The sequence below is a fragment of the Streptomyces mashuensis genome, from assembly GCF_014654785.1.
Taxonomy (GTDB): Bacteria; Actinomycetota; Actinomycetes; order Streptomycetales; family Streptomycetaceae; genus Streptomyces; species Streptomyces mashuensis.
In genome coordinates this window covers 173,015-288,357 of sequence record NZ_BNBD01000007.1, presented here as the reverse complement: position 1 = coordinate 288,357, position 115,343 = coordinate 173,015, and the positions used below count along the sequence as shown (strand labels likewise).

General features: G+C 73.7%; 44 protein-coding genes (2 of these 44 running past the window's edge). 22 read left to right on the top strand and 22 right to left on the bottom strand.

Annotation, left to right across the window (positions count from 1 at the left end; genetic code table 11):
• The 9 genes from IE305_RS18920 to IE305_RS18880 all read left to right on the top strand — a co-directional run.
• On the top strand, positions 1–1,074 hold the 3' portion of the coding sequence (locus IE305_RS18920) for a DUF8189 domain-containing protein (protein ID WP_190130829.1). 1,011 nt of this gene lie to the left of the window's left edge; the window shows 1,074 of its 2,085 coding nt (coding positions 1,012–2,085); its start codon lies beyond the left edge, outside the window; it ends in the stop codon at positions 1,072–1,074.
• Positions 1,075–1,262: 188 nt separating this feature from the next.
• Positions 1,263–2,189, top strand: a complete 927-nt coding sequence (locus IE305_RS18915) for a hypothetical protein (protein ID WP_190130828.1) — start codon at positions 1,263–1,265, stop codon at positions 2,187–2,189.
• Positions 2,190–2,201: 12 nt separating this feature from the next.
• Positions 2,202–3,134, top strand: coding sequence for a hypothetical protein (locus IE305_RS18910; RefSeq protein WP_190130827.1), 933 nt, complete (start codon positions 2,202–2,204; stop codon positions 3,132–3,134).
• Between the two features lie 42 nt (positions 3,135–3,176).
• Complete coding sequence (locus IE305_RS18905) at positions 3,177–3,557, top strand: hypothetical protein (RefSeq protein WP_190130826.1); 381 nt, start codon at positions 3,177–3,179, stop codon at positions 3,555–3,557.
• 28 nt (positions 3,558–3,585) lie between these two features.
• Positions 3,586–3,999, top strand: a complete 414-nt coding sequence (locus tag IE305_RS18900) for a hypothetical protein (protein ID WP_190130825.1) — start codon at positions 3,586–3,588, stop codon at positions 3,997–3,999.
• 60 nt (positions 4,000–4,059) lie between these two features.
• A complete protein-coding gene (locus IE305_RS18895; protein ID WP_190130824.1) occupies positions 4,060–5,547 on the top strand; it encodes a hypothetical protein in 1,488 nt (495 codons plus the stop codon).
• A 1-nt stretch (position 5,548) separates the two neighbouring features.
• Complete coding sequence (locus tag IE305_RS18890) at positions 5,549–6,640, top strand: polyprenyl synthetase family protein (RefSeq protein ID WP_190130823.1); 1,092 nt, start codon at positions 5,549–5,551, stop codon at positions 6,638–6,640.
• Positions 6,641–6,707: 67 nt separating this feature from the next.
• Complete coding sequence (locus IE305_RS18885) at positions 6,708–8,393, top strand: hypothetical protein (protein ID WP_190130822.1); 1,686 nt, start codon at positions 6,708–6,710, stop codon at positions 8,391–8,393.
• Positions 8,390–12,007 (top strand): hypothetical protein, encoded by a 3,618-nt coding sequence (locus IE305_RS18880; protein WP_190130821.1) that lies wholly within the window; start codon positions 8,390–8,392, stop codon positions 12,005–12,007. The genes IE305_RS18885 and IE305_RS18880 overlap by 4 nt, the downstream gene beginning before the upstream one ends.
• Here the strand turns inward: IE305_RS18880 and IE305_RS18875 are convergent.
• Positions 11,982–12,899, bottom strand: a complete 918-nt coding sequence (locus IE305_RS18875) for a hypothetical protein (protein ID WP_190130820.1) — start codon at positions 12,897–12,899, stop codon at positions 11,982–11,984. The genes IE305_RS18880 and IE305_RS18875 overlap by 26 nt on opposite strands.
• Positions 12,896–14,356: an FAD-binding oxidoreductase gene (locus IE305_RS18870; protein ID WP_190130819.1), complete on the bottom strand. Its 1,461-nt coding sequence runs from the start codon at positions 14,354–14,356 to the stop codon at positions 12,896–12,898. Before IE305_RS18870 ends, IE305_RS18875 begins: the two co-directional genes overlap by 4 nt.
• Before the next feature lie 213 nt (positions 14,357–14,569).
• Between IE305_RS18870 and IE305_RS18865 the strand changes: the two genes are divergently transcribed.
• From IE305_RS18865 to IE305_RS33525, 3 genes are read left to right on the top strand one after another with little or no spacing between them, the layout of a single operon-like run.
• Positions 14,570–15,967, top strand: a complete 1,398-nt coding sequence (locus tag IE305_RS18865; RefSeq protein ID WP_190130818.1) for a pyridoxal phosphate-dependent decarboxylase family protein — start codon at positions 14,570–14,572, stop codon at positions 15,965–15,967.
• Complete coding sequence (locus IE305_RS18860; RefSeq protein WP_190130817.1) at positions 15,964–16,788, top strand: 3-methyl-L-tyrosine peroxygenase-related protein; 825 nt, start codon at positions 15,964–15,966, stop codon at positions 16,786–16,788. The genes IE305_RS18865 and IE305_RS18860 overlap by 4 nt, the downstream gene beginning before the upstream one ends.
• Entirely contained in the window at positions 16,772–19,567 is a 2,796-nt protein-coding gene (locus IE305_RS33525; protein WP_190130816.1) for a pyridoxal-dependent decarboxylase, read from the top strand. The genes IE305_RS18860 and IE305_RS33525 overlap by 17 nt, the downstream gene beginning before the upstream one ends.
• 18 nt (positions 19,568–19,585) lie before the next feature.
• Here the strand turns inward: IE305_RS33525 and IE305_RS18850 are convergent, their stop codons facing one another.
• The 3 genes from IE305_RS18850 to IE305_RS33520 form a co-directional block, all read right to left on the bottom strand.
• Positions 19,586–20,089, bottom strand: a complete 504-nt coding sequence (locus IE305_RS18850) for a hypothetical protein (RefSeq protein ID WP_190130815.1) — start codon at positions 20,087–20,089, stop codon at positions 19,586–19,588.
• 296 nt (positions 20,090–20,385) lie between these two features.
• Complete coding sequence (locus tag IE305_RS18845) at positions 20,386–21,204, bottom strand: SDR family oxidoreductase (RefSeq protein WP_268255939.1); 819 nt, start codon at positions 21,202–21,204, stop codon at positions 20,386–20,388.
• Positions 21,205–21,208: 4 nt separating this feature from the next.
• Positions 21,209–21,523: an SDR family oxidoreductase gene (locus tag IE305_RS33520; protein ID WP_268255938.1), complete on the bottom strand. Its 315-nt coding sequence runs from the start codon at positions 21,521–21,523 to the stop codon at positions 21,209–21,211.
• Between the two features lie 267 nt (positions 21,524–21,790).
• Here IE305_RS33520 and IE305_RS18840 point away from each other — a divergent pair, with 267 nt between their 5' ends.
• Positions 21,791–29,281 carry a type I polyketide synthase gene (locus IE305_RS18840; protein ID WP_190130814.1) on the top strand — a complete coding sequence of 2,497 codons (7,491 nt, stop codon included), beginning with the start codon at positions 21,791–21,793 and terminating at the stop codon, positions 29,279–29,281.
• Here IE305_RS18840 and IE305_RS18835 read toward each other — a convergent pair.
• Positions 29,262–29,774, bottom strand: a complete 513-nt coding sequence (locus IE305_RS18835; protein ID WP_190130813.1) for an O-acetyl-ADP-ribose deacetylase — start codon at positions 29,772–29,774, stop codon at positions 29,262–29,264. The two genes, IE305_RS18840 and IE305_RS18835, sit on opposite strands and share 20 nt — an antisense overlap.
• 105 nt (positions 29,775–29,879) lie before the next feature.
• Between IE305_RS18835 and IE305_RS18830 the strand changes: the two genes are divergently transcribed.
• The gene (locus IE305_RS18830) at positions 29,880–30,167 is read left to right on the top strand and encodes a DUF1876 domain-containing protein (RefSeq protein ID WP_190130812.1); all 288 of its coding nucleotides are present in this window, start codon (positions 29,880–29,882) and stop codon (positions 30,165–30,167) included.
• Positions 30,168–30,296: 129 nt separating this feature from the next.
• The gene (locus IE305_RS18825) at positions 30,297–30,989 is read left to right on the top strand and encodes a response regulator (protein WP_229891177.1); all 693 of its coding nucleotides are present in this window, start codon (positions 30,297–30,299) and stop codon (positions 30,987–30,989) included.
• 27 nt (positions 30,990–31,016) lie between these two features.
• On the opposite strand, the gene IE305_RS18820 is transcribed toward IE305_RS18825, so the two are convergent.
• Positions 31,017–33,416: a phosphoketolase family protein gene (locus IE305_RS18820; RefSeq protein ID WP_190130811.1), complete on the bottom strand. Its 2,400-nt coding sequence runs from the start codon at positions 33,414–33,416 to the stop codon at positions 31,017–31,019.
• Positions 33,417–33,652: 236 nt separating this feature from the next.
• On the opposite strand from IE305_RS18820, the gene IE305_RS18815 reads away from it, so the two are divergent.
• Genes IE305_RS18815 through IE305_RS18800 form a run of 4 tightly spaced genes read left to right on the top strand, consistent with a single transcriptional unit; the run spans position 33,653 to position 38,543 of the window.
• Positions 33,653–36,205 carry a CHAT domain-containing WD40 repeat protein gene (locus tag IE305_RS18815; RefSeq protein WP_190130810.1) on the top strand — a complete coding sequence of 851 codons (2,553 nt, stop codon included), beginning with the start codon at positions 33,653–33,655 and terminating at the stop codon, positions 36,203–36,205.
• A gap of 40 nt (positions 36,206–36,245) precedes the next feature.
• The gene (locus IE305_RS18810) at positions 36,246–36,587 is read left to right on the top strand and encodes a CU044_2847 family protein (protein ID WP_190130809.1); all 342 of its coding nucleotides are present in this window, start codon (positions 36,246–36,248) and stop codon (positions 36,585–36,587) included.
• A 55-nt stretch (positions 36,588–36,642) separates the two neighbouring features.
• Complete coding sequence (locus tag IE305_RS18805; RefSeq protein ID WP_229891175.1) at positions 36,643–37,899, top strand: sensor histidine kinase; 1,257 nt, start codon at positions 36,643–36,645, stop codon at positions 37,897–37,899.
• Positions 37,887–38,543, top strand: a complete 657-nt coding sequence (locus tag IE305_RS18800; RefSeq protein WP_190130808.1) for a LuxR C-terminal-related transcriptional regulator — start codon at positions 37,887–37,889, stop codon at positions 38,541–38,543. The genes IE305_RS18805 and IE305_RS18800 overlap by 13 nt, the downstream gene beginning before the upstream one ends.
• A 3-nt stretch (positions 38,544–38,546) precedes the next feature.
• On the opposite strand, the gene speB is transcribed toward IE305_RS18800, so the two are convergent.
• The 4 genes from speB to IE305_RS18780 form a co-directional block, all read right to left on the bottom strand.
• Positions 38,547–39,530, bottom strand: a complete 984-nt coding sequence (gene speB / locus IE305_RS18795) for an agmatinase (protein ID WP_190130807.1) — start codon at positions 39,528–39,530, stop codon at positions 38,547–38,549.
• 132 nt (positions 39,531–39,662) lie between these two features.
• Positions 39,663–40,583 carry a hypothetical protein gene (locus IE305_RS18790; RefSeq protein ID WP_190130806.1) on the bottom strand — a complete coding sequence of 307 codons (921 nt, stop codon included), beginning with the start codon at positions 40,581–40,583 and terminating at the stop codon, positions 39,663–39,665.
• Complete coding sequence (locus IE305_RS18785; protein ID WP_190130805.1) at positions 40,580–42,409, bottom strand: alpha/beta hydrolase; 1,830 nt, start codon at positions 42,407–42,409, stop codon at positions 40,580–40,582. Before IE305_RS18785 ends, IE305_RS18790 begins: the two co-directional genes overlap by 4 nt.
• A gap of 8 nt (positions 42,410–42,417) precedes the next feature.
• Complete coding sequence (locus tag IE305_RS18780; protein WP_190130804.1) at positions 42,418–42,750, bottom strand: hypothetical protein; 333 nt, start codon at positions 42,748–42,750, stop codon at positions 42,418–42,420.
• 575 nt (positions 42,751–43,325) lie between these two features.
• On the opposite strand from IE305_RS18780, the gene IE305_RS18775 reads away from it, so the two are divergent.
• Together IE305_RS18775 and IE305_RS18770 are read left to right on the top strand one after the other, a co-directional pair.
• Positions 43,326–46,064 (top strand): helix-turn-helix transcriptional regulator, encoded by a 2,739-nt coding sequence (locus IE305_RS18775; protein ID WP_190130803.1) that lies wholly within the window; start codon positions 43,326–43,328, stop codon positions 46,062–46,064.
• A gap of 151 nt (positions 46,065–46,215) precedes the next feature.
• Positions 46,216–47,889 (top strand): flavin monoamine oxidase family protein, encoded by a 1,674-nt coding sequence (locus tag IE305_RS18770; protein ID WP_190130802.1) that lies wholly within the window; start codon positions 46,216–46,218, stop codon positions 47,887–47,889.
• 74 nt (positions 47,890–47,963) lie between these two features.
• Here IE305_RS18770 and IE305_RS18765 read toward each other — a convergent pair whose 3' ends face one another.
• The 6 genes from IE305_RS18765 to rfbD are packed head-to-tail and all read right to left on the bottom strand — an operon-like array spanning position 47,964 to position 53,719.
• Positions 47,964–49,370 (bottom strand): class I adenylate-forming enzyme family protein, encoded by a 1,407-nt coding sequence (locus IE305_RS18765; protein ID WP_190130801.1) that lies wholly within the window; start codon positions 49,368–49,370, stop codon positions 47,964–47,966.
• Entirely contained in the window at positions 49,367–50,077 is a 711-nt protein-coding gene (locus IE305_RS18760; RefSeq protein ID WP_190130800.1) for a thioesterase II family protein, read from the bottom strand. The genes IE305_RS18765 and IE305_RS18760 overlap by 4 nt, the downstream gene beginning before the upstream one ends.
• Positions 50,074–51,060 (bottom strand): dTDP-glucose 4,6-dehydratase, encoded by a 987-nt coding sequence (rfbB, locus tag IE305_RS18755; protein WP_190130799.1) that lies wholly within the window; start codon positions 51,058–51,060, stop codon positions 50,074–50,076. Before rfbB ends, IE305_RS18760 begins: the two co-directional genes overlap by 4 nt.
• Entirely contained in the window at positions 51,057–52,124 is a 1,068-nt protein-coding gene (locus IE305_RS18750) for a glucose-1-phosphate thymidylyltransferase (protein WP_190130798.1), read from the bottom strand. The genes rfbB and IE305_RS18750 overlap by 4 nt, the downstream gene beginning before the upstream one ends.
• Positions 52,121–52,744 (bottom strand): dTDP-4-dehydrorhamnose 3,5-epimerase family protein, encoded by a 624-nt coding sequence (locus tag IE305_RS18745; protein WP_190130797.1) that lies wholly within the window; start codon positions 52,742–52,744, stop codon positions 52,121–52,123. Before IE305_RS18745 ends, IE305_RS18750 begins: the two co-directional genes overlap by 4 nt.
• A 3-nt stretch (positions 52,745–52,747) precedes the next feature.
• Positions 52,748–53,719, bottom strand: a complete 972-nt coding sequence (rfbD, locus tag IE305_RS18740; protein ID WP_229891173.1) for a dTDP-4-dehydrorhamnose reductase — start codon at positions 53,717–53,719, stop codon at positions 52,748–52,750.
• 280 nt (positions 53,720–53,999) lie between these two features.
• On the opposite strand from rfbD, the gene IE305_RS18735 reads away from it, so the two are divergent.
• Positions 54,000–54,941 carry an ACP S-malonyltransferase gene (locus IE305_RS18735; RefSeq protein WP_190130796.1) on the top strand — a complete coding sequence of 314 codons (942 nt, stop codon included), beginning with the start codon at positions 54,000–54,002 and terminating at the stop codon, positions 54,939–54,941.
• A gap of 67 nt (positions 54,942–55,008) precedes the next feature.
• Here the strand turns inward: IE305_RS18735 and IE305_RS18730 are convergent, their stop codons facing one another.
• From IE305_RS18730 to IE305_RS18710, 5 genes are all read right to left on the bottom strand, one after another.
• Positions 55,009–66,408, bottom strand: coding sequence for a type I polyketide synthase (locus IE305_RS18730; RefSeq protein WP_190130795.1), 11,400 nt, complete (start codon positions 66,406–66,408; stop codon positions 55,009–55,011).
• A gap of 67 nt (positions 66,409–66,475) precedes the next feature.
• Positions 66,476–88,531 (bottom strand): SDR family NAD(P)-dependent oxidoreductase, encoded by a 22,056-nt coding sequence (locus IE305_RS18725; RefSeq protein WP_444546167.1) that lies wholly within the window; start codon positions 88,529–88,531, stop codon positions 66,476–66,478.
• Positions 88,532–88,637: 106 nt separating this feature from the next.
• Positions 88,638–98,261, bottom strand: a complete 9,624-nt coding sequence (locus IE305_RS18720; RefSeq protein WP_444546165.1) for a type I polyketide synthase — start codon at positions 98,259–98,261, stop codon at positions 88,638–88,640.
• Positions 98,215–114,462: a type I polyketide synthase gene (locus IE305_RS18715; RefSeq protein WP_190130792.1), complete on the bottom strand. Its 16,248-nt coding sequence runs from the start codon at positions 114,460–114,462 to the stop codon at positions 98,215–98,217. Before IE305_RS18715 ends, IE305_RS18720 begins: the two co-directional genes overlap by 47 nt.
• Positions 114,463–114,574: 112 nt before the next feature.
• On the bottom strand, positions 114,575–115,343 hold the 3' end of the coding sequence (locus tag IE305_RS18710) for a type I polyketide synthase (RefSeq protein ID WP_190130791.1). It continues 14,747 nt past the right edge of the window; 769 of the gene's 15,516 nt are visible here — the last part of the coding sequence; its start codon lies beyond the right edge, outside the window; the stop codon is at positions 114,575–114,577.

The window sequence follows — 115,343 nt, the reverse complement described above, 5'->3', positions numbered from 1 at the left end:
TGGCAGAGCCCGGACAATCCCGCGGCGGCCCTGGACGTCCAGGGCCGGCTGACGGTGTTCGCACTGGCGGCGGGCGACCGTTCGCCGATGCGGCGGGTCCTGCTCGACGCGGAGCCGGGTGGGGCGGGTACGTGGTCGGCGTGGGAGTCGTTCGGCGGGCCCGCCGGGGCGGTTCCGGCGCTCGGCCGCAACGCCGACGGCACGCTGGTCGTGTTCTCCCTCGACCCGGGCGGCGCCGTCCTGCACCACCGGGTGCAGCGGCCGGACGGCGGCTGGTACGAGTGGGACGGGTTCGGCGGTCCCGCGGGCGCCGTGCCGGCCGTCGCACGCAACGCGGACGGCCGGCTGGAGGTGTTCGCCCTCGCGCCCGGCGGCACCGGCATCGCCCGCCGGCGGCAGTCGGGGCCCGGTTCGCCGGCGTGGGAGGCGTGGGACGCCGGCTTCGGCGGGCCGGCGGGCGCCCCGCCCGTCGTGGCCGCCAACGCCGACGGACGGCTGGAGGTCTTCGTCCTCGCGCCCGGCGGCGCGGAGATCGTCCACCGGTGGCAGGAGACGCCGGGCGGCGCGTGGTCACCGTGGCAGCGCTTCGGCACGGCGGCCGGCTGCGCGCCGCGGGTGGCACGGGACGGCAGCGGCCGGCTCACGGTCACGGCCATGGCCCCGTCCGGGGTGGCGGCGTTCCAGCGGCGTCAGACCGTGCCGAGCGGCGGCTGGGACGACTGGCAGCCGCTGTTCGGCTGGACGGCCACGGCCCCGGTGCTCGCCCCCGGCGCCGACGGCCGGCTGGAGGCCTTCGCCCTGTCCCCCGGCGGCGCCCGTCTCGCCCACCGCTGGCAGACGGCCCCGGGCGGCAGTTGGGCCGCCGGCGACGACTTCGGCGAGCCCGGCGTCCGCCTCGGCGCCCCGCCGACGGCGGCGGCCGACGCCACGGGACGCCTCCACGTCCTGGCCGTCACCACGGAGGGCCGCATCCGCACCCGCGTCCAGGACCGCCCCGGCGGCGGCTGGCGCCCGTGGACCGGCTTCGGCGACGTCGCGGTCGCCCCGGTGAGGTCGGGCAGCCCGGGCTGGTAGGCGACCGCACCGCACGGTGAAGCACACAGGCGGCTCGGAACGCCGTGATGTGGGCCATTCAGGAAATTCCGTGTGTCACAACCGGAGGGAACCGAAGAAGAAGACACAATTTCCAAGTTCTTCGACAGCATTTCGAATGCGTGTCGCAACCTCTGCCGCAAGGCCATGGCCAGGAGGTCACCAACCGTATGGCGGACACCGGATACGACCTGGCCGTGGGATTCACCCCCAAAGCCCTCAACTCCGGGCTCGGCAAGCTCCACCAGCAGCACGGCGCCATCTTCAAGGGCCGGGAACGCCGTGCGTTCATGACCGTCACCTACACCCTCGAATGGAACGTCGCGGAAGCCCCGCGACTGGTCCTCGGTCCCCTGCCGGAGGGGCGCTGGAAGGACGCGTACAAGGCCAAGGGCGCACCGGAGAGCCCGCCTGCCACCGGAGTGTTCCTGCTCGACCTGCCGAAGGCCGGTTTCAAGGCCACACCGGACGACAAGAGCCTCAGGTCCCTGCAGGGCGAGGGGCAGGTTCAAGCAATCTGTCAAGCCTTCGTGGAGAACAAGACCCTCACCATCCGGCCGCTGGCGCTCTGGTTCGCCAGTCCGCCGACCGACCCGTCGGACGTCCGCGCGGTCAAGGGTCTTGTCGTACCCAAGATCCTGTCGATTGCCGGGGGCCTGCTCACAGGGTTGCGGATCCCCACCCAGGAGCTGTTCGGCAGGAAGATCACCCTGGAACCGGCCCTGGTCGACGTGTCGGGCACCCACCTGGTGCTGGCGGCCACCGGTGACGTCAAAGCCCTCGCCCCGGACAGTCTGGCGGGCACGAAGTGGCCCGACCGTCCGGTCTTCGCACTCGGCAGCCGCACCTTCCTCCAGAAGCTGCTGCGGGCGGGCGTCGACCAGTACCGGGGCAAGGACATCTTCAACAAGAACTTCGGCAACGACATCGCCAACGTGACGGTGAAAGTCGTCCTCAAGTTCGTCGAGGACCTCACGCTGGACCCCGCGGACCCGACCAGGGGCACCGGCGCCGTCGGCCTGGACTTCAGTGCCGACCTGAAGGTCGGACCGGAGAACGGGCCCTGCTCGTTCATCAAAGCCGGCTCGGGCCTCTGACGGGGCCGGCGCATGACGGACTTCGACATCGCGGTGGTCATGGGTGAGGACACACTGGACCGGGCCATCGCCCATCTGTACGGCCGGGACGGACTGCGGTCACAGCTGTTCTCGGGCAAAATCACCGGGAAGATCCTCGACGAGCCGATCACCTTCGAATGGGCCCTGGAGGAAGCCCCGTCCCTGATCCTGTGCGAGCCGCCGGAGGAGAAGTGGGCGAAGGCGGTCGGCCGGAAGAACCAGCCGCCGCCCCGTACTCCGGGCGCGTTCACCGCCCGGCTCCCCCGGGTGCGGTTCGGCAACTCGGTGGACAAGAAGACCTCGTACCTCCCGGTCGAGGTGCTCTGCGCCTTCAGCTCGGACAGCGGAGTCCTCGGGGTCGTGCCGCTGGGGGTCATCGCCGACCTGAGCAAGGAGGGGCAGGCGGGACAGCGCTTCTACCGGTACGTCATCGTCCCCAAGGTGCTGCACGCGATCGTGCTCGCCCTGGGGTCCGTGGCACTTCCCCACCTCCACGTGGCCGGTGTCGAGTTCGGGCCGTTCGTCCTGGCCGCCGGCCAGGGCCGGGCGGTCGCCGTGGCCAACTCCGCCGAGCGCCCCGCACCCCGACGGCCGTCCCCGGCCGACTTCCCCGCCGACCCGTTCAGCATCCTGCTGGCCGCCCCTCTCGTCCAGCGGATCACGGCGAACGCCTTCGCCGAGGTCAAGGGGCGGTGGATGACGACCAGCGGCAGCTCGACCTTCGGGATCGGTCGCGCCGACTACCGGGGCGGCCTGTGCGTCAAGGACGGCACCTTCACCCCGGTCCCCGGCGACCCGCTGACCATCCGCGGCAGCGTCGGTATCGAGGCGTACGGAGACGCCCAGGTGGATCCGTTCTCCGGACTCGAGGACGCGCTGGAGAAGGCGGGCGACACCATCGGACGCGCCTTGAAGAGCTACTGACACCCCGGCCGGCCCCCACCCCGAAGAACCAGAAGGACGTTCATGGGCACCATCGGCATCCGCTACGAAGCCACCGTCCGCCCCAGCCCCCTGCCGGTCACCCTCGGCGTGAGCCTCGACGGCTCCTCGGTGCGCGGCCGGGTCGAGGACGTCGGCGACTTCACCGTGCTGCTCACCCCGAGCGGCGACAAGGTGCCCGAGGAGATCCTCTCCGCCATCGCCTACCCGGTCGCCCAGACCCTCGGGGTGCTCCTGCCGCCCCTGGCCCATCAGCTGATCGACGGGCACACCTTCACCCTGGCCACCGTGCCGGAAGTGACCCACGACCTCGGCGGCGAGAAGGTCACCGTCAGCCTCGACGACCTCGAGCTCACCCAGCACGACGGCATGGTCAGGCTCAGCGCCAGCCCCCGGCTGAGCTGACCGCCCGCACTACCTCAAGGAGAACACCATGGCATGGGTGGAGATCCGGGTGGACATCGACCCCCGATCGCCGAGAGTCACCGCGCAACTGACAGGCATCAAGGACTGGGTGAAGGGCGAGAAGGGCGAAAAGGACAAGAACGGGAGAGTGTCGATCGCCATCAGAAACGTCGAGCTGAAGAGCATCGCCCTCACGGTGACGAAGCCCGAATGGGCCAAGAAGCCGATGGCGAAATTCAACCACCAGTGGGCCGGAGTCGTCAGCGGAAAGCTCAAGGAGCTGGACGTGGGCATCCCCCTGACCCGGCCGTTCAGCTGCGAGTTCCCCGTTCCCGGGAAGGACGGCGAACCGGTCGACCATGTCACCGTCCTGGCCCACAAGCTCGCCCTGGACACCTATGAAGGAAAGCTGCTGGTCCACGGTGAGGTGACGGTGTCGTGACGATATCCGCGCGCTCCACCTGCCACCGGCCGCCGACCACCACGAAGAGGACGTATTCGCATGACCAAGCCTCCCGAAGGCACAGACGCACCAGGCGCCGCGGGCACCGGGCCGGTGCTCCACCTCGCCGACACACCCGGCTATCCACTCGCCCGCACCGTGGCGATGCCCGAACACCTTCCTTACGGCACCGGCGCGTTGTCCATCCGCTTCGGCTCCCTGGAGGTCCGGGCGGAAGGGGCACCGGAGGAGGTTTCCCGGGAACCCGCCGGGGACGGCACCCGGGTCACCTACCGCATCCCGGCCCTGCTGCTGTCCGGCAGGTACGTGCTCGAGGCACGCCCGGACGAACTCCCCACCTGGGACACGGCCGGAAATCTCGCGCCTCTTCCCGAGAGCGCCCGCACGCCCACCATCTCACGGGCGGCCCGGCTGGCATCGGAGCTCGAGCCCCTCCCCGAGGGCACGGTGAAGCAGTGGACCGACCGGGCCAGGGAACATCAGGACCAGCTGGCCCTCACCAAGAACGGCGAGCTGGCCGTGCGGGCTTTCCGAACCCACAACGAGGCATTTCACGATGTGTTCACCAAAAGCAGCTTCGGGCAGAAGTGGCCGGGGGAGGGCCGTGAGTACGGCTTCACCCGGAAGATGGCGGAGCACACCTACAGCCGCGTGGACCCGCAGGCCTCGCACGGCAACCAGCTGCCGGTCAACGACCTGACGTGGACGAGTGGCGCCCCCTACAACACGCACTCCTTCAAGACCTTCACCACCCTCCAGACCGTACTGGGCCAGATGGCGTTCGTCAGCAGGCAGCGGGGGTATGCGCAGGAGGCCGACAAGTACGAAGCGGCCAGCGCCGCCGCCGAGCACTTCGCCGAAGAGGTCACAAAGACGGGCAATACAAAAGAGCATACTGTCCCGTACACCCAGAAAGCCGTCTACAGCGCGATCGAGAGCTACACGCCGCCCAGGAAGAAGCAGGACTACACGGCGGAGCTGGCCCGGTACCGCAGATACACCCCCTTGCTGGGCACCACTCCGGGCGGGCTGCCGCTCGGTGAAGAACACGGGGCGGCCCTCGATCACGAAAGCACCGAGCCACTGCCGGACGAGGCTTCGTACCGGGTCCCGATGGACCGGGAGGACTACGAGATCGTCCGGGAGACCACCCGGGACTTCTACCGGCATCTCGCCGAGCGCGCCGGAGCCGAAGCCGATGTCCTGTACGAAGGGGCTTGTCACGCGCGGCTCGCGGGCGTCGGCGTCAGCATCGATCTCGCCCGGGCCGTCGGCGCCGGTACGCAGGCCGCCGACCGGCTCCTGCGTACCGGCTCACGCGACGCCGAGGTCACCCTGCCCGCCCTGCGGCTGAGCGTGGCCGGTCTCGAGGGCTGGGAGGACCAGGCGGGCCGGATCGCCAGGGAGCGGCTGGACGGCATGGTGTTCGTCCCGGAGCTGCTCAGGGAGTCGGTGGCGGAGACCGTCCGCTATGCCGCGCTGGCCGGCATCGACGGTTTCGCGCTGCCCGCCCGGGGGCGGGGATGACATGACGACGACACCCGAAGGCGCCCTCCCCGTCACGCTCCCCGCCCAGCAGCCGGCCCGGGGCCGGCCGCCCGGGCCGGGGGACGACTTCTGCGCCCGGCTCTGGAGCGAACTGCTCGCGGACGAGCTGCCCCGCTACGAGGGGATCCTCGACACGGCGCTGGCCCCCCAGCGCCCGTACCTGACGGAGAACGAGTACGCGCTCTACGGGAGCGGCAAGCGGCTGCGCCCGGCCGTCCTGCTGCTCTGCGCCCGGCTCGCGCAGGAGTCGGGCCCCCTTCCGGAGAAGGCGCTGCGGGGCGCGGTCTCGCTGGAGATGCTGCACATCGCGACACTGGTGCACGACGACGTGGTGGACGGCTCGGCCCTGCGCCGGGGACTCCCCTCGGTCAACGCGGTACGCGGTACGGAGACGGCGGTCCTGGTCGGTGACCTCCAGTTCGTGCAGGCCGTACGCGGCTTCGCGGACGCCATCGAACACGGCGACGACATGCGCCTGGTACGGCTCGTCCTGGACGCGGCCTTCGAGATCTGCTGCGGGGAGCTCGACGAGCTGACGGTGGACCCCTCGTGGGACCCGGCGGTGCTGACGGACCGCTACTGGCGGACCGCCGAGCGCAAGACGGCGGAACTGTTCGGCCTGGCCGCCGAGTCGGGGGTGCTCCTGGCGGGCGGCCACCGTTCCGACGCACGCCGGGCAGGCTTCTACGGACGCCGGATCGGCCGGGCGTTCCAGGTGATGGACGACCTCTTCGACCTGGTCCAGGACCCCGCCGACTCGGGCAAGCCGCTCGGAGTCGACCTGTTGCGGCGGCGTGCCTCGCTGCCGCTGATCTACGCGATGGCCGAGCTCGGCCCCGGCCACCGGGTCAGCCGCGTCATGCGCGGCGAGGACCTCGGTGACCAGGACGGCCCGGACGGGATCCGGCGCGTCACCGCGGAGATCCGGGCCTCCAGCGGGTTCGCCCGTGCCTACGCCGACGCCAGGGCGCAGGCCCTGGACGCCATCGAACACCTGCGCCCGTTCCCGGCCGGCCGGTACCGCCACGCCCTGGAGGACCTGGCCCTGCACGTCGTCGACCGCGTTCCCTAGGCCGGCCCACGACCGCGTCGGCAGGAGGGGGGTCCGCTCGGCTCACACGACCTCTTGGAGGAATCCCATGGGCGACGCCCTGTTCCGGTTCGTCTACCGGACCATGCACAAGCGAGTGAACGACGAGACCGGCAAGTACTGGCTGCCGAAGGTGCTCAAGGAGGCCCGTCACGACGGTGGAGCGCCCCTCCTGCCGGTCACCGCGCCGAAGTGGGACCTTGGGACACTCGGCGGCGAACCCGGCAGGACGATGGCCGAGACGATCGCGGACAGCTGGTGGGCCGTCCTCACCGTCGCGCTGGGGAAGGACAGGCTCAAAGAGGTCGAGGGCCTGACCAGCAGCCCGCTCAAGGGCAAGGAGTTCCCCACGCTCGCGTTCAGCAAGGTGAGGGTGACCGGCCTGGAGAACGCCAGGCTCGGCGAGGTCCGCGATCTCAAGTCCGGCCGCGACGGCTACACCTGCGTCCTGCCCATCACCTTCGGGGCCTACAAGAAACCAGGCATCCCCGCCGGCATCACCATCACCGGCCGCTACACCCTCGACCAGCAGGTGTGCGCCGCGGATGTCCCCCAAAACCGCCAGGAGCCGAAGCCGTACCCCCCGACCGGACGGAAGCTGAACAACCCGCCGCTGAACTTCAGCTGGCCCGTGATGACCGTCCAGGGGCAGGGAGAGTTCACGCTGGAGGTGACGGGTGTCTCCTTCGACGTGCACATCAGCGCCACAGTGGCCGGCAGCGGCAAGGACCGGGTGCCCGCCGTCGCGATCACACGGATCGGGGTCCCGGCCGCACCGCGCTTCGTTCTGGACGAGAAGAAGCTCACCATCGAGGCGGGAAAGCACATCAGAGGCAGGACGGTCGAGTCCTGGAAGAAATCCGTCAAGATGCTCTTCCAGAGCGACGAGGCCCAGAAGGAGTTGAGCCGCCGGCTGCTGGACTCCCTCAACACGTCCAAGAACCTCGAATTCATCAGCAAGGCGCTGACCGGCCACGTCCTCTCGTCTCTCAACGGCGTGCTCGGCACCTCCCCGCCCGCTCCTCGTGATTCCGGGGGAGACGGTGAGGCGACCGCGGTCGATCTGTACCTGTTCGACCGGGGTCGTGCCGCACTGAACGACAGCGCATCGGGGTTCCATCCGCCCTCGGTGATCCTCTCCGTCCGCGACCCCGTCCTTCAGCCCTGGGCCCTGGGGACGGCAGACCTCGGCAGACACCGGATCGACGACGACCTCTCGGTGCGGATCGAACTGAGGAAGACCACGATCAACGGCCTCGCCAACCTGCTCGTGCCCGTCGACGGCACCCGGCTGATTCCCAGGGGCACCGAGTTCCGCATCGATTTCGGCCGGATCACCGGCAGGCCCCGGATTCCCGAGCCTCCGCTCTCCTTCGCAGCCGACGTCCACATCGCATACAACGACGACGACTTCCCGCCGAAGCGGGACGCCGAGCTCGTCATCACCGCCGACCGGCCTTCGGTGACCGCGGGCCTGACCTTCTCCGGACAGGACTCCGACGGGCTGAGGATCGACCTGGCGAGGGCCCGGCTGGGGCTCGACCCCGACGGGCTCACGGTGAAGCTCATCGGCACGGGCGACATCATCAGAACTGTCAATGGCATCCTCCAGAAACCAGCGGTCAAAAAGCTCCTGATCGGCATCGTGGGGAAGCAGGCGGACGACCGGCGGGACGGAATTTCCCGGACCCTGACGAAATATGCCAGAGCAGCGATCGGGGACCGGCTGAAATGACCCCGGAAAAGCTCCGCGCCCTGCTCAAGGACTGCACCAAGGGCGGCACGCTCACCCTGCCCGCCGACCGGCTCGGCGACGGCACGGCGGCCCGGCTGCTCCGCGTCTGGCTGGGAGGGAGCCTGGTGGTCGGAGACCTCCGCAGCGAGGACGGTCCCGGCGGAGCCGTCGTGCTCAGCGGGACCATGACGGTCCTCCGCGTGGCGGACCAGCCGGTGACGGGCCTGGAGATCGGCCTCAAAAACGGCGAGCCCACCCTGCACCTGCCCTTCGCGCTGCCGGTGACGTGGCGGTTCGGCCAGTCGTTCGGCGGTCTGGCGGGCACGGACCTCGACAAGCTCGCCTGGCGCAAGCCACCGGCCTTCCTCTTCACCTCCCATCAGCGCAGCGCGCACGGTGGCGGGCCCGTACTCGCCCCCGGCCTCACCTTCCTCAGCACCGCCACCGAACTCCCCCGCCGGCTGACCGGTCTGATCCGTCTCCTGGAAGTCGGCGAAGGTACCTTCCGCCTCAGCGGACCGGTCCTCCCCGGACCGGCCGGGGTGGACGACGACCTGGACCTCACGGCACCGCTGGTCAGGCTCCGGTCACCGGCCAAGGAGGTCGAGGCCATCGACGGCTCCTTTCACCTGGCCGCCGGTTCGTGTACGAAGACAGCCTCGGACGCCCTGCCCGGCGAGAGCTACGAGCTGCGGCTCGTCGCAGCCCTGCGGATCGGCCCCCGGACCGGGATCGTGCTCAGCGCACCGACCAGCAACCCGGCCAAGGGCCTCACCTTCATCGCGGACACGCTCCCCACGATGGGCCGGGACGCCCTGGCGGGCTGGAACGGCACCGCCGACGCCATGAAGCGGCTCAAGGACGGTTTCGGCATCGGCAGGACGGTCCGGCTCAGCGGCCTCGCCCTCCACCTGGATCCGTCCAGGCTCGGCAAGGGACCGGCCGCCGCCCTCACCCGGCTCACGGCACGGGTGTCACCGGCGCAGGCCGCCTCGTGGCAGCTGGTCGACGGCCGGCTCGTCCTCCAGAACGTGGGCGCCGACCTCAGCGCCGAGTACCCCCTGGCGAAGTCCGGCCCACCACGCTCCACCACCGTCACCGGTACGGGGGAGCTGCTCATCCCCGGCAGCACGGCCCTCCAGGCCCGTGCCGTCATCCCCCCGGGGGAATTCTCGCTCACCCTGGCGAAGGGCGCCGCTCTCCCGGTCAAGGACGTCGTCCGCTTCTTCAGCCCGGACACGAACGTCGACCAGTTGCCCGGGCTCGTCGTCACCACCCTGCGCGCCACCGCCAAGGCGAAGGAGTTCTCCTTCGAAGCGGGCGTCGGGGGCGACTGGCGGTTCGGCGTCGCCGGGGCCGAGATGGTCCTGGACAAGGCGGTCCTCAAAGTGGACTACGGGAAGGGCACCGGGTACGCGAAGGGCAGCCGGTTCACCGGGGAGCTGTCCGCCCGGGCCCGCATGGGACCGGCCGGCGGCGGCACACGGGCCGTCTCCTTCGACGCCGCACTGCGCTTCCCCGGCCGCTTCGCCATCGGTGGAGAACTCGCCGACCTCCGGCTGGAACGCCTGCTGGCGGCCCTGCTCGGCGAGCAGGCGCCGCAACTTCCGCCCGGGCTGACCGTGGCCCTGGTCAAGCCCCAGGTCGAGCTCACCGTCGGACCCACGGGGCTCGCGGACGGCGGAACGGCCCCCGCCGGTCCGCCGACGGCGTACGACCTGGTACTCCGCACCCGGGCGCAGGTCGGCTCCGCGCAGTTCACCTGCTTCGGACGGGCCGGACGGGACAGCACCGGGGCGCTGTTCGCCGCTGCGTTGTGGTATCCGGGCACCTGGTCGCCGGCGGACGTCACGGCGTGGCGGCGGGCGCTGGGGGACGCCTTGAAGGGCATCGCCTTCCAGGACGCCGGATTCGCCGTGTGCACCCGGGACGGGATCAAGCCCACCGGGGACAAGCTGCCCGACACCGTGCCGAAGGAACTGGAGCGAGGCGTCACCTTCTTCGGACGAGTCCGGTTCGGCGGGGTACTGGCGCCACTGTCCAAGCTCTTCTCCGACGGCGGAGGCGTCCCGGTCCGCGCGCTGATCGCCTCGTCCATCGGTGACACGACGTTCGTGGCGGAGGTCGCCCAGGGCAACGCGGTCATCAAAGGCCTGGGCCCGTTGAAACTCGCCCTCACCCCGGTGCACATGAAAGCCGCGCTGCGCACCTCGCTGGCCTTCAGCGTCCCCACGGTCACGGGCACCCCGCAGCCCCTGGTCCTCACGGCCGGCGGCATGCTCTCCCTCAAGAACCCGGCGTTCCGGATCTTCCTCGTGCTCAACGCCGCCGCCACGGAAGCGGCCGGCCGGGGGGATCCGGCAGCGGTCGCGTTCGCCCTGGACGCCCCCGTCGACCGGCCGTCGACCGGCCATCTCGCCCCCGGCCTCGATCCCGGGCTGCGCAAGGTCTGCCTCGAGCCGGCCAAGTGGGAGAAGCCACCGGAGGACGGTCCCCTGTGGCGCGACGCCCTGGGCATCCGGCACCTGGATGTGGCGCATTTCTACGTCGAGGCCGGCTACGCCGCCTCAGGCGGGCTCACGCTGGGGATGGGCGGCAAGATCAAGGTCGGCAGGGCCTCGCTCGTCCTGGACGTGCACGGCGGCTATGCGGGCGAGCCGTACGTCGACGTCTTCCGGTTCTCCCTGCTCGCCACCGCCGGGGCCGGCCGCAAGCAGCTCGCGCCGAGCCGCACCGGGGTGTCGCTCTGGGACATCCTGCGCACCTTCGCCCCGGACGCGAGCGCACCGGCGTGGCTGAAGGCGGTGCTCGACGGCATCGTCCTGCGCGAGCTCCAGGTCGTCTTCGTCGCCAAAGACAAGGAATGGCAGTCCCCGCCACCGCTCAAGGAGAAGTGGGGGCCGGGGCTGGCCGCCCGGGGTGACGTGGACATCTTCGGTGTCAACTGGCGTTTCGCGCTGGGCGTCGCACCCGAGGGCATCCACGCCGCCAACGCCATCGACAAACCGGTCGTCGTGGGCTCCGTGCTGAGGATCCACGGCGCGAACGAGCGGACCGGGCCCAGCTACTTCCTGGACACCCGGCAGATCCAGAAGAACGACCCGGAGCGCCGCATCTTCCACCTCGCGGCCGGCGTCAAGCTGCTCGGCGCGCACGCGAACGTCCGGATCGAGCTCCGCCCCACCGGCTGGTACTTCCTGTGGCGCGCCGACCTGGTGCTCCTCCGGAGCCAGGTGCAGTGCACCTACCGCGACGGCAGGCTTCAGGCGTCGGCCTCGCTGTACCTGGACCTCACCGTGAGGCTCGCCAAGGACATCCCGGTCGGCAAGGGCATCACGATTCCCAAGGGACAGGTGGGCGTCAGAGTCTCCGCCGCGGCCGCCTTCGCGATCGACGGGCGGGGGTGTGCGGCCTCCCTGACGGCGACGTGCACCGTCGAGCTGGGGCTGGGGTCCCTGAATTTCCCGCTGAACGCGGCCTTCTCCATCGGCAGGTGGGAGGACATCCCGTCCTACCTCCTCAAGAACCCGGACGTGCTCTTCAAGGACGTGGCCAAGGGCCTCAAGGACTTCATCAAGAACTGCGCGCTCACCAAAGCGGCGCAGAGCCTGTGACGCCCACCGTCGCGGTCCGCAGCTCCACGGCCAAGCCCGGCAGCCCGGCCCGTTCGGCGTCGCGGACCGCACGGGTCAGCAACCGTACGGCCCGGGCGCGCAGCCGGCCGTCGATGCCCAGCCGGCCGATCGTCTCCCTCAGCTCGGGCATCCGCCACGGGCCCGGGCGCTCGTCCCACAGGGCGCGGGCGTCGCGGGGAAGCTCCCACCACACCGTGGTGCGGACCCCGGCGGCGGCGTCCTCCGCGACGTCCCACAGGTCGTCCACGATCCGCCAGGCCAGACAGAACCCGCGGACCGCGCGGGCCAGGCCGGGGCCCGTGGCGCGGGCCTGCTCCAGGGCCCGTGGCAGCAGCACCCACATGGCCGCCTGCCGCGCTGCCGACCGCAGGTGGGCCCCGGCCCCCGGCTGCCCGGCACCGCCCGCCGGGCTCACCGAACGCAGGTAGCACGCGCCGGCCTCGGCCACCGGGCGGTCCGGCACCCCCCACGCCCGGCACGCCGCGCGGGCTGAGCATTCCCACTCCGCCCAGGCCGCGGCGCGCAGCCGCCGGGCGGCGGCCGTGGACGCCAGCCGTCCGTCGGCGAGGTGGTCGTCCCACAGGTGCAGGAACAGGGCGAGCGCCTGGGCCCGTTCGGCGTCGGCCGTCCGCGCCGACGGCACCCAGCTCAGGAAGGACCAGACCGGCGCGGGGAAGCGGGCGAAGAAGTCGCCCGTCTCGTGCCGCGCGCTCCGGCCGTGGGAGCAGATCTCCTCGCGGACCGGTCCCGCCAGCGCGTCGGGCAGTTGCCGCACGACCTCCAGCAGTCGCCCGTGGAGACGTACGCGGAGCGCCGACACCTCGTGCGTCTCGTGCACCGCACCGAACGGGGAGCCGGCCGCATCTGTCAACGCGCCTCCTCGCCGTACGTGCCGTACGTCGTGACCGTCAGAACGCCGTTCGGGTCCAGGGCTCCGGTCAGCTCGGTCAGCAACCGTCGCGTGCCCGGGTGCACCGCCCCTTGCGGCAGTCGTCCGAGGACGGGCCGGTAGGGATGAACGCCCAGCCGCCCGCAGAGGTCCTCCAGCCGCCGGTGGCAAGCGGTCGCGGCCGACTCCGTCGCCTCGTCCGCGCGGTCCCAGAACAGGCCGGTCACGCAGTGCAGCAGCCGCCGTCCGAGCCGGAGCGACATGCTCGGCTCCAGTCCGTGTGCGGACACGGTCCGCTCGATCAGCGTGACGGTCCGGGCGGCCTCCTCCCCCGTCATGGGGATCGTGGGAGCGAACCAGAGCACCCCGCAGCCGTCCCGGTCGGGGTCCGGGCGGACGCCGTCCGGAAGGCCGCCCTCCTTGTACCGGTAGGCGCAGGCGAGGCCGTCCCGGCCGGCGGGGGCGGGTACGCCGCGGCCCGGTGGGTCGAGCTGCCAGTGGCCGGCCGCCGCGGAGAGGCCGGAGAGCAAACGGTCGCGCAGCATGGCGAGTGCGTCGGGGCCGTCCGCCCAGATCTCGGCGAGTCCGCTCCACGCGCCGGTGAGGACGTCGGGAGGGCGCGACCGCTCTCCCGCCCCCGCGCCCGTCCGGTGCCGGTTGAGCAGGTCCACGGTGAGCCCCGCCCCGTGCCGCCGGAGGAGTTCCCGCGCCGCGTCGACGGCCCTCGCCAGTGTGCCTTCCCCGCCCTGACGGACCCGGAACAGCACGTGCTGGTGGTACTCCGGTGCCGGTTCCAGCGCCAGGGTGAGGGCGGTGACCACCCCGGGGCCGCCCTGCAGGAAGAACCCCTGGGCCGAGGGGCCGGGACCGCCGGCGAGCCGTACGGTCCTGCCGTCCGCGAGCACCGCTTCCAGCCCGGCCGTCGTGTCGGCGATCGTCCGGTACGGCCCCCGCCCGAGGCCACGCTGCAGTGCGTTCCCCAGCACCGACACGTCGGGGCCGGCGCCGGTGGCGGGCGGCCACCACCGCGAGCCCCGGGCGGACAGAAAGGCGGCCAGGGCGCCGAAGGTGACGCCCGGTTCGACGGTGACGAGGCCGAGCCGGTCGTCCCAGTCGACGATGCGGTCCAGCCCGGCCAGTCGCATGAGGGCGGCCGGCGAGCTCGGCGGGCAGGCCGACCCGTACCCCCAGTTGCGACCGGTGCTGACCGGGTGGACCCGAAGGGACCACCGGTGCGCGATCCGCAGGCAGGCCGCCACCTCGGCGCGGTCGGCGGGCCACAGCACACAGACCGGCGGCGGCGCACCGGGGAACGTGCACCGGCCCGCTTCCGCCAGGCCGTGCGCCGTGCCGTCGACCCGTCCGGTGCCGAGCAGCGCCCGCCACTCGGCCAGGCCCGCGGCCCAGTTCCGTTCCCGGGGTGTCCCGCTGCCGCTCATTCCGTCCGCCCGTCGGTGGTCTTCCGCGCGTCTGCGTACCCCGGTGGGCACGGTATCCCCGCCGGTGGACGGTCCGGGCCGCCCCACGCCGGGGCCGGCACCCCCATAAGGGATCTTCTCCCTCATTCAGGTGATGACCACCAATTGTCATGATGGAGTGATTTTCCACCGCTACGGTGACCGGGTCACTGGGGACCGGCGCCGGGGGTGGGCATGGAGCTGGGGTACTGGCTCGGGCGGGGAGTCGACGCGTTCCAGGAGTGGGCGCGTACGTACGGCGCGTTCGCGGCGCACAGCGCCACGGCGGTCGACGAAGCCGCCTGTGCGGTGGCGTTCGAGGAGCTGCTCGCCCGGCTGCGCGGCAGTTACCCCTTCTTCCACCCCTGCTATGCGGGTCAGATGCTCAAGCCGCCGCACCCGGCGGCGGTCGCCGGCTATGTGGCCGCGATGCTGGTCAACTCCAACAACCACGCGCTGGACGGCGGGCCGGCGACCTCCGTCATGGAGGAGGAGGTGGTGGAGCAGCTCGCGGAGATGGCCGGTTTCGCGGTCCACCTGGGGCATCTGACCAGCAGCGGCACCCAGGCGAATCTCGAAGCCCTGTTCGTCGCCCGGGAGAGCCGTCCCGGCACGGGGGTGGCCGTCAGCGTCGAGGCGCACTACACGCACGCCCGGATGTGCCATCTGCTGGGCGTCCCGGTCCACACGGTGCCGGTGGACGATCGCGGGCGCATGGACGTGGGCGAGCTGGAGCGGCTGCTGGCCACCGGGGTCGCCGGCACGGTCGTCGCCACGACGGGCACGACGGCGCTGGGTGCCGTCGACCCGCTGCACCGCATCGTCCCGCTGGCCCGCCGGTACGGGGCGCGCGTCCATGCGGACGCCGCTTACGGCGGCTTCTTCCGGCTGCTGCAGACGTCGGTCGCGCCGGAGACCGCGCACGCCCTGCGGGCGCTCGCGCAGTGCGATTCGGTGGCGATCGATCCGCACAAGCACGGCCTGCAGCCCTACGGTTGTGGGGCGGTGCTGTTCGGGGACCCGGACGTCGCCCGGTTCTTCCGGCACGACTCGCCCTACACGTACTTCACGTCGCGCCGGCCCCACCTGGGGGAGATCAGTCTCGAGTGCTCCCGCTCCGGCGCGGCCGCCGCCGCTCTGTGGCTGACGCTGAAGCTGCTGCCCCTCACCCCTGACGGACTCGGTGCGGTGCTCGCCGCCGGGCGGCGGGCCGCCGTCCGCTGGGCCGGGCTGATCGGCGCCTCTCCGTACCTGGACCCGTACCAGCCTCCCGAACTCGACATCGTGACGTACCACCCGGCTGCTCCGGGGAGTTCGCCACCCCGCCTGTCCTGGATCGGCACGGCGAGCCACGAGGTGCTGCACCGAGGGATGAACGCCAAGGAGGACCCCGTCTTCCTCAGCGTCGCCCGGGTCACCGCCGGCGCGTTCACCGCCCGCCGCGCCGATGCCGTCGTGGACAGCGACACCACTCACGTCCTGCGCAGTGTGCTGATGAAACCGGAGAGCGAGCTGTACCTGGAGCGCCTGCACGAGCGGGTGGAGCACCTGGCCAAGGCGTCGTGGCCTGCTCCTCCCCGGTGCGGCCGATGAGCAGTGACACGCCGCCGGCCCCGCTGGCCCTGGCCACCGACTCGCGCATCCCCGCCCGGGAGCCGGCGGCCACGACCGCCGATTACGACCGCTACTTCCACATCGCCCGCCACGCTCCGGACCTGGCGTCCTGGACGAGCAGCGTGCTACGGCTGCAAGCGGCCGTCCTCGCCGACCTTCCGCACACCGGTCTGGACGACGCGCAACGTGCCGCGGTCCTGACCGGCCTGCTGCACGCCTCCCACGCCACGCTGGCCGCGTGGCTGCCGTCCGGGCCGGGAGCCGCACCGGACGGTCCCACCGACGGCCCGGGCGACGCGCTGCACCGCTGGAAACTCGGCCACCAGCTCTTCCATCTCCTGCTGACCACCATGGACAGCACCCTCGACGACACCTTGGCCGCAGCGGGCGCGGCCCGGTGGACGTCCGTCCGGCAGGGCCTGGAGCGGTTGCGGACGCTGTACGACGCGGCCACCGCCGCCATGGCCTACGCCTCGGACTTCCCCGCCGCCGCCTACGCGGACGAGGTACGGCCCACCATGGAGCCGCCGTTCGCCGCACCGGGCTTCTCCGGGACGCTCAACCAGGAGCACCAGGTCCTGACCGGGCGCATGCACGCCCTCCGGACCGCGCTCGGAGACCTGTCGGCGCCGGCGCCCCTCCTCGCTGCGATCCGCCACGAGGAGGTTCTGCTGCGGGCGGCACAGCGACGCAACCGTAAGGCGCACGCGGCGATCTGTGAGCGCTGCGTGCCGGACGGCGCCTCTCTCCTGGCGCGGCACACCACTCGGCAGAGGAGCAGCCGTGCGACGGACGAGTGAGCGCGTGAGCCGGGCCGCGAGGCTCGCCGGGGACATCGAGGGCATCGACGCACGGACCGGTCTGCGGCTCCTGGCCGGCCTGGTCGACGAGGTGGTGTGGCTCGACCACTGCCCCACTGTGAGCGCCTCGTTCCAGCCGAAGCCCGTCTGGCTCCGGCACGAACCGGTCTCCGCCTGGCAGCCCCTGCCGGCACCTCCGGCCGGCCACCGGCCGGGCCCCCCCGACCCGCGCCGTGTCTGCGTCTCCTTCGCTCCCGAGCACGGGGACAACGCCCGCACCTGGGCCCGTACGTACGGCTACCGGCTGCTGGCCCCGGACTCCGGCGTCACGGCGTGGGCCGCCGACAAGATCAGCGCCACCCGGCTGTTCGCCGAGGCCGGGGTCCCCGTCCCGCCCTTCGTGGTGGTTCCCGCGACGGGCCGCGAGGCGGCGGAGGCGTACTGGAACGGCCGGTGGCAGCGGGCCGTGGCCCAGCGGGCGGAGAACAATCTCCTCGGCCGCGGGACCGTCCTCCTCGACGGGCCGCCGGACCTGCGGGCCTGCCTGGAGGCCTGGCCGGGCGAACCCGTCAAGCTCAGCCGCTTCGCTCCCGGGATCTCCCTGACCGTCACCGCGTGCGCCGGACCGGGCCGGACCGTCGTTTCGACGGTCTCCCACCAGCTCGTCGGGCTGCCCGAGCTGGCCGCCTCCTGGGGCACGCACTGCGGCAACCAGCTCGTGGGCCCGGACGACCTCGCCGAGGGGCTGTACGGGCAGGCCCGCACGGCCGCGTACCAGGTGGGCGAGGTGCTGCGGGGGCGCGGCTTCCGCGGCGTCTTCGGCCTGGACCTGGTGGAGGACGGCGGCCTGTTGCGCGCCGTCGAGGTCAATCCGCGTTTCCAGACAGTGGTGTCCCTGGTCCAGGCCGCCGAGGGTGCGGCGGGACTCCTGCCGGCCCTGGGCCTGCACGTCCTGTCGTTCCTCCTGCCCGCCCTGCCCCCTCCGGCGGCCGGACCGCTGCCGCGCGGACTGCGCCACAGCCAGCTCGTGGTGCACGCCCGTACGGCCGCCGTGGTGCGCCGCCCGGCCCCGACGGGGCGCTACCGCAGGGACGGACGCGCGGTGACGGGGCCGCTGCCCGGGCCGCCCGTGGTGTCCCGGCTGGCCGGCGACGAGGCCCTGTGGTGGGCCGTCGCCCACTCCGGGCCGGTCGTCGCGGGCCAGGAACTGGCACTCGCCCAGTTCCCGCAGCCCGTCGCGGGGCTGCTGCCCCGTCCGCACCTGCTGCCCGGCGCCTCGGCCTGGATCGCCGCCCTCGCCCCGGACGCGGAGAACGGCGACGGGAGCCCCGAGGCCGGGCCTGCCCCGCTACGGCTGGACGAGCAGCGGATGCGTGAGGCAGGACGCCACGCCGTCGAACTCGTCATCGCCCGGATGACCACCCCTGGCTCCCGGCCGCCCTGTCACGCCCCCTCCCCCGCTGCGCTGCGGGCCTCCCTCGACGAACCCCTCCCCGAGCACGGCACCCACGACCTGCCCGGGCTCCTCGACCAGGTCACCGAGCGGGCACTCGCCGAGGCGACCCGGCTGGACCACCCGCGCTGCTTCGCCTTCGTGCCCGCCACCGGCAACTTCGCCGCCGTGCTCGCCGACACGCTGGCCTCCGCGTACCTCTCCGTCCCCGGCGCCTGGCTCGTCGGGGCGGGCCCCACCCAGGTCGAACTGACCACCCTGCGCTGGCTGAAGACGTTCCTGGGCCTCCCGGACGGCCACGGCGGCCTGTTCGTCAGCGGCGGGTCCATGGCCAACCTGACCTGTCTGGCCGTCGCCCGCGACCACCTGCTCGACGGCCGGCCGCAGGCGCACGCCCGGCTGTACTGTTCCTCCCAGGCCCACCCTTCCGTCGCACAGGCTGCGCACCTCCTGGGCCTCGCCCGCGAACAGCTCACCGTCCTGCCTCCGGACGACGGCCTGCGCCTGGACGCCGACGTCCTGGCCGAGCGGGCCGGCCTCGACCGCCGCGCGGGACTGCGCCCCTTCGCCGTCGTCGCCACGCTCGGCACGACCGGCACCGGGGCCGTCGACCCCCTCGACCTCCTGGCCGACCTGTGCCAGGAGGAAGGGCTGTGGCTGCACGTCGACGGCGCCCACGGCGCGGCCGTCGCCGGCACCCCACGCGGTCACCACCTGCGGGACGCCCTCGGCCGGGCCGACTCCCTCACCGTCGACCCGCACAAATGGCTGTTCCAGCCGTACGAGATCGGCTGCGCCCTGCTCCGGCGCCCCGAACTGCTCCCTGAGACCTTCGGCGTGGCGCGCCACGCCCTCGACCAGGGCTATCTCCGGCCGGCCCATCCGGCCGCCCCGGCGGGCGAGGAGGTCAACCTCTCCGACCACGGCCCGCAGCAGAGCCGCGGCCTGCGAGCCCTGAAGCTCTGGCTCTCCCTGAAAACCTTCGGCGCCGCAGCCTTCCGCCGGGCCGTCGAGCAGGGAGCGGGCCTCGCCGAGTACGCCGCCGGGCTCGTCGAGGCCCACCCCGAGCTGGAGCTGGTCACGCCGCCGAGCCTCGGCATCCTCACCTTCCGCCACCGGCCCCGGGACGCGTCCGCCGCCTGGGACGCCGACGCGGCGCAGGCGCACATCAGCCGCAGGGTGTGCGCCGAGGGCGGGGCCGTCCTCCTCACGACCACGGTGCGCGGAGCCACCGTGCTGCGCATGTGCACCATCAACCCCGCCAGCACCCGCGCCGATGTGGCGCACGTCCTGGACCTGGTCACCCGTTACGGCCGCGAAACCTGACACGACGAGCGGCCACGGTCAGACGATCAGCAGCGCCGACGGCCCGGTGATCCGGCGCACCCCGCCCTTCGACGCGCACTTCAGCGGATCGAGCGTGGCCTGAAGCCCCGGCGAGGCCACCGTCCGTCCCTTGAACTTCCCGTTCGTCACCCGGCCCACCACCAGGACGACCGCCTGCCCGGCCACCTGCTGCACGTTCCCCATGCGGTACACGACCGTCGTCCGTTCCCCGGTGTTCCAGGTGATCTGCTCGACCGTGGTCGCATCGGAGAAGAAGCAGCCGTTCCGTCCGCCCCCGCTGATCGAGGATGTTCCCGACCGCAGCGCCGGGTCCGTGGAAACACAGTCGTATGCCCCGCTGCCGTCGATCCGGGTCCGTTGCGCCGTGAGCGACAGACCGGGCGAGAACGAGATCGTATTGCTCCCCGTACAGCTCACCACGGCGGCAGCGCGCGCCGCATGTGCCGCGTGTGCCGACGCGTCAGGGGCCGCGTGCACCAGCGCGGCCAGCGAGGCCGCCACCACGCACCCGAACCGCCTGCCCCACGAGAACCGTCCGCCCATGACCGCCCAACCCCTCCCGCAAAGCCACCGCGTACCGACAGCGGCATCCTTGCGCTCCGGCGCACAGCACGCCCGGGGCTCGCCGCGGAAACGACCGACGGGCAGCAGCACGGTCTCCCCGCGCGGCGCGGAAGCTCGCCCACGCGCCCCGGCACCGCCGTGTCCTGGCGGCGGCGGGTCCGGTCAACGCCGTTCGGTGCCGCCAGGACGTCCAGCAGCCCCGGGGGGCTGTTGCGACGGCGCTTGCTGAGAGGTCAGCACGGTGTGACGGCGTCGGGGGGCTGGAGGGCGCGCAGGAGGTAGTCCTCGTCGACGGGTTCGGGGTCGGCCAGGTCTCCGACCGCCTGGAGCAGATTGGTCCTGTCGTAGGAGCGGCGCTGGGCGAGGTAGTCGAGGAACCGTGTCTGTTCGCCGATGAGGGCTTCGGCCGGGGTGGGGTCGGTCAGTTCGGGCACGGGGACCAGGGTCACGCCGGGATAGCGTCGTTCCAGAGCGCGGGCCGCCGTCGCCATCGCGGTGTTCTGCGGATGAGTGACGTGAAGCGTTCGCAGGGAAGGCGTGTCGCGCAGGGCCTGGGCGGCGCGGACCATGGCCTTGGCGGCGTAGTCGGCTTGGAGCAGGTTCAAAGCGCCTCCTGGGTCGAGGGCCGCCTGTAGACGCAGCGTGTCTCCCCGGCCCTGCCTGCGGGCGAGCAGCAGCGCCCGCCCCTTGTCGCGTACGGTCATCGAGCGCGCGCCCGCCTCGACGACGTGGGACAGGGATTCCAGCGGCTGGCCGGGCAGACCGTCGGGAACGGGGCGGTCGGTGACGAGGAGGCTGGGCCGCATGACGGCCACCGGTCGTCGTGTGCCGCGTGCCCAGGCGTGCACCATGGTTTCGGCGGTGTACTTGGTCTCCTCGTAGGCGAGGTGGAAGCCGTCGTCCTCGCGCAGGTCGTCCTCCAGTACGTGGCCGGTGAGCCGCCTGCCCGCCACATAGGCGGTGCTGACGTGCACCAGCTGGGCGGTGGGGGCTTGGTCGGCGAGGTCGAGGAGGTGCCGGGTGCCGAGCACGTTGGACCGGAACAGGGGCACCGGATCACCGACCAGGCTGAGCAGGGCCGGCGCTGTGCCAGATCTGGGTGAGTGCGTCGGTTGCCCGCGCGAGGGCGTCGGCGCTCAGGCCGAGGCCGGGCCGGGTGATGTCGCCGCTGACGTAGCGCAGCCGCGCGAGGGCTTGTGGAGGCAGGGGCGGGCCGTCGAGCCAGGTGACGGCGGCTTCGGTGCGGGCGCGCAGGCTTTCCTCGCTGCCGCGGCCGAGTACGGTCACGGGTTCGCCGCTCGGGTCGGCCAGCAGTTCACGGACCAGGCGGCAACCGAGAAAGCCGGTGGCGCCGGTGATGAGGATGGACAAGGCCTCTCCTCAGCGGTGTCGAGGAACACAGTGGGTGAGGGCATGACGTCGGGCATGTCACCTCGGGTTCAGGCCGCGCGGCCTGCTGCGGTGACTTCACCACGCGAGGGAGCGCAGGAGGAGGGCTGTAGTGCGGCGGCACCGGATTGAGTGAATGTGCGCCGACAACGCTACCTTGCATGCGGATTCGACGGACATGATGAGCATGTCACCAGTGTGCGTGGGGTGTTGATGGATTGCCACCACCTGCCCGGAAGGGGCGCGGACATGCACCAGGAACCAACCGCCTTCGACGAGCGTGCGATCGCTGTCGTGGGCGTGGCCTGTCGTATGCCCGGCGGCATCACGGGAATGGACGATCTGTGGAACGCCCTGGAAGAGGGGCGTGACCTCGTCACCGAGATGCCTGCCGACCGGTTCGACACCGACCGGTTCGTGAACACGGACATGCCGCGCCCGGGCAAGACCTACACCGCGGCGGGCGGTTTCCTCGACGACATCGCCGGCTTCGACGCCGCCTACTTCGGCATCTCTCCGAAGGAGGCCGCGCACATGGATCCGCAGCACCGGCTTCTGCTGGAACTGGCGGCGGAGACGCTGGACGACGCGGCCATCGCTCCGGAGCGGCTGGCCGGCACCGACACCGCGGTCTACGTCGGCATTTGTGACGCGTCCTACGCCGGCCTGCTGGCACTCGAGCCGCGCGGGATGAACGCCTACACCATGTCGGGGACGGCCTCCTCGATCGCCGCCAACCGGCTCTCGCACACGTTCGATCTGCGCGGGCCGAGCATGGCCGTGGACACCGCCTGCTCGTCGTCCCTGGTGGCCCTGGACCGGGCCTGCCACACCCTGTGGGAGGGCACCAGCACAACAGCCCTGTGCGGTGGCGCGAACATCCTTCTCAGCCCCTTCCACTACGTCGGCTTCTGCCAGGCCTCCATGCTCTCCCCACGGGGCAGGTGCGCCTCGTTCTCCGCCGACGCCGACGGGTTCGTGCGGTCCGAGGGCGGCGGCATGGTGCTGCTCAAGCGGCTGGCCGACGCACTCGCCGACGGCGACCGCATCCACGGCGTCATCCTGGGCAGCGCCAGCAACTGCGACGGCAGGACCCTGGGCCTGGCCCTGCCCAACGCCGACGCCCAGGAGGACCTGCTGCGCCGCGTCTACGCGCAGTCGGGCGTGCATCCCGACGAACTGGTGTATCTGGAGGCGCACGGCACGGGCACCGCCGTGGGCGATCCGCTGGAGGCGCAGGCCATCGGCCGGGCCCTGGGCATGCGCCGGATCACCGGAGCGCTGCCGGTCGGCTCGGTCAAGACCAACGTGGGGCACCTGGAGCCGGCCTCCGGCATGGCCGGGCTGTGCAAGGCGCTGCTCGTGCTGCGGCACCGGACCATCCCGGCCTGCCTGCACGCCCGGGAACCCAGCCCGGCCATCGACTTCACCGGGCTCGGCATCGACCTGGTCACCGCCAACCGCCCGCTGGCCCAGGTGTCACGACCGGTCATCGGCGTCAATTCCTTCGGCTTCGGCGGCGCCAACGCCCACACCATCCTGACCGCTCCGCCGGCCGGCCGGCCGGACACGCACGAAGCAGGCGTGGCTGTGCCGGAGGGCCTGCCGGTCCTGGTCAGCGCCCGCACGCAGCAGGCACTGGTCCAAGCGACGGCCCGCATGGCCGAACGGCTGAACGCCGCGGCCCCGGAGGACTTCTACGACATCGCTCACACCTCCTGCCGCCGCCGCGGGCGGCACGAGTACCGTGCCGCAGCGTTGGCCGCGACACCGGCACAGGCCGCAGAGCAGTTCGCCGCACTCGCCGAATCCGGTACGGGCTGTGCGCTGCAGGCGGTGCGTGCCGGACGGGTGGCTTTCGTCTACAGCGGCAACGGTTCGCAGTGGGCGGGCATGGGCGCGGACCTGCTCGCTGAAGACCCGGTCTTCCGGCAGGCCGTGATGAGCGTGGATGCCGAGCTGATGCCACGGTTGGGCTGGTCGGTCGCCGAGTACCTGGCCTCCCCGGCCGAGCAGTGGGATCTGGCGGCCACGGAAGTGGCACAGCCGCTGCTGTTCGCCGTCCAGACCGGCCTCACCGGGATGCTGCGGAGCCAGGGCGTGGAACCGGCCGTCGTGCTCGGCCACAGCGTCGGCGAGGTCGCTGCGGCCTGCACCGCCGGCGCCCTGACCCTCGCGCAGGCCGCCGAGGTGATCAGCGAGCGCAGCCGGGCCCAGGCGGCCACGGCGGGCACCGGGCGCATGGCAGCTCTCGGACTGGCCCCGGACCGGGCCGCCGAGATCCTTCAGGCGTACGCGGGGAAACTGGAGATTGCAGCCGTCAACAGCTCCAAGGACGTCACCGTGGCAGGCGACGCCCAAGCGCTCGCCGCTCTTGGCGAACGTTGCGCCGGACAAGGCGTCTTCTTTCGCGACCTCGACCTCGACCACGCCTTCCACAGCCGGGCGATGGACCCGCAGCGCGAACTGCTGACCGCCGCGTTGCAAGACCTGCGGCCGCACCCGGCCGGCATTCCTTTCTGCTCCACGGTCACCGGCACCCGGACCGCCGGCCACGAGCTGGATGGCGCCTACTGGTGGCGCAACGTGCGCGAGCCCGTCGCCTTCGCCCAGGCCGTGGACGAAGCCGTCGACGACGGCGCGGACATCTTCCTGGAAATCGGCCCCCACCCCGTCCTGCGCACGTATCTGCGGCGCATCGCGGAGGCGCGCCCCCAGGTTCCGGTCGCTGTCGTGGAGACCCTGCGCCGCGGGCACAGCGGCACCGAGGCGATCACAGCGGCGCGTGCCGCCCTGCTGGCCATCGGCGCCAAGACCGACTGGTCACGCTACTTCCCGCGCCCCGGCCGGGTGGCTGATCTGCCCGCCTACCCCTGGCAGCGCGAGCACCACTGGACTGTGCCCAAGGAGCAGGTCCCCGGCAGCCTGCCCGTGCTGCACCCGCTGCTCGGCAGCCGGGTACCCGCACCCTTCCCGCTGTGGGCGGGGGCAGTGGAGCCGGCCCTGGCGCCCTGGCTGGCCGATCACCGGATCGTCGGCAGCGTCGTCATGCCCGCCACCGGCTACGTGGAGATGGCGCTGGCCGCCGGACGCCTGGTGTGGGACGCGCCGGTGGAGGTCGAGCACCTCGACATCACCAGCGCCATGGTCGTGAACTGGGCCGACGCCTCCGCAGTGAAGGTCCAGGTCTCCCTGGACCGCGACAACGGCCTGTTGCAGGTCTCCAGCACCGACGGGCACACCGGCGAACCCCGCACGCACGCACGCGCCCGCGTGCGCAAACTGCTCGCGTCCCGGCCCGGCCCGCTCGACCTGGAGGCGCTGCGCGAGCGGTGCACGCGACTGGTGACGGCCGAGGACCACTATGCCGCGTGCACGGAAGCCGGTCTCGGCTACGGTCCGGCCTTCCGCGTCCTGACCACCCTGCACACCGGCGACCATGAAGTCCTGGCCCACTACAGCCACCCGGCGCCCGGCGCGCCGTACACCGCGCACCCGGCGCTGCTCGACGGCGCCCTGCAGGCAGGCGCCCCGCTCCTGGCCGACCTTGCGGCGCAAGGCCAGGCCTACCTGCCCGCCGCCATCGGCGCAGTCCGGATCTGGGCCACACCGTCCGCGTCCGGCGTCGTCGCGGTACGGGAACGGTCCCGCACCGACAGCGAAATCTGCTGGGACATCACCCTCGCCGACCCCGACGGCACCGTCACCGCCGAGCTCGACGGCTGCCGCCTGCGCCGCTTCGCCGGCACCCGCACCACCCCGCTGACCATCACCCACACGGTGCTGCGCGCCGCACCCCGCAACGCCGCCTGCCGCTCCGCGCCCTCGCCGGTGCCAGTGCCCGCCCGGGTGATCAGCGCGTGCGCACCCCGCATCGCCGAGGCCCGCGCAGCCTGGAGGGAGCTGGGCTACGACCGAGGCCGTGCCGACTTCATCGAGTTCACCACTCGTGGCATCGCCGCAGCAGTGTCTTCCCTCCTGCCCGACCCGGCAGCTGCTTTCACGGCGGAGGACTTCGTCGGATACGGCATGCAGAGGCGACATCTGCGGCTGTTGGAGCTCGTGTGGCAGCTGCTGGAGCAGCATGGATTGCTTCATGCCGAGCCGGAAGGGCGCTACCGCCTGACAAGCGAGCAGCCGAAGGGGGAGGGAATCGAGCCCGCAGCACTCACCGAAAGTCAGACACATTTCATCAACGCTGCGGCGCTGGCCGCTCACCACCGCGCGCACCTCCCCGGCATCCTGCGCGGGAACCGCGACCCGATGGAACTCCTGGCCGACGACGCGACGGCGAAGACGCTCGAACAGTTCTACGACGTCGACCCTTTCTGTGGTTTCTACAACCGTCTGGCTCAGATCCTGCTCAAGGAGATCGTCCGTGCCTGGCCCGCCGACCGGCCCCTTCGCATCCTTGAGGTGGGGGCCGGGACGGGCGGTCTCACCGCCAGGTTGCTGCCGCTGCTCCCGCCGCAGCGTACCCACTACTGCTTCAGCGATGTCTCGCCCTTCTTCTTCACTCGGGCCCGTAACCGGTTCGCCTGCTACGACTTCGTCGACTACCGCACGTTCAACCTGAACACGCCACCGGCCGAGCAGGACTTCACACCGCACGCCTTCGACCTCGTCGTGGCGGGCAACGCCCTGCACACCGCCGAAGACCTCACCCGTGCCCTTGAACATGTCGCCGCACTTCTGGCGCCCGGCGGAGCCCTGCTCGCCTTCGAAATCCACACCCCGGAGACGGTGGTCCCGATCTTCGGCACACTCGACAGCTTCTACGGCAACACCGACACCACGCTGCGCCCCCTCTCCCTGCTTCTGCCGCGGGACGAGTGGCCCGGCCTGTTGAGGGCATGCGGCTTTGCGCACATCGAGCAGACCGGAGACGACGACGCAACGCCGGGGGCTCAGGACGGCTGCGTGCTCCTGGCGACGGTTCCCGCCGCCGACCCGCACGACGAGACGCCTGCGCCCGACACCCGCACGGAGGCTGCCTTCGTCGTGGCTGCCGAATCCGCAGACGAACTGCCGCTCGCCACGACGCTGACCGACACCCTGTCCGCCGGGCGGGGAGACGCTGCGCGGGCCGTCCTCGCGCCCCGTACACGTGAGGAATGGGAAGCTGTTCTCGGCGGCGCCGGCGGAGCCTCACCGGCCGTGGTGCTGCTCCTGGGCGAGGTGGCGGACGACCCGGACACGGTGGTGGCCCGGACTGCGCACTGCGCAGAAATCCTGCGAGGCTGTGCGTTGGCCCTGGAGGTGCTGCAGGAGGGCAACCGCCGCCCACAGGTGTGGGTGGTGACCCGGTCCAGCGGCGCCGTCGAGGTCGGCCTGGCCGTCGAACAGCCGGCCGATGCGGCGGTATGGGCCATGGCTCGCTCGGTGGCCAACGAGTGGCCCGGAATGCAGTGCCGGCGAGTGTCCCTGACCCGTGCGGGCGATCTCGACCAGGACGCGCGACGCCTGGCTCAGGAACTGTGCGCGCCCGGGGACGAGGACGAGATCGTGCTCACGGCACAGGGCCGGTTCGTGGCCCGCGAGCAGCGCCACCCCAGGAGCCGCCCTGCCACCGACGGCCAGTCGTACACACTCCACGTCCGTGATCCCGGCCTGTCCTACGAACTGTCCTGGCAGGAGAGAAGGCGTCCGGTGCCTGGTTCCGGCGAGGTGCTGGTCGAGGTCAGGGCAGCCGCCCTGAACTACCGCGACATGCTGCGGGCCACCGGCCTGCTGCCCGCCGAAGCCAGTGAAAGCCCTCCCTTTACGAGCGGCTTCGGGATGGAGTGCGCGGGCCTGGTCGTCGCCTGCGGTGAAGGCGTGACCCAGCTCAAGCCGGGCGACCGTGTCGTCTGCTTGGCGGCGGCCGCCCTGGGCTCCTACACCCTGGCCCGGGCCGAGTCCACCTTCCCGCTGCCGGACGGCACCACTTTCACCGGGGGAGCCACCATGCCGGTGGCCTACGCAACCGTCCTCTACAGCCTGGGCACACTCGCCCGTCTCCAGCCCGGCGAGACCGTCCTCATCCACGGCGCGGCAGGCGGGGTCGGCCTTGCAGCCCTGCGCTACGCCACCGCCCGCGGAGCCGACGTCATCGCCACCGCAGGCAGCGACCTCAAACGGAACTACCTCACGTTCCTGGGCGTCAGGCATGTCCTGGACTCACGCTCGCTCGCTTTCGCGGACCAGATCCGCTCGATCACCCAGGGCCGTGGCGTCGATGTCGTCCTCAACTCACTGGCCGGCGAGGCAATGGCCCGCAGCCTGGAACTACTGCGCCCCGGCGGCAGGTTCCTCGAACTCGGCAAACGAGACTTCTACGAGAACAAGCCCCTTCTGCTGAGGCCGTTCACCAACAACATCGCATTCTTCGGTGTCGACCTCACCAAGGTCCTCACCGATGAGTGCCAACTCACCCAGCTGCTCTCCCAACTGACGGATCCGGTCCTGAAGGACGTCGTCCGTCCGCTCCCCCACAGCATCTTCCCGGCCGGGCGCGTGGGCGAGGCGTTCGCCTTCCTGCAGCACTCGCACCACATCGGCAAGGTCGTCGTCGCCTTCGATCCCCTGGACGAACCACCGCTCGTCGAACCCTGCCCCCAGGCACCCCGTCTCGACCCGGCCGGCACCTACCTCGTGACCGGCGGCACCAGCGGCTTCGGCGCCGAGACAGCCCAGTGGCTCGCCGGCCTCGGCGCCCGGCACCTCGCCCTCGTCAGCCGGCGCGGCCCCGACGCTCCCGAGGCCGAGACGGAGCTCACCGCCCTGCGCCAACAGGGCGTGCAGGCCACCGCCTACGCCGCCGACACCACCGACCTCACGGCCATGACCGAGCTCGTGGCCCGGATCGACCGCCAGGGCCATCCACTGCGCGGCGTCGTGCACGCCGCCATGCACTTGGACGACGCGCTGCTGCGCGACCTGGACCCGGACCGCATCGCAACCGTGCTGCGCCCGAAGATCGCCGGTGCGATGGTCCTCGACCGCCTCACCCGTGACCGGGACTGCGACCTGTTCCTGATGTACTCCTCCGCCACGGCGTTGTTCGGCAACGTCAAACAGGTCCCCTACGCGGCCGGGAACGGGTATCTGGAGGCACTGGTCCGCAGCCGCCGACGCTCGGGCCTGCCCGGGCAGGCGATCGCATGGGGGGCGCTCGACGCCGGCTACGTGGCCCGTAATGACCTGGCCGCCTCCTTCGCCGCTCTCGGCTTCACCATGGTCACCGTCCGCGAGGCGCTCACCGCGGCCGAGCAGCTGATGCGCCACAACGCCCCCGTGGCCAGCGTCGGGCGCTGGGACTTCGCCACCTTGCGCGCCCTGTTCCCCCTGGCGTCCAGCCCGCGCCTCGCCGGCCTGGCGCCGGCAGGCAGCGACACGCGTGACAAGACAGAGGAACTGCTGCGCCGGCTCTCACCCGAGGAGGCGCTGGCCCTCCTCACGCAGAGCATCGCCGAACATATCGCCGAGGTCATGCACATGGACGTCTCCCAGGTGGATCTGCACCGGCCACTGGACACGTTCGGCATGGACTCGCTCATGGCCGCCGAACTTCTCGTCAAGTTCCATCAGGCCTATGCCATCGACCTCCCTCCCATGGAGCTGCTGCGCAGCACCACCGGGTCGATCGCGGATCTGTCCCAACTGATCTGTATCCGCCTCGGCTTGGGCCACAGCACCGAAGCTCGGGCCGGGCAGACACTCCTCATGAGAGACGAGCCAGTCACCCCACCTGCGACGTGAACGTCTCGTACGCCTTCTCGTCGAAGAGCACGAAGCGGACCTCCTCCACGTCCGTCGGCGTCTGCCGCACCGTCGCGACCGCGATGCGGGCCGCGTCCTCCACCGGCCAGCGGTAGATGCCCGTGGAGATCGCCGGGAACGCCACCGTCCTCGCGCCCAGCTCGTCCGCAACCCGCAGGGATTCCCGGTAGCAGGAGGCGAGCAGCGACTCGTCGCCGCCGGAAACCTGAAACACCGGGCCCACCGTGTGGATCACCCAGCGGGCCCGGAGGCGGCCTGCCGGGGTGGCGACCGCCTGGCCCGTGGGGAGGCCCTTGCCGTAGTAGGACGCGCGGAGGGCACGGCAGGCGGCGAGGATGTCGGGGCCGCCCGCGCGGTGGATGGCGCCGTCGACCCCGCCGCCGCCCAGGAGGGAGGAGTTCGCCGCGTTGACGATCGCGTCGGTGTCCTGCTGGGTGATGTCGCCGAGGACGAAGGTGATGGTGGGAGACATGGCGGCATGATCCCATTCCGTCCGCGTTCGCGCCCGGGCATTTCCCGAGGAGACTGGAGGTGGACGACGACGAGGAGTCCGAGCAGTGACGACGAGGAGCGAGCGATGTCTCACACCACGGAGTGGAAGGTCCGCCTCCAGCTCGTCGAGGACGAGGGCAGGACGACGGCGCGGGCCATGCTGGACACCGGGAACACGTCGCTGACCTCCAGCGGCACCGCCCGGTGCGCCCCCGGGGACCGGGACGTGCCCGAGATCGGTGACGAGTTCGCGGCCGGGCGGGCCCTGCGTGACCTGGGAGAACAGCTGCTGCACACGGCCGAGCGCGACGTGGAGGCGATGGGCGCGACGCCCGAGCCGCGGACGTCCACCCCTTACGGCTGGGCGCTCTGAGGCCCCCCAGCCGCCGGGGCCGTTCGGCCCATGGCGGCGCACCGGCCCCGTGGATCATGATCGAGGGTGGCGCGGCAGCGCCACGGACCGTCGTGGTCAGTCGATCGGGTCGATCAGGGAGCCGGTGAGGTGGAGCAGTCAGAGGTGGACGGCGAGCGGGTGCGGGTGTTCCTCGTCGACGACCACGAGGTCGTGCGGCGGGGCATCCGTGACCTGCTGGAGGCCGAGGACGGCATCGAGGTCGTCGGTGAGGCCGGCAGTGCGGACCAGGCCCTGGCCCGCGGGCCCGCGCTGCGCCCGGACGTGGCCGTGCTCGACGTGCGGCTGCCCGACGGCGACGGCATCACCGTCTGCCGTGAGCTGCGGTCGCGCATGCCGGGCCTGGCCTGCCTGATGCTGACGTCCTTCGACGACGACGATGCGCTGCTCGACGCCATCATGGCAGGCGCCGCGGGCTACGTGCTGAAGCAGATCCGCGGCTCGGACCTCGTCTCGGCGATCCGTACCGTCGCGTCCGGGCAGTCGATGCTCGACCCGGCGACCACCGGCCGGCTCATGAGCAGCCTGCGCGCCGAGAGCGGCGACGGCCGGGCGGAGGAGCCCGAGGGCGAGGACCCGCTGGCCGGGCTGTCGCCGCGGGAGCGGGAGATCCTCGCGTTCATCGGGGACGGGCTCACCAACCGGGAGATCGCCCAGCAGCTGTTCCTGTCGGAGAAGACGGTGAAGAACCACATTTCGCGGATGCTGGCGAAGCTGGGGGTGGAGCGGCGTGTGCAGGCGGCGGTGCTGGCCACGCAGGCCGCCGCCGAGCGTACCGGCTGACCGGCCCGGTCGTCCGCAGGGGGCCGATCAGCCCGTCCACCGCCATTCGGCCACTTCCGGCAGGTCCACGCCGTGCTCGCGCACCCACGCGTGGTGGCGCGTACGGACGTCGGCCATCGCCTGCCGTACGGCGGCGGCCCGCACCGCCAGGCCCGGCACGCGGTCGACGACGTCCATGACCAGCCGGTAGCGGTCGAGGTCGTTGCGGACCACCATGTCGAACGGCGTGGTCGTGGACCCCGACTCCTTGTAGCCGCGCACGTGCAGGTTGGAGTGCCCGGCCCGGCGGTAGGCGAGGCGGTGCACCAGCCACGGGTAGCCGTGGTACGCGAAGATGACGGGCTTGTCGCGCGTGAACAGGGCGTCGTACGCGTGGTCCGGCATGCCGTGCGGGTGCTCCTCGTACGGCATGAGGCGGGTCATGTCGACGACGTTGACGACGCGGACGGCCACGTCGGGCAGGTGCTGCCGCAGCAGTCCCGCCGCGGCCAGCACCTCGTGGGTGGGGACGTCGCCGGCACAGGCGAGGACGACGTCGGGGTCCCGGCTGCCGTCCTCCGTGCCGGCCCACTCCCAGATGCCGGCGCCGCGGGCGCAGTGGGCGCGGGCGGCGTCCAGGTCCAGCCAGTCGTAGCAGGGCTGTTTGCCGGCCACGACCACGTTGACGTGGTCGCGGCTGCGCAGGACGTGGTCGGTCACCGCCAGCAGCGTGTTGGCGTCCGGCGGCAGGTAGACGCGGACGACCTCGGGGCTCTTGTTGAGCACGTGGTCGACGAAGCCGGGGTCCTGGTGGGAGAAGCCGTTGTGGTCCTGGCGCCACACGTGCGACGTGAGCAGGTAGTTGAGGGAGGCGACGGGGCGGCGCCAGGGCAGGCCCCGGGACACCTTCAGCCACTTGATGTGCTGGTTGACCATCGAGTCGACGATGTGCACGAACGCCTCGTAGCACGAGAACAGCCCGTGCCGGCCGGTGAGGAGGTAGCCCTCCAGCCAGCCCTGGCACAGGTGCTCGGAGAGCACCTCCATCACCCGGCCGTGCGGGCCGAGGTGCTCGTCGGTCGGCAGGGTCGCGATCTGCCACGCCTTGTCGGTGGCGCCGTAGAGCGCCTGGAGGCGGTTGGAGGCGGTCTCGTCGGGGCCGACGACGCGGAAGTCGCGCCGGTCCGCGGTCGCCGCCATGACCTCCTCCAGGAAGCCGCCGAGCACGGCCGTCGGCTCGTGCCGTGCCGCGCCGGGCTTGTCGACGGCCACGGCGTGCCGTTCCAGGGGCGGCAGCGGCAGCGAGCGCAGCAGCAGGCCGCCGTTGGCGTGCGGGGTGGCGCCCAGGCGGCGGCCGCCCTCCGGTACGCACGCGAGGACGGCGGGCACGGGGCGCCCCTCGGCGTCGAACAGCTCGTCGGGGCGGTACGAGCGCAGCCACTCCTCCAGCTGCCGCAGCCGCCCGGCGTCCTCCCGCACCCCGGACAGCGGCACCTGGTGGGCACGCCAGGTGCCCTCCACGGGCTTGCCGTCCACGTCGGCGGGGCCGGTCCAGCCCTTGGGCGTACGCAGCACGATCATCGGCCACGGCGGCCGTTCGCCCTCCGGTGTCCCGCCGGCGGCGGCCGCTTCGCGGGCGGTGCGCTGGATGGCGGCGATGGTCTCGACGGCGGTGTCCATGGCGGCGGCCATCTCGCGGTGCACCTGGCGCGGGTCGTCGCCGCTCACGTACAGCGGGGCGTGGCCGTAGCCGCGCAGCAGGGCGTCGAGCCGGCCGGCGGGGAGCCGGGCGAGCAGCGCCGGGTTGGCGATCTTGTAGCCGTTGAGGTGCAGGACGGGCAGGACGGCGCCGTCGTGCACCGGGTCGAGGAAGGCGTGGGAGTGCCAGGACGCGGCGAGCGGCCCCGTCTCGGCCTCGCCGTCGCCGACGACGCAGGTGACGAGCAGCGAGGGGTTGTCGAGGGCGGCGCCGTAGGCGTGGGCGAGGCTGTAGCCCAGCTCGCCGCCCTCGTGGACGGAGCCGGGCGTCTCGGGCGCCACGTGGCTGGGCACGCCGCCGGGGAAGGAGAACTGCCGGAAGAGCCGGGCCATGCCGTGCGCGTCGCGCGGGACGTCGGGGTAGACCTCGCTGTAGCTGCCGTCCAGCCAGGAGTTGGCGAGCACGGCGGGCCCGCCGTGGCCGGGGCCCCACACGCACAGCGCCTCCAGGTTCCGCGCCTTGACCACCCGGTTGAGGTGGGTGTGCACGAGGTTGAGCCCCGGTGAGGTGCCCCAGTGGCCGAGGAGGCGGGGCTTGACGTCCTCGGGGCGCAGGGGGCGGGTGAGCAGGGGGTTGTCCAGCAGGTAGATCTGCCCGGCGGACAGGTAGTTCGCGGCGCGCCAGTGGGCGTCGAGCGCCGCCAGCTCGTCGTCGGGAAGGACGTGCAGGCGCTGCGCCGGATCGGCCATGGCTCGCTCCTTCGTGGCTGCGGTGGGCTACGGGGGGGCTACGGGAGTACGGGGGGGACGGCGGCGCGCGCCGCCTGCCGGTACGGCTGCCCGGCGGCGGCACTTCCATCCACGGTGGCACCGGGGCGCACGGCCCGCCAGACGCGCAGTCCGGCCACCCCCCGCCACCCGGTCGGCCCATCCCCTCTGGTCCCGTGCCGCCCGGGGGCCGGACCATCGTGGTGGAAGGGGTGTCCATGACCACCGACCTCGAGCTGGAGATCTGCGGGACGCGCCCCGGGGAGTACGAGGTGCGGGTGGTGCGCGCTGCGGCCGGTGGGGAGCCGGAGGCGGTGCTGCGGCTCGACGTGGACGCGCTGCTGGCGCGGCGGGCCGAGCTGGAGAACACGGTGCTGGCGTCGTCGGTGTCGGCCCGGCGCGTGGTGCCCGTGGCCGAGGAACCGGTGCGGCAGGTCGGCGAGAACCTGTTCACGGCGCTGTTCGCGGGGCCCGTCTACGGGGCGTACCGGGCCAGCCTGGGGGTGGCGCAGGCGCGCCAGGAGCGGCTGCGGATCGCGTTGCGGCTGGAGGCGCCGGAGCTGGCGCTGCTGCCGTGGGAGGCGCTGTTCGACCCGGAGACCGACACGTACCTGTGCCGGCACGAGCCGTTGGTGCGGCACGTGCCGGCGCCGTACACGCCCGAGCCCCGGCAGGTGCGGCCGCCGCTGCGCGTCCTGGTGCTGATCGCCTCGCCGCGCGGGCTGCCGCCGCTGGACACCGAGGCCGAACGCGGCCGGCTGGAGAAGGCGCTCGCCGGGCAGCTGGCGGCGGGCCGGGTGGAGCTGAGCTGGCTGCCGCAGGCGAGCTGGGACAGTGTGCACGCGCGTCTCCAGGAGGGCGAGTGGCACGTCCTGCACTTCATCGGGCACGGCGACTACGACGTGACCGCCGACGAGGGGCTGATCGCCCTGGTGGACGACGACGGCGGCCCCGACATGGTGGAGGCGTCCCGCCTCGCCGACCTGCTGGGCGAGGCCGAGCCGACGCCGCGGCTGGTCGTGCTCAACTCCTGCGCGTCGGCGCGCGGCGGCACGAAGGACGTGTTCTCCAGTACGGGCGCGGCGCTGGTGCGCAGCGGCATCCACGCGGTCGCGGCGATGCAGTTCACGGTCAGCGACCGGGCCGCCCTGCGTTTCGCGCAGGGTTTCTACACGTCGCTGGCCGGCGGGCACCGCATCGACGAGGCGGCGCGCAGTGCCCGTATCGCGATGCTGGGCGGGGGCCGGCAGGCCCTGGAGTGGCTGACGCCGGTGCTGTACGTACGCGGTGACACGACGCGGCTGTTCACGTTCACCGCGCCGCCGCCCCCGGTGACGCCGGCCGCCGCCGCTGCCGCCGCTCCCGGGGCCGGGGCGCCCCCTCCGCTGCCTGCGGAACAGCTGCGGGCGCAGGTGCGGACGCTGCGGGTGATGGCCTGCGCCGAGATGCGCGTGGGCCATTACGAGAAGGCCGTCGAGCTCCTCGACGACCTGCTGACGCTCGACCCCGGCAACGAGGAGGCGCAGACCCTGCGGACCGAGGCCACGGGCCGGAGGCGGCTGGCCGGGCTGCGCGACCGGGCGGCGCAGGCGGAGGCCGCGCAGGACTGGCCTGCCGCCGTCGAGGCGTACGTGGAGCTGCTCGGCGAGAACCCCGACGACAAGGAGGCGGCCGCCCGCCTCGACGCCTGCCGGACGCAGCAGCGCATCGCCGACCTGCGGGCGGAGCTGCTGTACCACGCGGAGGCGGGCCAGTGGCGGGCGGTGCTGGACGTGGACGAGGAGCTGCGCGGCCTCGACGCGTCCGCGGCCGACCCGGACGGGCTGGCGACCCGGGCCCGCTCGGAACTGCAGGAAGCGGAACGGCACGAAGCGGAACAGGCCACGGAGGCAGCCCGCACCGAGCCCCTCGTCGTCCCCTTCGGGGAGCAGGTGTACGCCCTGTCCTGGTCGCCCGACGGCCGGCGCCTGGCCGTCTCCGGTACCGCGGCGACGGCGCGCGTCCTCGACGCGGCCGACGGCGCCGAACTGCTCGCCGTGCAGGCGGGGGTCGTGGATCTGCACTGGGTGTACGCGGTGGCGTTCGGCCCGGACGGCACACGGTTCGCGACGGGCTCGGACAACCACTGGGTCAGGGTGTGGGACGCCGGCAGCGGCGAGCGGCTGCTGGAGATGCGGCACGACAAGCCGGTGCTGACGGTGGCCTTCGGCCGCGACGGGGCGTACGTGGCGTCCGGCGGCCTGGACGGGACGGCACGGGTGTGGGACGCCGCGACGGGCCGGGAGGTGCGGCGGGTGCACCACGCGGGGGCGGTGTTCGAGGTGGCGCTGAGCCCGGACGGCGGGCGGCTGGCCACGGGCAGCCAGGACGAGACGGCCCGGCTCTGGGACGTGGCCACGGGCAGCCGTCTGCTGGAGGTGCACCACGACCACGCGGTGTTCGCCGTGGCCTTCGGGCCGGACGGCGGGCGGCTGGCCACGGGCAGCCACGACGGCACCGCCCGGGTGTGGGACGCGAGAACCGGGGAGCAGCTCCTGGTGCTGCCGCACGACTGCACGGTGTTCGCGGTGGCGTTCAGCCCGGACGGCCGGTGGCTCGCCACCGGCTGCCACGACGGCACGGCCCGGGTGTGGGACGCCGTCAGTGGCGAGCCGGTCCAGGAGGTGCGCCACGACGACAAGGTGCTGGTCGTGGCGTTCAGCCCGGACGGCACCCGGCTGGCCACGGGCAGCCACGACCGCACCGTACGGGTCTGGCCGGTGGCTGAGTGACCGAGTGACTGACGACCACGGACGAAAGTGAGACGGAACGGTGGGACGACTCGTCGAATTCCCGGTGGAGGGCGGCGGTTCCGTCGTCGTCGAGACCACGGAGCACGCCCCGGGCGTGGTGACGCGCGGCATGGCCGACAGCGCGGCGGTGGAACGCGCCCGGCAGACGTTCGAGGAGGCCGTGCGCCGGGTGGAACCGGCCGTGCAGGCCGTCGTGGCCCGGCTGAAGGCCATCGCCGAGTCCCCGGACTCGATCCGCATCGACTTCGGCATGGACCTGCACGCGGAGGCGGGCGCGGTCATCACGAAGGCCAGCTCGACCGCCAACTTCACGGTGTCGGTGTCCTGGCAGCGGAAGCAGAACGCTGCAACGGGCCAATGAGGTACGGGTGGTAGCGTCGGCGGCTGCATGATCCGTGAAGGGGTGGGGGGACACGGTGGCATGGCGGGCGTCCGTCCTGCGGTTCCGCCGGGCGATGCGCTACGTGGCGGTCACCGGCCTGAGCGCGCTGCTCGCCCTCCCGGCCGTATACGTCGTCGTTCTCGTCCTCGTTCTGAGCCTTGTCGGGCCGGGGCTGCTGCTGTTGCCGCGGGCCGTACGGGTGGTGCGGCGCGGCGCCGATGCCCATCACCGGCGGGCGGCGGCGTGGCTGGGCACGGATGGCACGGACGGTCCTGCGGCGACAGGCACGGTGCCGGCCGGCGTACGGGCCGTGCTGCGGGACCGGGCCACGTACGCCGCGGTGGCCTGGCTGGTGCTGCACGCCGTGACGGGGGTGGTCGCCGGGGCCCTGGCGCTGGGGCTGTGCGTGGGCGCGGTGAGCTGGGCGACGACTCCGCTGTGGTGGTGGGTGATGCCCGGCGGTGCCGCGTTCGCGGTGTGGCGGATCGACTCGTGGGGCGCCGCCGTGGCCGCGGTGGCCGGCGGTGCGGCGTACGCGGCGCTGGCCGTGTTCGCCGTCCCGCTGCTGGCGGGGGCGCACGCCCGGATGACCCGTGCGGTGCTGCGGCCCCGTCCGGGGAAGGCGGCGCTGGCGCGGCGGGTCGAGGAGCTCGCCGCCTCGCGCGCGGAGGCCCTGGACGCGCACGCGGCGGAGCTGCGCCGCATCGAGCGGGACCTGCACGACGGGGCGCAGGCCGGGCTGGTCGCCGTCTCGCTGCGGCTGGGCCTGATGCGGCAGGCGATGCGGAACCGCCCGGAGGAGCTGCCGGAGGTGCTTCCGGAGATGATCGAGCGGACGCAGGAACTGGCGGAGCAGGCCCTGGCCCAGCTGCGGCGGTCCGTTCGGGCCGTTTACCCGCCGGTGCTGGGCGACCAGGGCCTGGCCGGGGCGGCGCGGTCGCTGGTCGCGGCGTGCCCGGTGCCGGCGGAACTGGACACGGGGCAGGACGACGATGCCGGTCCGCGGGCGCCCGCGGCGGTCGAGGCCGCCGCGTACTTCGTGCTCTCGGAGGCGCTGACCAACGTGGCGCGGCACAGTGGTGCCACCTGTGTCCGGGTCCGGTTGCGGACGACGGGGGCGAGCGTCGTGGTCTCCGTACGGGACGACGGCCGTGGCGGTGCGGTGGAGGGGGCCGGTACGGGCCTGCCCGGCATCCGGCGGCGCGTCGCGGCGTTCGACGGCACGACGGAACTGTCCAGCCCGCCCGGCGGGCCGACCGAACTGCGGGTGGAGTTGCCGTGCGGGTCCTGATCGCCGAGGACAACGCCCTGCTGCGGGAGGGGCTGGCCTTGCTGCTGGCCGGTGCGGGTCACGAGGTGTGCGCGTCGGTCGAGGACGGCGGGCTGCTGCTGCCGGCGCTGCTGGAGCACCGTCCGGACGTGGCGGTCCTCGACGTGCGGCTGCCGCCGGGCTTCCGGGACGAGGGCCTGCGGGCGGCGGTCGCCGCGCGGGAGCGGATTCCCGGGCTGCCGGTGCTGGTGCTGTCGCAGTACGTGGAGCAGGTGTACGCATCGCGGCTGCTGGCGCAGGGCGCGGCGGGCGTCGGCTACCTGCTGAAGGACCGGGTGGGCCGGGTGGAGGAGTTCCTGGACGCGCTGGAGCGGGTGGCGGCCGGCGGGGTGGCCCTGGACCCGGAGGCGGTCTCGCAGCTCATGGCGCGGCGGGTGCACGGCGATCCGCTGGGGGCGCTCAGCCCGCGGGAGCGGGAGGTGCTGGCGCTGATGGCGGAGGGGCACGGCAACGGCGCCATCGGGGCGATGCTGTTCATCGCCGAGACGTCGGTGAACAAGCACATCGGGAACATCTTCGCCAAGCTGGGCCTGCCCGCCGCGGACGGCGGGCACCGCCGGGTCCGGGCGGTGCTCGCGTACCTCGGCGCGACGGGCGGCCCCTGACCCCTACGCGCCGGGTTCGGCCGCCACGCGGCTCCAGCGTGCCGGGCCCATCTGCCGGGACATGATGGTGATGAGCTCGTACGCGGTGTGGGAGGCGGCCACCGCGGTGATGTCGGCGTGGTCGTACGCCGGGGCGACCTCGACGAGGTCGGCGGAGACGAGGTGGCAGTCGGCCAGGCCGCGGATGATCTCCAGCAGCTCGCGGGAGGTGAGGCCGCCGGCCTCGGGGGTGCCGGTGCCGGGCGCGTGGGCGGGGTCGAGGACGTCGATGTCGACCGAGATGTAGAGCGGCCGGTCGCCGATGCGCTCGCGCAGCTGCTGGGCGACCTCGTCGACGCCGCGCCGCATCACGTCGGCGGACGTGACGATGCCGAAGCCGAGCTTGGCGTCCTCGGTCAGGTCGTCCTCGTGGTAGACGGGGCCGCGCACACCGACGTGGGAGAGCGCGGAGGTGTCGATGATGCCCTCCTCCACGGCCCGGCGGAACGGCGAGCCGTGCATGTACCGGTTGCCGAAGTGGGTGTCCCAGGTGTCGAGGTGGGCGTCGAAGTGCAGCACGGCGACGGGGCCGTGCTTGCGGGAGACGGCGCGCAGCATGGGCAGGGCGATGGTGTGGTCGCCGCCGAGCGTCATCAGCCGGGCACCCGTGTCGAGCAGCTCGCCCGCCGCCTCCTCGATCGTCTCGATGGCCTCGTTGACGTCGAAGGGGTTGGCGGAGATGTCACCGGCGTCCGCGACCTGCGCGAAGTGGAAGGGGTACACCTTCTGCGCCGGGTTGTACGGGCGCAGCTGCCGGGACGCCTCACGGATGGCGTTGCCGCCGAAGCGCGCGCCGGGCCGGTACGAGACACCGGAGTCGAAGGGCACGCCGACGACGGCGATGTCGGTGTCCGGCACCTCGTCCAGGCGGGGCACACGGCCGAACGTCGCCGGACCGGCGTAGTGCAGGGTGCGCTCGGACTCCTCGGGGCCACGGGGCGGGATCATGGTGGGGTGCGGGGCCTTTCGTGGGGTGATGGAGGCGCGCGTTCCGGCGCCGGAACCCGTTCCCGTTCATCCAAACCACCCCACGCCGCCGGGTCGACCCCCGCCGCCCCCTAGCCCAGGACGTACGGCCCCCTAAGCCTCCGCGTGGGGCCCGGCGATCGCCGGACCGGTGACGCCGACGGCGATGCCGCCGGTGGCTGCGGGGGTGACCTGGGCGACGGTGTCCTCGTCCGGGTGGAGAGCCGCGAGGGCGGGCGTCCCCGCGGTGGTGGGGAGGTCGCGCACCTTCCAGCCGGCAGCATGGAAGTGGTCGCGGGCGCGGCGGATCGCCCGTTCCCGCTCGTCGTCCGTCAGCGGCGGAGTGGACCAGGCGTGGTGCAGCCAGGTGCCGTCCTGGTCCTGGACGGTGCGCAGCCCTTCGCCCTCCTGCTCGGGGGCATGGCGGGCACGCAGGGCGTCGTAGATGCGGCTGGAGTGGCCGAGGACGCGGCGCTCCGCGGCTCCGTCGCCCTGGGCGGGACTCAAAGCGGCCGCGGAGGCGTGGGCGGTCGGGGACGGTTCGCGGGCGAAGCAGGGGGAGGTCACCGAGATGGTGGCGATCCCCTCGCCCTTCTCCTTGTCCAGCATGCCCGTGACCGCTGAGAGGTCGAAGCCGTCGGGGGTCACCATGGTGACGGTCGGAAAGGGGTCGGACCAGTCGCCGTCCGCGCTCTTGGACTCGAAGGTGTAGCCCTGTTTCACCCAGGCGTCCCTGGCCTGGCGGACCAGGTTCTTGGCCTCCGTGCCGGGCACTCCCTTGAGGGTGTAGCTCAGGTCGACCTCGGCGAGCCTGCTGGAGCCGAACTCCGAGACACACTCCTTGGACCGCATGACCGAGCGCTCAGGATCGGGCTTCGGCATCATGCCGCTCATGGCTTGGTGAGCGATCTCCTCGGCACGCGTCGTGGCTTCCTTCTCGTTCATCTTCACCTCCACCGTGCCCGGCTTGAGCCCGCACGCGGTGATCGTCGACGCCAACAACAGAAACCCGGCGACCGCCTTTCCAAATTTCATGACCGGCCCTTCACCACGACGTTCGTCATATGCTCGAGCGATTCTTTCTTCCAGTAGTCGGAGTGTGCGGGCATCATGTCGCCGTGGATCGCGGGCATCGGCCCGTCGGCCACGTGGAACCTCTGTCCTCCGAACTCGTCCGAGGTCGGGTCGTTGCCGTAAAGGATCTCGTGGTCGTCGAACCAGCGGGCATACGCCCTGGGGTTCAGCGGGGCCAGTCGGCCGGGGTTGGGCGGCACCAGGTTGATCAGGTCGTTCTTGGCGGTGGCGGCGAAGACGTGGTCGGGTGGGAGGTGGAGGTCCTTGGCATGCATGACTCCGACGCCCGGGCTTCCCACGAACACGGCCTTGTCGACCGGTAGTCCTGGATTGTCCCGCAGCGTCTCCCCCGCCACGAGACTGCCGTAACTGTGACCGATCAGGGTGGAGTTCACATCTCGGCCGTTGGCAGCCTGTATCCCCTTGAGGAAATTCGCCAGGGGCTCCCGGGCGGCGTTGGCGTACTTCGGGTCCTGGGCCTCGGGGACGATGCTCTGCGGGGCGTCGTACCCCAGCCAGGCGATCGAGGCCGTCTGGTGTCCCGGGTCCCGCTCCTGCACCTTTGCGCCCAGCGTCTCGGCACGGCTTATCTCCCCGCCGATCTTGTCCAGACAGGCGAAGGTGCCCGGTACGTACGTCGCCACATTATCCGCCGTGTCCGGGTTCCCGATGGAGACGATGGCGCGTCCCCGGCCCGTGTTGTCGAAGCCGAGCAGGTACGTCTGAGGGTGGTTGTCCCGTCCCGTCATGTCGAAACGCGACTGGATGGCTTCCATGCCCTTGAGCCGGTCCTGGAGTTCACCCCTGCGCTTGTTCCACTCCTTCCATTCCTCCGTCTCGACGTTGCCTTTCACCGGGAGGGATCGCCGGAGTTCCTTGTCGTAGTACTTCTCGTACCGCTCCGGTTCCTTCTTGAGCCACTCGTCCAGTTTCAGCCGCTGCCGGCCGTGCGTCTCGTCGAGCACCGTCCGGTTCGCCTGGTCGCGGACGGCCGCCGGGAGTCCGTCCAGCCGGCCGACGCCGTCGGGGTGCGTCGCGAGGTAGTCGAACTTCTGCTGGTCGGAGAGCGAATCCCACCACGCCCGGTTGTCCTTCGGTGTGCCGTTCGCCGGTGGCGGCTTGATGTGGTCCAGGTAGCTCTTCGCGTCGGACCGGACGGTGTTCATGTCCTGCCCGGCGTCGGCCCAGTCGGCGTCACTGACGGTCAGATCGTCGTCGGCCTTGAGCCGGCGCAGGGCGGGTGCCCACTTCTCGTCGACCTCCGTGGCCGCCTTGAGCGCTTCGGCTATACGGTTGGCGCAATCCTGGGCGAGACCGTAATTGGGGTTGGGGTTGAAGGTGGCGGCCTGCCGGCCGATGTTCTGGGCCGTGGTGTCGGTGAGTCCTTGCGCCGTACCACCCTTTGCGGGCTTGCCGTCCTTCCCCTTGTCGACACCCGGGTAGGTGACCGAGCCGTCGGCGCCCACCGAGAAGTTCTTCGCTCTCGCGTCCTCGAGGGCGTCGTCGAGCTTCTTCTTGGGTGGGCGGATGTCCGAGGCGAACGCCTTGAGGGCTGTGCTGACCAGACCGCATTCGATCTGGATGTACCGGTAGTCCTTGGTCAGCTCCTGGAGCTGCTTGAGGGCGGCGTCCGCGGCGACACCGCTGAGGACCTTCCGCATGCCGGCGGCAATCTTGTTCTCCAGGCTTTCCTTCACCGCCCCGGCGGTGTTGCTCACGCCGCGGTACCCGTCGGCGGCGTGGTCGAAGTCGTCCGGCTCGAGGCCCTTCAGTGCTGCCAGGTCCATGGGACAGGTCACCGTCCGGCCTTCTGGCCGCCGACAGCGGGGGTGTCCTTGTACCGCTGGCCCAGCTTGTCGAAGGCGGCTGCGGCGCCCTGGTCGTTGCCGTGCTGGATGGTGGCCGCCGCCTGGAGCTGTTCCTTGAGGGCGTCGCACCGGCCGGACACGGCCTCCAGGTAGGTCTTCCACGAGTCGTGCACCTCCCGCTCGGCGTCCGCGCTCTGCACGCCCTTGTCGCCGCCGCTGCCGAGAGCCTTGTGGTCCCGCTCCAGCGCCCCGAGCGCCTTCCTGGTGTCGGTGCCGAGGTTCCCCACGCTTTCGCCGGCGGAGGTCCAAGCGGTCTTCACGGAGGAGACACCCCCACCGGCCCCGCTCGTCCCGCCACTGCCCCCCTTCACACCGGCCAGTTTCATACCTGGATCGGCTGATATGCCGCGTTTGATCTCCGCCCACTCGGCGTCGAAAGCAGTCACTGTCTCCCCGTGGTCATTCTTGGTGCGTACAACTGCCCGACGACCCTACCCAGGGGGCGAGGGGGCATCGATCCACCCCGGGCGCACCCCGGCCTCCCGCCCTGCGTCCACGTGCGCAACACCCTCCCGAAAACATCGTGTAAAAAGCCTGTCAACTCCCCGTGAGTTACGGTCATATTGGTCGCCGGCCAAGCCCGGTTTCCCTTTTCCAGGGGCCTGCGGAACGTTGATAGAGTTCCTCGCAGGCGGTTGCGGCATGGAATCGGCCGCAGTTGGCGGCTGCGCGTGCACGGCAGGTCACCTGGTGTGTGCGGCGGTCGGCCCGTCCCCGAGAAGACACCCGGGGGAAGGAACATGCGCGCGCTCGGCACCCCTTCTCAGGATTTCCTGTGCAGACGGAGCAGGACCGGCGGATCTCCTTCTTCCGACCGGAAAGGAAAATTGACGTCTTGTTGACGCAACGGCGCGAGGAGGAGGAACTGCTCGGCCGGTTCCTCACCGCAAGACCGGGGGGGCGGCCGCGGGCCGGTCTGGTCGCCGGTACGGCGGGGTCGGGGAAGACGACCCTGTTGCAGGGGGTGGCCGAACGGGTCGTGGCGTCCGGGGCCTTGTTGCTGGGGGCCGCCGCGTCGCCCGCCGAGCGGTATCTGCCGTACGCGGTGGTGGAGCAGCTGCTCCAGGGGGCGCCGCCGTTGTGTCCCGGGGTGGTCGGGGCCGGCTTCCCCCAGCCGGGGGGCGACGGTGTTCCCGAGGGGTTCCTCGACGCGTTCTGCGAGGCGCTCGCCGGGCCGGCCGGGAACCGGCCACTGCTGATCGCCGTCGACGACGCCCAGTTCGCCGACGAGCACTCCCTGGCCTGCCTCGAACACGCCGTCCGGCGGCTCCCCGCCGATGCCCTGGGCCTGCTGCTCGTGGACGGCGGCAGCGGCGACGCCCGCACCGACGGCTCCCCCGGCCTGCGGCGGCTGCTGGACCGGGTGCAGGTCCGGGAGGTGCGGCTGGGCCCCCTGTCGCAGGAGGGTGTCCGCGAGCTGCTCGCCGAGGAGCGCGGCGCCGCCGAGGCCGCCCGGATCGCCCCCGCCTGCCACGCCGCCACCGGCGGCAACCCCCTGCTCCTGCGCGGCCTGCTGGACGACGCCGGGACCGGCGGGGGCGTGCCGCAGCCGGGCGAGCTGTTCCGGCAGGCCGTCATGGTGTGCCTGCACAGCCGCGACGACGAGGCGCTGCGCGTGGCCCGCGGCATCGCCGTCCTCGGCCGCGCCGACCGGACGCGGCTGCTGGCGCGGCTCACCGTCCTGAGCGAGGAGACCGTACGGCGCTGCGTCGCCGTGCTCGCCGGGACCGGGTTACTGGCAGGTGGTGTCCTCCGGCACGAGGCCATAGCCGGTGCCGTCCTCCAGGAGCTCAGCGCCCCCTCCCTGGCCCGGCTGCGCTGGCGCGCCGCGTGCCTGCTGCACGACGACGGCGCCGAGCCCGGCGCCGTGGCACGCCAGCTCGTCGACTGCGACATTCCCGAACCCGCCGCGCCCTGGGTACCGCTGGTGCTGCGTGCCGCCGCCCGCGTGGCCGTGGCCGCCAACCGCCCGCACTTCGCGGCCCGCTGCCTCCAGACCGCCGAACGCCACTGCCCCGACGAACGGCAGCGGCTGTCCGTCACCGCCGAGCTCGCCCACGTCTTCTGGCAGGCCAACCCCTCCGCGTTCGCCCAGCGGCTGCGGTCCCTCGCCGGGCCGGCGCGCAGCGGCCTGCTGCCGCCCGAGGAGACGCTGCGCCTGGCCGCCGGCATGCTGTGGACCGGTCTGTCCGACGACGCGGCCGCCGCCATCCAGCAGGCCGGGGCCGCCGTGGAGCAGTCCACCGACCCGCGCCTGGCCGGGGAGCTGCGCGCCGTCCGCCTCATGGTGGCCACCACCTACCCCACCGTGCTCGACCGCATCGGCGGCGCGGCCCCCGGCACCCCGGACACCGTCGCCCCGCGGCTGCGGGCGTTCCAGGCGCTGCGGGCCTCCCTGGAGCGCGACGTGCCCGAGGCGGCGCCCGCCGCCGCGGAGGAGGTGCTGCGCACCACCGCCGTCACCGACCACACCCATCACCAGGTCCGCGTCGCGCTGCTGGCCCTGGTGTACGCCGAGCGGCTCGGCGCGGCCGGCCTGTGGTGCGAACGGTTCCTGGCCCGGACCGACGCCCGTACCGGCCCCGCCTGGGTGTCCGCGCTCCAGGCGCTCCGCGGGCACATCGCGCTGCGCCGCGGCGACCTCACCAAGGCCGTCGACTGCGCGCGCCGGTCCCTGGAGCACCTGCCGGCCCAGGCCTGGGGCGTGGGCGTCGGCATGCCGCTGGCCGTGCTCGTCGAGGCCCTGACCGCGAAGGGCCGCCACCAGGACGCCGCCGAGCTGCTGGAGATCCCCGTCCCGGAGGCCATGACGGCCACCCGTTACGGCATGCACTACGTCTACGCGCGTGGCCTCCACCAGCTGGCCACGGGTCGGCACCACGCCGCGCTGGCCGACTTCCTGGCCTGCGGCGAACGGCTGCGCGGCTGGGACATGGACACCGCGTCCGTCGCGCCGTGGCGGCTGGGCGCGGCCGAGACGTGGCTGGCCATGGGCCGCCCGGACCGGGCCGAGCAGGCGGCCCGCGAGCAGCTGGAACGCGTGACCAGGCAGCAGGAGCGGGTCCGGGGCGGTGCGCTGCGGCTGCTCGCCGCCACCAGCCCCCCGGACCGGCGCGGCGAGCTGCTGCAGGAGGCCGTGACCGCGCTGCGCGCCGCCGGTGACGGCTACGGCACGGCGCTGGCCCTGGCCGACCTGGGCCGGGCCCACGAGCGGGCCGGTGACGTCACCAAGGCGCGGCTGCTGGTCCGTCAGGCCCGGCGCATGGCGGAGGTGTACGGCGCGGAGGCGCTGCACCGCGCGCTGGGGCCGGCCCCGGCCCGTGGCGGCCAGGCCGCCGCGGCACCGGCCGAGGAGGGGAAGGGGGTTGCGCCGGTGACGTCGCTGACCGACGCCGAGCGCCGTGTCGCGGCACTGGCCGCGTACGGCTACACCAACCGGGAGATCGCGGCGAAGCTGTTCGTCACCGTCAGCACCGTCGAGCAGCACCTCACACGGGTCTACCGGAAGACGAACATCACCCAGCGCGAGGACCTTCCGGTCACGCTGGACATGGACGTCGCCGACACCGCCTGAGCGCCGGCCTCTCCGCCTTTCCGTGGAATTCCAGCGGTACGGCCACCCGGAATCCGGGTCGGTAGGGGTTGTCCGCCGCGACGGGCCGTCCCTAGCGTGAAGCGGGCATTCCCGCAAACGGCTTTCCGAGAACGGCCGAGAGGTTTTCCCGATGACCACAGCCGGCCCGGCCACGACCCGTGTGGGCACCACCACCATGCTCGTGCCGGACTTCCCCTTCTCGTACGACACCTGGCTCGGGCACCCGTCCGGGCTGGGCGTGCTGCCGCCGGGGGCGGCGGGCACCGAGGTCGCCGTGGTCGGCGGCGGCATGGCGGGCATGACGGCCGCCTACGAGCTGCTGCGGCTGGGGCTGCGCCCGGTGGTGTACGAGGCTGGGGAGATCGGCGGGCGGATGCGGTCCGTGCCGTTCCCCGGTCACCCCGGCAGCGTGGCGGAGATGGGGGCGATGCGCTTCCCGCTGTCGGCCCGCGCCCTGTTCCACTACATCGGCCTGCTGGGGCTGGAGACCCGGCCCTTCCCCAACCCCCTCGCCCCGGCCACGCCGAGCACCCTGGTGGACCTCAACGGGGAGCGGCACGAGGCCCGGACCGGCGCCGACCTGCCGGAGGTCTACCAGGAGGTGGCGGACGCCTGGGAGAAGGCGCTCCAGGAGCGGGTGGCGCTGTCGACGATGCGGGACGCCGTGCGGCGCCGCGACATCGAAACGATCAAGACGATCTGGAACCGGCTGGTCGCCGAATACGACGACCAGTCGTTCTACGGTTTTCTGGCCACTTCCCCCACCTTCCAGTCGTTCCGGCACCGGGAGATCTTCGGCCAGGTCGGATTCGGCACGGGCGGCTGGGACACGGATTTCCCCAATTCCATCCTGGAAATACTCCGGGTGGTGTTCACGGAGGCCGACGACCACCAGGTGGCCATCGACGGCGGCGCCCAGCAGGTGCCGTACGGGCTGTGGCGGCACGCGCCCGCGGACGCGGCGCACTGGCCGCGGGGGACGTCGCTGGCCGGGCTGCACGGCGGCGCGCCGCGCCCGGCGGTGACCCGGATCCGGCGGACGGCCGGCGGGCACGCCCTGACCGACGCCGCCGGGCAGGAGCGGGAGTACGCGGCGGTGGTGTACAGCCCGCACGTGTGGACGTTGCTGCACCGCGTGGACTGCGCCCCGGACGTGCTGGCGCCGGAGCTGTGGACGGCGGTGGAGCGCACCCACTACATGGGCGCGTCGAAGCTGTTCGTGCTGGTGGACCGGCCGTTCTGGCGGGAGCCCGACCCGGCCACGGGCCGGCCTGCGCTGAGCATGACGCTCACCGACCGGATGCCGCGCGGCATGTACCTCTTCGACGACGGCCCGGACCGCCCGGCGGTGATCTGCCTGTCGTACACGTGGAACGACGACTCGCTGAAGGTCGCCACCCTCTCCCCCGCCGAGCGTCTGGAGGCGGTGCTGCGGAGCCTGTCGGCGGTCTACCCGGACGTCGACATCCGGTCGCGGGTCGTGGGTGATCCGCTGACGGTCACCTGGGAGACCGAGCCGCACTTCATGGGCGCGTTCAAGTCCAACCTGCCCGGGCACTACCGCTACCAGCGGCGGCTGTTCACGCAGTTCGTGCAGGAGCAGGCGGACCCGGCGCACCGGGGCTTCTTCCTGTGCGGCGACGACGTGTCGTGGACGGCCGGTTTCGCGGAGGGTGCGGTGACCACGGCCCTGAACGCGGTGTGGGGTGTGCTGCACCACCTCGGCGGTCGCACCCCCGCCGGCAACCCGGGCCCCGGCGACCTGTTCCCGGAGCTGGCCCCGGTGGAGCTGCCGTACGGCTGAGGCCGGCGGGACAGCGAGGGGGGCGGCCACCTTCCGGTGGCCGCCCCCCTTTTCCGTATACCTTCTGTATACGTCTACTGCTCCGCGGCCATCTCCTGGAGGCGGTGCTTGTCGGGCTTGCCGTTGCGGTTGAGCGGGAAGGCGTCGAGGACCACGATGCGGTTGGGCTCCTCGTACGCGGCGAGCAGTCCGGCGAACCGCTCCCGCCAGTGGGCGCTGTCCCGGCCCTGCTCGTCCTCGACGAAGAACACCAGCTGGGCGCCGCGCCGCTCGTCGGGCAGGGCCACCACCCGGACGGGGCGGCCGGCGGACTCGGCCTTGCGCTCGATCAGCTCGGGGTAGAGCGTGTAGCCGTTGCGGTGCACGGCGAACTTGCGGCCGAGGACGAACAGGTTGGCGTTCTCGTCGAGGTAGCCGAGGTCGCCGGTGCGCTGCCAGCCGGCCGGGGTGGGCACGAGGGTGCCGTCCTCGGCGAGGAGGCCCTCCAGGCCGTCCGGGGTGTCCACCTCGATCTCGCCGGCCTCGCCGGCGGGCACGTCCTGCCCGTCCTCGTCGACGACGCGGACCCGGATGCCCTCCATGGCGCGGCCGGTGGCGACGGGGTTGTCGAGGGTGGCGAAGGCGACATTGCCCAGTTCGGTGCTGCCGTAGCTGTCGAGCAGCGGCAGCCCGAACTCCTTCTCGTACGCCTCGACGAGGGGCGCGTCGAGCGGGGCGGCGCCGACGCAGAACATGCGGGCGCTCTCCAGGTGGGCGCGGAGCGCGGGCTTGCGCGTCACCAGGTTGAGCATGCTGCGGTAGCTGGAGGGGGTGGCGTCGATGACGGTGGCACGGGTCTGCCCGGCCATCCGCAGCGCGTGGTCGAGCCGCTTGTAGGGGGCGATGACCAGGGAGCAGCGGGTGAGCCAGGCGATGAGCAGCATCGACAGGCCGTACTGGTGGGCGAAGGGCAGGAGGGGCAGCAGGACGTCGTCGGGGCGGTGGCCGACCTGGGCGGCGTTGCGCTCCAGGTTGCGCAGGAACTTGCCGCCGTTCTTCACCACGCCCTTGGGGGAGCTGGTGGAGCCGGAGGTCCACATGATGAGGCCGTCGGGGAGCTCGCACCAGTCGTCGACGGACAGCTGCTCCGCGGCAGCGGGCCGGGCGGCGGCCGCGACCATCAGCTCGTAGAGGTGGACGGCCCCGGCCTCGTCGTCGATGGGGGTGTTGTCGTCGACGAAGGTGGCCTTGACGCCGGTGCGCAGGGCGATGCGCCGGGTCTCGGGCACGTTCTCCTGCTGGTCGACGAGGACGATGGAGGCGCCGGCGTGCATGAGGCCGAGCAGGACGCAGACGTAGGCGGCGGAGTTGCCGGCCTTGAGCATGACCCGGTCGCCGGGGCCGATGCCGTGGTCGCGGACCACGGTGGCGACCCGCAGGGCGTCCTGTTCGAAGTCGTCCAGGGACCGGACGGAGTCCGGGGTGTAGATTCTCGCGGTCATTGGTGGGCTCCCTTGCCGTGGTCTTCGGGCAACGTCGTGACTTTGCGGAGGTCCCCGGCGTGTTCGGAGGGGTCCGTGGACAGCGACATCAGCTGGTCGTGGACGATGTTGACGACCTCGCGCCGGTGGGTGTCGAGGAACTCGCGTGCGCCGGGAAGCACTTCGAGGTCGAACCGGCCGCTGGTGCAGCGGCGCCAGCCCCGGACGCCGGCGGGGGTGGTGCGGGGGTCGTGGTCGCCGGCGAGGGCGACGACGCGGCAGCCGAGGGCGGGCGGGCCGAGGGGGACGCGGGCGTGCGGGGCGTTGCTGCCGGAGACGAAGAGGGTCACCGGTCCGGCCGCCGTGTCGCGTTCGAGTCGTTCGGCGACGCGCTGGGCGAGGTGGGCGCCACTGCCGTGGCCGAACAGGGCGAGGCGGTGGCCGGTCCAGCCGGCCAGGGACCGCAGCACGCTGTCGGCGAGGGCCGCGGCCGCCGTCTCGGCCCGGTGCGGGTCGTCGTCGGGCGGGCCGTGCACGTGCGGCTCGCCGGCCTCGGGGTACTGGACGACCAGTAATTCGACGGTGGGCAGCAGCAGTTCGGCCAGCGCCAGGTAGTAGGCGGTGGAGTTGTCGGAGTCGGGGAAGCACACGAGCCGGAAGCTGCTGGGGGTGGCCGGCTGCACCACGCGGATCAGCGCGATGTCGGCGAGTGCGGTCTCTTCCGTCATGCGGCCGGGGGCTCCTGCCGCAAGGGGGGCCACACGGCGCGGTGGCGCCGGTACCAGTCGACGGTGGCGGCGATGCCCTCGGCGAAGTCGTGCCGGGGGCGGTAGCCCAGCTCGTCACGGATCTTCGTCCAGTCGACGCTGTAGCGGCGGTCGTGGCCCTTGCGGTCGGTGACGTGGTCGACGCGGTCCCAGCCGGCGCCGCACGCCTCCAGGAGCACCTCGGTGAGCTGCTTGTTGCTGAGTTCGGTGCCGCCGCCGATGTTGTAGACCTCGCCGGGCCGGCCGCCGGTGAGCACGGCGAGGATGCCGCGGCAGTGGTCGTCGACGTGCAGCCAGTCGCGGACGTTCTCGCCGTCGCCGTACAGCGGGACGTTGCCGCCGTCGAGGAGGCGGGTGACGAACAGCGGGATGATCTTCTCGGGGAACTGGTAGGGCCCGTAGTTGTTGGAGCAGCGGGTGACGCGCACGTCGAGGCCGTGGGTGCGGTGCTGGGCGAGGGCGAGCAGGTCGCTGGAGGCCTTGGACGCCGAGTAGGGCGAGTTGGGCCGCAGCGGGTCGTCCTCGGTGGAGGACCCCACGGGCACCGACCCGTACACCTCGTCGGTGGAGACGTGCACGAAGGGCCCGGTGCCGTGCCGCAGCGCGGCGTCGAGGAGGACGCTGGTGCCGACGACGTTGGTGGTGACGAACGCCTGGGCGTCGGCTATGGACCGGTCGACGTGCGACTCGGCGGCCAGGTGGATCACCGCGTCGTGGCCGGCGACGAGGCGGCCGGCGAGCTCCGCGTCGGCGATGTCGCCGCGGACGAAGGCGTAGCCGGGCTCGTCGGCGACCGGGGCGAGGTTGTCCAGGCAGCCGGCGTAGGTGAGCTTGTCCAGCACGGTGACGCGCACGTCGTCGCCGAGGGGCTTGCCGGGGCCGAGGATCGTACGGACCAGGTGCGAGCCGATGAAGCCGGCTCCCCCGGTGATGAGGATCTTCATGAACGGATCTGCACCTTGCTGTGGTCGCCGAGGATCAGGCGATGGGCCTGCGGGGTTCGGGGGGCGGGCGTGACGGCGGCGGCGCGGCCGATCATCGACGCCTCGATGCGGCGCACCCCGTCGATCACCGCGCCGGTGAGGACGATGGAGTACTCGATCTCGCTGTCGGCGATCACGCAGTCGTCGGCGACGGAGGTGAACGGGCCGATGTAGGAGCTCTCGACGCGGGTGCCGCGACCGATGACGGCGGGGCCGACGATGCGGGAGCGGGTCACGGTGGCGCCGGGTTCGACGACGACGCGGCCGACGAGTTCGCTGGCGTCGTCGACGGTGCCCTCGCAGCGGGCCGGGAGCAGGTCGAGCACGGACCGGTTGACCTCCAGCATGTCGGTGGCGTTGCCGGTGTCCTTCCAGTAGCCGGTGACCAGCGCGGAGCCCACGGTCGCCCCGTCGTCGAGGAGCCACTGCAGGGCGTCGGTGATCTCCAGTTCGCCGCGGGCGGACGGCTCGATGGCGTCGACGGCGCGGTGCACGGCGGGCGTGAAGAAGTACACGCCGACCAGGGCGAGGTCGCTCTTGGGGAAGCGGGGCTTCTCCTCCAGGCCCACCACGCGGCCCTCGTCGTCGAGTTCGGCAACGCCGAACGCGGACGGGTCGGGGACGCGGGTGAGCAGGATCTGCGCGTCGGGGCCGGCGGCCCGGAACGCGGCGAGCTGCTCGGCGATGCCGCCGACGAGGAAGTTGTCGCCCAGGTACATGACGAAGTCGTCGTCGCCGAGCCAGTCGCGGGCGATGAGCACGGCGTGCGCCAGGCCCAGCGGCCGTTCCTGCGGCAGGTAGGTGACGGACACGCCGAACGCGGAGCCGTCGCCGACGGCGGCGCGGATCTCCGGCGCGGTCTCGCCGACGACGATGCCGACCTCGGTGATGCCGGCGGCGGCGATGTCCTCGAGGGCGTAGAAGAGGATGGGCTTGTTGGCGACCGGCACCAGCTGCTTGGCGAAGGTGTGGGTCAGCGGGCGCAGCCGGGTGCCGGAACCCCCGGACAGGATGAGTGCCTTCACGGCGTCTCCTCGGTGGCGGGGGCGTCCTGGCGGGCGAGTGCGGTGGTGAAGGCGCGGCACTCCTCGTACGAGGGCAGCAGGCCGGCGGCCGCGGCCTCGGCCAGGCCGGGGGCGGCGGCGTCCTTGGCGGACACCACCGGCTCGACGCCGGGCAGCCAGGTGATGCCCAGGTCGGGGTCGAGGGGGTTGATGCCGTGCTCGCGCTCGGGCCGGTAGCCGGCCGAGCAGAGGTAGACCACGGTGGCGTCGTCGGTGAGCGCCTGGAAGGCGTGGCCCAGGCCCTCGGAGAGGAACACGGCGGCGCGCCCGGTGTCGTCGAGCTCCACCGCCTCCCAGGTCCCGAAGGTGGGCGACCCGGTGCGCAGGTCGACGACGACGTCGCGGACGGCGCCGCGCACGCAGGTGACGTACTTGGCCTGGCCGGGCGGTACGTCGGCGAAGTGCACGCCGCGCAGCACGCCGCGGCGCGACACCGAGCAGTTGGCCTGGGCGAGCGTGAGGCTCCGGCCGGTCTCGGCGCGGAACCGGTCGCCCTGGAACCACTCCAGGAAGGTGCCGCGCTCGTCGCCGTGGAGCGCCGGCCGGTAGGCCCAGGCGCCCTCGATGGACAGGGGTTTCATGGCTCAACAGCCCTTCGTTCGCGGGAGTGCGCCGAGCGCCGCGCTCCCGGGCGCGGCGGTCAGCGCCTCCGTCAGCGCCTCGCTCCAGTGCCGCATCGGCGGCAGGCCCGCCTCCGGCCATCTGCGGTGACCCAGGACGCTCCACTCCGGCCGGCGGGCGGGGCGCGTCAGCCGCTCGCTGCCGATGGGCAGCACCCGCGCGGGGTCGGCGCCGACGAGCCGGAACACCTCGCGGGCCAGCGCGTACCAGGTGGTGGCGCCGCCGCCGGTGGCGTGGAAGACGCCGCGGGCCGGTGCGCCGGGCAGCGCGCCGAGCGCGACGATCCGCTCGGCGGCGTCGGGCGCCCAGGTGGGCTGCCCGTGCTGGTCGTCGACGACCTCCACGGTGCGCCGCTCGCCGGTGGCGATGCGGGCCATGGTGCCGACGAAGCCGGTGGGGCCGGTGCCGTGGGCGTCCTCGCCGTACAGCCAGGCGGTGCGGACCACCGCTGCGGCGTCGGGGAGCCCGGTCAGGACGGCGTGTTCCCCGGCGAGCTTGGTGCGCCCGTACGCGGTGCGCGGGCCGGGCGCGTCGTCCTCGTCGTACGGGACGCCGGCCCGGCCGGCACCGTCGAAGACGTAGTCGGTGGAGACGTGCACCAGCCGGGAGCCGGCCGCGGCACAGGCGGCCGCCAGGTGGCGGGGGCCGTCGGCGTTGACCCGCGCGGCGGCCTCCTCGCGGGCCTCGGCGTCGTCGACGGCGGTCCAGGCGGCGCAGTTGACGACGACGCCGGGCCGCACCGCGCCCACCGCCTCGTCGACGGCCCGCCCGTCGGTGATGTCCAGCCCGTCCCGGGCCAGGGCCACGACGTCGGCGCCCAGGCCGGACAGGCGCGCGGTGACGGCACGCCCGAGCGTGCCGCCGGCGCCCACCACCAGCCACCGGAATCCGGTGACGGGAAAGGTATTCGGCAGGGAAGTCCTCGGCGTGGTCACGGCGTTGATGCTATGGGGCCGTTCAACCGCCGTGCAATACCCGCGAATTGCCCCTACAGACCCCTGGCCGAAGGCCGCAACCCCTAATGCACGGACCCCTGCTCCCGCCCGGGAGCGGGCGCGTGCTACACATGGCGCGCACGTTATTGGATTCCACCGTCCCCTGCGGCGGACCGGTCAAGAATTCCCCTGATTTTCCCCGACCGTAAAGCGTCGTGACGGTGTTCCCGTCCGGAGTGCCGGGCGGCGCCGGGAACGGCGCGGTGAGGCGTACCCGAGCATGACCACTGCAGACCAGGCGGGGCACACCGCCATCGTATTCCCCGGCATGGGGCCCTCCCGGTTCGCCGAGGTGGGCCGGTTCCTCATGCTGGACCCGTTCGCCCGGCGCCGGCTCGCCGAGGCCGACGAGGCCCTGGGCCTGTCGGTCTTCGACCACTTCCGGGAGGCCACCGAGGACTATTCCGAATTCTCCCAGGTGGCATTCCTGGTGAACTCCATGGCGATGGCCGACCGGGCCGAGGAGACCCTCGGCATCGTCCCTGATTTCTGCGCCGGGCCGAGTTTCGGGCAGAAGGCGGCCGCGGCCTACGTGGGCAGTCTGTCCTTTGCCGACGTGGTGCGGCTCACGGCGGAGCTGGCCCGGTGCGAGGAGGACTTCTTCCGCCAGGAGTACACGGACGTCGTGACGCATTCGTTCCTGCGCGTCCCCGACGAGCGGCTCAAGGAGATTCTCGCCGAGTTCGACGACCGGGGCGCCTGGTACGAGTTCTCCGGATTCCTGGACGCCGGTTTCCACATGCTGTCGGTCCGCGAGAAGGACCTCGACGGCCTGAAGAAGCGGATCAGCGACGCCGGCGGCTACTCGATGTACTCGATGTGGCCGCCGGTCCACGCGCCGTCCTTCACGGCCCTGCGCCGCCGCGCCGAGGAGGAGGTGCTCTCCCGCTACGAGCTGGCCGACCCGCGGCTGCCCGTGGTCACCGACCAGGACGGCACCGTCATCCGGACCGCCGCCGAGATGCGCACCATGCTGCTGGACACGTTCGACCGGCCCATCAACTGGCCCGACGTCGTCCGCACGCTGAAGGACATGGGCGTGTCGAAGGTGGCCGTGACCGGGCCGGACAACCTCTTCCACCGGCTGGACTGCACCAAGTCCGCGTTCGAGGTCGTGGCGGTGGGCCTGAACAACAAGCGCGCCCGCGAACGCCGGGCCTGAGCCGCACGCGGCCGAGGGGCCGGTCCCCACCCCGAAGGGTGGGGACCGGCCCCTCGGCCTTTCCCGGTCAGGCCAGCCAGTCCGCCACGGCCCGCGCGGTGGTGGCGGCGTGCTGCTCCATCATCGTGAAGTGGTTGCCCGGCACGTCCACGGCCGTGTGCTCAAGGTCCCAGTAGGACCGCCAGTCGCCGTCCTTCGACCAGTCGAAGAACTGCTCCCCGGCCCGCACCAGCAGCGTGGGCGTCCGCACCGGCCGCGGCCGCCAGCCGCCGAACAGCCGGAAGTAGGCGCCCATCGCCAGCAGCCGCGTGTCGTCCACCGGCACGTAGCTCTCCTGCCGCTCGTTCATCCCCGCCGCCAGGCCGGGCTGGATGCCCACGATGGCCTGGTCGTCGTGCGAGTAGATGTCGATGAGCACGACACCGCGGGGGAACACGCCCTGCTGCTCCAGCCGTTCGGTCACGGCGTGCGCCAGCATGCCGCCCGAGGAGTGGCCCAGCAGGACGAACGGCCGGTCACCGGCGTGCCGCAGCACCGCCTCGGCCTGCGCCTCGACCACCGCCTCCGGGTCGGCGGGCAGCTGCTCGCCGGCCAGGAACCCGGGCGCGCCCAGCCCCCACACGTCGCGGCGGTCGCGGAAGGCGGCGGCGAACCGCGCGTACTGGTGCGGCCCGGAGATCGACAGGATCGACGAGAAGCAGATCAGGCCGGGCCCCTCGTCGCCCCGCGACAGCCGCACCAGCGACGGCGCGGTGCGCAGGTCGTCCGCGGAGGAGAACGAGGGACGGAACCGGGACGCCTCCATCAGCAGCCCCATGAACTCGCCCGACCGGCCCAGCCGGCCCGCCTCCTCCAGCATCGCCCCGAACATCCCGCCGCCGGCCGCGTCCGCCGCGTCCGGTCCGGCGGGCGTCCGCTCGCCGCCCTGCGCGCCGAGCTGCAGCTGTTCCCGCAGGTGCCGGGCGGTCAGCACCGGCGACGGGTGGTCGAACAGCAGCGTCGGGGGCAGCCGCAGGCCGCTCGCCGCGTTGAGCCGGTTGCGCAGCTCCACGGCGGTCAGCGAGTCCACGCCCAGCTCCAGGAACTCCCGGTCCGACGGGACCTCCTCCGCCGACCCGTAGCCCAGGACGACGGCCACCTGACCGCACACCAGCTCCAGCAGGGCGGCTTCCTGCCCGGCCTCGTCCAGGCCCGCCAGCCGCCGCAGCAGCACCGCCGGCCCGCCGTCCTCGCCGGCCGCGGCCGCCGCGGCACGCCGCGGCACCCGCACCAGCCCGCGGAACAGGCCGGGCAGTTCCCCGGCCGCCGCCAGCGCCCGCAGCGGCGCCATGTCCAGGTGCGCCGGCACCAGCGCCGCCCAGCCGCCGGGCGTCAGGGCCGCGTCGAGAAGCGCCAGCCCCTCGTCCGACGCCAGCGGCAGCAGCCCGGACCGGGCCATGCGCCGTACGTCGGCGTCGGCCAGGTCGCCGGTCATCGCGCCGCGCTCGGCCCACAGCCCCCACGCCAGCGACACGGCGGGCAGGCCGAGGCCGCGCCGGTGCGCGGCGAGCGCGTCGAGGAACACGTTCGCGGCCGCGTAGTTGCCCTGCCCCGGGGTGCCGAAGACCCCCGCGGCGGACGAGAACAGCACGAACGCGGCCAGGTCCAGGTCGCGCGTCAGCTCGTGCAGGTTGACCGCGGCGTCCACCTTGGGCCGCAGGACCGTGTCGACGCGCTCGGCGGTCAGCGACGGGATCAGCCCGTCGTCCAGCACACCCGCCGTGTGCACCACGGCGGTCAGCGGCCGGGCGGCCGGCACGGAGGCGAGCAGCTGCTCCAGCGCCTCCCGGTCGGCCACGTCGCAGGCGACGACGGTGGCCGTCGCCCCGAGCCCCGCCAGCTCCTCCACCAGGGCGTCCGCCCCTTCGGCGCGGGGCCCGCGCCGGCTGGTGAGCAGCAGGTGCCGGACACCGTACTCGGCGGCCAGGTGCCGTGCGACGAGCGCACCCAGCGCCCCGGTCGCACCGGTGACCAGCACGGTCCCGGCCGGGTCGAGGGCGACCGGCCCGGCGTCCCCGTCCACCACGGCCCGCGCCAGCCGCGGCACGCGCAGAGCACCGTCCCGGACGGCGACCTGCGGCTCGCCGGAGGCGAGGGCGGCGGACAGCAGCGAGGCTGCCGCTTCGTCCGCACCGGCGTCGAGGTCCACGAGGCCGAAGCGGCCGGGGTTCTCCGTCTGCGCGGACCGGACCAGGCCCCACACCGGCGCGTGCGCCAGGTCCGGCACGTCCTCGCCGGCGCCGGCGGCCACCGCGCCCCGGGTGACGAACACGAGCTGCGCCCCTTCGAGGGCCGGCTCGGCCAGCCACGCCTGGACGGCGTCGAGCACCGCGTGCGTCACGCGCCGGGCGGCCGCCGCGACACCGGAGCCGTCCGTCTCCTGCGGGAAGCAGGGGAAGAGGACCGTCCGGGGCGCGGGCTTGCCCGCCGCCACGACGCCGGCGAGCGCCGCCGCGTCCGCGTACGTGCCGGCCACCGCGCCCGCAGCCTCCAGGGCGGCGGCCGGCGGCAGGGCTTCCCCGCCGAGCACGGCCACATCACCCTGGGCCGCGTCCGACGGCAGCGGAACGGACACCCACTCCAGCGCGTACAGCGACTCGTGGGAGCCCTGCTGCCGTGCGGCACGCAGCCGCTCCGGGTCGATGGCCCGCAGCAGCAGCGACTCGACCGCCGCGACGGGCGCACCGGTCGCGTCCGCGACCGTCAGCGACACCGCACCGTCCTCGGCCGGCGCGATCCGGGCCCGCAGCGCGGCGGCACCCGCCGCGTACAGCCGTACGCCGCGCCACGAGAACGGCAGCCGCGGCCCCGCCGAGACGCCGGCCCCGCCCGGCACGTCGCCGAGCGCCAGACCGTGCAGGGCGGAGTCCAGCAGGGCGGGGTGCAGGCCGAACCGTCCGGCCTCGTCGCGCTGCTCGCCCGGGAGGGAGAGCTCCACGAACACCTCGTCGCCACGCCGCCAGCCGGCCGTGAGCCCCCGGAACGCGGGCCCGTACCCGAAGCCTGCCGCGGCGAACCGCTCGTACAGGTCGTCCGTCGCCACCGCCTCGGCCCCTGACGGCGGCCACTCGGCGAGAGCCCCGGCCTGCGACGGCGCCTGCGCCGCCGGCCCGCCGGTGGCCAGCAGGCCGCTCGCGTGCCGCACCCACGGCTCCTCGGCCGTCGCGTCCTCCGCACGCGAGTGCAGCGCCAGCGGCCGGCGGCCCGTCGCGTCCGGCTCGCCGACCGACAGCCGCAGCTGCACGGCGCCCTGCCCGGCCAGCACCAGGGGCGCCTCCAAGGTCAGTTCCTCGACCTCGTCGCAGCCCACGAGCTCACCGGCGCGGACCGCCAGCTCGACGAAGGCCGTGCCCGGCAGCAGTACCGTCCCCGCCACGGCGTGGTCCGCCAGCCAGGGGTGGGTGTCCAGGGCGAGACGTGAGGTGAGCAGCAGCCCGCCCGTGTCCGGCAGTTCGACCGCCGCGCCCAGCAGCGGGTGGCCGGCCGGCCCGAGACCGGCGGACGCCACGTCGGCCGGGCCCGCCACGGGCACGTCGATCCAGTACCGCTGGTGCTGGAACGCGTACGTCGGCAGGTCGACGCGGCGTACGGGCGCCTCGGCACCGGCGAAGTACGCGGCCCAGTCGACGGCCAGGCCACGCAGGTGGGCGTGGGCGACGGCCGTGGTGAGGGTGTGCGCCTCGGCGTGGTCGCGGCGCAGGACGGGAACGAAGACGGCGTCGTCGGCCTCGACGAACTGCTGTGCCATGCCGGAGAGCACACCGTCGGGGCCGAGCTCCACGAAGGTGGTGACGCCCGCGGTCCGGAGCGCCTGAACGCCGTCGTGGAAACGGACGGCTTCGCGGACGTGACGCACCCAGAAGTCGGGGGACGTCATGTCGTCGGCCGTGACCACGGCACCCGTGAGGTTCGAGACCACCGGGATGCGCGGCGCGCTGTACGTCAGCGACTCGGCGACCTTGCGGAAGTCGCCCAGCATGCCGTCCATCAACGGCGAGTGGAACGCATGGCTGACGGTGAGACGACGGGTCTTGCGGCCCTCCGCCTCGAAGTGTGCCGCGATCGCCAGGACGTCGGTCTCCTCGCCGGAGACGACGACCGACTGCGGGCCGTTGAGGGCAGCGATGCCGGCGCGTTCGGTGAGGTGCGGAGCGACCTCGTCCTCGGTGGCCTGGACAGCCACCATCGCGCCGCCCTCCGGCAGCTCCTGCATCAGGCGGCCTCGGGCAGCAACGAGCGCGGCCGCATCGGCCAGGGAGAACACCCCGGCGACATGCGCGGCAGCGATCTCACCGATCGAGTGACCGGAGACGAGCTCGGGCCTGATGCCCCACGCCTCCAGCAGGCGGAACAACGCCACTTCCACCGCGAAGAGCGCCGGCTGGGCGAACTCCGTCCGGTCGAGAACAGCGGCGTCCTCGCCGAACAGCACGTCCTTCAGCGGCAGCCGCAGATGACCGTCCAGCTCCGCACACACCGCGTCCAGCGCCTCGGCGAACGCGGGGTACGCGCCGTACAGCTCGCGACCCATCCCGAGCCGCTGGCTGCCCTGACCCGTGAACAGGAACGCCACCTTGCCGCCGGCCATGGCGGTGAGACCGCCGTCGCCCTCGGCCAGGGCGGCGAGACCGGCGAGGAACTCGCTCCTCTCCCCGGCCACCACCGCGGCGCGGTGCTCGAAGACGCCGCGGCCGGTGACGAGCGAGTGCGCGATGTCGGCGAGGGACTGCTCGGGGTGGGACATGACGTGGGCGTGCAGCCGCCCGGCCTGGCCGCGGAGGGCCTCCGGGGTCCGCGCGGAGAGCACCCACGGCAGCACCGGCAGGCCGGAACCGCCCTCCGCCAGGGCCTCGTCCGCCGGCTCGTCGCCGGTGGCCGGGGGCGCTTCCAGGATGGTGTGGGCGTTGGTGCCGCTGATGCCGAACGACGACACCGCGGCGCGCCGCGGACGGTCGCCCGTCTCCGGCCACGCCCGCTCCTCGGTCAGCAGCTCGACCGCGCCCGCCGACCAGTCGACGTGCGGCGACGGCTCGTCGACGTGCAGGGTGCGCGGCAGCACGCCGTGCCGCATGGCCATCACCATCTTGATGATGCCCGCGACACCCGCGGCGGCCTGCGTGTGGCCGAAGTTGGACTTCACCGAACCGAGCCACAGCGGCCGGCCGGCGGGCCGGTCCTGGCCGTACGTCGCCAGGAGCGCCTGCGCCTCGATGGGGTCGCCGAGCGTCGTACCTGTGCCGTGCGCCTCGACGACGTCGACATCGGCGGAGGTCAGGCGGGCGCCGGCGAGCGCCTGGCGGATGACGCGCTGCTGCGACGGGCCGTTGGGGGCCGTCAGGCCGTTGCTCGCGCCGTCCTGATTGACGGCCGAGCCCCGCACGACCGCCAGCACGGGGTGACCGTGGCGGCGGGCGTCCGACAGCCGCTCGACGAGCAGCATGCCGACGCCCTCGCCCCAGGCCGTGCCGTCGGCCGCGGCGGCGAAGGGCTTGCAGCGCCCGTCGACCGCCAGGCCGCGCTGCCGGCTGAAGGCCACGAAGGTGCCGGGGGTCGCCATGACGGTCACACCGCCCGCGAGGGCGAGGTCGCACTCGCCGTTGCGCAGCGCCTGCACCGCCAGGTGCAGGGTGACCAGCGACGACGAGCACGCCGTGTCGACGGTCACGGCCGGGCCCTCCAGCCCGAACGTGTACGACACGCGGCCCGACGCCACGCTGCCCGAGCTGGACGTGCCCATGTAGCCCTCGAGCCCGTCCGGGGCCCGGTGCAGCAGGGTGCCGTAGTCGTTGTACATCACGCCCGCGAAGACACCGGTGCGGCTGCCGCGCACGGTCGCCGGGTCGATGCCGGCCCGCTCGAACGCCTCCCAGGAGGCCTCCAGCAGCAGACGCTGCTGCGGGTCCGTGGCCAGCGCCTCGCGGGGGCTCATGCCGAAGAAGACCGGGTCGAAGTGGTGGGCGTCGTGCAGGAACCCGCCGTCGCGCGTGTAGCTCGTGCCGGGCCGGTCGGGGTCGGGGTCGAAGAGCCCGTCGACGTCCCAGCCGCGGTCCGTGGGCAGCGACGTGATCGCGTCCCGCCCCTCGGTGACCAGCTCCCACAGGTCCTCGGGCGACCTGACGCCGCCGGGGTAGCGGCAGCTCATCGCCACGATGACGATGGGGTCGTCGTCGCCGGCGGCCGTGGTGACGACGGGCGCGAGGGCGGCGGCCGGGGCGCCGGTGCCGAGAAGTTCCTCGCGCAGGAAGCGGGCGAGGACGGCCGGGCTCGGGTAGTCGAAGACGAGCGTGGCGGGGAGCCGGACCCCGGTGGCGGCGTTGAGCCGGTTGCGGAGCTCCAGGGCGGTCAGCGAGTCGAAGCCGATCTCGTTGAACGCGCGGGACGGCGTGACGTCGGCCGCGCCGCCCGCGTACCCGAGGACGGCCGCGACCTGGCCGCTGACGAGGTCGAGGACGGCCTCGTCCTGCTCGGCGGGGCCGAGGGCCGCCAGGCGGGCGACGAGCGCGGACTCGCCACCGGTGCTCGCAGCGGCGGCCGTACGACGGGTGGGCACCCGGACCAGGCCGCGCAGCAGCGGCGGCAACATGCCCGTCGCCGCCTGATCGCGCAGCCCCGCCAGGTCGAAGCGTGCCGGCACGAGCAGGGCCTCGTCCGTCGCGAGCGCGGCGTCGAACAACGCCACACCCTCCGCGGCCGACAGTGCACCCACACCACCCCGGCCCAACCGCTCGGCGTCGGCCTGACCGGCCATGCCACCGGCCTCGTCCCACAGACCCCAGGCGAGGGAGGTGGCGGGGAGACCGGATGCCCGGCGGTGCTGGGCGAGGGCGTCGAGGTAGCTGTTGGCGGCGGCGTAGTTGCCCTGGCCCGCGCCACCGAAGACACCGGCGGCGGAGGAGAACAGCACGAACGCCGACAGGTCGAGGTCGCGCGTCAGCTCGTGCAGGTTGCGGGCCGCGTCGACCTTCGGGCGCAGCACAGCATCGATGCGCTCGGGCGTCAGGGCGGTGACGACGCCGTCGTCCAGCACACCGGCCGCGTGCACGACAGCACACAGCGGGCGCTCGGACGGCACCGACTCCAGCACTGCTGCCAGCGATGCGCGGTCGGCCACGTCGCACGCGGCCCAGGTGACGCTCTCGGCGCCGAGGGACGTGAGTTCGGCCGCCAGGTCGGCGGCGCCTTCCGCGGCGTCGCCGCGGCGGCTGACCAGCAGGAGGTGGCGGACGCCGTGCTCGGTCACCAGGTGCCGGGCGAAGACGCCGCCCAGGACACCACCGGCGCCGGTGAGCAGGACGGTGCCGTCCGCGTCGAACGCGGCCGTGTGATCGGCGTCGGCGTTCGCGGTGGCACGCGCCAGGCGCGGCAGCAGCACCGCACCGTCGCGCACCGCCACCTCGGGCTCGCCGGCCACCAGCCACGACGCGTCGAACGACGCGTCCGCGTCGTCCACGTCCACCACGGCGAACCGGCCAGGGTTCTCCGACGCGGCCGACCGCACCAGGCCGCGTACGGCGGCACCGGTCAGGTCGCCCGCGCCACGCGTGACGAACACCAGGCACGAACCGGCGAACCGGTCATCGGCCAGCCACTCCTGCGCGGTCGCCAGGGCCTGGTGCACGGCCTCGCGGACGGTCCGGGCGGGGCTGTCGGACCGGCTGTCGACCACGACGACACCGGGGACGGCGTCCAGCCCGGCCAGTCCGTCGGCTCCCACAGTCGCCCACTCGCCCACAGCGACGGAGGAGACAGCGGCAGGGGCCGCCACCCACTCCACGCGGTAGAGCGAGTCGTTACGGGCGCCCGTCAGCTGCTCCGGCGACACCTCACGGAGCGCGAGGGCGTCCACGGACACCACCGGGGTGCCCTCGGCGTCGGCGACCGCGAGCGACACCGCGCCCGTACCGGCCCGGGACAGCTTGACGCGCAGCCGCGACGCGCCGGCCGCGTGCAGCGACACGCCGGACCACGAGAACGGCAGCCGGCCGCGGCCGCCGGACTCCTTCAGCAGTCCGCCCAGGCCGATCGCGTGCAGCGTGGCGTCGAGCAGCGCCGGATGCACACCGAACGCCTCGTCGCGCGCGTCCTCCGGCAGCACGACCTCGGCGAACACGTCGTCGCCGAGCCGCCACGCCGCCGTCAGACCGCGGAACACGGGGCCGTATGCGAACCCGGACGCCGCCAGGCCCTCGTACAGCCCGGCCACCTCCACTGCCTCGGCGCCCGCCGGCGGCCATGCGCTCAGGTCGAAGGAACCGGCCGGGTTGCTCTCGGCCAGCACGCCGGAGGCGTGCCGCACCCACGAGTCGTCGCCGTGTCCCCAGTCCCCGCGGGAGTGGAACGTCACGGAACGGCGGCCGGACTCGTCGGCGGCGCCGACGGCGACCTGGAGCTGTATGCCGCCGTGCTCGGGCAGCACCAGCGGCGCTTCGAGGGTGAGTTCCTCGACGAAGCTGCACCCGACCTGGTCACCGGCGCAGACGGCGAGCTCGACGAACGCCGTTCCCGGGAGCAGCACGGCTCCCATGACGGCGTGGTCGGCCAGCCAGGGGTGCGTGTCGAGGGACAGCCGGCCGGTGAACAGGAAGCCGTCGGCGTCCGCGAGCGCCACGGCGGCACCCAGCAGGGGGTGGTCCGCCGGCCGCAGGCCGAGCGACGTGGCGTCGCCGCCGACGGTGCCCGCGTCGAGCCAGTAGTGCTCGTGCTGGAAGGCGTACGTGGGCAGGTCGACGCGCTGGGCGCCGGTGGGGGCGAAGTACGCGTTCCAGTCGACGGTCACGCCACGGACATGGGCCTGGGCGAGCGCGGCGGTCAGCGTCTCGGCCTCGGCGCGGTCACGGCGCAGGACGGGCACGAAGGCACCATCAGCGACGCTCTCCTGAGCCATGGCCGACAGCACGCCATCGGGCCCGAGCTCGACGAATGTGGTGACGCCCTCGGCCTCCAGCACACGTACGCCGTCGTGGAAACGGACGGCCTCGCGGACGTGCCGCACCCAGAACTCCGGCGAGGACATCTCCTCACCGGACACCAGCGCACCGGTCAGGTTGGAGACGACCGGGATGCCCGGCTCGCTGTAGCCGATACCAGCGACCACCTCGCGGAACGCGTCCAGCATCCCGTCCATCAGCGGCGAGTGGAACGCGTGGCTGACGCTCAGCCGGCGCGTCTTACGACCCTCCGCCTCGAAACGAGCAGCAATCTCCAGGACGACGGCCTCGTCACCCGACATCACCACGGACGAGGGTCCGTTGATGGCGGCGACACCGACCCGGTCGGTCAGGTAGGGAGCGACTTCCTCCTCGGTGGCCTGCACAGCCACCATCGCGCCGCCCTCCGGCAGCTCCTGCATCAGCCGCCCACGGGCAGCGACCAGCGCACACGCATCAGCCAGCGAGAACACACCCGCCACATGCGCAGCAGCAATCTCACCGACAGAGTGACCGGACAGGAAGTCGGGCTTGAGACCCCACGCCTCCATCAACCGGAACAGCGCAACTTCCACCGCGAACAACGCCGGCTGAGCGAATTCCGTCCGGTCGAGAACACTCGCGTCCCCGCCGAACAGCACGTCCTTCAGCGGCAGCCGAAGCCGGCCGTCCAGCTCGGCACACACCGCATCGAACGCCTCGGCGAACACCGGATAGGTGTCGTACAGCTCACGCCCCATCCCCAGCCGCTGACTCCCCTGCCCCGTGAACAGGAACGCCAGCTTGCCGCGGCCCTCGGCCGTGCCCTCGATCAGCCCGGCCGGTGCTTCCGCGCCGGACGCACCGGACGCGAGGCTGTCGAGCGCCGCCAGGAAGGCGGTGCGGTCGCCTGCCACCACGGCGGCGCGGGTCTCCAGCGCGGAGCGGGTCGTCGCGAGCGACAGGGCGACGTCGGCGGTGTCGAGGCCGGGATGCTCCGTCACGTAGGTGTGCAGCCGGCGAGCCTGGTCGCGGAGGGCCTGCTCGCCCTTCGCGGACAGCACCCAGGGCAGCACCGGCAGGGTCAGCGGGAGCGGCGTGCCGGCCGTCTCCTCGGCGTCCGCTTCCGTCGGCTCCGGCGCCTGCTCGACGATCACGTGGGCGTTGGTGCCGCTGATGCCGAACGACGACACCGCGGCGCGCCGCGGACGGTCGCCCGTGTCCGGCCAGTCCCGCGCCTCCGTCAGCAGCTCGACCGCGCCCGCAGCCCAGTCGACGTGCGGCGTCGGCTCGTCGACGTGCAGCGTCCGCGGCAGCACACCGTGCTGCATCGCCAGCACCATCTTGATGATGCCCGCGACGCCGGCGGCGGCCTGGGTGTGGCCGATGTTCGACTTCACGGAGCCCAGCCACAGCGGCGGCCGGTCCTCGCTGCGTTCGCGGCCGTACGTCGCCAGCAGCGCCTGTGCCTCGATGGGGTCGCCGAGTGTCGTGCCCGTGCCGTGCGCCTCGACGACGTCGACATCCGCCGCTGTCAGCCGCGCGTTGGCGAGGGCCTGGCGGATGACGCGCTGCTGGGACGGGCCGTTGGGGGCCGTCAGGCCGTTGCTCGCACCGTCCTGGTTGACGGCGGAGCCGCGCACCACTGCCAGCACGCGGTGGCCGTTCTTGCGGGCGTCCGACAGCCGCTCGACGAGCAGCATGCCGACGCCCTCGCCCCAGCCGGTGCCGTCCGCCGCGGCGGCGAACGACTTGCAGCGGCCGTCGAACGACAGGCCGCGCTGGCGGCTGAACTCGATGAAGGTGCCGGGCGTGGGCATGACGGTGACGCCGCCGGCGAGGGCGAGCTCGCACTCGCCGTTGCGCAGCGCCTGCACGGCGAGGTGCAGGGTGACCAGCGACGACGAGCACGCCGTGTCGACGGTCACGGCCGGGCCCTCCAGCCCGAACGTGTACGACACGCGGCCCGACGCGACGCTGCTGGAGCCGCCGGTGCCGAGGTAGCCCTCCACGCCGTCGGGGATGGAGCGGAGCCGGGACGTGTAGTCGTGGTACATCACGCCGGCGAACACGCCGGTGCGGCTGCCGCGCACCGACGCCGGGTCGATGCCCGCCCGCTCGAACACCTCCCAGGTGGTCTCCAGCAGGAGCCGCTGCTGCGGGTCCATGGCGAGGGCCTCGCGCGGCGAGATGCCGAAGAAGGCGGGGTCGAAGTGGTTGGCCTCGTAGAGGAAGCCGCCCTCGGCGACGTAGCTGGTGCCCTGCTGGTCGGGGTCGTCGTCGACGAGCTGCTCGACGTTCCAGCCGCGGTCGGTGGGGAAGCCGGAAATGGCGTCCTCACCGCCCAGCACGAGCCGCCACAGGTCCTCGGGGGACGCGACGCCCCCCGGGTAGCGGCAGCTCATGCCGACGATGGCGATGGGCTCCTGCTCTCCCGACTCCACTTCCTGCAGGCGGCGACGGGTCTCGTGGAGATCCGCCGTCACCCGCTTGAGAAAGTAGCGGAGCTTTTCCTCGTTCATACGTGCATCCCTCTCGCGGAAGTCGCGGAAGACAGAAGGGCAGGGTCGTTCGGGTGGTTGTCGTTCATCAGGAGATGCCGAACTCCTTGCCGATGAAGTCGAAGAGGTCGTCGTCCGTCGCCGACTCGAGCTCCTCCGCGACGTCGGCACCCGGCTCGTCCTCGGGGTTCCGCGCGCTCTCGTTGACCTTGGCGAGCAGCGCCTGGAGCCGCGCGGTGACATGCGACCGGGCGTCGTCGTCGGACAGCGCCGTCCCCAGGGAGGCCGCGAGCCGGTCGAGCTCCGTGAGCAGCGGGCTGACCGCCGCCATGCCGTCCTGGACGATCTCCTCGTGCAGGAAGCGGACGAGGGCCGTGGGCGTCGGGTAGTCGAAGATGAGCGTGGCGGGGAGCCGGACGCCGGTGGCGGCGTTGAGGCGGTTGCGGAGCTCGACGGCCGTCAGGGAGTCGAAGCCGACCTCGCTGAACGACTGGCCGGGGTCGACCGCGTCGGGCCCGGCGTGGCCGAGGACCGCGGCGACCTGCGTGCAGACGACCTCCAGCAGCACGGCGTCCTGCTCGGCGGCGCCGAGGCCGGCCAGGCGGGCGACGAGTGCGGACTCGCCCTCGGTGTTCGAAGCAGCAGCCGCGGTACGACGGGTGGGCACCCGGACCAGGCCGCGCAGCAGCGGCGGCAGCATGCCCGTGGCCGCCTGGTCGCGCAGCCCCGCCAGGTCGAAGCGTGCCGGCACGAGCAGGGCCTCGTCCGTCGCGAGCGCGGCGTCGAACAACGCCACACCCTCGGCGGCCGACAGCGCACCCACACCACCCCGGCCCAGCCGCTCGGCGTCGGCCTGGCCGGCCATGCCACCGGCCTCGTCCCACAGGCCCCACGCCAGCGACGTGGCGGGCAGGCCCTGCGTACGGCGGAACGCGGCGAGCGTGTCGAGGTAGCTGTTCGCGGCGGCGTAGTTGCCCTGGCCCGCGCCACCGAAGACACCGGCGGCGGAGGAGAACAGCACGAACGCCGACAGGTCCAGCTTCTGCGTCAGCTCGTGCAGATTCCACGCCGCGTCCGCCTTCGGACGCAGGACGGTGTCGACCCGCTCGGGCGTCAGGGCCGTCACGATGCCGTCGTCCAGCACACCGGCGGCGTGCACGACGCCACGCAGCGGACGCTCCGAGGGCACCGACTCCAGCACTGCCGCCAGCGCCTCACGGTCGGCCACGTCGCACGCGGCCCACGTCACCTGCGCGCCCAGGGCGGCGAGTTCGTCGCCGATCTCCCGGGCCCCGGGCGCCTCGGCACCGCGGCGGCTGACCAGCAGCAGGTCACGGACGCCGTACTCGGTGACCAGGTGCCGTGCGAAGAGACCACCGAGGGTGCCCGTCGCACCGGTGAGCAGGACCGTTCCCTCACTGTCGAACGCCGGGAGTTCACCGGCGTCGGCGTTCGCGGTGGCACGCGCCAGGCGCGGCACCAGCACCGCACCGTCGCGCACCGCCACCTCGGGCTCGCCGGCCACCAGCCACGACGCGTCGAACGACGCGTCCACGTCCTCGACGTCCACCACGGCGAACCGGCCGGGGTTCTCCGACGCGGCCGACCGCACCAGGCCCCGGACGGCGGCACCCGACAGATCGGCGGCACCGCGCGACACGAACACCAGGCAGGAGCCGGCGAAGCGGTCGTCGCCGAGCCACTCCTGCACCAGGCCCAGCGCCCCGTGCACCGCTTCCCGCACCGAGCCGGCGCCGACGGCGAGACCGTCGGCCACCACGACACCCGGCACGGCGGCCGGCCCGGACAGCTCCGCCAGACCACCGGCACCCAGGGCGACCCACTCGCCGACGGCAGCGGAGGCAGCGGCCGGGGCCGCCACCCACTCCACGCGGTACAGCGACTCGTGGCGGGCGCCCGCCAGCTGCTCCGCCGAGACCTCGCGCAGCGCGAGGGCCTCGACCGACGCCACGGGGGAGCCTGCCGCGTCCGCGACCGCCAGCGCCACCGAGCCCGTACCGGTGCGGGACAGCCGCACCCGCAGGCTCGACGCGCCGGCCGCGTGCAGCGACACGCCCGACCAGGCGAACGGCAGCCGGCCGCGGCCGGTGTCCTCGACGAGGCCGCCCAGGCCGATGGCGTGCAGCGCCGCATCGAGCAGCGCCGGGTGCAGGCCGAACGCCTCGTCCCGCGCGTCCTCCGGCAGCGACACCTCGGCGAGGACGTCCTCACCGAGCCGCCACGCCGCCGTCAGACCCTGGAACACCGGCCCGTACGCGAACCCGGACGCCGCCAGGCCCTCGTACAGCCCGGCCACCTCCACCGGCTCGGCGCCCTCCGGCGGCCAGACGGCGAGGTCGAAGGACCCGGCCGGGCTCTTCTCCGCCAGCGCGCCCGAGGCGTGGCGCAGCCACAGCTCGTCGGCCCCGCCCCACTCCCCGCGGGAGTGGAACGTCACCGAACGGCGGCCCGACGCGTCGACCGGGCCGAGCGACACCCGCAGCTGCACGCCGCCCTTCTCCGGCAGGACCAGGGGGGCCTCCAGCGTCAGGTCGTCCAGGTGCTCGCAGCCCACCTGCTCGCCGGCGCGCAGCGCCATGTCGACGAAGGCGGTGCCGGGCAGCAGGACGGCATCCATGACCGCGTGGTCGGCCAGCCAGGGGTGCGTGTCGAGGGCGAGACGGCCGGTGAACAGGACGCCTTCCGAGTCCGGCAGCTCGACGGCGGCGCCGAGCAGCGGGTGATCGGTGACGCCGAGGCCGAAGCCGCTCGCGTCGCCGACGGCGGGGGCCCCGACGGCCGACTCCAGCCAGTACCACTGGCGCTGGAACGGGTAGGTGGGCAGTTCCACGAGCCGCGCGCCGGTGCCGGCGTAGTACGCGGCCCAGTCGACGGCGTGCCCACGGACGTGCGCCTGGCCGACGGCGAGCGACAGCGTCTCAGCCTCCGCCCGGTCGCGGCGCAGCGCGGGAACGAAGACGGCGTCCTCGGCCTCGACGAACTGCTGGGCCATGCCCGACAGCACACCGTCCGGCCCGAGCTCGACGAACGTCGTCACGCCCTCGGCCAGGAGAGCCTGAACGCCGTCGTGGAAGCGCACGGCCTCGCGGACGTGGCGCACCCAGAAGTCGGGCGACGTCACCTCTTCCGACACGAGCGCACCGGTGAGGTTGGAGACGAGCGGGATGCGCGGCTCGCTGTAGGTGATGCCGGCGGCCACTTCGCGGAACGCGTCCAGCATGCCGTCCATGTGCGAGGAGTGGAACGCGTGGCTGACGGTGAGACGGCGGGTCTTACGGCCCTGAGCCGAGAACCGCTCGGCAATCTCCAGCACCGCGTCCTCGTCACCGGCGATCACGACCGAGGCCGGACCGTTGACAGCAGCGATGCTCACGCCGTCGACAAGCTCGATCTCGCTCTCGGCGGCCTGAAGGGCCACCATCGCGCCGCCCTCCGGCAGCTCCTGCATCAGACGACCACGAGCAGCCACCAGCGCACACGCATCAGCCAGCGAGAACACACCCGCCACATGCGCCGCAGCAATCTCACCGATCGAGTGACCGGACAGCGCATCGGGCTTCACACCCCACGCCTCGACCAGCCGGAACAGCGCCACCTCCACAGCAAACAGCGCAGGCTGAGCAAATTCCGTCCGGTCGAGAACACCCGCGTCCTCACCGAACAGCACATCCTTCAGCGGCAGCCGAAGCCGTCCATCAAACTCCGCGCACACCGCATCGAACGCCTCGGCGAAGACCGGGTACACGTCGTACAGCTCACGCCCCGCCCCCAGACGCTGGCTGCCCTGCCCGGTGAACAGGAAGCCCAGCTTCGCGCCGTCCGACACCGCGCCCCGCACCACACCGGCCGAGGTCTCCCCCCCAGCCAGTGCGGCCAGGCCGCGCAGCAGCCCGTCCCGGTCGCCCGCCGTGACCACCGCGCGGTGGGCGAAGGCGGACCGGCCGGTGGCCAGCGAGTAGCCGGTGTCGGTGAGGTTGAGGCCGGGCTCGGCCTCCAGGTGGGCGTGGAGCTGTCCGGCCTGGGCCCGTAGGGCGTCGCCGGTCTTCGCGGAGAGCGTCCACGTGGCGGTGGGCGCGTCCGCGGCCGCTGCCGTGGGAACGGCCGGCGGCTGTTCGATGATGGTGTGGGCGTTGGTGCCGCTGATGCCGAACGACGACACCGCGGCCCGGCGCGGACGGCCACCGGTCTCCGGCCAGTCGCGCGTCTCCGTCAGCAGCTCGACCGCGCCCGCCTCCCAGTCGACGTGCGGCGTGGGCTCGTCCACGTGCAGCGTCGACGGCAGCACGCCGTGGCGGATCGCCATGACCATCTTGATGATGCCGGCGACACCGGCGGCGGCCTGGGTGTGGCCGAGGTTGGACTTGATGGAGCCGAGCCACAGCGGCGGCCGGTCCTCGTACCGCTCGCGGCCGTACGTGGCGAGCAGCGCCTGCGCCTCGATGGGGTCGCCCAGCGTGGTGCCCGTGCCGTGCGCCTCGACCACGTCGATGTCGTTGCTCGACAGGCCGGCGGAGGCCAGGGCCTGCCGGATGACGCGCTGCTGCGACGGGCCGTTGGGGGCCGTCAGGCCGTTGCTCGCGCCGTCCTGGTTGACGGCGGAGCCCCGCACGATGGCGAGCACGGGGTGGCCGTGCTTGCGCGCGTCGGACAGCCGCTCGACGAGGAGCATGCCCGCGCCCTCGGACCAGCTGGTGCCGTCGGCGGCCGCGGCGAACGACTTGATGCGTCCGTCCGCCGCCAGGCCGCGCTGGCGGCTGAACTCGGTGAACGTGCCGGGCGTCGACATGACGGTCACACCGCCGGCGAGCGCCATGGAGCACTCGCCGCTGCGCAGCGCCTGGATGGCCCAGTGCAGGGCGACCAGCGACGACGAGCACGCGGTGTCGACGGTGACGGCCGGGCCCTCCAGCCCGAAGGCGTAGGCGACGCGGCCGGAGGCCACGCTGCCGGAGTTGCCGGTGCCGAGGTAGCCCTCGACGCCGTCGGGCACGGACGTGATGCGGGTGGCGTAGTCGTGGTACATGATGCCGGCGAACACGCCGGTGCGGCTGCCGCGCACCGACGCGGGGTCGATGCCGGCCCGCTCGAACGCCTCCCACGTGGTCTCCAGCAGCAGGCGCTGCTGCGGGTCCATGGCGACGGCCTCGCGCGGCGAGATGCCGAAGAACGCGGGGTCGAACTGGCCGGCGTCGTGCAGGAAGCCGCCGTGGCGGGTGTAGCTGGTGCCCCGGCCGTCGGGGTCGGGGTCGAACAGCGCGTCGAGGTTCCAGCCGCGGCCCTCGGGGAACTCCGAGATGGCGTCCTCGCCGCCGAGGACGAGGCGCCACAGGTCCTCGGGCGTCTGCACGCCGCCGGGGTAGCGGCAGCTCATGCCGATGATGGCGATCGGGTCGTCGTCGAGGACCACCGCCGGGGCCTCCGGCTCCGCCGGGGCGTCCGCCTCGGCCCCGAGCACCTCGGTGCGCAGGTACTGGGCGAGCACGGCCGGGGTCGGGTAGTCGAAGACGAGCGTCGCCGGCAGCCGGACGCCGGTCGCGGTGTTGAGGCGGTTGCGCAGCTCGACGGAGGTGAGCGAGTCGAAGCCGAGCTCCTTGAACGCCTGGCCCGCCTCGACCGTGTCGGCCGAGTCGTGGCCGAGCACGGACGCGACCTGCGTGCGCACCAGCGCCAGCAGCTCCGCCTCCTGCTCCTCGGCGGGCAGGCCCGCCAGGCGCTTGCCGAGTTCACCGGTGGGTGCGGCGGCCGCGCCGGCCGACGCGGTGCGCCGGGCCGTCGTACGGACGAGGCCGCGCAGCAGCGGCGGCAGCGCGTCGCTGCCGGCCTGGCCGGCCTGGGCCTGGAGCGCGGCCAGGTCCAGCGGTACGGGGACCAGGAGGGCGTCGTCGGCCGCCGTGGCCAGGTCGAACAGGGCAAGGCCGCGCTCGGCGGAGAGCTCGGCGATGCCGCCGCGGTTGACGCGCCGGCGGTCGGTGCCGGCCAGTGCCTCGCCCATGCCGCCGTCCCACAGGCCCCAGGCCAGCGAGGTGGCGGGCAGGCCCTGGGTGCGGCGGAACGCGGCGAGACCGTCGAGGAAGGCGTTGGCGGCGGCGTAGTTGCCCTGGCCCGCGCCACCGAACACACCGGCGGCGGAGGAGAACAGCACGAACGCGGTCAGGTCGAGGCCCTGGGTGAGCTCGTGCAGGTTCCAGGCGGCGTCGGCCTTCGGGCGCAGGACGCCGTCCACGCGCTCGGGCGTCAGGGCGGTGACGACACCGTCGTCGAGCACACCGGCGGCGTGCACCACGGCCCGCAACGGCTGACCGGCGGGGACCGACTCCAGGAGTGCGGCGAGCGCCTCCTTGTCGGCCACGTCGCAGGCGCCCCACGTCACCTGGGCGCCGAGGGCGGCGAGCTCGTCACCGATCTCGCCGGCTCCCGGTGCGTCGGCGCCGCGGCGGCTGACGAGCAGCAGGTGCCGGACGCCGTGCTCGGCCACCAGATGGCGGGCGAACAGGCCGCCGAGCGCACCGGTCGCACCGGTGAGCAGGACCGTGCCGTCCCCGTCGAACACCGGGGCCTCTCCGGCCACCGGGGTCACCGACGCACGGGCCAGACGCGGCACCAGGACCGCACCGTCGCGCACCACCGTCTCCAGCTCGCCGGCCACCAGCCACGACGCGTCGAACGACGCGTCCGCGTCCTCGACGTCCACGACGGCGAACCGGCCGGGGTTCTCCGACGCGGCCGACCGCACGAGACCGCGTACCGCGGCACCCGCCAGGTCGGCGGTACCGCGCGTCACGAACACCAGGCGGGATTCGGCGAACCGGTCACCGGCCAGCCACTCCTGAACGAGGGCCAGCGCCTGGTGCACGGCCTCCCGGGCGGGCCCGGCGATGCCGTCGACCACGACGACACCCGGCACGGCGGCCGGCCCGGAAAGCTCCGCCAGGCCACCGGAACCAAGTGCGATCCACTCCTCCGCAGGCGCGGAGGCCGGGGCCGCGACCCAGGTGACGCGGAACAGCGCGTCGCCGTGTGCGGCGACGTCGCGGGCCGCGCCGAGCCGGTCGGCCGTCACCTCGCGCAGGGCGAGGGCGTCGACCGTGGCCACGGGGGCGCCTTCGGCGTCGGCGACGGCCAGGGAGACCTCCCCGGCGCCGGCGCTCCGCAGCCGTACGCGCAGCGTGGTGGCGCCGACGGCGTGGACGGTGACGCCGCTCCAGGCGAACGGCAGGCGGCCGGCGCCGGCCTCGGCGGCCAGGCCGAGCGCGTGCAGCGCCGCGTCCAGCAGCGCGGGGTGCAGGACGAAGCGGTGGGCGTCCCTCTGCGCGTCCTCGGGCAGCCGCACCTCGGCGTAGACGTCCTCGCCGTGCTTCCAGGCGGCCGTCAGCCCCTGGAAGACGGGCCCGTACGCGAACCCGGAGCCGGCGAGCCCCTCGTAGAGGCCCGTGACGTCCACGGCCTCGGCGCCCTCGGGCGGCCACACGCCGAGGTCGAAGGCCGCGGCGGGGGCGCCTTCGGCCAGCACGCCGGTGGCGTGCCGGGTCCACGGCGCGTCGGCCGGGGCGTGCTCGGGGCGCGAGTGCAGGGTCAGGGAACGGCGGCCCGCCTGCTGTGCCGCGCCGAGCGTCAGCCGCAGCTGCACGGCCTCGTGCTCGGGCAGCACCAGCGGCGCCTCCAGGGTCAGGTCCTCCAGCCGGTCGCAGCCGACCTGGTCACCGGCGCGCAGCGCCAGTTCGACGAAGGCGGTGCCGGGCAGCAGGACGGTGCCCATGACGGCATGGTCCGCGAGCCACGGGTGGGTGTGCAGGGAGAGGCGGCCGGTGAACAGCAGCCCGTCCGAGTCGGGGAGCTGCACGGCGGCGCCGAGCAGCGGGTGATCGGCGCGGTCGAGGCCCGCCGACGAGACGTCGGCGCCGGTGGCGCCCACGTCCAGCCAGAAGCGGCGGCGCTGGAAGGCGTACGTGGGCAGGTCGACGCGGCGCGCGCCGGTGCCGGCGTAGTACGCGGCCCAGTCGACGGCGTGCCCGCGAACGTGCGCCTGGCCGACGGCGAGCGACAGCGTCTCCGCCTCAGCACGGTCACGGCGCAGGACAGGCACGAAGACGGCGTCCTCGGCCTCGACGAACTGCTGGGCCATGCCCGACAGCACACCGTCCGGCCCGAGCTCGACGAACGTCGTCACGCCCTCGGCCGCCAGGGCCTGCACACCGTCGTGGAAGCGCACGGCCTCGCGGACGTGGCGCACCCAGAAGTCGGGCGAGGACATCTCGTCGCCCGTGACCAGCGCACCGGTCAGGTTGGAGACGACGGGGATGCGCGGCGTGCTGTACGACAGCCCGGCCACGACCTCGCGGAACGCGTCCAGCATCCCGTCCATGAGCGGCGAGTGGAACGCGTGGCTGACGGTGAGACGACGGGTCTTACGGCCCTGAGCCGCGAACCGCTCGGCAATCTCCAGCACCGCCGCCTCGTCACCGGCGATGACGACGGACGTCGGGCCGTTGACGGCAGCGATGCTCACGCCGTCGACGAGCTCGATCTCGCTCTCGGCGGCCTGGACGGCCACCATCGCGCCGCCCTCCGGCAGCTCCTGCATCAGGCGACCGCGGGCGGCGACCAGCGTGCAGGCGTCGGCAAGGGAGAACACACCGGCCACATGGGCAGCGGCAATCTCACCGATCGAGTGACCGGCCAGTGCGTCGGGCTTCACACCCCACGCCTCGACCAGCCGGAAGAGCGCAACTTCCACAGCGAACAACGCCGGCTGAGCAAACTCGGTCCGGTCGAGGACGCCCGCGTCCTCGCCGAACAGCACGTCCTTCAGCGGAAGTCGCAGATGACCGTCCAGCTCCGCGCACACCGCATCGAACGCCTCGGCGAACACGGGGTACGACGCGTACAGCTCACGCCCCATCCCCAGCCGCTGGCTGCCCTGTCCCGTGAACAGGAAGCCCAGCTTCGCGCCGTCCGACACCGCGCCCCGCACCACACCGGCCGAGGTCTCCCCCGCAGCCAGTGCGGCCAGGCCGCGCAGCAGGCCGTCCCGGTCGCCCGCGGTGACCACCGCGCGGTGGTCGAACAGGGCGCGGGCCGTGGCCAGGGTGTGGCCGACGTCCGCGAGGCCGGTGTCCGGCTCCGCGTCGAGGTGGGCGTGGAGGCGTGCCGCCTGGTCGCGCAGGGCGTCGGCGGACTTCGCCGACAGCGTCCACGGCAGCTGCGGCGGGATTGCCGCCTCCGCCGCCGAGGGGTGCTCGTCGGCGGGGGCGGGCACGTGCTCGATGATGGCGTGCGCGTTGGTGCCGCTCATGCCGAACGACGACACTGCGGCCCGGCGCGGACGGTCGCCCGTCTCGGGCCAGTCGCGTGCCTCCGACAGCAGCTCGACGGCGCCCGCGGCCCAGTCGACGTGCGGCGTGGGCGTGTCCACGTGCAGGGTCTGCGGCAGCATGCCGTGGCGCATGGCCATCACCATCTTGATGACGCCCGCAACGCCCGCGGCGGCCTGGGTGTGGCCGAAGTTGGACTTGATGGAGCCGAGCCACAGCGGCTGGTCCTCGGCGCGGCCCTGCCCGTACGTGGCGAGCAGCGCCTGCGCCTCGATGGGGTCGCCGAGCGTCGTACCCGTACCGTGCGCCTCGACGGCATCGACATCAGCGGTCGTCAGCTGCGCGTTGTGGAGTGCCTGGCGGATGACGCGCTGCTGCGACGGGCCGTTGGGGGCCGTCAGGCCGTTGCTGGCGCCGTCCTGGTTGACGGCGGTGCCGCGGACCACGGCGAGAACAGGGTGGCCGCGCCGGCGGGCGTCGGACAGCCGCTCGACGAGGAGCATGCCGGCGCCTTCGCCCCAGGCGGTGCCGTCGGCGGCGGCCGCGAAGGGCTTGCAGCGGCCGTCGGCGGCCAGGCCGCGCTGGCGGCTGAACTCGGTGAACACGTCGGGCGTGGTGATGATGGTGACGCCGCCGGCGAGGGCGAGGTCGCACTCGCCGTTGCGCAGGGCCTGCGCGGCCAGGTGCAGGGCGACGAGCGACGACGAGCAGGCCGTGTCGACGGTGACGGCCGGGCCTTCGAAGCCGAAGGTGTAGGAGACGCGGCCGGAGGCGATGCTGCTGGAGCCGCCGGTGCCGAGGTAGCCCTCGACGCCCTCGGGGACGGTGTTGAGGCGGGACACGTAGTCGTTGTGCATCTGGCCGACGAACACGCCGACCTGCTTGCCGCGCATGCCCGTCGGGTCGATGCCGGCCCGCTCGAATGCCTCCCAGGACGTTTCCAGCAGCAGGCGCTGCTGGGGGTCCATGGCGAGGGCCTCGCGGGGGTTGATGCCGAAGAACGCGGGGTCGAAGTGGTGGGCGTCGTAGAAGAAGCCGCCTTCGCGGGCGTACGACGTGCCGGGGCTGTCGGGGTCGGGGTCGTAGAGGGCGTCGGTGTCCCAGCCGCGGTCGGACGGCAGGTCGGCGATGGCGTCGCGGCCCTCGGCGAGGAGGGTCCACAGGTCCTCGGGGCTGCGGACGTCGCCGGGGAAGCGGCAGCTCATGGCGACGATGGCGATGGCGTCGTCGTCCCCGCCGGTGCCCGGGCCCGCCGGGGTGCCGGCCACCGGGGCCGCGTCGGCGGCGCGGGAGCCGAGGAGCTCGTCGCGCAGGTAGCCGGCGAGGGCGGTGGGGGTGGGGTAGTCGAAGACGAGGGTGGCGGGCAGCCGGAGGCCGGCGGCCGCACCCAGCCGGTTGCGGAACTCGACGCCGGTGAGGGAGTCGAAGCCGAGGTCCTTGAAGGCCCGGCCGGCTTCGACGGCGTCGGGCGAGGCGTGCCCGAGGACGGCGGCGACCTGGCCGCGGACGAGGTCCAGGAGGGTCTGGTCGCGGTCGGCCTCGGTCATGCGCAGCAGGCGGTCGGCGAGGGACGGCCCGTTGCGGTCGTCGGTGGTGTCGACGGTGCGGCGGGCGGGCCCGCGGACGAGGCCGCGCAGCAGGGCGGGGACCATGGCGGCGTCTGCGTGGCGCAGGGGTGCCAGGTCGAGGCGCATGGGCACCAGGAGGGGGTCGCCGACCTGGTGCGCGGTGTCGAGCAGGGCGAGTGCTTCGGCGGTGGCGAGGCCGAGGACACCGGACCGGGTCATGCGGTCCTTGTCGGTGGCGTCGAGTTCGCCGGTCATGCCGCTGGCCTCGGCCCACAGGCCCCAGGCCAGCGAGGTGGCCGGCAGGCCGGTGGCCTGGCGGTGCTGGGCGAGGGCGTCGAGGAAGCTGTTGGCGGCGGCGTAGTTGGCCTGGCCGGCGCCGCCGAAGACGCCGGCGGCGGAGGAGAAGAGGACGAAGTCGGCGAGGTCGAGGTGGCGGGTGAGGTCGTGGAGGTGGAGTGCGGCGTCGACCTTGGGGCGCAGGACGCGGTCGACGCGTTCGGGGGTGAGGGCGTCGACGACGCCGTCGTCGAGGACGCCGGCGGTGTGGACGACGGCGGTGAGGGGGTGCTCGGCGGGGATGCCGGCGAGCAGGTCGCGCAGGGCGTCGCGGTCGGCGGTGTCGCAGGCGGCGACGGTGACGTGGGCGCCGAGTTCCTCCAGTTCCGCGGCGAGCTGGGCGGCGCCGTCGGCCTGGGGGCCGCGGCGGCTGGTGAGCAGCAGGCGGCGGGCGCCGCGTTCGACGACGGCGTGGCGGGCGACGAGGCCGCCGAGGGTGCCGGTGCCGCCGGTGACGAGGACGGTGCCGTCGGGGTCCCAGGTGCCGGGGATGGTGAGGACGACCTTGCCGACGTGCCGGGCCTGGCTGAGGTGCCGGAAGGCGTCGGGTGCGCGGCGCAGGTCCCAGGTGGCGACGGGCAGGGGCTGCAGGGCGCCGGTGGTGAAGAGGCCGAGGAGCTCGGTGAGCATCTCCTGGATGCGGTCGAGTCCGGCTTCGGTCAGGTCGAAGGCGCGGTAGGTGACGCCCGGGTGGGCGGCGGCGACGTCCTCGGGTGTGCGGACGTCGGTCTTGCCCATCTCGACGAACCGGCCGCCGCGCGGCAGGAGCCGCAGGGACGCGTCGACGAATTCGCGGGCGAGCGAGTCGAGGACGACGTCGACGCCGCGGCCGTCGGTGGCGGTGCGGAAGGTGTCCTCGAAGTCGAGGGTGCGGGAGGAGGCGATGCGGTCGTCGGGGATGCCCATGGAGCGCAGCGTGTCCCACTTGCCGGGGCTGGCCGTGGCGTAGACGTCGGCGCCCCAGTGGCGGGCGAGCTGGACGGCGGCCATGCCGACGCCGCCGGCGGCGGCGTGCACGAGGAGGGCTTCGCCCTGGCGCAGGCCGGCGAGATCGCGCAGCGCGTAGTAGGCGGTCATGAAGACGATGGGCACGGACGCGGCCTGAGCGAACGTCCAGCCCTCGGGCATGGGGGCGATCATGCGCCGGTCGGCGACGACGAGGGGGCCGAAGCCGCCGGGCAGCATGCCCATGACGCGGTCGCCGGGGGCGAGGTCGGTGACGCCGGGGCCGGTCTCCAGGACGACGCCGGCGCCTTCGCTGCCCATGAGGCCGGCGTCGCCGGGGTACATGCCGAGGGCGTTGAGGACGTCGCGGAAGTTGAGGCCGGCGGCGCGGACGGCGACGCGTACCTCGCCGGGTGCCAGGGGCTCGGTGGCCTCGGGGCAGGGCACGAGCGTGAGGTTCTCGAGGGTGCCCTTGTCGTGGATGTCCATGCGCCAGGCGGGCTCGTCCGCGGGCGGCAGGAGGCCGCCGCTGGTGGGGATGCGGGCGAGGCGGGGCGCGTGGACGGTGCCGCGGCGCACGGCGACCTGGGGTTCGCCGGTGGCGAGGGCGGCGGGCAGGGCCTCCGCGGAGGCGGTGTCGTCGTCGAGGTCGGCCAGGACGAACCGGTCGGGGTTCTCGGCCTGCGCGGAGCGGACGAGGCCCCACACGGGTGCGTGGCGCAGGTCGCGGACGCCGGCGTCGGCCGGGGTGGCCACGGCGCCGTGGGTGACGAGGACGAGCCGGGAGCCGGCGAACCGGTCGTCGGCGAGCCACGCCTGGACCAGGCCGAGGGCCTGGTGGACGGCGTCGTGGACGCCGGCGGCGAGGTCGTCGGCGGCGGTGGCGCCGGGGGTGACCAGGACGTGGCCGGGGACGGGGGTACCGGTGTCGACGGCGGCGCGCAGGGCGGCGAGGTCGGCGTAGGTGTCGGCCTCACCGGCCGGCAGGTTGCTGTCGCCGAGCACGGCCAGGCCGGTGCCGGGCGTGCTGTCGGGCAGCGGCACGGTGGCCCAGTCGAGGCGGAACAGCGACTCGTGCTGCGCGGCCGGGGCGGCGGCGAGCTGGCCGGCGGAGACGGGCCGCAGGGCGAGGTGGCGTACGGAGGCCACCGGCTGTCCCTGGGTGTCGGCCAGGTCCAGGGTCATTCCGTCGTCGCCGGTGGGGGTGAGGCGGACGCGCAGGGCGCCGGCGCCGGCGGCGTGCAGGGTGACGCCGCGCCAGGAGAACGGCAGGCGGCCCTGTTCGTCGGCGTCCTCCCGGACGAAGGTGGCGTGCAGGGCGGCATCGAGGAGCGCGGGGTGCAGCCCGTACGCGCCGGCGTCGGCGCGGTGCTCGTCGGGGAGCCGCACCTCGGCGTAGACGGCGTCGCCGTGCCGCCAGGCGGCGGTGAGGCCCTGGAAGACGGGGCCGTAGGCGAAGCCGCCGGCGGCCAGGTGCTCGTACAGGCCGTCGGTGGTGACGGGTTCGGCGCCGGGCGGCGGCCACTCGGTCAGGGGCGCGGCCGCCTGGGGTGCGCCGGTGGCGAGGATGCCGGTGGCGTGCCGGGTCCAGGGCTGGTCGGCGGGGGCGTCCTGGGCGCGCGAGTACAGGTCCAGGGCGCGGCGGCCGGCCTGGTCGGGGGCGCCGACGGAGATCTGCAGCTGGACGGCCTGGTGGCCGGTGAGGACCAGCGGCGCTTCGAGGGTGAGCTCGTCGAGGTGGTCGCAGCCGGCCTGGTCGCCGGCGCGCACGGCCAGTTCGACGAAGGCCGTGCCCGGCAGCAGGACGGTGCCCATGACGGCGTGGTCGGCGAGCCACGGGTGGGTGTCCAGGCCTATGCGGCCGGTGAAGAGGAACCCGTCGCTGTCGGCGAGCGGCAGGGCGGCGCCCAGCAGCGGGTGGTGGGCGGGGCCGAGACCGGCGGACTCGACGTCGCCGACCCAGCCGGCGGGGGCCTCCAGCCAGAAGCGTTCGCGCTGGAAGGCGTACGTGGGCAGGTCGACGCGGCGCGCGCCGGTGCCGGCGTAGTAGGCGGCCCAGTCGACGGCGAGACCACGGACGTGCGCCTCGGCCAGGGCCGTGGCCAGGGCGTCGTTCTCGGTGCGGTCCTTGCGGAGCAGCGGCAGGAACGCGGCGTGGCCGGCGCTGTCGGTGAGGCAGTCGCGGCCCATGCCGGACAGCACGCCCTGCGGGCCCAGTTCGAGGTAGGTGGTGACGCCCTCGGCCTCCAGGGTGCGGATGCCGTCGAGGAAGCGCACGGCCTCGCGGGCGTGCCGCGCCCAGTAGTCGACGCTGGTCAGCTCGTCGGTGACGAGGGTGCCGGTGACGTTGGAGACGACGGGGATGCGCGGGACGTGGAAGGTGAGGGTTTCGGCGACGGCGCGGAACTCGTCGAGCATGCCGTCCATCAGCGGGGAGTGGAAGGCGTGGCTGACGGTCAGGCGCCGGGCGCGGCGGCCCTGCTCCTCGAAGCGGGCCGTGATGGCGAGGGTGGCGTCCTCGTCGCCGGCCAGGACGATGGCGTTCGGCCAGTTGACGGCGGCGATGCCGACGTGGTGCTCGTGGCCGGCGAGCAGCGGCAGCACCTCGTCCTCGGCGGCCTCCAGGGCCACCATGACGCCGCCCTCGGGCAGCTGCTGCATGAGGCGGCCGCGGGCGGCCACCAGCGTGCAGGCGTCCTCCAGCGAGAGCACGCCGGCGACGTGCGCGGCGGTGATCTCGCCGATGGAGTGGCCGGCCAGGTAGTCGGGGCGGATGCCCCAGCTGTCGACGAGGCGGTGCAGGGCCGTTTCGAGGGCGAACAGGGCGGGCTGGGTCCAGCCGGTGAGGTGCAGGAGCGCGGCCTCGTCGGTGCCCTCCTCGGCGAACAGCACGTCCTTCAGGGGCCGCGACAAGTGCCGGTCGAGTTCGGCGCACACCTCGTCGAGGGCCTGCGCGAACGCGGGGTACGTGGCGTACAGCTCGCGGCCCGTGCCGGGGCGCTGGCTGCCCTGGCCGGTGAAGAGGAACGCGGTCTTGCCGTCGGTGACGGCGCCGCGCAGGGTGCCCTCGCCGTCGGCGAGCGCGGTCAGGGCGGTGAGCAGCCCGTCGCGGTCGCCGGCGACGACGGCGGCGCGCCGTTCGAACGCGGAGCGGGTGGTGGCCAGCGAGTAGGCCAGGTCGGCGGGGTGGAGACCGGGGTGTGCCTCGACGTGGGCGAGGAGGCGGCGGGCCTGGCCGGTGAGGGCCTGGTCGGTCTTGCCGGACAGCACGACGGGCACGGCGGGCAGGTCGCGGCGCCCGGCGGCGGTGTCCTGCTCGTCGGTGGCCGGGGGCTGCTCGATGATGGCGTGCGCGTTGGTGCCGCTGACGCCGAACGAGGAGATGCCGGCGCGCCGCGGGTGGCCGGCCTCGGCCCAGTCGCGGGCCTCGGTGAGGAGTTCCACGTTGCCGGCGGCCCAGTCGACGTGCGGGGTGGGCTCGTCGACGTGGAGGGTCGGCGGCAGCGTGCCGTGCTGCATCGCCATGACCATCTTGATGATGCCGGCGGCGCCGGCGGCGGCCTGGGTGTGGCCGAGGTTGGACTTGATGGAGCCCAGCCACAGCGGCCGGTCCTCGGTGCGGCCCTGGCCGTAGGTGGCGAGGAGGGCCTGCGCCTCGATGGGGTCGCCGAGGGTGGTGCCGGTGCCGTGGGCCTCGACGGCGTCGACGTCGGCCGTGGTCAGCCCGGCGTTGGCGAGGGCCTGCCGGATGACGCGCTGCTGGGAGGGGCCGTTGGGGGCGGTGAGGCCGTTGCTGGCGCCGTCCTGGTTGACGGCGGTGCCCCGCACGACGGCGAGGACGGGGTGGCCGTTGCGGCGGGCGTCGGACAGGCGCTCGACGAGGAGCATGCCGGCGCCTTCGGACCAACCGGTGCCGTCGGCGGCGGCGGCGAACGACTTGCAGCGGCCGTCGGCGGCGAGGCCGCGCTGCCGGCTGAAGTCGACGAACGTGTCCGGGGTGGACATGACGGTGACGCCGCCGGCGAGGGCGAGGTCGCACTCGCCGTTGCGCAGGGCCTGCGCGGCCAGGTGCAGGGCGACGAGGGAGGAGGAGCAGGCGGTGTCGATGGTGACCGCCGGGCCCTCCAGGCCCAGGGTGTAGGAGACGCGGCCGGAGGCGACGCTGCCGGCGCTGCCGGTGCCCAGGTAGCCCTCCAGGCCCTCGGGCACGGCGGGCAGGCGGGTGAGGTAGTCGTGGTACATCACGCCGGCGAACACGCCGGTGCGGCTGCCGCGTGCCGACAGCGGGTCGATGCCGGCCCGCTCGAACGCCTCCCACGACGTCTCCAGCAGCAGGCGCTGGTGGGGGTCCATCGCCAGGGCCTCGCGCGGGTTGATGCCGAAGAAGGCCGGGTCGAACGCGGAGGCGTCGTGCAGGAAGCCGCCCTCGCGGGTGTAGCTGGTGCCGGCCCGCTCGGGGTCGGTGTCGTAGAGGGCGTCGAGGTCCCAGCCGCGGTCGGTGGGGAACGCGGACACGGCGTCGCCGGAACCGGCGACCAGCTGCCACAGCTCCTCGGGGCTGGAGATGCCGCCGGGGTAGCGGCAGCTCATGCCCACGATCACGATCGGGTCGTCGTCCGTGGCCGCCGCCGTGACGACCGGCGCGGCGGCCGCGCGGTCGTCGGAGCCGAGGATCTCGGTGCGCAGGAACGCGGCGAGGGCCGTGGGCGTGGGGTAGTCGAAGACGAGGGTGGCGGGCAGCCGGACGCCGGTGACGGCGTTGAGACGGTTGCGGAGCTCGACGGCGGTCAGCGAGTCGAAGCCGAGCTCCTTGAAGGCGCGCCCGGCGTCGACGGCGTCGGCACCGGCGTGGCCCAGCACCGCGGCGACCTGCTCGCACACCAGCTCGGTCAGCAGCCGGTCGCGGCCGGCGGCGTCCAGGCCGCGCAGGCGCGCGGCGAGCCCGTCCTGCGGGGCGGCGGCCGCGGCCGCGGTACGGCGGGCCGGGGTGCGCACCAGGCCGCGGAGCAGCGCCGGGACCTGCGCGGGGTCGGCGTGCCGCAGGCCGGCCAGGTCGAGGCGCATCGGCACGAGCAGGGCGTCGCCCGTGGCGCGGGCGGTGTCGAGGAGGGCCAGGCCCTCCTCGGACGACAGGGCGGCCACGCCGGCGCGGTTGATGCGGTCCAGGTCGGTGTCGGCCAGGTCGCCGGTCATGCCGCTGCGCTCGGCCCACAGGCCCCAGGCGAGGGCGGTGGCGGGCAGGCCCTGGGCGCGGCGGTGCGCGGCGAGGGCGTCGAGGAAGGCGTTGGCGGCGGCGTAGTTGGCCTGGCCGGGGCCGCCGAGGACGCCGGCGGCGGCGGAGAACAGCACGAACGCGGCCAGGTCGTGGTCGCGGGTCAGCTCGTGCAGGTTCAGGGCGGCGTCGACCTTGGCGGGCAGCACGTGGTCGACCCGCTCGGGCGTGAGGGAGTCGAGGACGCCGTCGTCGAGGACACCGGCGGTGTGCACCACGGCGGTCAGGGGGTGCTCGGCGGGTACGGCGGCCAGGGCGGCGGCGAGCGCGTCGCGGTCGGCGGCGTCGCAGGCGACCAGGGTGACCTGGGCGCCGGCCTCGCGCAGCGTGTCGAGCAGGGCGTCGGCGCCGGGCGCGTCGGGGCCGCGGCGGCTGGTGAGCAGCAGGTGGCGGATGCCGTGCGCGGTGACGAGGTGCTGGGCGACGAGCGCGCCGAGGGTGCCGGTGGCACCGGTGACCAGGGCGGTGCCGTCCGGGTCGAGGGCGGGGGCCTCGGCGCCGGCGTCGGCGGCGACCCGGCCCAGGCGCGGCACGAGCGCCTGCCCGTCGCGCAGCGCGAACTGCGGCTCGTCGGCGGCCAGGGCGGCGGCCAGGGCACGGTGGGACGGCTCGCGGCCGTCGAGGTCGGCCAGGACGAAACGGCCGGGGTTCTCCGACTGCGCGGAGCGCAGCAGGCCCCACAGGGGGGCGTGCGTCAGGCCGGGGACGTCGGCGCCGTTGTGCGTGGCGACGGCGTCACGGGTGAGGAACACGAGCCGGGAACCGGCGAACCGCGGGTCGGCGAGCCACTCCTGGGCGAGCTGGAGGGCGGCGTGCAGGGACTCCCGGACGCGCTGGGGCAGACCGGTGGCGTCGGTATCGGTGTCGGCGTCAGTGCCGTTCCACGGCACCACCACCGCCTGCGGCACCGGGGCGCCCGCCTCGACCGCGGCGGCCAGGCCGGCGAGGTCCGCGTAGACGGCCGCCGTCGGGAGGGCCGTGGTCAGGGCGGTGAGGGCGGTGTCGGTCGCGTCGCCGAGCAGCGCCCACTGGCCGGCGGCCACGGTGGTGGCGGCCGGCAGCGGCAGCGGGGTCCAGTCGACGCGGAACAGCGCGTCGTGGAAGGTGCCCTGGGCGGCGTGCGCGTGGACCTGCTCCGGGGAGACGGGCCGCAGCAGCAGCGCGTCGACGGAGGCGACGGGCCGGCCGTCGCCGTCGGCGAGGGAGACGGACACGGTGTCGCGGCCGGCGGGCGCCAGCCGGACGCGGAGCTCGGTGGCGCCGACGGCGTGCAGGGCCACGCCGCTCCAGGAGAACGGCAGCCGGCCGTGCTCGGTGGGCTCCAGCAGCTCGCCCATGCCGACGGCGTGCAGCGCGGCGTCGAGGAGGGCGGGGTGCAGGCCGAACGCGGCGGCGTCCTGGCGGGCCGGCTCGGGCAGCCGGACCTCGGCGAACACCTCGTCGCCGCGCTGCCAGGCGCCGGTGAGGCCCTGGAAGGAGGGGCCGTAGGCGAAGCCCGTGGAGGCCAGCCAGTCGTAGAGGCCGTCGACGGGCACCTCGGTGGCGTCCTGCGGCGGCCACTCGGCCAGGCCGGGGCCGGCGGCGGGCGCGCCGGGCGCCAGGACGCCGGTGGCGTGCCGGATCCAGGCGTCGTCGGGCGCGTCCTCGGCGCGGGAGTGGAGGGTGAGGGTGCGGCGGCCGGACGCGTCGGGCGCGCCGACGGCCAGCTGGATCTGGACGCCGCCGATCTCGGGCAGCACCAGCGGGGCCTGGAGGGTGAGTTCCTCCAGCAGGTCGCAGCCGACGTGGTCGCCGGCCCGCACGGCCAGTTCCACGAACGCGGTGCCGGGCAGCAGCACGGTGTCCATCACCGTGTGGTCGGTGATCCACGGGTGGGTGCGCCGGGAGAGGCGGCCGGTGAACAGGAAGCCGTCGGCGTCGGCGAGGGCGAGCGCGGCGCCGAGGAGCGGGTGGTCGGCCGAGCCGAGGCCGGCGGAGGTGACGTCGCCGACCCAGGCGTCCGGCGTCTCGGGCCAGTACAGCTCGCGCTGGAACGCGTACGTGGGCAGGTCGACGCGGCGGCCGCCGCGGCCGGTGAGGACCGCGGCCCAGTCGACACGGGTGCCGTGCGCGTGGGCGCGGGCCACGGCGGCGGCCAGGGCGGGGGCCTCGGGCCGGCCGGCGCGCAGGGCGGGCGCGAAGACGGCGTCGGGGCGGTCGACACAGTCCTGGGCGAGCGCGGACAGGGTGCCGTCGGGGCCGATCTCGACGTAGACGGCGACGTCCTGGGCGTCCAGGTAGCGGACGCCGTCGAGGAAGCGGACGGCGTCGCGGACGTGCCGCACCCAGTAGCCGGGCGAGCAGATCTCGTCGGCGGTGACGGAGGCGCCGGTGACGTTGGAGACGACGGGGACGACCGGCGGGTGGTAGGTCAGGCCCTCGGCGACGCGCCGGAAGTCGTCCAGCATGCCGTCCATGAGCGGGGAGTGGAAGGCGTGGCTGACGGTGAGCCGCTTGGTCTTGCGGCCCTGCGCGGTGAACGCGGCGGCGAGCTCCAGCACTGCCGTCTCGTCGCCGGAGACCACGACGGAGCGGGGGCCGTTGACGGCGGCCACGGCGACGCCGTCGCCGAGCAGCGGCGTCACCTCGTCCTCGGTGGCCTCCACGGCGACCATGGCGCCGCCCGCGGGCAGCGCCTGCATGAGCCGGCCGCGCGCGGCGACGAGGGTGCAGGCGTCGGCCAGCGACAGCACGCCGGCGACGTGGGCGGCGGCCAGTTCGCCGATGGAGTGGCCGAGCACGAAGTCGGGCGTGACACCCCAGGTTTCCAGGAGGCGGTACAGGGCCACCTCGACGGCGAACAGGGCCGGCTGGGTCCACGCGGTCTCGTCCAGCAGGCCGGCGCCGGCCTCGCCGGAGATCACCTCGCGCAGGGGCCGGTCCAGGTGCGGGTCGAGCTCGGCGCACACGGCGTCGAGGGCCTCGGCGAAGGCGGGGTACGCGTCGTACAGCTCGCGGCCCATGCCGGCGCGCTGGCTGCCCTGCCCGGTGAACAGGAACGCGGTCTTGCCCTCGCCGACGACGCCGCGCACGGCGTCGGCCGGCGTGTCGCCGCCGGCCAGGGCCTGCAGGCCGCGCAGCAGGGCGTCGCGGTCGGTGGGGAAGAGCACGGCGCGGTGGTCGAGGGAGGCGCGCGTGGTGGCCAGCGAGTGGGCGACGTCCGCGAGGGACAGCTCCGCGTCGTCGGTCACGCGCTCGGCGAGCCGCCCGGCCTGGGCGGCGAGGGCCTCGGCACTCTGCCCGGACACCAGGACCGGCAGCGGCAGGCCGGGCGCGGTGTCGGGCAGGGATTCGGCGGCCGGGGCGTCCGGCGCCTGCTCGATGATGGTGTGGGCGTTGGTGCCGCTGACGCCGAAGGAGGAGACGCCGGCGCGGCGCGGCTGCCCGGTGTCGGGCCACGCGCGGCCCTCGGTGAGCAGCTCCACGGCGCCCGCCGTCCAGTCCACGTTCTCCGAGGGCCGGTCGACGTGGAGGGTGGGCGGCAGCACGCCGTGCTCGATGGCCTTGACCATCTTGATGACGCCGGCGACGCCGGCGGCGGCCTGGGTGTGGCCGAAGTTGGACTTCACCGAGCCCAGGTACAGCGGCCGGCCGTCGGGGCGGTTCTGCCCGTAGGTGGCCATCAGGGCCTGGGCCTCGATGGGGTCGCCCAGGGTGGTGCCGGTGCCGTGCGCCTCGACGGCGTCGACCTGCGCGGGCGTCAGCCCGGCGTTGGTGAGCGCCTGCCGGATGACGCGCTGCTGCGACGGGCCGTTGGGCGCGGTGAGGCCGTTGCTCGCGCCGTCCTGATTGACGGCGGAGCCACGGACGATGGCGAGGACGGGGTGGCCGTTCCTGCGGGCGTCCGACAGCTTCTCGACGAGGAGCATGCCGACGCCCTCGCCCCAGCCGGTGCCGTCCGCGCCGTCCGCGAACGGCTTGCAGCGGCCGTCGGGTGCGAGCCCCCGCTGCCGGCTGAACTGGACGAACGAGCGCGGGCTGGCCATGACCGTCACACCACCGGTCAGCGCCAGGTCGCACTCGCCGTTGCGCAGCGCCTGCACGGCGAGGTGCAGCGCCACCAAGGACGCCGAGCAGGCCGTGTCGACGGTGACGGCCGGGCCCTCCAGGCCGTACGTGTACGAGATGCGGCCGGAGATGACGCTGGCCGCGTTGCCGGTCATCAGGTAGCCCTCGACGCCCTTGGGCACCTGCTGGAGGATCTCCGGGTACGTCTGGCCGTTGGTGCCGATGAACACGCCGGACCGGCTGCCGCGCAGGGCCGCCGGGTCGATACCGGCCCGCTCGAACGCCTCCCACGAGGTCTCCAGCAGGAGCCGCTGCTGCGGGTCCATGCCGAGGGTCTCGCGGGGGCTGATGCCGAAGAACGCGGCGTCGAACCGGCCGGCGCCGTCGAGGAAGCCGCCCTCACGGGTGTAGCTGGTGCCCTCGGCGTCCGGGTCCTCGTCGTACAGCGACTCGACGTCCCAGCCGCGGTCGGTGGGGAACTCCGTGATGGCGTCCCCACCGGCCGCGACCAGCCGCCACAGGTCCTCCGGCGACTGCACGCCGCCGGGGAACCGGCAGCTCATGCCGACGATCGCGATCGGCTCCGGTTCCGCCGACTCGACCTCGCGGAGGCGCTGCCGTGTCTGGTGCAGATCGGCCGTCACCCGCTTGAGGTAGTCGAGGATCTTGTCCTGATCCGCATCCGCCATTGGAACCTCACCCATGCTTCTCGTCACAAACGCCTGCGCCGGCGGTGCCCGCGCCTTGCCGTTACCGGCCCGGGGAGTCCCCGAGGCCGAGTTCGTTCTCGATGAAGGCGAAGACCTCGTCGGGCGTCGCCTCGTGCAGCTTCTCCGTCACCACCGCGCCCTCGGGCGCGGCCTGCGGCTCCGGTTCCCACTTCGCGAGCAGCGCCCGCAGGCGTGCCGCGATGCCGGTCCGGGTCTCCTCGTCGGGTTCCGACACCGACAGCACCGACTCCAGCCGGTCCAGCTCGGCCAGGCCGGGTGCCGTGTCCGCCGCCCCGCCGTCCTGCGCCAGCTGGGCGCGCAGGAACTCGGCGAGGGCGGCCGGTGTCGGGTGGTCGAAGACCAGCGTCGCCGGCAGCCGCAGCCCGGTGGCCGCGTTGAGCCGGTTCCGCAGTTCCAGGGCGATCAGCGAGTCGAAACCGAGCTCCTTGAACGCCCGTGCGGCCCCCACCTCGGCGGTCGAGGCGTGCCCGAGGGCACCGGCCGCGTGCGACCGGACCAGCTCGGTCATCACCAGCGACTGCTCCGCCCGGGACATGCCGGCCAGCCGCTGCCGCAGCGCGCCGGCCGACGTGCCGGTCTCGCCGGTGCCTTCCCCGGACCCGGGACGGGCCAGGGACCGCACCTCCGGCAGGTCGCCGATGAACGCGCTGGGCCGCACGGAGGTGAAGCCCGGCGCGAAGCGCTCCCAGCGGATGTCGGCGACGGCCACGACGGTCTCGTCGTGGTCGAGGGCCTGCTGGAGCGCGCCGATCGCGAGCCGCGGGTCCATGGCGGGGAAACCGCCCCGGTCCAGCCGGTCCCCGACGGCGCCCCCGGCGGCCAGCCCCGACTCGCCCCAGCGGCCCCACGCGACGCTGGTCGCGGGCAGCCCGTGGGCGCGGCGGTACGCGGCGAGCGCGTCCAGGTAGGCGTTGGCGGCCGCGTAGTTGGCCTGTCCCGCGTCGCCGAGCGTGCCGGCGACTCCGGAGAACAGGACGAACGCGGACAGGCCGAGGTCGCGGGTCAGCTCGTGCAGCGCGTACGCGGCGTCCGCCTTGGGCGCGAGCACCGTGGCGAAGCGCTCCGGTGTCAGGGCGTCCAGCACACCGTCGTCCAGCACACCGGCGGTGTGCACGACGGCGGTCAGCGGGAGTTCGGCGGGGATCGCGTCGATGACGGCGGCGAGGGAGTCCCGGTCGGCCACGTCGCAGGCGGCCAGCGTGACCTTCGCCCCGAGGCCGGTCAGCTCGTCGCGGAGTTCGGCAGCACCGGGGGCGTCCTCGCCGCGGCGGCTGAGCAGCAGCAAGTGCCGGGCACCGTTGCCGGCGAGCCAGCGCGCCACATGGGCGCCCAGGGCACCCGTACCGCCGGTGACCAGGACGGTGCCCTCACCGGGCTCCCAGGTGCGGGGGGCGGGCGTCTGCGCGAGCGGCGCGTGCGCCAGCCGCCGCCCGTACAGGCCGGACGGCCGTACGGCCACCTGGTCCTCGCCGTCGGTGCCGGCGAGCACGGCGACCAGCCGGGCCGTGGCCCGCTCGTCGGGCGTGCCGGGCAGGTCGACGACGCCGCCCCACCGCTCGGGGTGCTCCAGCGCCGCGGTCGGGCCGAAGCCCCACAGCAGGGCCTGTGCCGGGTCGGTGACCTGGTCGCCGCCCGCGACGGCCACGGCGCCCCGGGTCACGCACCACAGGGGCGCGTCGACCGCGGCGTCACCGAGGGCCTGCACGAGAGCGAGCGAACCGTCGAGCGCCCGGGTGCGGCCGGCGAAGGACAGCAGCGACAGCACACCGGCGCAGCCGGTGCCGGCCTCGCGGAGGCGGTCGGCCAGCACCTTGCGGTCCAGGTCGGCCGTGTCGGAGCCGACGGGGAACTCCCGGACGGTGGCGCCGCGCTCGGCCAGGACGGCGGCGATCGCCGTGCCCCACGAGCTGCCGGCGGCCTCCTGCGGCACGACCAGCACCCAGGTGCCGGACAACCGGGCCGTACGGTCCTCGGCCAGCGGCTGCCACGTGATGCGGTAGCGCCAGGCGTCGACGGCCGACTTCTCGCGGCTGCTGCGGCGCCAGGAGGACAGCGCCGGAAGGGCGTCGCTCCAGGGCCGGTCGGCCTCGATGTCCAGCTGCGCGGCGAGGGCTTCGAGGTCCTCACGCTCCACGGCCTCCCAGAACAGAGCGTCGGTTTCGTCCTGGGCCGGCACCGGGCCACCGGCCGCGGCGGCGGCGGCCGGCTCGGGCCAGTACCGCTGGTGCTGGAAGGCGTACGTCGGCAGGTCCACGCGACGGGCGGAGGTACCGGCGAACACGGCGTCCCAGTCGACGCCGGCGCCGTACGCGAACGCCTCGCCGAGGGAGGTGTGGAACCGCTCCAGCCCGCCCTCGTCACGGCGCAGCGTGCCGATGACGGCGGCGTCGGCGCCCGCGTCCTCCAGGGTCTCCTGCACGCCCATCGCCAGCACCGGGTGGGCGCTGGACTCGATGAACACGCCGTAGCCCTGAGCAGCCAGGGTGCGGACGGCGTTCTCCAGCTCGACCGTCTGACGCAGGTTGCGGAACCAGTAGTCGGCGGTGAGTTCACCGCCCTCGACCCACTCCCCCGTCACCGTCGACAGCATCGGGATACGGGCCGACTGGGGCCGGACAGGGGCCAGGGTGTCGAGGAGCTCCTCGCGGAGCGACTCGACCTGCGCCGAGTGGGAGGCGTAGTCGACGGGCACGCGTCGGGCCCGGACGCCGTCCGCCTCGAACGCGGCGATCATCTCGTCGAGCGCGGTGTTCTCACCGCTCACCACGACGGCGGACGGGCCGTTGACGGCGGCGACGGAGATGCGGTCCTCGCCCCAGGCGGCGATGCGTTCGCGGACCCGGTCGACCGGCAGCGCGACGGACACCATGCCGCCGGCCCCGGCCAGCACCCGGCCGATGGCCTGGCTCCGCAGAACCACCACCCGAGCCGCGTCCTCCAACGACAACACCCCCGCCACACAAGCAGCAGCGATCTCACCCTGCGAGTGACCGACCACCGCGGCCGGTTCCACCCCCACAGAGCGCCACAGCCGGGCCAGGGAGACCATCACCGCGAACAGCACCGGCTGGACGACGTCCACCCGGTCCATCGACGGCGCACCCTCAACCCCCCGCAGCACATCCACCAACGACCAGTCGACAAATTCACCGAGCGCTGCGGCGCATTCCTCGACCGCCGCAGCGAACACGGGTGAAGCATCCAACAGCTGGACGGCCATCCCCACCCATTGCGACCCCTGTCCGGGGAACAGGAACACCCCCTGTCCCCCTGTGTCCGACCCCTGAACGAGGTTGGGGGCCCCGGTTTCCCCGGCCAGTGCCTCCAGTCCGCGGACGAAGTCGGCACGGTCCCGGCCGACGACGACGGCCCGCTGCGCGAGGGCGGTACGGGTGGTGGCGAGCGAGAACCCGATGTCGGCGGCGCGCTGCTCGCCGTGGGCGGCGAGGTGCGCCAGCAGCCGTTCGGCCTGGCCGCGCAGCGCGGCCTCGTTCCGGCCCGACAGCACCCACGGCAGCACCGCGTCACCGTCGGCGGGGGCCGGGACGGCTTCGGCGTCCGCGGCGGCCGGCTCGTCCGCCGGGGCCTGCTCCAGAACGGCGTGCGCGTTCGTCCCGCTGAAACCGAACGACGACACGCCGGCCCGGCGCGGCCGCCCGGCCTCGGGCCACTCGCGCGCCTCCGTCAGCAGCTCCACGGCGCCCGCCGACCAGTCGACGTGCGGGGTCGGCTCGGAGATGTGCAGGCTCTGCGGCAGCACGCCGTGCTGCATGGCCAGCACCATCTTGATGACACCGGCAACACCGGCGGCGGCCTGCGCGTGACCGATGTTGGACTTGACGGAACCGAGCAGCAGCGGCCGGTCCTCCGGCCGGTCCTTGCCGTACGTGGCCAGGAGCGCCTGCGCCTCGATGGGGTCGCCGAGGCTCGTGCCCGTGCCGTGCGCCTCCACGACGTCGACGTCGGCGGCCGACAGGCGGGCGTTGGCAAGGGCCTGCCGGATGACGCGCTGCTGCGACGGGCCGTTGGGCGCGGTGAGGCCGTTGCTGGCACCGTCCTGGTTGATGGCGGTGCCACGGACCACGGCGAGCACCGGGTGCCCGTTCCTACGGGCGTCGGACAGCCGCTCGACGAGGAGCATGCCCACGCCCTCGGCGGGGCTGAAGCCGTCGGCGTCCGCGGAGAACGCCTTGCACCGGCCGTCCGTGCTCAGCCCGCGCTGCCGGCTGAACTCGATGAACGTACCGGGCGTCGACATCACCGTGACACCGCCGGCGAGCGCCAGCTCGCACTCGCCGTTGCGCAGCGCCTGCACCGCCAGGTGCAGGGCGACCAGCGACGCCGAGCACGCCGTGTCGACGGTGACCGCCGGGCCCTCCAGGCCGAACGTGTACGAGACGCGGCCGGAGGCGACGCTGCCGGCCGTGCCCGTGGCGAGGTGGCCCTCGAAGCCGTCGCCGCTGCTCTGCATGAGCATCGCGTAGTCGGAGCCGTTGGTGCCGACGAACACACCGGACCGGCTGCCGCGCAGGGCCGCCGGGTCGATGCCGGCCCGCTCGAACGCCTCCCACGACGTCTCCAGCAGCAGACGCTGCTGCGGATCCATGGCCAGCGCCTCACGCGGCGAGATCCCGAAGAAGGCGGCGTCGAACCCGCCGGCCTCGCGCAGGAAGCCCGCCTCGCGCGTGTACGAGGTGCCCTGCGCGTCGGGGTCGGGGTCGTACAGCGCCTCGACGTCCCAGCCGCGGTCCAGCGGGAAGCCTGACAGGGCGTCGCCGCCGGACACCAGCAGCTGCCACAGGTCCTCCGGCGACCGCACGTCACCGGGGAAGCGGCAGCTCATCGCCACGATCGCGACGGGCTCGTCGGTGGCGGCACCGGAGGCCACGACCACCGGCGCGGCCGCCGCCCCCTCGTCGCCGGTCAGCTCGGCCCGCAGGTGGGCCGCCAGGACGGTGGGCGTCGGGTGGTCGAAGATGAGCGTCGGCGGCAGCTTGCGGTGAGTGGCCGCGTTCAGCCGGTTGCGCAGCTCGACGGCGGTGAGCGAGTCGAAACCGAGCTCCTTGAACGCCCGGTTCGGCTCGACGGCCGCCGCATTGGCGTACCCGAGGACCGACGCGACGGCGCCCCGCACCAGGTCCAGCAGCAGACGCTCCTGTTCGGCGCCGGTCAGGCCGGCGAGTTGCCGCAGGAACACCGCGCCACCGGCCGCCTCCTCCGCCTCGCCCCGCATGCCGTCCATGACGGCGCGCGCTTCGGGCAGGTCGTTCAGCAGCGGACGGGGACGGCCGGACGTGAAGGCGAGGACGAACCGCTTCCACTCCATGTCGGCGACGGTGAGGGTCGTCTCGTCACGGTCGAGGGCGTGCTGCAGCGCGGTCACGGCCAGCTCGGGCGCCATCTCGATGACGCCGTGGCGCCGCATGCGGTCACCGACCGCGCCCTCCGCCATGCCGCCGTCGCCCCACGGACCCCAGGCCACCGACGTCGCCGGCAACCCGGCGTCGCGCCGGTACTGGGCGAAGGCGTCGAGGAAGGCGTTGCCCGGGGCGTAGTTGCCCTGGCCGGGCGCGCCGAAAGTGGCGGCGAAGGAGGAGAACAGCACGAACCCGGACAGGTCCAGGTCGCGCGTCAGCTCGTGCAGGTTGAGGGTGGCCCCCACCTTGACGCTCAGGACGCGGTCCAGCTGCTCGCCGGTCAGCGCCTCGACGACACCGTCATCGAGAACCGCGGCGGTGTGCACGACCGCGGAGAGGGGGTGCTCGGCGGGGATCGCGTCGATGACGGCGGCGAGGGAGTCCCGGTCGGCCACGTCGCAGGCGGCCAGCGTGACCTTCGCCCCGAGGCCGGTCAGCTCGTCGCGGAGTTCGGCAGCACCGGGGGCGTCCTCGCCACGACGGCTGAGCAGCAGCAAGTGCCGGGCACCGTTGCCGGCGAGCCACCGCGCCACGTGGGCGCCCAGGGCACCCGTACCGCCGGTGACCAGGACGGTGCCCTCACCGGGCTCCCAGGCACGGGTCGCAGGCGTCTGCGCGAGCGACGACCGCACCAGACGGCGGGCGTAGAGACCCGTGGGGCGCACGGCCACCTGGTCCTCGTCGCCGGTACCGGCCAGCGCCGCGACGAGGCGGGACAGGGCGGGGGCGTCGGGCTGCGCGGGCAGGTCGACGAGACCGCCCCACCGCTCGCCGTGCTCCAGCGCGACGACCCGGCCGAGGCCCCAGACGAGAGCCTGCCAGGGGTCGTCCAGCTGCTCGGAACGGTTGACGGCGACAGCACCGCGCGTGGCGTACCAGAGGGGCGCGTCGATCCCGGCGTCGCCCAGGGCCTGGGCGAGAGCGAGGGAGGGGTGGAGGGGACGCTGATCCGTGAGGAGGGCGAGGAGGGAGAGGACGCCGGAGACGGTGGCGCCGTCGGCTTCGGCTCCGGCTTCCTGGCCGAGGAGGTCGGCGAGGGCGGTGCGGTCCGTGGCCGTTGCGGTGCTGACGGGCAGGGTACGGACGGTGGCACCGCGGTCGGTGAGCGCCTGCACGACGGGCTCGGCCCACGGGCTGCCCGACTCCGGGGTCAGCAGCAGCCACGTACCGGAGAGCCGTGCCGCGCGGTCCTCGGCCAGCGGCTTCCACGTGATGCGGTAGCGCCACGAGTCGACGGTCGACTTCTCACGGCTGCTGCGGCGCCAGGAGGACAGGACGGGCAGGACGTCGCTCCACGGCTGGTCGGCCCGGATCGCCAGCTCGCTGGTCAGGGCCTCCAGGTTCTCGTCCTCGACGGCCTCCCAGAAGCGGGCCTCGATGGAGTCGCGGGCGTAGTACGACTCGACGTCGTCACCGGAACCGGCGGTGGCGGACTCGAGCCAGTAACGCTCGTGCTGGAAGGCGTAGGTGGGCAGGTCGACGCGACGGGGGTGGGTGCCGGCGAAGACAGCGTTCCAGTCGACGTCGGCGCCGTGGGTGAACGCCTCGCCGAGGGAGGTGTAGAACCGCTCCAGCCCGCCTTCGTCACGGCGGAGAGTGCCCAGGACGGCGGCGCTGGCGCCGTGGTCTTCCAGGGTCTCCTGGATGCCCATGGCGAGGACGGGGTGGGCGCTGGACTCGATGAACACGCCATAACCCTGAGCAGCCAGGGTCCGGACGGCATTCTCCAGCTCAACCGTCTGGCGGAGATTGCGGAACCAGTACTCGGCGGTGAGTTCGCCGCCTTCGACCCACTCCCCCGTCACGGTCGACAGCATCGGCACGGAAGCCGGCTGCGGACGGATCGGAGCAAGAACCTCAAGCAGCTCGGTGCGCAGCAGCTCCACCTGAGCGGAGTGGGAGGCGTAATCGACGGGGACACGCCGGGCCCGGATCTCCTCGGCCTCGAAGGCCGCGATCATCTCGTCGAGAGCGGCATTCTCACCACTCACGACGACGGACGAGGGGCCGTTGACGGCAGCGACAGAAATGCGCTCCTCGCCCCACGCGGCGATCCGCTCCCGGACCTGGTCGACCGGCAGAGCGACGGACACCATGCCACCGGGACCGGCAAGGACACGGCCGATGGCCTGGCTGCGCAGCACCACAACCCGCGCCGCGTCCTCCAGGGAGAGCACACCTGCCACGCACGCAGCAGCAATCTCACCCTGAGAGTGACCGATCACCGCAGCGGGCTCAACACCCACCGAACGCCACAGGCGGGCCAGGGACACCATCACTGCAAAGAGCACCGGCTGGACAACGTCCACCCGGTCCAGCCCCGGAGCACCCTCAACACCGCGCAGCACATCGACCAGCGACCAGTCGACGTAAGCGCTCAGTGCCACTGCGCATTCGTCGATCGCCTCAGCGAAAACCGGGGACGAGTCGAGGAGTTCGACGGCCATTCCGGGCCACTGCGAGCCCTGGCCGGGGAACACCAGCACCACACCGCCACCGGTGTTCACCCCCTGCACCACACCAGCGGCAGGCTCACCGGAGACCACGGCTTCGAGACCGCGTACCAGCTCACTGGTGTCGCGGCCCACAACCACAGCCCGGTGGTCCAGCGCCGCCCGGCTCACACCCAGCGACCAGCCCACATCCGCCGGACGCTCACCGGCCACCGCCGCAAGCAGCCGCTCGGCCTGCGCCCGCAACGCCGCATCGGTCCGGCCCGAAAGCACCCACGGCACCACACCCCCATCAACAGGGGCGGAAACCGCCGGCTCCTCCTCGACCGGAGCCTGCTCCACCACCACATGCGCGTTCGTCCCGCTGAAACCGAACGACGAGACGGCGGCCCGGCGGGGTTCGCCCGTCTCCGGCCAGTCGCGCGTGTCCGTGAGCAGTTCCACGGCACCCGCGGCCCAGTCGACGTGCGGTGTCGGCTCGTCCACGTGCAGCGTGCGCGGCAGTACGCCCTGCCGCATCGCCATGACCATCTTGATGATGCCGGCGACACCGGCGGCGGCCTGGGTGTGACCGATGTTGGACTTCACGGACCCCAGCCACAGCGGCCGGTCCGCCGGGCGGTCCTGGCCGTAGGTCGCCAGCAGCGCCTGGGCCTCGATGGGGTCGCCCAGCGTCGTGCCCGTGCCGTGTGCTTCCACGACGTCGACCTGGGCGGCCGAGAGGCGGCCGTTGGCGAGGGCCTGGTGGATGACGTCCTGCTGGGACGGGCCGTTCGGCGCCGTGAGGCCGTTGCTCGCGCCGTCCTGGTTGATCGCCGAACCGCGGACCACCGCCAGCACCGGGTGGCCGTTCTTGCGGGCGTCGGACAGCCGCTCCACGAGCAGCATGCCCACGCCCTCGCCCCAGCCCGTGCCGTCGGCGGCGGCCGCGAAGGGCTTGCAGCGCCCGTCGACGGCCAGGCCGCGCTGGCGGCTGAACTCGGTGAAGGTGGAGGGCGTGGCCATGACGGTCACGCCGCCGGCGAGGGCGAGGGAGCACTCGCCGTTGCGCAGCGCCTGGACGGCGAGGTGGAGGGCGACCAGCGACGACGAGCACGCCGTGTCGATGGTGACGGCGGGGCCCTCCAGGCCGAAGACGTACGACACGCGGCCGGAGGCGATGCTGCCGGAGCTGCCGGTGCCGAGGAAGCCCTCGACGCCCTCGGGCACAGTGTCCAGGCGGGCGGTGTAGTCGTGGTACATCACACCGGTGAACACGGCGGTGCGGCTGCCGCGCACACCGGTCGGGTCGATGCCGGCCCGCTCGAACGCCTCCCAGGACGCCTCCAGCAGCAGACGCTGCTGGGGGTCCATGGCGAGGGCCTCGCGCGGCGAGATCCCGAACATGGCGGGGTCGAAGGCGCCCGCGTCGTACAGGAAGCCGCCCTCGCCGACGTAGCTGGCGCCGGCCCGGTCGGGGTCGGCGTCGTAGAGGGACTCGAGGTCCCAGCCGCGGTCGGTGGGGAAGGGCCCGATGGCGTCGGTGCCGTCGAGCACGAGCCGCCACAGGTCCTCGGGCGAGCGCACGCCGCCGGGGTAGCGGCAGCTCATCGCCACGATCGCTATGGGTTCCTGCTGCCGGTCCTCGACCTCCCGCAGCCGCCGGCGGGTCTGACGCAGATCGGCCGTCGCCCGCTTGAGGTAGTCGCGGAGCTTGTCCTCGTTCTCCATCGCGTCAGGTCCTTTCTCACGACGAGCCGAGCTCGTCGTCGAGCAGTGCGAAAAGCTCGTCATCGTTGGCTGTTTCAAGATCGTTGTCGTCGTCGGCGGCAGCAGTGGCGGACAGGGCGGCCGCGGCCTCCTGCGCCTCCTGCCACTTGGCGACCAGCGCCTGGAGGCGCATCGTCACGCGGGACCGGTTGGCCCGGTCCGTGCCCGCGTCGTCCTCGCCCAGGCGGGCGAGGGTGGCCTCCAGGCGGTCCAGTTCGTCGAAGACCGTCGGGCCCGAGGTGCCCGGCAGGGCGGTGCGGAGGTGCTCCGCGAGGGCCGCCGGGGTCGGGTAGTCGAAGATCAGCGTGGCGGGGAGCCGCAGGCCTGCGGCGGCCCCGAGCCGGTTGCGCAGTTCGACGGCGGTCAGCGAGTCGAAGCCGAGTTCCTTGAACGCGGCGTCCGGCTCGACGGCGGCCGCTCCGTCGTGGCCGAGCACGGTGGCCACCTGCGTACGGACCAGGTCGAGCAGCACCCGGTCGCGCTCCGGGCCAGGCAGGCCCGCCAGGCGCTCGGTGAGCGGCACGGCGCCCGCGTCGCCGCGCGCGGTGTCCGCGGCGCGGCGGCGCGGTGCCCTGACGAGTCCGCGAAGGAACGGCGGCACTCCGTCGGTGGCGGCGCGGGCCGCCGGGCCGTCGAGGTCGAGGTGCGCGGCCACCAGCAGCCCGTCGCCGGGCGTGGCGACGGCCGTGTCGAACAGCGCGAGGCCCTCGGCGGCGGACAGGGCCGCCATGCTGCCGCGGCGCATGCGCTGCCGGTCGGCCGACGCCAGCGTGCCGCCCATGCCGCCCGTACCGCCCAGGCCGTCCTCGTCGTCCCACAGGCCCCAGGCCAGGGAGACGGCGGGCAGGCCCTGCGCGCGGCGGTGCAGGGCGAGCGCGTCGAGGAACGCGTTGGCGGCCGCGTAGTTGCCCTGGCCCGCGTTGCCGAAGACACCGGCGGCGGAGGAGAACAACACGAACGCGGACAGGTCGAGTTCACGCGTCAGCTCGTGCAGGTTCACAGCCGCGTCCACCTTGGGACGCAGCACCCGGGCGAGGCGTTCGCCGGTCAGCGATTCGACCACACCGTCGTCCAGCACGCCCGCGCTGTGGATCACCGCGGTGAGCGGGTGCGCGGCGGGTACGGCGGCCAGCACGGCCTGCAGGGCCTCCCGGTCGGCGGCGTCGCACGCCGCCCAGGTGACCTGAGCGCCGGCCGCGGTGAGCGCCGCCGTCAGTTCGGCCGCGCCTTCTGCGGCGGCGCCGCGCCGGCTGGTCAGCAGCAGGTGACGGGCGCCGCGCTCGGTCACGAGGTGCCGGGCCAGCAGCCCGCCCAGCGTGCCGGTCGCGCCGGTGAGGAGGACGGTGCCGTCCGGGTCGAACCCGGCCGGTCCCGCGTCCGCCGCCACGTCCGCCTCCGCCTTCGCGACGCGTGCGAGCCGGGGCACGTACGGCACGCCTGCCCGTACGGCGAACTGCGGCTCGTCGCAGTCCTGGTCCGCCAGGGCGGCGGCCAGGTCCCGGAGGGAACCGTCCTCGCCGGCCCCTCCGTCCACGCCCGCATCCACATCCACGAGGACGAAGCGCCCCGGGTGTTCCGCCTGTGCCGAACGCACCAGGCCCCACAGCGCGGAGTGCGCCAGGTCCGGCACGCCCTCCTCGGCGTCCACCGCCACGGCACCCCGCGTGACCAGGGCGAGCCGGGCACCGGCGAACGCCTCGGCGACGGGGCCCTCGTCGGCCAGCCAGGTCTGGAGGAGCTCCAGCACCCGGCCGGTCGCGGCGTGTGCGGCCGCGGCGCCGCCCGCCGACCCGAGGTCGGACAGGCAGGGCACGAACACGGTGTCCGGTGCCGGCTCACCGGCGGCCACGGCCGCGGCGAGGGCCGGCAGCCCGGCGTACGAGCCGACGGCAGCACCCGCCGCCTCCAGGGCCGCAGCGAACTTCGGGTCGTCGTCGCCGACGACGGCCCACCGGGGAGCTGTCGCCGGGCCGCCGGAGGCCACCGCGAGCGGCGCCCAGTCGACGCGGAACAGCGACTGGTGGTGCGCCTGGCCGCTCGCGGCCGCGAGCTGGCCGGGAGCCAGCGGGCGCAGCGCCAGCGACTCCACGGCGAGCACCGGGCGGCCGGCGTCGTCGGCGGCCGACAGGGAGACGGCGTCCGTGCCCGCACCGGCCATCCGGACCCGCAGCGCGGTGGCGCCATGGGCGTGGAGCCGGACCCCGTCCCACGAGAAGGGCAGGCGGGCACCCTGCGTGTCCGCGTCGCCGGCCGTGAAGAAGTCGCCGAGCGACGCGGCGTGCAGGGCGGCGTCCAGCAGCGCCGGGTGCAGCCCGAACGCCTTGGCGTCGGCCTGCTGCTCCTCGGCGAGGGCGATGTCGGCGAACACCTCGCCGTCGCGCCGCCACGCGGCACGCAGCCCCTGGAAGAGCGGGCCGTAGCCCAGCCCCAGCGCGGCCAGGTCCTCGTACAGGCCGGTGACGTCGACGGGCTCGGCGCCGGCCGGCGGCCACTCGCCCTGCTCGACCGGAGCGGGCGGCGTGCCGGTGCCCAGCATGCCTTGGGCGTGCCGGGTCCACGGCTCGTCGGCGGCGGCGTCCTGGGCGCGCGAGTACAGCTCCAGGGCCTGCCGCCCCAGCGCGTCGGGCTCGGCGACGGTCAGCCTCAGCTGGACGGCCCCGCGCTCCGGAAGCACCAGCGGCGCTTCGAGCGTGAGCTCCTCCAGCACGTCGCAACCGGCCTGGTCGCCGGCGCGGACCGCCATCTCCACCAGCGCCGCCCCGGGGACGAGCACGGTGCCGGACACCGTGTGCTCGGCCAGCCACGGGTGGCTGTCGAGCGACAGCCGCCCGGTGAGCAGGAAGCCCCGGGAACCGGGCAGCTCCACGGCCGCACCGAGCAGCGGGTGCCGCGCCTCGTCGAGCCCGGCCGACGCCATGTCGCCGACGGTCCCGGCGGGCGCCTCCAGCCAGTAACGGCGGTGCTGGAAGGCGTACGTGGGCAGGTCGGCGCGGCGTGCGCCCGTACCGGCGAAGTACGCGGACCAGTCGACGCGCAGGCCGCGGACGTGGGCCTGGGCGAGCGCCGTGGTGAGCGTCTCGGCCTCCGAACGATCGCGGCGGAGAACGGGGACGAATGCGGCACCGTCGACGGTCTCCTGGGCGAGAGCGGACAGCACACCGTCCGGCCCCAGCTCGACGAAGGTCGTGACACCCTCGGCGGCCAGAGCCTGCACACCGTCGTGGAAACGGACGGCCTCACGCACGTGCCGCACCCAGAACTCAGGCGACGTCACCTCCTCCGACACCAGCGCACCGGTGAGGTTGGAGACGAGCGGGATGCGCGGCGCCCGGTACGACAGCCCGGACGCGACCTTGCCGAATTCCTCCAGCATCCCGTCCATCAGCACGGAGTGGAAGGCGTGGCTGACGTTGAGACGACGGGTCTTGCGGCCCTGCGCCTCGAACGTGGCGGCGACCTCCAGGACCGCGGCTTCGTCGCCGGACAGAACCAGCGACGCCGGGCCGTTGACGGCAGCGATGCTGACGCCGTCGACGAGCTCGGTCTCGCTCCGGATCTCGTCCTCGGTGGCCTGGACGGCCACCATCGCGCCGCCCTCCGGCAGCTCCTGCATCAGACGGCCACGAGCGGCAACGAGCGCGCACGCATCGGCCAGCGAGAACACACCCGCCACATGCGCAGCAGCAATCTCACCGATCGAATGACCGGACAGCGCATCGGGCGTGAGACCCCACGCCTCGACCATCCGGAACAGCGCAACTTCCAAAGCAAACAACGCCGGCTGGGCGAACTCCGTCCGGTCGAGAACACCCGCGTCCTCACCGAACAACACGTCCTTCAGCGGCAGCCGAAGCCGTCCATCCAGCTCCGCACACACCGCATCGAACACCTCGGCGAAGACGGGATACGACGCGTACAGCTCACGTCCCATCCCCAGCCGCTGGCTCCCCTGCCCCGTGAACAGGAACGCCACCTTGCCCTCGGTGACCGAGCCGCGCACCGCACCCGTGGGGCTGTCGCCCGCGGCCAGGGCGGCCAGAGCCGCGAGCGCGTCCTCGCGGTCGGTGGCGATCACTGCGGCCCGGTGGTCCAGGGCCGCGCGGGTGGTCGCGGAGGAGTAGCCGAGGTCGACGAGGCCGGCGCGGCCGGTCTCCGCCGTCAGCACGTGGTCGTGCAGGCGGCCGGCCTGGGCGCGGAGCGCGTCGGCGGTCTTCGCCGACAACAGCAGCGGGACGACGGCGGTCGAGCGCGGCTCGCCCGGGTCGGCGGGCTGCTGCTCGGGCTCGGCAGCGGCCGGTGCCTCCTCGACGATGACGTGGGCGTTGGTGCCGCTGAAGCCGAACGACGAGACGGCTGCCCGGCGGGGGCGGCCGGTTCCGGGCCACTCCACCGGCTCGCCGAGCAGTTCGACCGCTCCGGCCGACCAGTCGACGTGCGGCGTCGGCTCGTCGACGTGCAGCGTGCGCGGCAGCACACCGTGCCGCATCGCCATCACCATCTTGATGATGCCGGCCGCACCGGCCGCCGCCTGCGTGTGGCCGATGTTGGACTTGACGGACCCCAGCCACAGCGGCCGGTCGTCGTTCCGTCCCTGGCCGTACGTGGCGAGGAGGGCCTGGGCCTCGATGGGGTCGCCGAGGCTGGTGCCCGTGCCGTGGGCCTCGACCGCGTCCACGTCGGCGGCCGTGATGCCGGCGTTGGCGAGGGCCTGGCGGATGACGCGCTGCTGCGAGGGACCGTTGGGGGCGGTGAGGCCGTTGCTCGCACCGTCCTGGTTGATGGCCGAACCGCGGACGACCGCCAGCACCGGGTGGCCGTTCTTCCGCGCGTCGGAGAGCCGCTCCACCACGAGGACACCGGCGCCCTCGGACCAGCCCGTGCCGTCGGCCGCCGCGGAGAACGCCTTGCAGCGGCCGTCCGCGGCGAGTCCGCGCTGGCGGCTGAACTCGACGAAGGGGGCGGGCGTCGCCATGACGGTCACACCGCCGGCAAGGGCGAGCTCGCACTCGCCGTTGCGCAGCGCCTGCACCGCGAGGTGCAGGGCGACCAGCGACGACGAGCACGCCGTGTCGACGGTGACGGCCGGGCCCTCCAGGCCGAACGTGTAGGAGAGACGGCCGGAGATGACGCTCGCCGCGTTGCCGGTGCCGAGGAAGCCCTCGACGCCTTCGGGCAGTGCGGGGAGCCGCGACGCGTAGTCGTGGTACATGACGCCGACGAAGACGCCGGTGCGGCTGCCGCGCAGCGCGGTCGGGTCGATACCGGCGCGCTCGAACGCCTCCCACGACGTCTCCAGCAGCAGACGCTGCTGCGGGTCCATGGCCAGGGCCTCACGCGGCGAGATGCCGAAGAACGCCGGGTCGAACAGGGCCGCGTCCTCGACGAAGCCGCCTTCGCGGGCGTACGAGGTGCCCTGCTGGTCGGGGTCGGCGTCGTACAGCGCGTCGAGGTCCCAGCCGCGGTCGCCGGGGAAGGCGCCGATGGCGTCCCGTCCCTCGGTGACCAGTCGCCAGAGGTCCTCGGGGCTGCGGACGCCGCCGGGGTAGCGGCAGCCGAGGCCGACGATCGCGATCGGCTCGTCGTCGGCTGCGCCGGCGGCCCGTACGGGCGTGGCCGCCGTCGCGGCGGCCTCGCCGGCCAGCTCGGTCCGCAGGTGGGCGGCGAGCGCGGCGGGCGTGGGGTAGTCGAAGACGAGCGTGGCGGGCAGCCGGAGGCCGGCCGCGGCGCCGAGGCGGTTGCGGAGCTCGACGGCGGTGAGCGAGTCGAAGCCCAGCTCGCGGAACGAGCGTTCGGGCCCGACCTCGTCGGCCGCCGCGTACCCGAGGACGGCCGCGGCCTGCGTCCGTACCAGGGTGAGCAGCAGTGCGTCCTGCTCGGCGGGCGTCATGGCGGTCAGCCGCCGCGCCAGCGAACCGCCGTCGCCCCGCTCGCCGTCGTGGGCCGCGGCCCTGCGGGCCGGCGTCCTGACCAGGGCGCGCAGCAGCGGGGGTACGGGCCCGTCGCCGGCCTGCTCGCGCAGGGCGGCGACGTCCAGCCGGATCGGGACGAGGAGCGCCTGCGGGGAGGCGGCGTACGTCCGGTCGAAGAGGGCGAGTCCCTCGTCGGTGGTGAGGCCGGTGACGCCGCCGCGGCTCATGCGGTTGCGGTCCACGTCGTCCAGTTCGCCGGCCATGCCGGCCTCGTCGTCCCACAGGCCCCAGGCCAGGGAGACGGCGGGCAGGCCCTGGGCGCGGCGGTGCGCGGCGAGGGCGTCGAGGAACGCGTTCGCGGCCGCGTAGTTGCCCTGGCCGGCGTTGCCGAAGACACCGGCGGCGGAGGAGAACAGCACGAACGCGGACAGGTCCAGCTTCTGCGTCAGCTCGTGCAGGTTGAGGGCCGCGTCGGTCTTCGGGCGCAGCACACGGTCGAGGCGTTCGCCGGTCAGCGACTCCACGATGCCGTCGTCGAGCACACCGGCGGTGTGGACGACCGCGGTGAGCGGGCGGTCGGCGGGCACGGTACCGAGGGCCGCGGCGAGCGCGTCCCGGTCGGTCACGTCGCAGGCGACGAGCGAGGCTTCGGCGCCCAGGCCGGCCAGCTCGGCGACGAGCCGGTCGGCGCCCTCGGCGGCGGGGCCGCTGCGGCTGAGGAGCAGCAGGTGGCGTACGCCGTGGCGCTCGGCCAGGTGCCGGGCCAGGGTCCGGCCCAGCGTGCCGGTGGCGCCGGTGACGAGGACGGTGCCCTGCGGGTCGAGGACGGCGGGGCCGTCACCGCCGGCCGCACGGACCAGGCGGGGCACGCGCACGGTGCCGTCGCGCAGGTCCAGCTGCGGCTCGCCGGTGGCCAGGGCGGCGGGCAGCGTACGCAGCGCCGTCGCCCGGTCGTCGGTGTCGTTCCCGCCCAGGTCGGCGAGGACGAAACGGCCGGGGTGCTCGGACTGCGCGGAGCGGACGAGGCCCCACACGGCTGCGTGGGTCAGGTCCTCGACCCGGTCGTCGCCGGAGGCGGCGACGGCGCCGTGGGTGAGGAACACGAGACGGGAGCCGGCGAGCCGTTCGTCGGCCAGGGCCTCCTGCACCAGCCGCAGCGCGTCGGCGGCGGCGGATCGTACGGCGTCGGCGCTGAGGGGACCGGTACCGGCCGGCGGGACGAGGACGGCGTCGGGAACCGGCACACCGGCGGCGAGGGCGTCCGTCAGCGCGGCCAGGTCGGCGTACGGCGTCGCCTCGAAGCCGGCGGCGGCCGGCAGGGGGTCGCCGAGAACGGCCCACCGGGCGGCTTCCGGCGACGGGAGAGAGACGAGGGGCGTCCAGTCGACGTGGAACAGCGCATCGTGACCGGCGCCGGGGTCGGCGGCCTGCACCTGCTCGGCCGACACGGCACGGAACGCCAGGGAGTCGACCGACAGCACCGGCTGGCCGGCAGCATCGACGGCCTGGAGGGCGACGGACTCACCGCCCGTGGCGGACAGCCGCACGCGCAGCGACGAAGCACCCACCGCATGCACGGCCACGCCGGACCACGAGAACGGCAGCCGCGCGGTGCGCTCCCCGGCGAGCAGGTCGCCGGCGGCGACGGCGTGCAGGACGGCGTCCAGCAGCGCGGGGTGGACACCGAATCCGGCACCCGACTGCCCGTCGCCGCCCAGCGCGACCTCGGCGAACACCTCGCCGTCCCGGCCACGCCAGACGCTTCGCAGCCCACGGAACACCGGCCCGTAGGCGAGACCGGCGGCCGCCAGGTCCTCGTACACGGTCTCCACGGCAACGGCCTGGGCACCGGCCGGGGGCCACACGCTCACGTCGAGGCCGGACGCCTCGCCGTGCGACGGCACGAGCGTGCCCGACGCGTGCCGGACCCACACCGCCTCGTCGCCGGCCACGGACCCGTACACCGCCAGCGAGCGGCGCCCGTCAGCGGACGGAGCACCCACCCACAGCTGCACGTGCACGCCGCCGGTGGCGGGCAGCACCAGGGGCGCTTCGAGGGTCAGTTCCTCGACGGCCTCGCAGCCCACACCGGCACCGGCGCGCAGCGCCAGCTCCACCAGCGCGGCACCGGGCACCACCAGGGAGCCCATTACCACGTGGTCGGCCAGCCACGGATGCGCGTCCAGGCCCAGACGGCCGGTGAAGAGCACCCCCTCGCCCTCGGCAAGGGCAACCGGCTCCCCCAGGTCGAGGGTGTGGCGCGGCTGCGGCCAGTAGGCGCGGCGCTGGAAGGCGTACGTCGGCAGGTCGACGCGCCGTGCGCCACTGCCGGCGAAGAACCCGGCCCAGTCGACGGTCAGGCCGAGGGCATGGGCCTGCGCCAGGGCCGTGACGGCGGCCTCGGCCTCGGGGCGGTCCTTGCGGAGGACCGGAACGAAGGCGACACCCTCGGCGTCGGCGAACTGCTGCGCCATGCCGGACAGCACACCGTCGGGGCCGAGCTCGACGAAGGCGGTCACGCCCTCGGCGAGCAGGGCCTGCACACCGTCGTGGAAACGGACGGCCTCACGGACGTGACGGACCCAGAACTCGGGCGAGGACATCTCGTCGCCCGGGACGACTCCGCCGGTCAGGTTGGAGACGACGGGGATGCGCGGTGCGTTGTAGGTGACGCCGGCCGCCACCTCGCGGAAGGCATCGAGCATGCCGTCCATCAGCGGCGAGTGGAACGCGTGGCTGACGGTCAGGCGACGCGTCTTACGACCGTCGGCCTCGAAGCGGGCGGCGATCTCGAGAACGTCTGCCTCGTCACCCGACATCACCACGGACGAGGGGCCATTGATGGCGGCAATGCCCACCCGGTCGGTCAGGTACGGGGTGACTTCGTCCTCGGTGGCCTGCACGGCCACCATCGCGCCGCCCTCGGGCAGCTGTTGCATCAGGCGACCACGAGCCGCGACCAGCGCGCAGGCGTCGGCCAGCGAGAACACTCCGGCCACATGCGCAGCAGCGATCTCACCGATCGAATGACCGGACAGCGCATCGGGCGTGAGACCCCACGCCTCCACCAGCCGGAACAGCGCCACCTCGACCGCGAACAACGCCGGCTGGGCGAACTCGGTCCGGTCGAGAACACCCGCGTCCTCACCGAACAGCACATCCTTCAGCGGAAGCCGCAGGTGACCATCCAGCGCGGCACATACGGTGTCCAACGCTTCGGCGAAGACGGGGTACGCGTCGTACAGCTCACGCCCCATCCCCAGCCGCTGGCTGCCCTGCCCCGTGAACAGGAACGCCAGGCGCCGGCCCGAGGTGGCCGTCCCGCGGACGACGCCCGTCGCGGCGCGGTCCTCGGCGAGTGCGCCGAGGCCGGCCAGGAGGCCGTCCCGCCCGGAGGCGACGACCACGGCGCGGTGGTCGAACGACGTCCGGCCGGTGGCCAGCGAGTAGCCCAGGTCACCGAGGGCCAAGTCGGCACCGGTGCTCTCCACGTGGGCGAGCAGGCGCTCCGCCTGCGCGCGCAGTGCGGGCTCGGTGCGGCCGGAGACGAGGAGGGGTACGACGGGCAGCGCACCGGCTGCCCGGTCGTCGGCGCCCTCGGCGGGCACCGGCAGCGGCGACGGCTCTTCGAGGATGGTGTGGGCGTTGGTGCCGCTGATGCCGAACGACGACACCGCGGCCCGGCGCGGGCGGTCGCCGGTCTCCGGCCATTCCCGCGTCTCGGTCAGCAGTTCCACGGCCCCCGCCGACCAGTCGACGTGCGGGGAGGGCTCGTCGACGTGCAGGGTGCGCGGCAGCGCGCCGTGGCGCATGGCCATGACCATCTTGATGACGCCCGCCACGCCGGCCGCGGCCTGCGTGTGGCCGAAGTTGGACTTCACCGAACCGAGCCACAGCGGCCGGTCCTCGGCCCGGCCCTGGCCGTAGGTGGCCAGCAACGCCTGCGCCTCGATCGGGTCACCCAGCGTCGTACCCGTACCGTGCGCCTCGACCGCGTCGACATCGGAGGTCGACAGGCCGGCCGACGCCAGCGCCGCCCGGATGACGCGCTGCTGCGACGGACCATTCGGAGCCGTCAGGCCGTTGCTCGCACCGTCCTGGTTGATCGCCGAGCCACGCAGTACTGCCAGCACCGGGTGGCCGTTCTTCCGCGCGTCGGACAGCCGCTCGACGAGCAGCATGCCGGCGCCCTCGGACCAGCCGGTGCCGTCCGCGCCGGCGGCGAACGCCTTGCAGCGGCCGTCCGCGGACAGCCCGCGCTGGCGGCTGAAGCCGACGAAGGTGGCGGGGGTGGCCATGACGGTGACGCCGCCGGCGAGGGCCAGGTCGCACTCGCCGTTGCGCAGGGCCTGCGCGGCCAGGTGCAGGGCGACCAGCGACGACGAGCACGCCGTGTCGACGGTGACGGCGGGGCCTTCCAGGCCGAAGACGTACGACACGCGGCCGGAGGCGATGCTGCCCGTGCTGCCCGAGCCGAGCGAGCCCTCGGCGGCCTCGGGCACGTTCTCCAGCAGGGCAGCGTAGTCGTGGTACATGACGCCGGCGAAGACGCCGGTGCGGCTGCCGCGCAGGGTGGTCGGGTCGATGCCGGCCCGCTCGAACGCCTCCCACGACGTCTCCAGCAGCAGGCGCTGCTGCGGGTCGGTGCCCAAAGCCTCGCGGGGGCTGATGCCGAAGAAGGTGGGGTCGAACTCGGCGGCGTCGTGCAGGAAGCCGCCCTCGCGGGTGTAGCTGGTGCCGGGGTGGTCGGGGTCGGGGTCGTAGAGCCCGGCGAGGTCCCAGCCGCGGTCGGTGGGGAACGTGGTGATGGTGTCGCGGCCGTTGACGGCGACGTCCCACAGGTCCTCGGGGGTCCGTACGCCGCCGGGGAAGCGGCAGCTCATGCCCACGATGACGATGGGGTCGTCGTCCGTGGCCGCCGCCGTGACGGCCGGCGCGGCGTCCGCGGTGCCTTGGCCTGCACCGAAGACCTCCTCGTCCAGGTGGCGGGCGAGGAGCAGCGGCGTGGGGTAGTCGAAGACGAGGGTGGCGGGCAGCCGGAGGCCGGTGGCGGCGCCGAGGCGGTTGCGCAGGTCGACGGCGGTGAGCGAGTCGAAGCCGAGTTCCTTGAAGGCGGCGTCGGGTTCGACGGCGGCCGTTCCGTCGTGGCCGAGGACGGCCGCGACGTGGGTGCGGACGAGTTCGAGCACGCCGCGTGCGCGTTCGCCGGCGGTGAGGCCGGCGAGGCTGCGGGCGAAGGCGGAGCCCTCGTCGGTGGCTGCCACGGCCTGGGAGGCGCGGCGTGCGGGGACGCGGACGAGGCCGCGCAGCAGCGGCGGCACGGGGGCGGTGGCCGCGTTGGCCCGCAGAGCGGCGAGGTCGAGCCGGGCCGGGACGAACAGGGCGTCCGGGGAGGCGACGGCGGTGTCGAGGAGCCGCAGTCCCTCGTCGGTGGTGAGGCCGTGCACGCCGGCGCGGTTCATGCGGCCGACGTCGGCGGCGTCGAGGCCGCCGGCCATGCCGCCGTCGGTCTCCCACAGGCCCCACGCGAGCGAGACGGCGGGCAGCCCGAGGGCGTGGCGGTGCGCGGCGAGCGCGTCGAGGAAGGTGTTGGCGGCGGCGTAGTTGCCCTGGCCGGGCGCGCCGAAGACGCCGGCGGCGGAGGAGAACAGCACGAACGCCGACAGGTCGAGGTCGCGCGTCAGCTCGTGCAGGTTGACGGCCGCGTCGGCCTTGGGACGCAGGACGTGCCGGAGCCGGTCGGGGGTGAGGGCGTCGACGACGCCGTCGTCGAGCACGCCGGCGGTGTGGACGACCGCGGTCAGGGGGTGCTCGGCGGGGATCGCGGCGAGCAGGCCGGCGAGGGCCTCCCGGTCGGCGACGTCGCAGGCGGCCCAGGTGACCTGGGCACCGAGCGCGGCGAGGTCGCCGGACAGCTCCTCGGCGCCCGGGGCGGCGGCGCCGCGGCGGCTGACGAGCAGCAGGTGGCGCACGCCGTGCTCGGCGACGAGGTGCCGGGCCACGAGGCGGCCCAGGGTGCCGGTCGCGCCGGTGATCAGTACGGTGCCGTCGGCCCCGTACGGGCTGTCGGCACCCTCGGTCCCGGCGCCGGCGGAGACCGCGGTGACGCGGGCACGGGCGAGCCGCGGGGCCCGCAGCTTGCCGGCGCGTACGGCGATCTCGGGTTCGCCCGAGGCGAGGACGGCGGGCAGGAGGGCATCACGCTCGTCGGCGTCGGCATCGACGAGGAGGAAACGGTCGGGGTGCTCGGACTGTGCGGAGCGGACGAGGCCCCATACGGCGGCGTGGGCCAGGTCGTCGACCCGGTCGTCGGCGGAGGCGGCCACGGCGCCACGGGTGAGGAACACCAGGCGGCTGCCGTCGAGCCGCTCGTCGCCCAGCCACGCCTGGAGCAGCGCGAGCGTCTGCTCGGTGGCTTCGGCGACCGTGCCGGCGCCGATGGGGGTGGCCGCGGGACTCAGCGGTACGAGGACCGCCTCGGGAACCGCCACCGCTCCCTCTTCGAGAGCCGCGGAGAGCGCGGCGAGGTCCGGGAAGCGAAGGGTTCCCGGAGCGGGCGCGGGCACCGACTCGTCGGTGCCGAGGACGGCCCAACGACCGGCAGGGATGACGGCGGGGGCCGGAACGGGCGCCCAGTCGAGCTGGAACAGCGCGTCGTGGCCGGCGCCGGGGTCGGCGGCCTGCACCTGCTCGGCCGACACGGCACGGAAGGCAAGCGAGTCGACGGACAGCACCGGCTGACCGGCAGCATCGACGGCCTCCAGGGCGACGGACTCGCCGCCCGTGGCGGACAGCCGTACACGCAGCGACGAAGCACCCACCGCGTGCACGGCCACACCGGACCACGAGAACGGCAGCCGCGCGGCGGCCTCCCCGGTGAGCACATCACCCGCCGCGACCGCGTGCAGGACGGCGTCCAGCAGCGCCGGGTGCACACCGAAACCGGCACCCGACTGCCCGTCACCACCCAGCGCCACCTCGGCGAACACCTCGCCGTCCCGGCCACGCCACACACCACGCAGCCCACGGAACACGGGGCCGTATACGAGGCCGGCAGCCGCCAGGTCCTCGTACACGCCCTCCACCGGAACGCTCACAGCGCCCGTCGGGGGCCACACGCTCACGTCGAGGGCGGAGCCCTCGCCGCACGACGGCACCAGTACGCCCGTCGCGTGGCGGACCCACACGTCCTCGTCGTCGGCCACGGACCCGTACACGGTCAGCGAGCGCCGGCCGTCCTCCGACGGGCCGCCCACCCACAGCTGGACCCGCAGGCCACCTTCGGCGGGCAGCACCATGGGGGCTTCGAGGGTCAGTTCCTCGATGCCCTCGCAGCCCGCACCGGCACCGGCCCGCAGCGCCAGCTCCACCAGCACCGCACCCGGCACCACCACGGAGCCCATGACGACGTGGTCGGCCAGCCACGGATGCGAGTCCAGGCCGAGACGGCCGGTGCACAGCAGACCGTCGGTGTCGGCGAGCGTCACGGCGGCGCCGAGCAGCGGGTGGTCGGCGGCGGAGAGACCGGCGGACGTCACGTCGCCGAGGGACCAGCCGGAGTCGAGCCAGTACCGCTCGCGCTGGAAGGCGTACGTGGGCAGGCCGGCCCGCCGGGCGCCGGTGCCGGCGTAGAGCGCCTCCCAGTCGAGGCCCAGGCCGCGCACGTGCACGTCGGCCAGGAAGCGGGCGACGGTCTCGTTCTCGGGGCGGTCCTTGCGCAGGACGGGCACGAACGCGGCGTCGGACGCGGTCTCCTGGGCCATGGCCGACAGCACGCCGTCGGGGCCGAGCTCGACGAAGGCGGTCACGCCCTCGGCCAGCAGGGCCTGCACACCGTCGTGGAAACGGACGGCCTCACGGACGTGCCGCACCCAGAACTCGGGCGAGGACATCTCGCCGCCCGGGACGAGCGCACCGGTCAGGTTGGAGACGACGGGGATGCGGGGGGCGTTGTAGGTGATGCCGGCCGCCACCTCGCGGAAGGCATCGAGCATGCCGTCCATGAGCGGCGAGTGGAACGCGTGGCTGACGCTCAGCCGACGTGTCTTACGACCGTCGGCCTCGAAACGTGCAGCAATCTCCAGGACGACAGTCTCGTCACCGGAAATCACCACGGACGAGGGGCCGTTGATGGCGGCAATACCGACGCGGTCGGTCAGGTAGGGAGCGACTTCCTCCTCGGTGGCCTGCACGGCCACCATCGCGCCGCCCTCCGGCAGCTCCTGCATCAGCCGGCCACGGGCGGCAACGAGCGCGCACGCATCGGCCAGCGAGAACACACCCGCCACATGGGCAGCAGCAATCTCGCCCACGGAGTGCCCGGACAGCGCATCGGGCTTGAGACCCCACGCCTCGACCAGCCGGAACAGCGCCACCCCGACCGCGAACAACGCCGGCTGAGCGAACTCCGTCCGGTCGAGAACACCCGCGTCCTCGCCGAACAGCACGTCCTTCAGCGGCAACCGAAGCCGGCCGTCCAGCTCGGCGCACACCGCATCGAACGCCTCGGCAAACACCGGATACGTCGCGTACAGCTCACGCCCCATCCCCAGCCGCTGGCTGCCCTGCCCCGTGAACAGGAACGCCAGCTTGCCGTTCCGTACGCGGCCCGTGACGACCTGGGCCGCCGGGCGGTCCTCGGCGAGGGCGCGCAGCCCGTCGAGCAGCTGCTCCCGGAGCTGCTGCTCGCCGCCCATGCCGTCGCCGGTGCCGCCGCCCGTGCCGACGATCACGGCGCGGTGGTCGAAGAGGGCACGGGTGGTGGTCAGCGCGTAGCCGATGTCGGCCGTGGTGGCGTCGGGGTGGGCCTCGGCGTGGGACAGGAGGCGTTCGGCCTGGGCGCGGAGGGCCGCGGGGGTCTTGGCGGACAGGGCCCACACCGGGGGTGCCTGCCGCACCGCCTCGCTCTCCTCGGCGGCCTCCTCCTCCGGGGCCTGTTCGAGCACGGTGTGCGCGTTGGTGCCGCTGATGCCGAACGACGACACGGCGGCGCGGCGGGGGCGGCCGGTGTCGGGCCAGTCCCGGGCCTCGGTGAGCAGGCGTACCGCGCCCGCCTCCCAGTCGACGTTGTGGCTGGGTTCGTCGACGTGCAGCGTCTGCGGCAGCACGCCGTGCCGCATCGCCATGACCATCTTGATGATGCCGGCCACGCCGGCCGCGGCCTGGGTGTGGCCGAGGTTGGACTTCACCGAGCCGAGCCACAGCGGCCGGTCGTCCTCGCGGCCCTGGCCGTAGGTGGCGAGCAGCGCCTGCGCCTCGATGGGGTCGCCCAGCGTCGTGCCCGTGCCGTGGGCCTCCACGACGTCGATGTGGGTGGTGGAGAGGCGGGCGGCGGCGAGGGCCTGGCGGATGACGCGCTGCTGGGAGGGGCCGTTGGGCGCGGTGAGGCCGCTGCTGGCGCCGTCCTGGTTGACGGCGGAGCCGCGGACGAGGGCGAGCACGGTGTGGCCGTTGCGGCGCGCGTCGGAGAGGCGTTCCAGCAGGAGCATGCCGGCGCCCTCGCCCCAGCCGGTGCCGTCGGCCGACTGGGCGAAGGACTTGCAGCGGCCGTCGCGGGCGAGGCCGTTGTGGCGGCTGAACTCGGTGAAGGTGCCGGGGGTGGACATGACGGTGACGCCGCCGGCGAGCGCCAGGTCGCATTCGCGCTGGCGCAGGGCCTGTGCGGCCAGGTGCAGGGCGACCAGCGACGACGAGCACGCCGTGTCGACGGTGACGGCCGGGCCTTCGAGGCCGAAGGTGTAGGCGACGCGGCCGGAGGCGATGCTGCCGGAGCTGCCGTTGCCGAGGAAGCCCTCGACCTCCTCCGGCACCGACCGCAGCCGGGCGGCGTAGTCGTGGTACATCAGGCCGGCGAAGACGCCGGTGCGGCTGCCGCGCAGCGCGGTCGGGTCGATGCCGGCGCGCTCGAACGCCTCCCAGGACGTTTCCAGCAGCAGGCGCTGCTGGGGGTCCATGGCGAGGGCCTCGCGGGGGCTGATGCCGAAGAAGCCGGGGTCGAACTCGGCGGCGTCGTGCAGGAAGCCGCCCTCGTGCCGGTACGGGGTGACGGTGCCGTCGGCGTCCGGCTCGGGGTCGTACAGGACGTCGGCGGGCCAGCCGCGGTCGCCGGGGTAGCCGGTGACGGCGTCGTGGCCGCCGGCGACCAGGGCCCACAGCTCCTCGGGGGTGCGGACGCCCCCGGGGTAGCGGCAGCTCATCGCCACGATGGCGATGGGCTCCTGGTCCCTCTCCTCCACCTCGCGCAGTCGCCGGCGCGCCTCGCGCAGATCGGTCGTCGCCCGCTTGAGGTAATCGAGGTACTTCTCCTCGTTCACCATGTACGCCGTCCCCGTGGTGAGAGTGGTGGAGTGAGTGGAGTGCTCAGCGCTGTGGGTGAGCTGGGTGTGCTGGGTGGGTTGGGTGAGTCCGGCCTGGCGGCGGACGCGCGCGTCATGAGAGGCCGAGCTCCTCGTCGAGGAGGTCGAAGATCTCGTCGGCGGTGGCGGACTCGATCGCGCGGTCGTCCCCGGCGGTGGAGCCACCGGTGGTTGCGCCGGTGGTGCCCTGGGGGGCGCCGGCGTTCCAGGTGGCCATCAGGTCGCGCAGCCGGGCGGTGATGTCCGCCCGCTCGTCGTCGTCGGGGCCGATCGCGGTGAGGAGCGACTCCAGCTTGTCGAGTTCGGCGTGGACCGAGCGCCGGTCCGGGCCGCTGTCCGGGCGCAGTTCGGCGCTCAGGTAGGAGGCCAGTGCGGCGGGCGTCGGGTAGTCGAAGATCAGCGTGACCGGGAGGCGGGTACCGGCGGCGGCCCCGAGCCGGTTGCGGAGTTCGACGGCGGTCAGCGAGTCGAAGCCCAGGTCGAGGAAGCCGCGTGCGGTGTCGACCGTGTCGGTGGCGTCGTGTCCGAGGACGGCGGCCACGTGGGTGCGGACGGCGTCCAGGAGGACGCGGTCGCGCTCGTCGTCCGTGAGGCCGGCGATCCGGTCCCGCAGCGAGGCGGCGGAGGCGGGGTCGGCGGTGCGGGCGGCGGTGGCCGTGGCGGTTGCCGCGGTGGGCCGGGCCGTGGTGCGGACCAGGCCGCGCAGCAGCGGCGGCAGGGTGCCGGCGACGGCCTGGGCGCGGAGTCCGCCCGCGTCGGTGCGCATGGGGACGAGCAGGGCGTCGTCGAGGCTCCCGGCGGCGTCGAACAGGGCCAGGCCCTCGTCGGACGGCAGCGGGGCC

Excerpts from the sequence above, each read along its gene's own strand:
- IE305_RS18910 (WP_190130827.1), top strand. The coding sequence starts at position 2,202 with ATGACGGACTTCGACATCGCGGTGGTCATGGGTGAGGACACACTGGAC.
- IE305_RS18835 (WP_190130813.1), bottom strand. The coding sequence starts at position 29,774 with ATGTCTCCCACCATCACCTTCGTCCTCGGCGACATCACCCAGCAGGAC.
- IE305_RS18830 (WP_190130812.1), top strand. The coding sequence starts at position 29,880 with ATGTCTCACACCACGGAGTGGAAGGTCCGCCTCCAGCTCGTCGAGGAC.
- IE305_RS18905 (WP_190130826.1), top strand. The coding sequence starts at position 3,177 with ATGGGCACCATCGGCATCCGCTACGAAGCCACCGTCCGCCCCAGCCCC.
- IE305_RS18895 (WP_190130824.1), top strand. The coding sequence starts at position 4,060 with ATGACCAAGCCTCCCGAAGGCACAGACGCACCAGGCGCCGCGGGCACC.
- IE305_RS18900 (WP_190130825.1), top strand. The coding sequence starts at position 3,586 with ATGGCATGGGTGGAGATCCGGGTGGACATCGACCCCCGATCGCCGAGA.
- IE305_RS18880 (WP_190130821.1), top strand. The coding sequence starts at position 8,390 with ATGACCCCGGAAAAGCTCCGCGCCCTGCTCAAGGACTGCACCAAGGGC.
- IE305_RS18885 (WP_190130822.1), top strand. The coding sequence starts at position 6,708 with ATGGGCGACGCCCTGTTCCGGTTCGTCTACCGGACCATGCACAAGCGA.
- speB (WP_190130807.1), bottom strand. The coding sequence starts at position 39,530 with ATGATCCCGCCCCGTGGCCCCGAGGAGTCCGAGCGCACCCTGCACTAC.
- IE305_RS18785 (WP_190130805.1), bottom strand. The coding sequence starts at position 42,409 with ATGGACCTGGCAGCACTGAAGGGCCTCGAGCCGGACGACTTCGACCAC.
- IE305_RS18840 (WP_190130814.1), top strand. The coding sequence starts at position 21,791 with ATGCACCAGGAACCAACCGCCTTCGACGAGCGTGCGATCGCTGTCGTG.
- rfbB (WP_190130799.1), bottom strand. The coding sequence starts at position 51,060 with ATGAAGATCCTCATCACCGGGGGAGCCGGCTTCATCGGCTCGCACCTG.
- IE305_RS18815 (WP_190130810.1), top strand. The coding sequence starts at position 33,653 with ATGACCACCGACCTCGAGCTGGAGATCTGCGGGACGCGCCCCGGGGAG.
- IE305_RS18760 (WP_190130800.1), bottom strand. The coding sequence starts at position 50,077 with ATGACGGAAGAGACCGCACTCGCCGACATCGCGCTGATCCGCGTGGTG.
- IE305_RS18860 (WP_190130817.1), top strand. The coding sequence starts at position 15,964 with ATGAGCAGTGACACGCCGCCGGCCCCGCTGGCCCTGGCCACCGACTCG.
- IE305_RS18730 (WP_190130795.1), bottom strand. The coding sequence starts at position 66,408 with ATGAACGAGGAAAAGCTCCGCTACTTTCTCAAGCGGGTGACGGCGGAT.
- IE305_RS18720 (WP_444546165.1), bottom strand. The coding sequence starts at position 98,261 with ATGACGAGCTTTTCGCACTGCTCGACGACGAGCTCGGCTCGTCGTGAG.
- IE305_RS18865 (WP_190130818.1), top strand. The coding sequence starts at position 14,570 with ATGGAGCTGGGGTACTGGCTCGGGCGGGGAGTCGACGCGTTCCAGGAG.
- IE305_RS18715 (WP_190130792.1), bottom strand. The coding sequence starts at position 114,462 with ATGGTGAACGAGGAGAAGTACCTCGATTACCTCAAGCGGGCGACGACC.
- IE305_RS18770 (WP_190130802.1), top strand. The coding sequence starts at position 46,216 with ATGACCACAGCCGGCCCGGCCACGACCCGTGTGGGCACCACCACCATG.
- IE305_RS18870 (WP_190130819.1), bottom strand. The coding sequence starts at position 14,356 with ATGAGCGGCAGCGGGACACCCCGGGAACGGAACTGGGCCGCGGGCCTG.
- IE305_RS18890 (WP_190130823.1), top strand. The coding sequence starts at position 5,549 with ATGACGACGACACCCGAAGGCGCCCTCCCCGTCACGCTCCCCGCCCAG.
- IE305_RS18915 (WP_190130828.1), top strand. The coding sequence starts at position 1,263 with ATGGCGGACACCGGATACGACCTGGCCGTGGGATTCACCCCCAAAGCC.
- IE305_RS18820 (WP_190130811.1), bottom strand. The coding sequence starts at position 33,416 with ATGGCCGATCCGGCGCAGCGCCTGCACGTCCTTCCCGACGACGAGCTG.
- IE305_RS18745 (WP_190130797.1), bottom strand. The coding sequence starts at position 52,744 with ATGAAACCCCTGTCCATCGAGGGCGCCTGGGCCTACCGGCCGGCGCTC.
- IE305_RS18790 (WP_190130806.1), bottom strand. The coding sequence starts at position 40,583 with ATGAAATTTGGAAAGGCGGTCGCCGGGTTTCTGTTGTTGGCGTCGACG.
- IE305_RS18765 (WP_190130801.1), bottom strand. The coding sequence starts at position 49,370 with ATGACCGCGAGAATCTACACCCCGGACTCCGTCCGGTCCCTGGACGAC.
- IE305_RS18735 (WP_190130796.1), top strand. The coding sequence starts at position 54,000 with ATGACCACTGCAGACCAGGCGGGGCACACCGCCATCGTATTCCCCGGC.